Origin of the sequence: Polaribacter sp. Hel1_33_78, assembly GCF_900106075.1 — a bacterium.
Taxonomy (GTDB): domain Bacteria; phylum Bacteroidota; class Bacteroidia; order Flavobacteriales; family Flavobacteriaceae; genus Polaribacter.
The window spans coordinates 2,550,515-2,665,857 of sequence record NZ_LT629794.1; the positions used below are offsets into that span (position 1 = coordinate 2,550,515).

A 115,343-nucleotide genomic window follows, 5' to 3' on the forward strand; every position below is an offset into this window, starting at 1 on the left:
TTAAATTAAAATTTCTAATCACTGAAGTAGCGATGTCTATTACGACAACTGAAATTTATCATTATTACGAGAGGGATGATTCACTTATTTGTACCGCAATTCAATTTGACAAAACAACAATTGAAGCAACTACTGTTCATATTAAAAACTATCAAAACTCCTATGCCAAAACAGTCAGACTAGCTAAAAAATTACCGAAAAAAAATCTCTTTCATATATTGATACTCCCTGACAGTAGCTTAGTAGGTAGAAGCGACCTTGTAAAAGGATTAACAGCACAAATAGATAAAAATGTACCCGTTACAAGAGGCTTAACTGGTGATGACGCAAATTTCAACGGCACATTAACAGGGTTAAATAAACAACCAAAAGACGGTGAAATTATTCCCATCAGTTTTTATGGCAACTATTTAACAATGACACATCAATCTTTGGGAATCTGGGATACTTTTGGTTTGAAAAAAAAATTTACAAACTCTTGCGAAAATAAATTATTAAAATTGGAAAATCAAAATGCATTAGCATTGCAAAAAAAATATTTAGACTCTGAATCAAAAAAACTACCAGAATCTGGACTATTATTTCCATTATCAGTAATCATTCCTGGAGATACAAAACCAATTATACAAACCATTCTTTCAACTAATAAGAAAGATAGTAGTATGTCTTTTGCCAGGGATGTTCCTATAGGATCTAAGGTTAGATTTATGAAAGCAAATTTCACCTTCTAATGAAGTCGGGAGTTGTCAATTAAACAATCAAATCTTTCCAATTACTTCATTTTATGAAAATTAATTGAAAGTCGTGATAACGGAAATACTCAAGAAATATTTAAAGTAAGCTGATAACCTATGACCCATCCTTTTTCATTTAACACAGAACAATTAAATCGTCTATTTCCCTTCTATATATTAATAAACCGAGATTTAAAGGTTATTGCTCTAGGAAAATCTCTGAGTAAAATATGTGATTTGAAAAATGTACAACAATTCAATCATTATTTTAACATTCCAAAACCTCTTACACCTATTAACTCCATCGATGATTTAATAAAATTAAATAATCAATTAGTAGTTTTGGAACCAACAACCTACGCTAATTATAAGCTAAGAGGCCAGTTTGAATATTTGAAAGATACAAATCAAGTATTGTTTGCAGGATCTCCTTGGTTTAGTTCTATGGAACAAGTAAAAGAAAACAATCTTGTAATTGATGATTTTGCCAAGCATGATCCTCTTATTGATTTGCTTCATGTGATGAAATCTCAAGAAACTACTAATCATGACCTTAAACAGTTAATTTCTACTATCAATAAGCAGAAGAAGGATTTAAAAAATGTAAGCAAGAAGGTGCGTGATATCGCTTTATTTCCTCAGCAAAACCCAGATCCATTATTTAGGATTAACTATCAAGGAGATATTATACAAAATAACCCTGTAGCAGAAAAACTTAATTTTATTGAATATGAAGGAAAAACTTACAGAAATGATGTTTTTTTTAAATTAATTTTATCTCTTAACTTCAAAAATGCGACAAGGTGGACTATTGAAGCCGATTCAAACAATATTAATTATTCATTTGCATTTATTGCAATGCCTCATGAAGGGTATATTAATATTTACGGAAGAGACATTACTCAACGAAAAAAATATTCTCAGGAATTAGAAAAATTATCACTTATTGTTCAGCAAACAATAAATGCTGTTGTTATTACCGATCCAACAGGAAAGGTAGAATGGGTTAATAAAGCCTTTGAAAAAGTGACTGGCTATACTTTATCTGAAGCCAAAGGCCAAACTCCTGGAAGTTTTTTACAAGGAGAGGAAACCAAACAAGAAACCAAGGCTTATATGAAACAACAGATTCTAAAATCTGAACCCTTTTCTTGTGAAGTTTTTAATTACAAAAAATCAGGTGAAGGATATTGGATAAGAATAAATGGTCAGCCCATTTTTGATAAACAAGGAAAAGTAATTAATTTTTTCGCTATTGAAGAAGATATTACATTCGAAAAACAAGCACAACAAAAACTTAAAGATCACGGAATTTTCTACGAACAGATCTTAGACAATATCCCTGCAGAAATCGTCGTATTTAATAAAAAACATGAATTTCTCTATTTGAACCCGCAAGCAATTATTGATTCAACTCTTCGAAAATGGCTTATTGGTAAGAAAGATGAAGACTATATGCGAAAACAAAATAAACCTTTAGCTCTTCTTGAGAGCAGAAGAAAATTATTTAATACCATTCTAGAATCTAAAAAGCTAAAAAGTTGGGAAGAAGAATTGAAACAACCAGACGGGACAATCAAATATATCTTGCGATATTTTTACCCTGTACTTAATAGTATTAATGAGGTAGCTTTAGTAATTGGCTATGGTGTTGATATTACTCAAAGTAGAAAAATTCAACAACAAATAATACAAAGTGAAAAAAGGTACAGAGACGTAATTGACAACTGTATGGCATTAGTAACCACACACGATTTGGGTGGGAGATTATTAACAGCAAACCCGATGATCACTAAACTATATGGGTACAAAGAAGATGAAGTAATCGGTCGTTCATTAAAAGATTTTACGCTATCTGAGGACAAAATTAAGTTCAATGAAAATTATTTAAATAAAATAAAACAAAAAAAAGAAGCTTCAGGAATATTTAGAGTTGTTCACAAGAACGGCAATATTACATATTGTCTATACAATAATTACCTGAAAGAAGAAAAAGGAGAAGAGCCTTATGTAATTGGTTTTGCAGTTGATATTACTGGTCGAATTTTAGCAGAAAAAGAACTAAAAATTGCTAAAAAAATCACAGAAGAACTAGCACAAACTAAACAAACTTTTTTAACTAACATGAGCCATGAAATTAGAACACCAATGAATGCTATTATTGGTATGAGCCGCCAATTACATAAAACAGATTTAAATAAAGAACAACATATTTATTTAGATACTATTTCAAATGCTTCTGAAAGTCTCCTGGTGATTATTAACGACATACTCGACCTTTCAAAATTAGAATCAGGCAAACTATTATTTGAGAAAATTGGCTTTGAACCAAAGAGTGTAGTAGAAAGAGTAATTCAGGTAATGAGCCATAAAGCTAAAAAAAAGGGACTTAAATTGACTAATTCTTTATGTGATAGAAGATTATTTTCTATATTAATTGGCGACCCCTTTAGAATTAACCAAATATTACTCAACCTTGTTTCAAATGCAATTAAATTCACAGCTATTGGTAGCGTAGATATCCGTTGTAAAGTTTTAGAGGAAAATGATGCAATGCAACAGATAGAATTCGCAGTCACGGATACTGGTATTGGAATGGAGCCTATATTTTTAAAAAATTTATTTAAAAAATTTATTCAGGAAGACGCATCAGTTGCTCGACGTTTTGGAGGTACTGGTTTAGGAATGAGCATAACAAAATTCTTAGTTGATGGTATGGATGGTGATATTTTAGTAGAAAGTCAAAAGAATAAGGGAACGACTATCAAAATCATATTTAATTTTGAAAAAGGAACAGAATTTGATCTGATAGAAAAGAGTATTACTTCTGTAAATACCAAAATTTTAAAAGGTAAAAAAATATTGGTTGTTGATGATAATGAGATGAATAGGATGGTTGTAGATCTAATTCTAGATGAATATGAAGTAGAAGTTACAGAAGTTGAAAATGGTTCATATGCCTTAGAGCAGATAAAAAATAATACATTTGATCTAGTACTTATGGACCTGCAAATGCCAATTTTAAATGGATATGAGGCCACAAAAATAATTAGAGAAGAATTGAAAATGAATATTCCTGTTATCGCATTAACAGCAAATGCAATAAAAGGTGAGCAGGAAAAATGCATCAACCTAGGAATGAATGATTACTTGTCAAAGCCATTTGAAGAAGAAGAATTCCTTAAAGCCATTTGTAATTCGTTAGAGAGACCTCAAAAGCTCATTCTAGAAAATTTTAAAAATGAAAAGCAACTGTCATTATATAATCTAAGTAAATTAAAAAAAATTGCAAGAGGAAACAAAGAATTTATCCATAAAATGATTCTAATATTTATTAATCACACACCTAAATCGCTTAATGAATTAAAGGCTGCATATGATATCGGGGATTATGACAAAGTTAAAGCTATAGCGCATAGAATTAAGCCATCTATAAACACAATGGGAATAGATGTCTTAAGAGATGAAATTAAAGCGCTTGAAAAGAACGCAGAAAAGCATCAATCTTCAGGAGATCTAAATAAACTTATTTCTAAAATTTCTTATGTTATTGAAAAAGTCGTTGATGAACTAAGAAAGCAATACTTATAATTCAATTCAATACTAATCTAAATAATTTTTATTAAATTTTTATTTAATTGCGCTTTCATCGTGATGAAAACCTTTCTTAAAAAGAAACCTTCGTCTGTATGCTATAACTAGAATTCTGTTTCTGTTTACACGTATTATAAAACAAGCTTTATGATTATTTATTAGTTCTTCCAATTGACAATATTTCTACAAAACTGTAACAATCTTTTATTGTTACTTACTTCTAAGCCGAATTGTTTGTTTGCATCAAATCATTTCATTATTCGTTTATTTTGGCACAAACCTATATCTATTAGTCTCGCAGTGCAGTTAATAGAGCATATTAACTATTTGCAATATTAAAAACACCTTACTACGAATTATGAATATTAAATCAGTTTATAAGTTATATAAAACTTATGTTTTAAGTCATTTTCATAAAGTTATTTTTTAATTAATCCTGACGGAATATTATGGTTAAAAAGCGCCTTGGAGCAAAATAGTGTTTAATCATTGTAAACAGTAAGTACAATTAATTATAATATTACTCGACTATACAAAAGACTACTAAACAAACTACTGATTAAAAAACAACATTGCCTCTTACCTATTGTTAACAAAGAGAAAAACTTCAAATCGCTATGTGAAAAATATTATTTTATAATTAGATTTATAAAAAAAAATAAGTAAATTTGTTTAACTATATAGTATGACAAATTAAACATTTTACATTACTAATTATATGGAAGCAAAAAACGCTGCACAAAGACTGCAATACATAGAAAATGAAATTATTGAATTGAGAACTCAATTGCAGAATCATAAACTTTATGAAAATTTAAAAACGATAATTGACATTAAAACTTTCATGGAGAATCACGTGTTTTCTGTTTGGGATTTTATGTCACTCTTAAAGAGTCTTCAAATAAGTCTTACTAGCGTTCAAATCCCATGGACTCCTTCAAAAAAACCAAAGTTATCAAGATTTATAAATGAAATTGTTTTTGGAGAAGAGAGTGATATTAATGAAATAGGAGAGCCAAAGAGTCACTTTGAAATGTATTTAGATGCTATGTCTCAATTAAGCGCAAACACTAATGAAATCAATGATTTTATAGAACTTATAGCATCGGGAAATTCGGTTCAATATTCTTTAAGTGAAATTAATATAGACAGTAAAGTAGCTGATTTCGTAAAGTATTCATTTTCAATCATTGAAACAAACAAACCACACCTAATTGCTTCTGCATTTACATTTGGACGAGAAGATATAATTCCTGATATGTTTATAGGAATTCTCAAAAATTCTGATTCCAAAAACAAACTTTACAACAAACTTACTTATTATCTAGAGCGTCATATAGAACTTGATGGAGATGAACACGGACCTCTTGCGCTTGAAATGATTTCTGAATTATGTGAAAATGATGACCAAAAATGGCATGAAGTATTATTAGTTGCGAAGGAATCTTTAAAAAAGAGAATTTCTCTTTGGGATGCAATCAATGATCTCATTCAAAAAAGAAACCAACATATAAAAATTGTTAATTTTAGCTAAAAAAAAATTCTCCCATACCAACCAATTATTACCATTTACAGTAGCCCCTGTCAAAATAAATTGGCTTTAAGGATGGTGATAAAGTACTGCCTTCACTTCTTAATAAAAAAAAACAGTAAAAAATTGTAATAATCATTAACTTCTGCCACTAATAGTAAAAAACAATTATTGAGCAGCGATTTTTATACAACATCAATTTTACCCTATTCCGGAATTATTATAAAAATTTGCAGGGCATATACTGATTCTCAAGAAGACTTTGAGGATTATTACCAGGAAGTCTGTTTGCAAATCTGGAGAAGTAAAGACAAGTTTCGTGGTGACTCAAAATGGTCTACTTGGATCTATAGACTCTCTTTAAACATATGTTTAACCTTAATTAAGAAAAAGAAAAAAACGCGTCAATACTTTAATAATGATGCTGTAAATCAATATGAAGAAGGTGAAGAAAACTCTGCTTTTTCTAATGAAAATCTAAATTTCTTATATGAAGCTATTAAACGACTATCAGAAATTGATAGAGCTATTATTTTACTCTATTTAGAAGAAAAACCAAACAAAGAAATTGCAGAAATAATTGGAACGACACCAAATAACATTGGTGTACGAGTAAACAGGATTAAAGAACGATTAAAAAAATTATTAGATGGAAAAATCAATTGAATCAATTTGGAAAGAAGGTTTTTTACAAAAAAATGCGCTGGTTGTTCCAAAGCTAAATAACCTATACGATAAAAAATCTATTCATATAATCGATAAATTTAAAAGAATGTTTAAAATTAACTTAAATGCTCTTGTTGTATTTTCTTTTGTACTATTACCTGTTTCATTTTTTGTAAAAATTCCAGTCATGGGTGTACTTATGTTCATTCTATTTAATGTCTTGGTTTTCGTAAATAAACGGTTATTTAAAGGTTTAAACAAAATAGACACAAATGTTAGCAGTTATCAATACTTAAAATCTTTCGATGTTTGGATGCAAGAACAAATTACTGTTAACATGAAAATGTCTCGTTACATTTATCCTTACATTTTTATTGCTATGGTTTCTGGATTCTGGTTTTCCAATGATTTTAACAACTCTTTAAATAAAATATTAGGGGATTACCAACCTGATATGATATATGGAATTCCGGTTTATTGGATACTTTCAATGTTACTAATTATAATATTATTTGCCATTTTTGGCGAACGAATTTATAAATGGGATTTAAATTTAGTTTACGGTGGTGTCTTAAAAAAACTAGCGGAATTAATTTCTGACATGGAAGATTTACAAGCTGAATAAAATAATAGAGAAAAACCCAAACAACGGCTCAAATAATTATTTTTCTATTAAAGTGTAATATTATCTGATTTTAGACACTAATTAAATAAAGATTAAAATTATGACAATTACAGAAACAAGTCAGTTTTTTGAAAAATTATTAAAACAAACAGATCGTAAACGAGAAATACGAGTTTATAAAGGGTATATTACTATTCTGACGAATTTAAAAAATAGGGATTTATCAAAAGGACAAATATCACTAATTGAAGATGAACTTAAATCTTTTAAATTAAAGTCCAATGCCAAAAATAAAAGAAGATATTATAGCAAAAAGCTGCAAATTTTAAAACAATTTTTAAAAGATAAATTTTCATTAATATCAGAAGGTTACTATACTGCAATAGGCATGAGTCTAGGCATGTGTTTTGGAGTAGCTATTGGCACTACTTTTGGAGCTTCTGGAAATTCAATTGGTTTAGCATTAGGAATGTTTATAGGATTGGTAATTGGTCGATATAAAGATATGGAAGCTGAAAAGGAAAATAGAGTATTAAAAACAAAAGGTTCTAGTTTATAAATTGGTAGCCACGTTCTTTTAAAGCGTGAAAAAACAGACAGTAAACCTAAGTATCTATTCAGAACAAAGCCTATTTTTTAAATACATAATTCCTCAAAAACCATAGATGCATTTAAACTACCTTTGCATTAAAAATATTCAATGCAGTTTTCTGAATTTCCTTTCCATAAATCTATCTTAAAAGCAGTTGCTGAAGAAAGATATCACACACCAACTTTAGTACAAGAACAAGCAATACCAAAGGTGTTAGCAAAAAAGAATGTAATTGTTTCTGCGCAAACGGGTACAGGTAAAACAGCTGCTTTTGCGTTGCCTATTATTCAAATATTGTTTGATAAACAAGGTCTAAAAGAAGAAGAAGGTAAAGAGATAAAATCATTGATTGTTACTCCTACTCGTGAGTTAGCAATACAAATTTTAGAAAACTTTAAAACCTACAGCAAATACACAAATTTAACAACTGCAGCAGTTTTTGGTGGTGTTTCTCTAGAACCTCAAAAAGACATTTTAGCACATGGTGTAGATATTTTAATTGCAACTCCTGGAAGGTTAATTGACCTTTATTTACAAGGATTCATAGATTTAAGTGCTATTAAAATCTTTGTGTTAGATGAAGCTGATTTAATGCTTGATATGGGCTTTATAACCGACGTAAAAAAAATAGAACGTTTATGTCCTAAGAAAAAACAAACCTTACTTTTTTCTGCAACCATACCCGAAAAAATAGATGATTTGGCTAAAACCATGTTAAAAAAATCTGTTAAGATTGAAATAAATCCAGAGGAAACTACTGCAAAAAATATTGGACAGCTATTATATTATCTTCCTAAAAAGAATAAAACAGATTTGTGCTTAGATTTATTGAGAAACACGATAAATGGAAAAATCATCATTTTTAGACGTACGAAAATTGGTGTTGATAAGCTAGAACAGACTTTACTAAAAAATGACTACGACGTAGTAAGTATTCATGGAGATAAATCGCAAGCTATTAGAAATAAAGCTATCGAAGATTTTAGAAATAAAAAAGCAACTATTTTAATTGCTACAGATGTAGCTGCACGTGGAATTGATATTACAAATGTAGATGCTATTATAAATTTTGATATTCCGAATATACCAGAAACCTATGTACACAGAATAGGCAGAACTGGTAGAGCGGGTAAGTCTGGAATTGCGTTTTCTTTTTGTTCTCCTGACGAAAATAGCTACATCAAAACTATTGAAGCTTTAATTGAAAAAACTATTAAAATTATTGTTGACCATCCATACATCATCAATAAACCAAAACACAAAAAATTACAGCCAAATACTGTTAGTAAAAATAAAAAAGGCAGAAAATCTGAAGCCTCTAAAAAAAATAAGAAACGTTGGTATTAATTTTTCTTTATTTAACAAAACCTAAAATATCAAGTCATAAAAAATTGATTGAAAAGGAAAATATAATCAAAATTCCAACAAATGTTTCGCATACAAAAAGGAACAATTAAAGATGCTGAAATTTTATCAAAAATTAGCAAAAAATCTTTCCTAGTGGCCCATGGTCATTCGGCACATAAAAAAGATATCGACAATTATACTGCCAAAAATTTTAGCAAAGATAACTTTACAAAAGAATTAGTAAATAAAGAAAACTTATACTTTTTAATTTATTCTAAAGATAAAATTGCCGGATATTCTAAAATAATTTTAAATAAAACAAATGCAAATATATCTGCTAAAAACATTACTTTAATGAGTAGATTGTATTTATTAAAAGAATTCTTTGGACTAAATTTAGGCAAAGAATTATTCAATTTTAATCTGAACTTATCTAAAGAAAATAATCAACAAGGAATTTGGTTGGCTGTTTGGATTGAAAACAAAAGAGCCATCAATTTTTACAATAAAATGGGATTTCAAAAAGTTGGAAGTTTCGATTTTGAAATTTCAAAGACACATTATAATCCTAACCATATTTTATACTTAGAATTCTAATAGTTATTTATGTAAATACGGCTTATTTTCTAATTAATTTGATTCTTTTAGGTAACCAATACTTCCCGTATTTCAAATCGAACGTAGAAATTAATGGCATTCTTTATAAACCAATACAAAAGTAAAATATAGAAGTTTTTAAATCCAGACCAAATTGTGGTTTGTTTGTTCACTTTAAAATCCTTTTAATTTATTATCTTACAATCCTTTAATTATAAATTTTAAATGGAAAACTTTTTAAACTTTTTTGAAACCATGCCTTCTTGGCAAAAATTAGTATGGATTTTTATCTGTATTTCTGCTAATTGGATTGTAGAATTAATAATTCCTTTAGTAAAATTTGATTATAAAAAATTGAAGCATGCAGCAGTAAATATGTTTTTTTTATCCATGGATGTAAGCCTGAATTTAATTTTCGGAATTCTATCTGTGGGTGTTTTTATTTGGCTATCTGCAAATCAATTTGGTGTTTTAAACATAATAGACTTGCCAATTTGGATAGAGTTACTCATCGCCATCGCAGTATTAGATTTTTCCGCACAATATGTAGTGCATTATTTATTACACAAAATACCTTTCATGTGGCGTTTTCATATGATTCATCATTCAGATACAACAGTAGATGCAACAAGTGCAACAAGACACCATCCAGGAGATTATGCTTTTAGAGAAATCTTCGCATTAATTGTTATTGTAATTTTCGGAATTCCTTTAGCATATTATCTTTTTTATAGAATGGCAACGGTATTTTTTGGCTATTTTACGCATGCAAACATTTATCTACCCAAGACACTTGATAAAGTTATAAGTTTTGTTTTTGTAACTCCAAATATGCATAAATTCCATCATCATTTTGAATTACCTTGGACAGATTCTAACTTTGGAAATATCTTTTCTATATGGGATAGAATTTTTGGAACATTAACATACGATGATCCTAAAAAAGTAAAGTTTGGATTGGATTTGTTAGACGGAACTAAAGATCAAGATATTTTATATCAATTAAAAATTCCCTTTAATAAAAGTATTATATTGAAAACTAATAAATAAAAAGTTCTAGAGTTACTTATATAGAAATTATTCAAATTATTATTTAAGAAAACATTTGTATTACTATCAATGATTCAAAAAAAATTATGCCAAATACAAGGGCATTACATACTTAAAAATTCGTTATTTAAATTTTATTTTAGAACGACAAATTAAGGAAAATGATGACCATATAAGTATCACTTTTCATCTTTTAATTAAAAACATAATGAAAATAATCAAAATAGCTTTCTTATTCACCCTAGTATCTATTTCTGCGCAAACAGATGTAAAAATATATGATATTATAAATGATGTTTCCGCTAATAGAATTAAAGCAGATATAAAAACATTAACGGAATTTGGAACAAGAAATACGTTTTCCGATACCACTTCTACTACCCATGGAATTGGCGCTGCCAGAAGATGGATAAAATCTGAATTTGAAACTATTTCTAAAAGTTGTGATAATTGTATTGATGTATTCTATCAAAAGGATTTTGTCACAAAAAAAGGTAATAGAAGAGTTCCTCATGATGCTTGGATTGTTAATGTTGTAGCCATTCAAAAAGGAACAAAATACCCAAATAGATACGTTATTATGAGTGGCGATATTGATTCTCGAGCGAGTGATACTATGGATTTTAAAACAGATGCTCCAGGTGCAAATGATAATGCTTCAGGAATGGCAGGAACAATGGAAGCTGCCAGAGTTTTAAGTAACTATAAATTTGAAAATAGTATTATTTATGTTGGCCTTTCTGGCGAAGAACAAGGACTTTTTGGCGGAGCAGGTTTGGCAAAATATGCGAAGGAAAAAGGATGGGAAATTATCGGAATCTTAAATAATGATATGATTGGAAATATTACGGGTGTAGATGGTGTTATAGACAATCGTGCTTTTCGAATTTTTTCTGAACCGGTACCGGCAAATGAAACAGAAAAACAAAGAAAAATGCGTCGTTTTTATGGCGGTGAAGTTGATGGAATTTCACGTCAACTGGCAAGATATACTCATAAAATGACAAAAACATATATGCCAGAAATGAATCCGATGATGATTTATAGATTGGATAGATTTGGAAGAGGAGGGCATCACAGACCCTTTAATGATTTGGGTTTTCCAGGAATTAGAATTATGGAAGCTCATGAAAATTATACGCAGCAGCATCAGGATATTAGAGTTGAAAATGGGATTAAATATGGAGATACTTTTGAGCACGTAAATTTTGAATATGCCAAAAAATTAACTAGCGTTAACTCTATCACAATGGCTGGTTTAGCTTCTGCTCCACCAAGTCCTAAAGAGGTCGCAATTGGCGGAATTGTGCAAGCTTCAGCAAAATTAAAGTGGAATAAAGTTGATGGTGCTAAAGGTTATAAAATTTATTGGAGAGATACAACTTCTCCTACTTGGGATAATTCCAGGTATGTAGAAACTACCGAATTTACTTTAGAAGGAATTGTAATTGATAATTTCTTTTTTGGAGTTGCTGCAGTTGGAGAAAATAATCATGAAAGTGTGGTGGTTTTTCCAAATAAAATCATAAGGTAATATCCCATTTTGTAACTTCTTATTCAATTTATTTTCCAATCATTTCCTACACAAGAAATGACAATATAATTAACAAGAAGAATATTAAAACATAAAATTGCTTTTAATAACTGTCAAATTCTTGCAAAATATAGAATACAGGAGTTTTTATTGAAAGATTTAATAAAAAATAAACTTTCTAAAAAAACCGAATTATAGAAATAATTCGGTTTTGTGATAAGTATATTAAATCTCGAAGCAATTAGTAAGTAACTACAATCCAGCTATGAAATTACCATAAGGATCTTTAAATTGAGTTCCTTCTGCAAATCTAAATTTACTTAGCTTTTTAAATTCAGCTAAGGCCCAAAGAATAAACTCTTTTACAAAATAAGCATCAGCGGTATTCATATTAGGTTGGTATTTCACTAAGAAATCATCTAAAGGTTGTACCTTATCTAACTCATTTTTGTATTGTAACTCTGCAAATTCATCTAATAACTCGAAATCATCATCAGCATTAAAAAACCACGAAATAATGTCATCATAAGGTGTTTCAGTCTCTTGCTTTTCTAACTTTTTAATTTCAGGAAAATAGGTTGGAAATAATGTTTTAATGGCATTTTTAATCAATTTTTCCGCAACTACCTCAGCTCCTTCTTGCTCTCCTTCATAGACCAATTCTACTTTACCGGTAATTGCCGGAATTATTCCATCAAAATCACTTAAACGAATCATGGTTTTTTCATCACCAGAAATTAAAGCCCTTCTTTCTGCTGTGCTTAACAAGTTTTCGAAAGCAGTAATACTTAAACGCGCACTTACTCCACTTTTTGCATCTATATATTCACTTTCTCTCGCTTCAAAAACTATTTGTTCTAACAAATCTTTTGCTAATTCTGGAACTTGAATAAATTCCTTCTGAGAATTATTTTTATTCGCTTCTTGTTGCGTAATCGTTTTTGCTGTTTCTATATCCTCCGGATAATGGGTTAAAATCTGTGAGCCAATTCTATCCTTTAAAGGTGTTACAATACTTCCTCTATTTGTATAATCTTCAGGGTTTGCTGTAAATACAAATTGAATATCTAATGGCAAACGTAATTTAAATCCTCTAATTTGAATATCTCCTTCTTGTAAAATATTAAACAATGCAACTTGAATTCTCGCCTGCAAATCTGGTAATTCATTAATCACAAAAATACAACGGTTTGCTCTAGGAATCATTCCGTAATGAATAACCCGATCATCTGCATAACTTAATTTTAAGTTAGCTGCTTTTATGGGATCTACATCACCTATAATATCAGCAACAGTAACATCTGGCGTCGCTAATTTTTCTGCAAAACGATCATTTCTATGCAACCAAAAAATAGGGGTTTTATCACCTTTTTCCCTAATAGTTTCAACTGCAAATCTCGAAATAGGATTCAAAGGATCATCATTAATTTCAGAACCTTCAACGACAGGAATATATTCATCCAATAAATTTACCATCAATCTTGCTAAACGGGTTTTTGCTTGTCCTCGTAAACCTAATAAATTAATATTATGTCTGCTTAGAATTGCTCTTTCCAACTCTGGAATTACGGTGTTCTCATAACCATGAACCCCCGTAAAGACATTCTCTTTGCTCATTATTTTACTAATAAGGTTTTCTCTTAACTCATCTTTAATCGATTTAGACTTATAACCTCGTTCTTTTAATGCGCCTAATGTTTTTAAATCTTGTATTCTCATTTATCCTTTAATTCGTTTTTTTCTATTTGTTTCATAATCTTCAAAAATCATTTCTCCCAATCCTTTTAATCCTGTGTAAAATGCTTTTCCTTGATTTGCTTGTGTAAACGCTTTTACAAATTGCATTAAATATGGGTCTTGGGCAATCATAAAAGTAGTAATCGGAATGTGTAATTTTCTGGCTTGCTGCGCCATTGCGTAGCACTTATTTACAATATACTTGTCCAAACCATTACTATTTTTGTAATATTGACCATCTGGCAAGAGTAAACAACTTGGCTTACCATCGGTAATCATAAAGATTTGTTTGTTTGTATTTCTTTTTCTTCGCAATAAATCCATCGCTAATTTCAAACCTGCAACAGTATTTGTATGATAAGGACCCACTTGCAAATAAGGCAAATCTTTAATTTTAATAGACCAAGCATCATTTCCAAAAACAATGATATCTAGAGTGTCTTTTGGATACCGAGTGGTAATTAATTCCGCCAAAGCCATCGCTACTTTTTTAGCTGGTGTAATTCGATCCTCTCCATATAGAATCATAGAATGACTAATATCAATCATTAACACGGTGCTCATTTGGCTTTTATGAAGTGTGTCTTCCACAACCAAATCGTTTTCTGTTAAATTAAAATTATCAATGCCATTGTTAATTTGAGCATTTCTAATACTTTCTGTAATAGAAACTTTATCTAATCCATCTCCAAATTGATAGGCTCTAAAGTCTCCTGTGTGTTCATCTCCAATTCCTGCAGATTTACTTTTATGATTTCCAGAACCACTTCTTTTAATCTTACCAAAAATGTGATTTAAAGCTTGCTGACGAATCGCGCGTTCTGTTTTTGGAGTAATTTTTGTACCTCCTGTTCCATCAGCTTTTACTTCTTCTCTTATGTAACCTTTTTTCTTTAAATCTTCAATAAAATCGTCAATAGTGTAATTTTCATCCGTCAATTTATATTCTTTATCTAAAGAACGTAACCAATCAATAGCTTCCTCAAAATCGCCAGAAGTATGTGTAATTAATTCTTTAAAAATCTCAAAAAGCATCTCAAACGGAGATTGATTTTCTGCCTCATACGTTTTAAAGATAAATCCTTTTCTTTTCGTGTTGTTTTTCATCACCCTAAAAATACGGCTTTATTAAATGCCTTAAAAAAGATTAACATAGCTTTAATATATGCTGCTATTATGTCAACCTATAATTTAAATATCTTTAAAAAAAAGATCAAATAATGGGGCTTTTAAAACAAAAAGTAATCTATTTTACAGATTATATAATTTTATCATAAAATTAACAGTAAAATTAACCTTCAAAAAGTAATTTCACGTTCCATTAAATTAATTTAAATCTAATATGAAAACAAATAATTCGCAATCATTCAAAATTCTTTGTTCGTTATTCTTAACATTAGCGATTGCTGGTGTTCAAGACACAAGTGCACAATTCTGGAAAAAGAAAACAAAGGCAAAAACTGAAATAGCTACCAAGAAAAAGGCTCCAAAAAAGAAGGGTAAAACAATAAAAGAGCTAACTAAGAGTAGTAAAAAAATCGAAGGTTTATTCGCAATCTATCAAGATACTATAACGGGAGCCACTCATTTATTAGTAAAAAAAGAACAATTAGATAATGACTTTATTTACTTCTCTCAAATTGCGGACGGAGTTACAGAAGCTGGTCAATTTAGAGGAGCTTACCAAGGTTCTAGTGTCTTTCACATTAAAAAGTACTTTAATCGTTTAGAATTTGTTGCCCCAAATACGTCGTTTTATTTTGATGAAAAGAATGCTATTTCTAAATCTTCAAGTGCAAATATTAGTGATGCAGTAATTGCAGCAGGTAAAATATTAGCTACAGATGATAAAACTGGCGAATATCTAATTGCTGCGGATGGTTTATTCTTATCAGAAACGTTTACAAGAATAAAAGGTCCAAGATTTCCAGGACAATCTCCTTTTGCTTTTAGCTTAGGTAGGTTTGACAAAACTAAATCTAAAATTGAGGAAATAAAAAACTACCCAGAAAACACCAATGTTAAAACTGAGTATGTATATAACAATCCTGCTGTTTTAAATGGTGGCAGTAGCGCAGTAACTGACGGAAGAAATGTTTCTATCAAGGTATTTCATACATTTATGAATATGCCAGAAAGTGATTATGAGACAAGAATGGATGACCCAAGGGTTGGATATTTCTTAACACAAACAAATAATATGACATCTACTGATGTTGTAAACTATAGAGATTTTATTCACAGATGGAAATTAGTGAAGAAAAATCCTGATGCGACTATATCCGAGCCAGTAACACCAATCACTTGGTGGATTGAAAATACAACACCTGTGGAGTTTAGAGAAACAATTAAAGATGGTGTTTTAGCATGGAATAAAGCTTTCGAAAAAGCAGGATTCAACAATGCAATGGTTGTAAAAATACAGCCAGATGATGCAGACTGGGATGCCGGTGATGTTCGTTACAATGTTTTACGTTGGACATCTTCTCCAAACCCTCCTTTTGGTGGGTACGGACCGAGTTTTGTAAACCCAAGAACTGGTGAAATTTTAGGTGCAGATATTATGTTAGAATATGTGCATTTTACCAATAGAGTTTACTATGATAGAGTTTTTGATAATGCCGCAGCTTTAAACTTTACCGCTGCAACTGCAGAAGAAGAAAAACTAAAATTTTTCAAAAACAAGAACAATCATTTATTCTGTTCTAAAGGACATTTAATGCATGAAAACACGTTATTTGGACAAACCGTTTTAGCAGCTGCAGGAGCGTCAGATTTAGAAATGGAAGGAATGAAAGAACAAGGGATGAAATCTTTAATTATGCATGAAGTTGGGCATACATTAGGATTAAATCATAATATGAAGGCGAGTCAGTTATTTTCTCCTGAACAATTAGCAGATGCGAATTTTATTAAAGGAAAAGCCTTAACAGGATCTGTAATGGATTATGCTGGTATCAATTTAACTTTAGACAGAAGCAAACAAGGTCAGTATTATGATATGGCAGTTGGTCCTTACGATATTTGGGCAATTCAGTTTGGGTATACACCGTTTAAATCAACTTCAGAAAAAAACACTTTATTAGACAGATCTACAGAACCTTCATTAATTTTTGGTAATGATGCTGATGATATGCGTTCTCCAGGAAAAGCAATTGACCCAAGAGTAATGATTGGTGATTTATCTAACGACCAAATTGGATATTCTATTGATAGAATTCAATTATCAAATAATATGATGAAAGATATCAAAACCCGTTTTGGTAACTCTGGTGAATCTTACATGCAATTAAGACAAGCTTATTATATTTTAAGCGGGCAATCTGCTACTGCCGCAGGTGTGATTTCAAGATTTATTGGTGGTGTTTATGTCGATAGAACAAAACCTGGTCAAAATGGTGAAACAATGCCTTATACACCAGTAAGTTTGGAAGATCAAAAAAGAGCAATGAATGCTTTAAAAAAATATGTTTTTGCTCCTGATGCTTTTAAAGCTCCCGCTGATCTATATAATTATTTAGCCCAACAAAGACGTGGTTATAATTTTTTTGGTGGTCCAGAAGACCCCAAAATACATGAGCAAGTGTTAAGCTACCAAGCAAGAGTTTTGGCACATATTACACACCCTAACACTTTAAAAAGAATTTCAAATTCTGAATTGTATGGAAATGAATATAAATTATCGACTTACATGACAGACTTAAACAATGCAATATTTAAAGGTGATATTAAAGGTAGCGTTAATTCTTTCCGTCAAAATTTACAAGCAACTTACACAAAGGGATTAATTAGTATAATTTCAGGAAAATCAAGCGGTAGATATCCAATAGCTGCTAAATCGATGGCTATTTACAACCTGAAAAACATACAAAACTGGGTGAGCAATACAACTGGAAATATAGCTACAAAAGCACATAAAAATCATCTTAAAACATTAATTACAAATGCGATGAAAGAGATTAAATAATCTTATAAAAATTTTCTATTATAAACCGCGCTCATTTTGAGTGCGGTTTTTTATTTTTACAGTATGGCAAGAATTTTAATTACTGGAGGTACCGGTTTAGTAGGAAAAAGACTAACACAACTATTGATTGATAAAAATCATGAAGTTTTAATTTTAAGCAGAAACCCAAAAAACGAAAATGAATTTAAATGGAATATTGTTAAAAATTATATTGATGAAAAAGCATTTAAAAATATTGATTTTATTATTCACTTAGCAGGAGCAGGAATTGCTGATGAACGTTGGACAAAAAAAAGAAAACAAGTAATTATAGATAGCAGGGTTAAAACGGCAAACTTACTTTTTGAAAAAGTTAATGAATTAAAACTGGAACTTAAGGGTTTTATTTCTGCTTCAGGAATTGGTTATTATGGAGCGATTACTTCGAAAACAATTTTTAAAGAAACAGATAAATCTGGTAGTGATTTCTTAGCTGAGGTTTGCCAAAAATGGGAAGCTGCCGCGCATCAATTTTCAAAAATAAACATACCGATAACTATATTAAGAACTGGGATTGTTTTAGCCGCAAAAGGAGGAGCATTAGAAAAAATGAAGACTCCAGTAATATCCCCATTAGGTTCAGGAAAACAATATATTCCTTGGATTCATATTGATGACCTATGCCAAATGTACATTCAATCCATAGAAGCTAATTTAATAGGTATTTATAATGCGGTTGCACCAGACCATCAAACGAGTATAACTTTTTCTAAAACGTTAGCAAAAAGCATAAAAAGACCCTATTTAGGTATTGGTGTCCCTGCCTTTATGCTGAAAATTTTATTTGGAGAACTTGCTGTAATTCTTTTAGAAGGAAGTAGGATTTCAACAAAAAAAATCGAAAAGAATGGATATTCTTTTCGATTTAAAACACTAAAAAAAGCGTTGAATAATCTATAATTATTTAGAATGTTGATGTAATATTTAAACCAACTTCACTCCAAGTTTTAGAAACACCGTCTGCACCTCTATGCAAATCTATACAAACCTTATTTAAAGATGATAAAGCATCTGATGCATTCCAATTAGTAACATTCATTGTCGCTTTCATATTAAAAGATTTACCAATAATTGTATACGTAAAAGGTACTTTTTGAGTAATACCATTCATTTTAATTTCTGCTACTCCATTTGTAACATCAGTTAAAGACAATTTACCAGAAAGTAATTTTGTATTTTCCATAATTCCAAAAAAGAACTTTTTAATTTTATAATCTCTGCCCGCATCCTTCGTAAACAAACTACTTACAGGAATTGAAAATTCAGTATTATTAATTGCTTCTTTCACACTATTTCCTTCACCTCCAGCAAGAACATCAACTTTTTTAAACTGACCTCCTACGGGCACTTTATCGGTCGTTTTATAAGCCGTAAAATTGATTTCGTTATTTGCATTTGCAACCGAAAAAGCAGCTGTACTTTTTTTGGATACTGCTTTACTTTCTTCTTTAACAGCCTCTTTTTTTTCCTCTGATTTACATGCTGAAAAATGGAACACCGTTCCTACTAATAAAAATGAAATAATAAATATTTTTTTCATGATTCTTTTGTTTAAAATTAAATTGTTTTAGCCAATTTTATATATTCTTTTTTTGCATCCTCAACAGTCATTCCATTTAATTGCATCCAAGCATTAAATTTAAATGCACTTCTTACATCTAATCCACTATTAAATGAAAATTTATTACCAAAATTTGCTTGCTTGTAATAAGCATAAAATTTCAGCATAACATCAGGAGCAACAGCCTTTTTCAACTTAGATATTTTATCAAAAGCAGCTTTATACTCTTTATCTAAATCTATATTATTTTTCTGCGACAACTTGGACACCACCTTTAACTTTATCTCCTAATTTCACATTAACTTTTGTTCCTAAAGGCAAATATAAATCAACCCTAGAACCGAATTTTATAAAACCTGCATCCGTTCCTTGCGTTACTACATTACCCTCTGTAGCATAGTTTACAATTCTTTTTGCCAAAGCTCCAGCTATTTGTCTATATAAAATTTCTCCAAAAATTTTATTTTCAATGACTACTGAGGTTCTTTCATTTTCAGTAGATGCTTTTGGGTGCCATGCTACTAAATATTTCCCTGGATGATATTTGCTGTATTTTATAATCCCGCTCATCGCATATCTTGTAACATGAACATTTATTGGAGACATAAAAATTGATATTTGTAATCTTTTATCTTTAAAATACTCCGTCTCTTCTACTTCCTCAATAACGACAACTTTTCCATCTACTGGTGCTATAATATGGGTGTCATTTAAATTAGTGATTCTTTTAGGGTTCCTAAAAAATTGTAGTACGATAATTACAAAACCCAAAATTATAACTTGAATCGTTTTTACTAACCAAGTTATATTAATAAAATTTTCAGCTAATAAAATTGCTGCAATCGCAATAATAAAAGTAATTGAAATAATTTTATATCCTTCCTTATGAAATTTAATCATTTTTAAATAATAAAGTTAATATACAAATATACAAACGGAGCAGCAAACAACAAACTATCTAATCTATCTAAAATGCCTCCGTGACCTGGCATAATGCTTCCACTATCTTTAACCTTTGCCTGTCTTTTAAATTTAGATTCCACTAAATCACCAACAGTTCCAATTACTGAAACGATAACTCCTATAATCATCCAATTTAACATAGAAAAATCTAAATTAAATTTACTAATGAACATAGCAGCTAAAAGTGAAAAAATAAACCCCCCAAAAAAACCTTCAATTGTTTTTTTAGGTGATACTGATGGAAACAACTTGTTTTTTCCAAAATTTTTACCAACTAGAAATGCAAAAGAATCGTTTACCCAAATAATTGATAAAATACTGATCATTAAATATGGATGAAAATTGTTTTCATAAAAAGGAAGCAACACTAAAAAGCACACAGAGAATATTACATATCTAATTGTAACACCTAGTTTTACTCTCTCATTTAAAAAACTAATTTCCTTCTTTGCAAATAGTTGATATATCAAGAAAACGGAAGATAGAATCGATATCATTAACACTAATGATATAGCATGACTATCCCGTCTTTTAATCATTAAAAATAATACAAATGCAAATAGAACATACGGAACGAAACTTTTAAGTTTTATCATTCTAATAAATTCCCAAATACATAAAAAACCACACAAAATTATTAAGGCTATATAAGAATTTTCAGAATATAAAATCGCCGAAAAAAATATTAAAACAAAGATAATTCCGGAAAGAGTCCTTTTTAAAAGGTTGCGCATATTATAAGTCTTCTAATAAGAGCAAATATAAGTTTTTTGAGCTACTGTTTCCATAGTTTAAAAAATTATCATCATTTTTATTGATAATATAATTCTTTACTGCAGAAATGTTTGTTGGTAAACTTTTAGTGGCATTAGTTTTAATACCTGTTAAGGCTTGACCTGTATTTTTAACTAACTGACTTGTTGTTGCGTAAACAATAAATTGATCTGGATATTCTTTTAATTTTTTACCTCCTAATTGATTTGATGAAAATAAAATATCTCCATTATCCGCAATCAAATGCTCGCAAGAAGTGAAAATTGGAGTATCTTCTTTGAAATTTTTTAATGCCTTAGCATCCTGATTTTTAAGAAATGAAAACAAATTTTCATCTAATAAACAAACTTCTTTCCAACTATTTTCTGTGAGTATTTTCTTGAAGTTTTCTAAAACTTCTTGCTTTTTTTCACAATATAAAAACTTACCACCTTTTTTCGTGAAATTGTGCACAAATAAATCATCAAGAGATAAATTTACTTCTTGTTTGTGTATTTCTTCATCTTCCCTTATGGGAATATTAAAAAGTTTCTTAAAAAAATTCATTTATAAAATTATTCTCCAGAGATTTTATCTACTGTCGTTGTCTTTACTTCTTCTTCGGTTATCACTTCTTCAATTTCCTCGTCAAAAGGTCTTTTACCAAAAATTTCTTGTAAATCATCCTTAAAAATAACTTCCTTTTCTAATAACAATTCTGCTAATATAGTTAGCTTTTCTTTATTCTTATCTAAAAGTTCTATCGCCCTTACATATTGAGCTTCAATCATTTTAGAAATTTCTTTATCAATTTTACGACCTGTTTCTTCACTGTAAGGTTTTACAAAAGCATCATTTCCTGAAGAATCATAATAAGTAATATTACCAACCTCTTCATTTAAACCATAAACTGTAACCATCGCTCGAGCCTGTTTTGTTACTTTTTCTAAATCACTTAAAGCGCCCGTTGAAATCTTATTAAAAATAATTTTTTCTGCCGCTCTACCCCCTAAAGTGGCGCACATTTCATCTAACATTTGCTCAGTTTGAACAATCAATCTTTCAGCTGGTAAATACCATGCAGCTCCTAAAGATTGTCCTCTAGGTACAATAGTAACTTTTACTAATGGTGAAGCATGCTCCAACATCCAACTAACAGTAGCATGTCCTGCTTCATGAAAAGCTATTACTTTTTTCTCTTTTGGTGTAATTACTTTATTTTTCTTTTCTAAACCACCAACTATTCTATCCACAGCGTCCAAAAAGTCTTGATGATGAATAGATTTTTTACCATTTCTGGCGGCGATTAAAGCAGATTCATTACACATATTTGCAATATCTGCACCCGAAAAACCAGGAGTTTGTTGTGCTAGAAATTCAATTTTAACATCATCTGCTAATTTTAGAGGTTTTATATGAACCTCAAAAATTTCTTTACGCTCATTAATATTAGGCAAATCTACATAGATTTGTCTATCAAAACGGCCTGCTCTCATTAAAGCGCTATCTAGAACATCAGCTCTATTGGTCGCAGCTATTACAATTACATTTGTATCTGTACCAAAACCATCCATTTCTGTTAGTAACTGATTCAATGTGTTTTCACGTTCATCATTCCCACCAGTCATATTACTTTTTCCTCGAGCTCTACCGATCGCATCAATTTCATCAATAAAAATAATTGAAGGTGATTTTTGTGCAGCTTGTTTAAATAAATCACGTACACGAGAAGCTCCTACTCCAACAAACATTTCTACAAAATCTGAACCTGATAAAGAAAAGAAAGGCACGCCCGCTTCACCTGCGACTGCTTTTGCCAATAAGGTTTTACCTGTTCCTGGAGGCCCTACTAATAATGCTCCCTTTGGAATTTTACCTCCTAAAGATGTATATTTTTCCGGATGCTTTAAAAAATCTACAATTTCTTGAACTTCTTCTTTTGCCCCTTCTAAACCTGCAACATTTTCAAACGTTGTTTTTACTTTTGTATCTTGATCAAATAATTTAGCCTTCGATTTTCCGATACTAAAAATTTGACCACCACCACCAGAGCCGCTGCCACCACCAGACATTCTTTTCATAAAGAACAACCAAACGGCTATTAAAATTATAAAGGGTAAAAAACTAAATAGAGCGTCTAGAATACTAGTTTTTTCTTTATTATCTATATCAACGATTAAATTTCTATCCTTTTTAAGAAGAGCTACATTTTCCTCAAAAGTTCTTAAATCTCCAAAATTATATTCATAAACTGGTGAACCTGGTCTGTAAAAACTTGAAGATGTTTGCTTTGCGTGTTTATCTTTCTTTAATGCCTCTTTAGTTAAATAAATTTGAGCTATATCCTTATTTACAATAACAATTTCTTTGATGTCATTATCTTTTAAAATTTCTTCAAATCTATTTTTAGAAATACTTTTAGAAGCTAGATCTCCACTGTTAAAAAACTGTACTGCTATTAAAGCTATGAAAATTGCACCATAAATCCAATATGAACTAAACTTAAATTTAGGAATATTAGATTTTTTTTCTTTATTTGAATCACTCATATGTTATAAAATCAATAGGATTAAACTGGATTTATTTCGGTAATTTTTGCATCACCCCAAAGACTTTCAATATCATAAAAGTCTCTTACATGTTTTTGAAAAATGTGCACAACTACATTTACATAATCCATTAAAATCCATTCTGAATTACCTTGTCCTTCAATATGCCAAGGTTTATCTTTTAATTGCTTACTAACTACTTTCTGAATAGAGCCAGAAATTGCATTTACCTGTGTATTTGAATTACCCGAACAGATTATAAAATAATCACAAACTGTATTTTCTATTTCTCTTAAGTCAAGTAATTGGATGTTTTCTCCTTTAACATCATCCATACCTTTAATAATGACAGAGATTAAATCATCTGTGCTTACTTGCTTTTTTGCCATTAATTTTTTTTCTATTTAAACGCAAAGTTATTATTTTTTTGCGAGTATTTTATGTAATATTGAACTAGTTTATACTTTATTTAACACTTGAAAATAATCAAACTTAATGCCATTGACTCTACAAATTCTTTTTTAAAAGAATTAGCACAAAGTACTGCCATAGAAAACGGTACTGTTGTGGTTGCAAAAGAGCAGAAAAAAGGACGTGGTCAACAAGAAAACAGCTGGGTCTCCGAACCGCTTAAAAACCTTACCTTCAGTGTTTATTTCTGTAATATTGATTTAAACATTAACCATCATAAGTTTTTAAATTTCGCAGTTAGTTTAGCTGTTTTTGAGGCACTTTCAATGCACAAAGTTAAAGATTTATCTATTAAATGGCCGAACGACATTTTGTCAGCAAACAAAAAAATTTGTGGTATTCTAATAGAAAACATAATTAAAGGCAAAAAGATTAACAACTCTATAATCGGAATTGGATTAAATGTAAATCAACAAAACTTTCCTACTTCATTAAAAAATGTAACTTCTTTACGAAATACTACAAATAAATTATATGATTTAGACGCCTTGTTAATAGAGGTTGTGGATAAAATAAAAGAGAAAATTCAACTGATCTCATTAAAAAAATTCACAAATTTAGAAACTGATTACTTAAATGTCTTGTATAAAAAAAATATCCCAACTATGTTTAAAGATAGCGAGGATGTTTTATTTATGGGTAAAATTATTGGAATTTCTTCTTTGGGAAACCTTCAAATTGAGTTAGAAGATGAAAACGTAAAAGAATTTGGAATTAAAGAAGTTTCATTAGCTTAAACCCTCTAAGTTATTTGTTAACGTTTCTATAAAACTAGTCAATGGTCTTTTTACCATCATAGCCATCATCGCGTTAAATTTGCCATTAAATTCTAACTGAACTTCAGAAGAAGTGTCATCAATCTTAGTAATATCTGCAACTAATTCAAAATTAAGTTTACTACTCGCTGCACCTAAAGTAATATTAGAGTATTCCGTTTTCTCTTTTAATACCAATCTAATTTCTGGCATTCCTTTTAATCCAAATATAAAAGAATCTCCATCAACTTCAAATTTCTGGATAGATTCAGGCATTAACTGTTCAAAGTTTTTTAAATCTGATAAAAACTCAAATGTTCCTTTTTGAGATTTATTAACTACTACTTTATTTCCATTAATATTCATATTCTTATGTTTATTGGTTCCACTTACTCGGGTTTGCTCTCCACTCTCGCAATGTAAACAATTCTTTTTCAGAAATATAATTACTATCTAAAGCTTGTTCTAATAAATTATCGTAATTACTTAAAGTTGTTAAACTTACGTTTTTTTCTTTAAAGTTTTCAGCAGCAACATCAAATCCATAAGAAAAAATAGCAACCATACCTTTTACAACAGCGCCAGCTTCTTTTAAAGCTGCTACCGCATTTAAACTACTGTTCCCAGTGCTAATTAAATCTTCAATAACCACAACGTTTTGGCCACTTTCTAAATGCCCTTCTATTTGGTTTTTTCTACCATGCTTTTTTGGCTCTGGTCTAACATACACAAAAGGCACACCCAATTCCTGGGCCACTAATATACCAATTGCTATGGCACCTGTTGCAACACCTGCAATCACATCTGGTTTACCATATTCTAATTCAGTAATTTTAGCAATTTCTTCTTTTAAAAAAATACGAACTGGAGGATATGACAATGTTATTCGATTGTCGCAATAAATGGGAGAATTCCATCCAGAAGCCCAATGAAATGGTTTGTTAGGACTTAATTTTATGGCATTAATCTGCAATAAAAGTTCAGCTGTTTTTTTTGCTGTATCTTTGTTTAAAATCATATCGCAAATGTATAAAGTTTTTGTAAATGATACCCCAATAATTATCACATCTTCTTCAAAAAAAACAAATAATTTCCCTTTATACATTCTTAAAAATATTGTAGTAGTTGAAATTATAGAAAAATTAAAGAACAATGAGATTAATGGAGTTAACCTATACACTCCTGACTTAGAGAAAGGTTGGGCATTATTTTCGCAAAACCTGGACGTTATTACTGCTTCAGGAGGACTGGTTTTAAATCCTAAAAAAGAAGTATTATTTATATACAGAAATAATATTTGGGATCTTCCAAAAGGCTGGATTGAAAAAGGTGAAAGTATTGAAAGTGCTGCTATAAGAGAGGTTGAAGAAGAATGCGGAGTTTTTAATTTAGAAATCGTTAAAAAATTAATTACCACCTATCATATTTATTATCAAAACGGAATTAAATTAAAAAAAACACATTGGTTTTTAATGCAATCTGACTATAATAAAGAATTAGTGCCCCAATTAGAAGAAGGGATAAGTTGGGTTGGATTTAAAAATAATTCTGAAATTGAAACTGCTTTAAAAAATACCTTTGAAAATATTAAGTTAGTATACGATACTTTCAAAGAAATGTAGTTTTTTGGAAAATCCTATTATCTTTGCCGACTTAAAAAAAGTAATTTAATATGACCAAATTTATAACAAAACGCGTAACCAATGTAAGAAATGATATTCTATCTGGAATTACGGTTGCACTAGCTTTAGTGCCCGAAGCAGTTGCATTTGCATTTGTAGCTGGTGTAGATCCACTCGTAGGACTTTACGCTGCCTTTATGGTGGGCTTAATAACTTCTCTTTTTGGCGGAAGACCAGGTATGATCTCTGGGGCAACAGGTGCTTTAGCCGTTGTCATGGTTTCTCTAGTAGCAGAGGGTAATGCAATGGGAAATGCTGATGAAAATTTAGGATTATATTATCTTTTTTTAACCGTAATACTAATGGGAACCATTCAGGTCTTAGCCGGTGTTTTAAAACTAGGTAAATTTGTAAGATTAATACCTCATTCTGTAATGATGGGCTTTGTAAACGGTTTAGCGATTGTTATTTTCTTATCACAATTAGGAATGTTTAAACAAACTATTAACGACGAAAAAGTCTGGCTAGAAGGGAATGGTTTGTTGTATATGATTGGTTTAGTTAGTTTAACAATGCTAATTATGTGGGGCTTACCAAAAATAAAAGCTACTAAAAAATTACCTGAGGCTCTAATTGCAATATTAGTAGTTTCCGGAATTGTAATTTTTTCTAACTTAGATGTTGCTACTGTTGGTTCTTTTATTAAGGATGGCGGTGGCGAAGGTTTAAAGGGTGGATTTCCCGTTCCTGTTTTTGAAACTTTCAAGAACATACCAATGAATTTTGAAACTTTAAAATTCATTTTTCCTTATGCTTTAATCCTAGCAGCTATTGGATTAATAGAATCATTAATGACTTTAAATTTAATTGACGACTTAACGGAAACCAGAGGTAACACAAATAGAGAATGTGTTGCTCAAGGTGGGGCAAATATAATTACTGGTTTATTTGGTGGAATGGGTGGTTGCGCAATGATTGGGCAATCTATCATTAACATAAAAGGTGGCGGCCGAGGCCGGTTATCTGGAATTACTGCCTCAGTTTTCTTACTAATGTTTATTCTTTTTGCTTCTTCTTATATAGAACAAGTGCCTATTGCCGCTTTAGTGGGAGTAATGTTTATGGTAGTTATTGGCACGTTTGCTTGGTCAAGTTTTAGAATTATTAATAAAATACCAAAATCGGATGTTTTTGTTTTGATTTTAGTTTCTGCCTTAACCGTAATTTTTGATTTAGCAATTGCCGTAATCGCAGGTGTTATTGTTTCTGCACTTGTTTTTGCTTGGGAAAGCGCCAGAAAAATTAGAGCTAGAAAACGTTTTAAAGAAGATGGGACAAAAGTATATGAGATTTGGGGACCTTTGTTTTTCGGAAGTATTGCTACTTTTAACGAAAAATTTGATATTAAGAATGATCCAAATGAGGTAGAGATTGATTTTATAGAAGCTCGTGTTTCCGACCATTCTGCTATTGAAGCTATCTTTGCTTTGGTTGAAAAATACCAAGCCGCTAGTAAAAAAATTACACTAAAACATTTAAGTGAAGACTGTAAAGTTTTACTTTATAAAGCGAGTCCGATTTTTACAGATATTATTGAAGAAGACATTGATGACCCAAGATATCATTTGGCGGCAAATCCTGAGGATTTCCCGAAACCATTAAGTGAGTATAAGTTTTAAAAAAAAATAAAAAATCCTACTTTAAAGTAGGATTTTTTATTTTGTATTACCAAAGTATCTGATTATCGATACTCATACTTACTGTAGTTTAAACCAACCCTTCATCTACCAAAGGCAAAGTTCTATAACGTTTGCCACTAGCGTTAAAAATAGCATTACAAATTGCGGGAGCCATTACAGGAACGCCTGGCTCACCGACTCCCGTTGGTGGTTCGTGCATTTTATCCATAATATCAATATGAATTTTTGGTGTATCTTTCATTCTTGTCATTTGATAATCAAAGAAATTATTTTGTTCTACTGCTCCGTTTTTTGTGGAAATTTTCCCAAACAAAGCTATAGACATTCCAAAAATTGCAGCACCTTCTAATTGATTTTTTATATTGTCTTTATTCAGAGCCAAACCACAATCTATAGTGGTCCAAATATTTTCAATTTTTACGTTTCCATTTTTTACAGAAACCTCAACAACAGTTGCTACATAACTATAAAAACTATAATGAATAGCAATTCCCATTCCATGATTTACAGGCAATTCTAGACCCCAATTAGACATTTTAGCTGTGTTTTTCAACACATCTTTCATTCTTTTTGTACTATATGGATAATCAGATTTTCCTTGAATAATTCGATCTTTTCCTATTAAATTTAAATGAAATTGAACAGGATCTATATTAGCTGCATTTGCTAGTTCATCTACAAAAGAATTATTACCAAATCCGCTATGAATATGAACTACTGACCGCAACCAACCAATTCTTAAATGCGATTCTGCTTTGGCGTTCTCTAATCTAAAATTGTCTAATTTATAAGGATTATTTGTAAAACCTTGCCCAAGCTCAAAACCAGAGGCATAATCTGATAAAGGTTTAAAACTAGAGGTAATTGACGGAACTGCCACACGCTGCAACCAACCTGTAACTTTACCATCAGCACTTAAAGAACCTTTTAAATACTGTACACTTGTAGCATGATAAAAACTTTGTTTAATATCGTCTTCACGAGTCCAAACCACTTGAATTGGGGCCTTGATCTTTTTTGACAAAGCAACCGCTTCCACTACAAAATCAGATTTAGATTTACGCCCAAAACCTCCACCTAAAAAAGTAACATTAATGGTTATTTTTTCTATAGGAATTTCAAAAAAGTGTGCCAATTCTGCTCTTGCCGTTTGCGGATCTTGAACTGGTGCCCAAACCTCAATTTCATCTTCTTTAAACCAAGCAGTTGCATTTGGCACTTCCATAGGTGCATGCACCAAAAACGGAACTGTATACGCAGCTTCTATCGTATTTTCACTGTCCTTAAAAGCAGCGAAAACATTTCCGCTACTTCCAGGAACTAACTTTCCTTTTTCATGAACTCTTCTTGTTAATTTCTCTTGAAATTCTGCTGAATCAAAAGATTCATTTTCGCCATAATCCCATTCAATATCCAAGCCTAACTTTCCTTGAAGTGCAGACCACGTGTTATTTGCAATAACAGCGACACCTCCCAAAGCACCAAAAAACTGACCAATCGGCGGCACGATTCTATCTAATTGAATTATATTTTCTACGCCAGCTACTTTTTTTGTACTCGTATCATCAACACTTTTTACGGAACCGAAAGTCACCGGACATCTTGCAATGGCGGCAAATTTCATGTTCGGAATTCGAACATCTATTCCATAGGTTGCAGTGCCGTGTGTAAAATCTTTTAAATCGACACTTTTTAAGGTTTTACCAATATATTTAAAATCTTCAACTTTTTTAAGTGTAAGACTTTCTTCTGATGGAATTTTAACCTTCGCTGCCTCATCAACCAAATCACCAAAGAAAATTTTATCATTGGTATTTTTATTAATTATAAAATGATTTTCTGCCTTACAATCTGTTTCAGCAATATTCCATTTTTTTGCAGCGGCAGTAATCAGCATCATTTTTGCTGTTGCACCCATTTTACGCATTGGTTCTAATAAAGTTCTTACACTTCTCGAACCATCTGTATTCTGATTACCATATTTAGCATTTCCTGTTGCTTGTTTTACCGCGATATATTTCCAGTCAGCCTCTAATTCATCAGCAATTGCAGAAGCCAAAGAAGTCCTAATTCCTTGCCCCATTTCTGAACGTGAAGCCAATAAAATAATGTTACCGTCTTTCTGTATTTGTACAAATAAGTTTGGGGTAAAAATCCCCTCTACTTGCGGAATAAATTCTTTTGTATCAGAAGACACATTGCAGCCTAAAAGTATGCCACCCGAAGCCAATCCAAATAATTTTACAAAATCTCTACGATTTATTTGCTGTATTTTGCTCATATGGTTTCGTTTTTAAGTGCAACAGCTTTATGAATTGCTTTTTTAATTCTTGTATAGGTTCCGCATCTACAAATGTTACCACTCATCGCAGTATCAATATCTTCATCAGTCGGACTTGCATTTTTATCTAATAAAGCGGTAGCTGCAATTAATTGCCCAGATTGACAGTACCCACATTGTGGCACATTACCATCATTCCAAGCTTCTCTTAAAAACTCTAAATTTTCTGAAGATCCTTCTATTGTAAATATCTCTTTTCCAACACCATAAGAAACTGGCATACTGCACGATTTTGTTAAGATGCCATTTATTAGAATAGAACAAGCCCCGCATTGTGCAACACCGCAGCCAAATTTAGTTCCTGTTAAACCTATAATATCTCTAATTGCCCATAATAAAGGCATATCATCCTGCACATCAACTGTATAAGATTTTCCGTTAATTGATAAAGTTGTATTCACTTGTAAAATTTAGATGTTACAAGTTACGGAAATTTTAAAACAATATACAAACAGGTTTTGGTGCAAAAATTTCGCTCACAAAAGTTAATTTCCCTGTTATTTCGTCTCGTTTAAAAGAAACAATATTATTCGTATCTTGATTTGCAACTAACAAAAATTTATCTCTCGAAGATAGTGAGAAATTACGTGGATTTCTACCTAAAACCGGCTCAAAACCAACGAGTTTTAAGCTTCCATTTTCTGCATTTACTTTATAGATTACAATAGAATCATGACCTCGATTGGAAGCATACAAAAATTTTCCATCTTTAGAGATATGAATATCTGCACCTTTACTATACCCTGTAAATTGTTCTGGCAACATAGAAATTGAAAAATCTATATAATACATATCTTCTTTCTCTTTTACTACTGAGACTGTATTATTTAGTTCATTTAAAACATAAATCCAATTATTATTTGGATGAAAAGTTAAATGTCTTGGACCGGCTCCTGGAGCCATTTTTAAAGTTTTTTGATGGGTTAAAACCAATTCATTCTTTTCATTGTCAATCTCAGAAAGCCATAACTGATTTGTACCTAAATCAACAGAAATAATTTCTTTTTTTGTAGGATGAAAATAGGTTGAATGCGCATGAGGTGCTTTCTGGCGGTCTGTTATGCCTTTACCTTCGTGTTGTTGCACGTTTAATAAAGAAGACAGTTCTCCAAAATTATCCGCTTCTAAAAAACCTACATTCCCTCCAGAATAATTCGCAACCAAAACTTGATTCTCATCATTTACAGTTATAAAACAAGGATGTGCTCCTCCTGATTTTGATGTGCTTATAAGTGTAAGTGAATCTTTTTCTATTTTGTAAGATTTCACAAAACCTGTTCCTTGCTCGTTTGCTTCATCTACAGCAAAAAGCGTTTTACCATTTCTGCTTTTAGCTAAAAAAGAAGGGTTCCTTGTTTCTGCAACTAAACCAATTTGGTTCAATTTCCCTTCTTTAGATAGTTCATATTTATAAATGCCTTTACTATCGCTATCTGTATACGTTCCGACATAAAAACTGGTTGCAATTTCGTCTTTCACAGCTGAGTTCTGGCAGCTAAAAAGGATAACTACTATACATAATAATGCTACTTTTTTCATATTGGTTTTATTCTAAAAATTTAATTGCGCAGTTTCCCAGGTAATTGAGTCTCCTAAAATTTGATATCTCTCACTAACGATATTTGCTTTTTTGGGTGTAAACTTTATTAACAAATACTCTGTAGTTCTATTTTTGTAAAAGTTCTTCCAGGCTGTTTTCCAGTACTTTTCTTTTGCAGCCGCACCATTTACAATACTTACAACTCCTTGTAACGATACATAACTGACACTTTCTTTATCAAAATAGTACAATGTTACTTTTTTGTTATTTTTGAGCTGCTGTACTTTTAAGCTCTTCGGATTTGTTGCCATCCAAACGGTAAAGTCTTTCTCCGGCAAAAAAGGGTCCATCGCTCTTGCATGCGCAATTCCTAAAGAATCCATTGTAATTAAAGCACAGGCTTTCGCCTCCTTCATAATCTCTCTCGTAATTTCTTTTAAATCTTTTTTCACTGGATTTGAAGCATTTTTGCAGCTTAAAAAAACAAGTATAACAAAGGAAATAGCAAAAAATTTCATCAATAGTGATTCTTTAGAAAACTTTAAAAATGGGTAACCGTAAATGTGCTTTTTCATAGTAAGGTGAATTTTTATATATAAAATTCAGTTGCATTCTTGGACTTTCAACAAACTTTTTATCTGTTTTTAATTTCTCTTCAAAAGCTTTTTTAACCAATGGATTCTCTGCCAAAAATTTTTCTGCAAGATCTTCAAAAACATACCCAGAATACCCTTCTTTTTGTTGAAGAATTGTATCAAAAAAATTCCAGTTAAAAAATGAATCTGTTGCTTCTGCCTCTAATGTTTCTAATAAATAACGAATTCCATTTTGATTTGTAGAAATGTATAAATCGCCTTCTTTAAAGTTAATTTCTTTGGTTGATTTTTCTACTTTTGAATTATAATGTAGATAATGTCCTTCATAAGGTATTTTTCTAGTTTCAAAATCTTCTATATGATTTATGGTAACAGTCATTGCTGTGTCTTTCTCAAAAAGAGAATATTCAATATGATTATTCTCTAACCTCTCAACAATGTCATGCCAACCTTGCTGTAAAATATATGCTTTAGGGATTGTAATTTTTTTTGTTACAGCGAACTCATCATAATACTTTACTGATCTCTCAAAAGGTTTGTTTGTATCATAAAACAATCTTTTTCCATTGGTAACTTTACTAGCGATCATTTCACCCTCAAAACCTTTAAAGTTTAAGTTTCTAAATTTTTCTTTATTAACTTTGAAATGGAGAGGATATGTCTTTTTTGCCAAAATCTCAGCGGCAGCTTTAGAACGCAAATCTTTAATAGCTTCTGAATTTTCTTCCGTAAAATCAAAAACAGAAAACATCAGTTCATAGGTTTGTTCAACTCTAGTTTTGTAAGGTTTTAACATGTGTGTTTCAACCATTAAGCCTAGAGTATGAAAAAGTGTTGTATATCCTGTAGAATATCTAGGTGAGTCAAAGAATTGAGAAAAACCAGCTTCTGGGGTTGTACCCCAAACATTTACATAAGGTGTAATATTAATATTTTTTTCTTCTAAAGACTCCTCCATTTGAGGACGCATTTCGTTTTGTAGAAACTTACCTAAACTACCTCCTAATTTATTATGCTGTGTAAATAAATGCGTAATTGCATATTGATAGTCTGCACCATTACTTACATGATTATCTATAAAAACATCTGGATTTACTGTATGAAAAATAGTTGCAAATGCTGCAGCATTTTTGGTGTCTTGTTTTACAAAATCTCTATTTAAATCATAGTTTCTGGCATTTCCTCTAAATCCATATTCTAAAGGTCCGTTTTGATTAGCTCTTGTATGTGAATTTCTATTTAATGCACCACCAACATTATACACTGGAATTACAGAAATAATAGAGTTTTCATACTTTTTTTTCAAAGAATCGTTTTGAACTATGTCTCTTAAAAGCATCATAGAAGCATCTATTCCATCTGACTCTCCAGGATGAATTCCGTTGTTAATTAAGATTCTATTTTTCGGTGAATTCTTAATTTCGTCAATATTATAAACGCCCTCTCTATTATAGACCACCAAATGCAAAGGTTCTCCAGAATCTGTTTGCCCAAATGCAAATAGTGAAATCTCATTATAGGTTTCTGATAATTCTTTATAATAAGCAATTACATCTTTGTATTCTGGAGTTTCAGTTCCTTTTGATATTTCAAAGAGTGTGGTAAAATCTTTACTTTCATTAGATGAATTTTCACAAGAAATCATCAACAAAAAGCAAGAAAAAAGTACTGATATTTTTAAAATATAGTTTGATTTTAATTTCATAGTTATAATACTCTCACCGTTTTAGGCACTAACTTTGTGTAATCTCCATCATTTCGAATTACATCTCTTACGATAGATGATGAGATATAAGATGTACTTGCTGCGGTTAATAAAAAGACGGTTTCTACGGGCCCTAAGTCCCTGTTGGTATGTGCAATTGCTTTTTCAAATTCAAAATCTGCGGGATTCCTTAACCCTCTTAAGATAAAATCTACCTTATTCTTTTGACAAAAGTGAACCGTTAAGCCCTCATAGGTAACCACCTTTATTTTTGGTTCGTGTTGAAAACAATCTTCAATAAATTTTTTACGTTCTTCCAAAGAAAACATATATTTTTTGTCAGCATTTATACCAATTGCAATAATAAGTTCATCAAACAAATTTACACCTCTCTCAATAATGTCATAATGTCCTAACGTAATTGGATCAAAGGATCCTGGAAAAATTGCTCTTTTCATGTTCTAACTGTTTAATTATGTGTGCGTTTAAAATATATCTGTAAAAAATGAATGGAAAAATCAATTCTATTCAAGAGCAGATTCAATGGCATTATCAAATAACTGTTTTAAAGAAATACCAGCTTCTTTCGCTTGTTGCGGCAAAATACTTTCTTCTGTTAAACCAGGCACAGTATTCATTTCTAAAAAATGAGGTTCTCCATCAACAAAAATATATTCTGATCTTGAAAAACCAGACATATTTAAAATTTTATATACTTTTTCAGCAATTACCTCTACTCTACTTTGTTCTTCTAATGAAATTCTTGCAGGAGTAATTTCTTGAGATTTCCCTTCGTATTTTGCTTCATAATCAAAGAAATCATTTTCCGTAACAATCTCTGTAATTGGCAATACTTTTAATTTACCTTTATATTCAAGAACACCAACAGAGACTTCGGTTCCGTCTAAAAAAGATTCAATTAAAATTTGTGAATCTTCTTTATAAGCGGTCTCTATTGCGGGCAAAATTTCTTCTTTAATATGTGCTTTAGAAATACCATAGCTCGAGCCAGCATTATTCGGCTTTACAAAACATGGCAAACCAACTTTACCTATTATGTGCTCTAAATCAACAACATCTCCTTTATTTAAATAGACAGAAACTGCTGTTTTAATACCATATTCTTTTAGAACACTTAATGTATCTCTTTTATTAAAAGTTAATGCCATTTGATAAAAAGGAGCAGAAGTATGCTTGATTCCTATTAAGCTAAAATAGGCAAGTAACTCTCCATTTTCTCCAGGATTACCATGAATTGCATTAAAGATGCAATCGAAAGTAATTAAATTACCATTTTTTGTAAATGAAAAATCATTTTTACGTATCGGATATTCATTCTCTTCATCGTCTAAAGCGAACCATTTTCCTTTTAAAATATGAACTCTAAAAGGATTGTATTTTTCTCTATCCAAATGATTGTAAACAACATTTCCGCTCTTTAAAGAAATGTTAACTTCGGATGAAAAACCACCCATTACAATAGCTATATATTTTTTCATTAATGTAAAATAATAAAAACAAATTTATCAAAATATAAATAGAAACAACAACGTTTACTTTTTATATCTTTGTATAGTCTAAAAAATCAAAAAATGAGTATTTTTCAGTTTTTTAAAAGTAAATCTTTTTTTAAACAAATTGCATTTGCAATCCTTGGTGTAGTCATTATTATTTTTTTATTAAAATTTTGGTTAAATATTACTACCAATCACGATCAAAAAATACAAGTTCCAGATTTGCATAAACTAACAATTACGGATGCAGAAAAAACTTTAAAAGAATTGGATTTGTACTTTAAGGTAATTGACAGTGCTAGTTACAATCCTACTTATCCAAAAAAAGCAGTGATTGAACAAAGCCCTGAAGCTGGCGATTTTGTTAAAGAAAAGCGCAAAATTTATTTGACTTTAAATCCATCTAAATACAGAGATATAACAGTTACTGATTTAAACGGACGTACAAAAAGACAGGCTATTTCTGAGCTACAAGCTATTGGTTTTATTGTAGGCACAAATTACACATATGTAAAAGATATTGGTAAGGATGTAGTAAGAGGCGTAAGACATAAAGGAAAAATAATAAATCCGAATGACAAATTACCAAAAAACTCTATAATTGAGTTAGTTTTAGGTGATGGAAGAAGAAATTAAATTAGTTAAGAGCAAAATTTAAAAAATTCACTAATTTGTTACTTGGCAACTCTGAAACATTGCTACTAAAATAAAAACATGCAAGAAAACAATTCTGAAGATATTGAGAGTGATGATTTACACGAACATTACAGGTTTACCGCAAGTGAAGGTCAAGAGCCTTTAAGAGTGGATAAATTTTTGATGAACTTCATTGAAAATGCAACAAGAAACAAAGTACAACAAGCCGCTAAAGCTGGAAATATTTTTGTGAATGATATTGCTATAAAATCGAATCACAAAGTTAAACCAAATGATGTTGTAAGAGTTGTTTTGACTTATCCACCAGCAGCAAAACTATTGGTTGCCGAAGAGATTCCTTTAGATATTGTTTACGAAGATGATGCTGTAATTGTTGTAAATAAACCTGCAGGAATGGTTGTACATCCGGGCCATGGAAATTATTCTGGAACCTTGGTAAATGGTTTAATTCATCATATCGAAAACTTACCAACAAATTCCAATGAAAGGCCAGGTTTGGTGCATAGAATTGATAAAGATACTAGTGGATTATTAGTGGTTGCAAAAACCGAATTTGCAATGGCAAATTTGTCTAAACAATTTTTTGACAGAACTACAGAACGTTTGTATTATGCCTTGGTTTGGGGAAATATGGAGGATGATGAAGGAAGAATTGAAGGTAACATTGGGCGTAGCTTAAAGAACCGTCTACAAATGGATGTTTTTCCGGAAGGAGATTTTGGAAAACATGCAGTTACTCATTATAAAGTTTTAGAAAGATTGACTTATGTTACTTTAGTTCAATGTAAATTAGAAACAGGAAGAACGCACCAAATTAGAGCGCATTTTAAGCATATTGGTCACACACTTTTTAACGATGAACGTTATGGAGGAAATGACATTTTAAAAGGAACAACGTTTACAAAATACAAGCAATTTGTACACAACTGTTTTAAGGCCTTACCAAGACAAGCCTTACACGCAAAAACCTTAGGATTTACGCATCCAACAACAGGTACATTTATGCAGTTTAACTCAGACATACCAAAAGATATTGTTGAATGTTTAGACAAATGGAGAACGTACTCTGAAAATTCTAAAGATGTGGATTAATGTTTCTGTAAAGGTTTTATTTCTATTTATTTACAACATGAACGCAGCTATTAAATATAAAACTGCGGTTAACGGAAAATAAATTAACAACAACCAGAACTTGGTTCGCAACAAGAACTAACAGCGTTAGCAACTTTGATTAGTGGTTTTGGAATTCCACAATCTTCTAATGCTAAACAAGCAGTGATTTTTGAAGCTAATAAAAAGTTGGTTCCATCAAAATCTAAATTATATTTACCAATCGTTTCTTTTCCTTGATACTCTACTTCTATCTCTAAATCATCAAACTTGAACATCTTTTCAGACAGTTCTATAATCTGCAATAATTTCTCTGGATGCAATCTATGATCGTAATCATTTTCTTCCCACAATTGAAAATTAATAACAGCTTCACTTCTAACTTTACCTCCACAATCAATAAAATTTTTAGTTATTTTACCCACTTCAGTAACATGAAAATGACTAGGAACTAAGGCTCCATTTGGTAATTTAAAAGCAATAGTTTCTAAACTTATTAAATGATTTTTTATTTCTGATAATTTCATAACTTATAGTTTTAACAACAGTTTTCTGTTGGATTTTTATTTAAAAACTGACCCAATATATTTTTTATTTGCGCCCAATTTTCTTGATGAATGCAATAACAAACACTGGTACCTTCAATACTTCCCTTTATAATACCAACATTTTTTAATTCCTTTAGATGCTGAGAAATCGTTGGCTGTGCTAAACCAATTTCTTTTACTAAATCTCCACAGACACAAGATTTCGATTTAATTAAAAAATCTAAAATAGCAATTCTTGCAGGATGACCCAATACTTTTGCAATCTTAGCAATTTGATTTTGTTCTTCTGTGAATATTTCTGATTTCGTTAAACCCACTTTAATTTGTTTATTGCAATATTACGATTAATTGCTAAAATAAAAAAGAATCTTTTATTTTTTATTCAAATCGAACATATACCCCAAAGAAAGATTAAAAAATCCGGTGTTACTTAAATCGCCTTCATTTGCGATAGCGTTTGGTACGTTTAAGTTGTAGCCCAATTCAAAATCTAAAGAATTTGTAGTTAATGAAATTGGAAAACTGATTTGTGTGTTTAATAAATCGAACACATTTTGAGTAAACTCCTTTAATTGAGGTCCAGTAGGCGTTCTTACTGGTTTTATAAATAAAATGCTTTGCCTGGCAGCTATAAAATTAATGTTTGGCCTAAATCTCAATGCAAAATTAGAGCTTCTTTTTAACGTAAAATTCACAAAACTATTTGAAACTAATTGATAAGATTTATCTGAACCAAATAAGTAAGATCCAGAAATTCTACTTCCTAAAGTTCGTTTTTTATTTCTTATTCCAATACTGAAATCTAAAGAATTTGTGAAATCATCAAAATCATCTGTGTAAAAATACTTAGTATATCCCAAATTATAAAGCACATTTTTCTTTTTTCCTATGGTATTAAAATACCCTAAAGAAATACTTGTAAAATCCCAACTTGGATCAAAATTTTGATAATAAATTCCCGAGATACTTGCATTAAAACCTGAGGAGTGATAATAAGAAACTTGTGGAATGGCATTGAATTGATCTACACCAGAATCTCTTCCTGAAAAATATGTACTGCTGTTATACGAAACTGACGAGTATAAAAAATTAAAAGAAAAATCGTTTTCTATAATCTCGTCTATAAATTGTTGATCATTAAAAAAAAGTTCATCAATTAAATCATCTACATCCTCTAAATTTTCTTTTTGTCCATAAGAACTAAAAGAGGTTGCCATTGAAACCAATAGCAACCCAAAAATTCTTATCGTATTTTTAAATCCTTGATAAAAATGTATCATAAATAATTAGAAGCTAATTTCCTCTGTTTCTTTTTTTCTTTCCATTATTAGCATTATTTATTCTTGGTCCATCTTTAAGTTCTCCTCTATCCTTAGAATTTCTAATTTTATCAATCCGTTCTTTTAGCATTTTCCTTTGCTCACCTGTAAGCGTTTTTCTAAAATTATCTCTGGTTTTCCTCAAACTTACTTGTTGATTTTTAACCATACTTTTTTGATTTCTAGAAAATGTAGCGACCAAACGCTTTCTTATTTCGTTCTTAGAAATTGTTTTATCTCTTAAAATAGCTAACTGCTCTTTGGAAAGTGATGCTTTAAAAGCTTCACGATTTGTTTTCATTGCTTCTTTTTCTTTTTGCAATAAACCCTTTTGCTCTTTAGTTAACTCTTTTTGAATTAGACGAAAACTAGCGTCTTGAGCAAAAACTGTTGTATTAAATAGCATCAAACTAAGAAAACTTAAAGTTAATATGATGGTTTTTAATTTCATTATTTTTGTTTTTAACTCTTTAAAATCTATAGTGCAAATTTATAACTTAATTTTTACAAGCATCTTTAGCTGCATCAAATTCTGTTTGATTATTTATAGTTGCTGCAGTACCGTCTTTATACTGAATGTCTAATGGAAAATTTAAAGCTGGCTTTACAGTAGCATCTGGGTTTGCTTTACGCCATTCTCTCAATAATCTAAAATCTGCTCTTTTCGTAACTTCAATTATACTGGCATCTTCCATCGTAAAACTTACTGGCAAGACCAATTTAAAACATTTTCTTTTGTCTTTACCTTTCTTACAAGAATTCTTTACTACTTTTAACTCATCTCTATCAATTAAAGTTTGTACCGTTCCATCCTCTAAAGTTACATCAAATGGAAATATTAGTTCTGGTCTTTCCGTTACATCCGGATTCGCAACATACCAATCTTTCTTTAAGCTCCAGTCTTCTTTACTAGTTAAAGTTATTGTTGTGTTATCAGGCATCATAAGGTCTAAAGGATACACAAATTCAAAGCATTTATTTCTTCTTTTTCTTCTTTTCTCATTAGTATCTGCTAACTGTTTTCCTTGTAAAGAAAAATAAACATCACTCTTCACTTCTTCACGCGATTCATTATCTGTTGCTATGCTAACTTTATAGCCGAAACCCTTTGCAAATTCTGCGCTTAAAACATAACTGTCTGCTAAATCTCCTCGAAATGCTGTTTCTGTTTGATCTGGCAAACTCGACGCTGAGATAGTTACTTTTGATGCACTTTCTATTTTTTCTATTAATACTGAACTATTTATTTCAAGATTATCCATAGATTCTGAATCTGAACAAGATGTAAATAAGAAAGCTGATAACAAAAAGGCTGTAATTGTAAAGAATAGAATATTTGATTTAAAAATACGCTGTTTAAAAAATGAAGTTCTCATAATGTATTAGTTTTTTAATTAATAATTGTTTCTATTCTTTAGAACTGTATTTTTTAAAATAGTTTGAAAAATTTATTTTTTTTTACAAAAAAATGGTTTCAATCAGTCCATATTCAATATAATTCTCTAATAATGAATCTCCTAATATTAAATTATCTAATACTAGATTATCTATTTTTTGTTCAGAAAGTTCTGCTTTTACTAAAATTTCATTAAATAAAATAACATCCGCAAACTCATCAAGGTTTGTTTCATCTACTAATAAAGACTCTAATAAAACATCATCAGAAAAAACTAAAAACTCTAAGTAAGTTTCGTTTATTGCATTTGTTTTATTCTTGTTTTGTAACCATACGGTTAAACTCAAAATAAAAACTAATGTAGCTGCCGCCATAAATTTAAACTGAGGTTGCATCCAAAAAACCAATTGTTTTTTAGTTTTTTTAGACTCCTCAATCAAGATCTCCTCTTTTATTTTATCTAAAATTGAAATTTTAGATTTCATAAAATATCCTTCAGGTATTTTAGTCCCTAGATATTTATTATGATGTTTAGAAATACCATCTTTAATGTCTTCTTTTAGAAAACTTTTTTTGTTGCTATGTTCTGTTGATTTTTTCATAATACAAAAGTTAGACCCTACTTGTAATAGATAGTTTGGTTTTATAATAATATTTTTTCTTCAATAATTTTTACAGCAGCATAATAAGTAGATTTTAAAGTGCTTTCTGATACTTCTAAAATTTCCGAAATCTTCCTAAAACTCAAATCATCAAAGTATTTCATTTGAAAAACTCGCTTTTGTTTTACTGAAAATTTATTTATAATTTTTGTAAGCTTTTTTTGAATTTCATCTCCATCAAAATATTCATCTTCAAATAAAACTTCTAAATTAGATTCAGAAATAGCGTCAATATTATCATAGTCCTTCTTCTTGTTTTTATCTAAAAATCGGATGGATTCATTGTATGCAATTCTATACATCCAAGTATGTAAACTACTCTTTTCTTGAAAATTCTGAATGCTTTTGTAGATTCTAATAAAGGTGTTTTGCAAGACATCATCTGCATTTTCATGAGTTACAACTATCTTTCTGATATGCCAATATAGTCGCTCTTGATAAATATCAAGCAACTCACTAAAAGCTGAGTCTTTTAGTTTAGAGTCCTTTAACTTTTTTACAAGTTCAGCGTCTTTACTCAAATATTATTTGTTTGGTTGCTATTCTTTGACACAATATAATTCATATAGTTTGAATTTGACAGAGAAAAAAATCAAAAAAATAATTTCAATCAATTTTATAAATAGGTTTATCAATTTAAATTGATGGATTTATTTGAGAAACTTTATAATGATTTGTACATTTATACTTTAAATTTTTCAACTTACTCCAATGAAAATTATCATATCTCCAGCAAAATCTTTAGATTTTGACACTAAAGCTAGAACAAGTTTGCATACGCAACCTCGTTTTTTAAAACAATCTGAAAGGTTGAACAAAAAATTAAAAACGATTTCAAAAAGCAAATTATCCGACTTAATGAAAATTTCTAATGATTTAGCATCTTTGAATCATGAGCGCAATCAAACTTGGGCAACTCCCTTTACAATTGAAAATTCCAAACAAGCTATTTATGCTTTTACGGGTGAAGTTTTTAGAGGCATCGATATAAATTCTTTAGAAGCGGAAAAGCTACCTTTAATTCAAGAGCGTTTAAGAATTTTATCTGGTTTATATGGTTTGTTAAAACCTTTAGATTTAATTCAACCTTACCGTCTAGAAATGGGAACTAAATTAAAAGTTGGAAGAGATGAAAATCTATATAAATTTTGGGATGATACAGTTGCAAAATCTTTAAACGATGAACTAAAAGATGGTGAGCTACTCATTAATTTAGCAAGTACAGAGTACTTTAAAGTAATTCCTAAAAAAGTTTTAAAAGCACCAATGATCACACCTATTTTTAAAGATTTTAAAAATGGGGAATATAAAACGATTATGACATTTGCTAAAAAAGCACGTGGATTAATGGTTCGTTATATAATTGATCATAACGTTAAGACAATTGAAGAATTAAAAGGTTTTAATATTGATAATTATCGTTTTTCTGAAGAAATGTCATCTGGTAATGATTTAGTTTTTACTCGTTAATTTTTCATTTTGTACATCACCCACGTGTGCGGCGCTGTTACAGCAAATAAAATCACAAAAACTACTGTGGCAAACAATTCTATTTGCGGAACTAACTTGTATAAAATTAATAACCCAACGATGCTAATAAACCAATATATCAGAGCTTTTTTTACATAAAAAAAAATAGTCTTCTTGTTTAAATTTCCTGAAATAAATTCTACTTGGTGAATAATTGAAGGAATAGAATGCCAAAAAATAAAGTAAATAGCAAAACCCAATATTAAAGAAGAATTTTTAAAGACTAGATAAAGTAAGGCTAAATAAAAGACCTCTTTTAGAAATATTTTCGGATTATTTCTTTTAGAAAAAATTAGATATAAACTTCCTGTAAATAAAAAAACAGCACTCAAAATCAATGTAATTTCTATTTGGATTTTAGTAAAAGTTAAACCTGTTAGTTCACTCATAATTAAATCTACATCAGCGATAGACTGATAAAAAATTAAGGAAAAAATAAACAGTCCGTAGGCTAAAAAATACAAAGAATTAAATAATAAGTTTACGGTTATTTCCTTACTAAGATGTTCCTCTCCGAAATGATACGAACTCAACAAAACAAATAATATGATAGCCACAAAAGAACTAAACAAATAAATTAATAAACACAAAACTATTATACTAATATAAAATAATAGGTTTTTTATGAAATTTTTATTCTTTTTCTCCTTTAGTGATAAAATTAATAAATCATTAGCTCCATGCAAAATACCCAGAGAGATTACCATGATATACGCTAAAAAATCTTCTACCACTTCTCCAAATTGAATACTTATCCAAAACAAGAAAAATGTAAAAAAAATCATTAAATTTTGATAATTTCTATTAAATACCGTATTCATTTTACAAAGTTAATAATTTTATATGTATATTTGGTTTAATGTTTATTTTAAAACATTAAACGATTAACTATTTTATTAACTTAATTTATTCAAAAATTATGAATTTATCTATTAACTTTCTTTACGTTGCGAAAATGGATCCAAGTGATTACGTTGGTTTTACATTTTTTGTAGGTTGCATGGCTATGATGGCCGCTTCAGTATTTTTCTTTTTATCAATGAATAGTTTTGATAAAAAATGGAGAACCTCTCTTTTGGTCTCTGGTTTGATTACTTTTATTGCTGCAGTGCACTATTGGTATATGAGAGACTATTGGGCTTCTAACGGAGAATCTCCAACCTTCTTTAGATACGTTGATTGGATCCTTACTGTTCCATTAATGTGCGTTGAGTTCTATTTAATTCTTAAAGTTGCTGGAGCAAAAAAATCTTTAATGTGGAGATTAATCTTCTTATCAGTTATCATGTTAGTAACAGGATATGTCGGAGAAGTAATTGACACATCAAATGCATGGCTTTGGGGTCTAATCTCTGGATTAGCTTATTTCGTAATTGCTTATGATATTTGGTTTGGAACTGCTAAAAAGTTAGCTATTGAGGCGGGTGGTGCTGTTTTAAAGGCTCATAAAGCTTTATGTTGGTTTGTTCTAGTAGGTTGGGCAATTTACCCTCTTGGATATATGGCGGGAACTGAGGGATGGTATTCTGGAATGTTTGGAGGTTTAAGTATGGATGTTATTTATAACATTGGAGATGCTATAAACAAAATTGGATTTGGATTGGTAATTTATAATTTAGCCGTTCAAAGTTCTGAAAATAAATAACAAAATTTAGTTAGCTATTTATTTTAAAAGTCCAAAAGTCTTAAAAAGCTTTTGGACTTTTTTTTTTAACAATCTGCCAAACCAACATTAATAGCCAAGCCTCCTTCTGAAGTTTCTTTATAATTTTTATGCATATCTTTTGCGGTTTCCCACATCGTATCAATTACTTTATCTAAAGGAACTTTTACTTCTTTGGGATTGGTTTCTAAAGCCATTTCTGCCGCGCTAATTGCTTTAATTGCGCCCATTGCATTTCTTTCTATACAAGGTATTTGCACCAAACCTCCAATAGGATCACAAGTTAAGCCCAGATGGTGCTCCATTGCTATTTCGGCAGCCACCAAAGATTGTGCTGCAGTACCCCCTAATAATTCTGTTAAAGCTGCTGCTGCCATTGCAGAAGAAACTCCAATTTCGGCTTGACAGCCTCCCATTGCTGCAGAAATTGTGGCGTTTTTCTTGAAAATACTACCAATTTCACCTGCTGTTAATAAGAACTTTTTAACATGACTAAAATCAGCATCATGGTTTTCAATCACCAAATAATACATTAAAACTGAAGGTATTACACCTGCACTTCCATTTGTGGGAGCAGTTACAACTCTACCTAAAGAAGCATTTACTTCATTTACTGAAAGCGCAAAACAACTTACCCATTTTAAAATTTCTCTAAATTTAACTTCAGTGCTTCTTATCGCTGTAATCCATTGTTCTGGATTTGTATAGCTTGTATCTTTAATTAGTTTTTGATGTGTATCAAAAGCGCGTCTTTTTACATTTAAACCGCCTGGAAGTTTCCCTTCTGTATGACAACCTATATACATGCACTCTAACATGGTTGACCAAATTCTATGAATTTCTTTATCTATATGTTCTGCAGAATTAAGTTCCAATTCATTTTTGTAAACAATTTCAGAGATAGATAAATCTTCTTTTTCGCAATATTCTTCTAATTGAATGGCTCTGTTTATAGGAAAAGGAAAGTTCTTTTTATTTATTTCTATTTCATCTTCTAAATGATCGTTTTCTTGCACAATAAAGCCTCCACCAATAGAATAAAAAGTTTGAGTAGGAATTTCTTTGCCTTTACAAAACCCTCTAAACATTATTCCATTTGCATGAAAAGGAAGAAAATCTTTATTAAAAACAACATTCTCAACTGAAAAAGAAATTTCTTTTTCGTTGTTAAATTGTAATTTCTTTTGAGTTTTTATTTGAGTGATAATCTGCTCAATGTCATTAATAGGAATATATTCAGGATCTGTACCACTTAGACCCAATAAAATGGCATAATCAGTGGCGTGTCCTTTTCCCGTCAAAGATAAAGAACCAAATAAGTCAATTCTAATTCCATCAATTTGGTGAAATAACTTATCTTTTTTTAAAATTTTAATCCATTTTTGGGCAGCTCTCCAAGGCCCAAGAGTATGCGAGCTTGATGGACCAACACCAATCTTCAACATATCAAAAACACTAATAAATTGTGACATTGACAAAATTAAACTTAAAAATTTTGTAAATGTAAAAAATCCAACTCAATGAGTTGGATTTTTTATCAAAAATATAAATTTATATTATTTATAAATAGATTCCTTACCGAATTCTACAGCTAGCATATAGTAAACTACAGCTCTATATTTACTTCTTTCAGATTTCCCTATAGCTTCAACAACTTTTGCTATTGCCTCATCTAATTTTGGTCCTTCTGCCAATCCTAACTTTTTCATTAAAAAGTTCTTTTTAACTGTCGCTAATTCTTTCGCATCAGACCCAGAAACAGTTTCCGCGTCTCTTTTATAAATAGATGGACCAAGGCCTTTTGTTACAGCTCTTAATAAGTCTGCATCGTAATTTAGACCTTTCTCGTCCATAAACTTAGAATACTGGGCTACTTTCTCGTCAAATTTACTCATAATTAGGTGTTTAGTGATTTAAATAATATTTAATTTTAATTGAACTATTCAAATATAAGAAAATAAAAATACTTTTCATATTCATCCATTCAATATATTAGATACATATTATGTCATAATGTCACATAAATTTAAATATTTTTTTTTAAAAACTGACATTTTCAAGTCAAAAAGCAGTTGGCACACACTTTGAATAATAGAAATTGTAAAATTGAATTTAAAAAATAATATAAATAAATTATTATGAGTAAAATAATTGGAATCGATTTAGGTACAACAAACTCATGTGTTTCTGTAATGGAAGGAAATGAGCCAGTTGTAATTCCTAATGCAGAAGGAAAAAGAACAACACCATCTATAGTTGCCTTCGTTGAAGGGGGAGAACGTAAAGTTGGTGATCCAGCAAAAAGACAAGCTGTAACCAACCCAACAAAAACAGTTTATTCTATTAAACGTTTTATGGGTAACAAATTTTCTGAATCTACTAAAGAAGCGAAAAGAGTTCCTTATAAAGTAGTAAAAGGAGATAATGATACGCCAAGAGTAGATATTGATGGTCGTTTATATACACCTCAAGAAATTTCTGCAATGGTGTTACAGAAAATGAAAAAAACTGCTGAAGATTACCTAGGAACTGATGTTTCTGAAGCAGTAATTACTGTACCCGCTTATTTTAATGATGCACAACGTCAAGCTACAAAAGAAGCTGGTGAAATTGCAGGTTTAAAAGTAAAGAGAATTATAAATGAGCCTACTGCTGCTGCATTAGCTTACGGATTAGACAAATCTAATGACGATAAAAAAATTGTTGTTTTTGATTTTGGTGGTGGAACACATGATGTTTCTATCTTAGAATTAGGAGATGGTGTCTTTGAAGTATTAGCTACAGATGGTGATACTCATTTAGGTGGTGATGATGTTGATGAAAAAATAATCAACTGGCTAGCTGATGAATTTAACACTGAAGAGGGTATGGATTTACGTAAAGACCCAATGTCTTTGCAACGTTTAAAAGAAGCTGCTGAAAAGGCAAAAATTGAATTATCTAGCACAACATCAACAGAAATTAACTTACCTTATATTACGGCTACCGCTAGCGGACCTAAACACTTGGTAAGAACTATGACCAGAGCTAAATTTGAAGCTTTAATTGATGATTTAGTAAAAAGAACAATTGAACCTTGTCAAACAGCTTTAAAAAATGCTGATTTATCAATTTCTGATATAGATGAAATCGTATTAGTTGGTGGTTCTACAAGAATTCCTGCGGTACAAGAAGCTGTTGAAAAATTCTTTGGAAAAGCACCAAGTAAAGGTGTAAATCCTGATGAAGTTGTTGCATTAGGAGCTGCAATTCAAGGTGGAGTTTTATCTGGAGATGTTAAAGATGTATTGTTATTAGACGTTACTCCTTTATCATTAGGTATTGAAACTATGGGGAATGTTTTCACAAAATTAATTGATGCAAACACAACCATTCCTACTAAAAAATCACAAGTATTTTCTACAGCAGTAGACAATCAACCATCGGTAGAAATTCACGTTTTACAAGGTGAAAGAGCCATGGCTGCAGATAACAATACTATTGGTCGTTTTCATTTAGATGGATTACCTCCAGCACAAAGAGGTGTTCCTCAGGTAGAAGTTACTTTTGATATTGACGCAAATGGTATCATTAAAGTTTCTGCTTTAGATAAAGGAACTAACAAATCTCATGAAATTAGAATTGAAGCTTCTTCTGGTTTATCTGAAGAAGATATCGCTAAAATGAGACAAGAAGCTGAGGCAAATGCGGATGCCGATAAAGCTGCCAAAGAAACTGCAGAGAAGATTAATGAAGCAGATTCTATGATTTTCCAAACGGAAAAACAATTAAAAGAATTTGGTGATAAATTATCTGATGATAAAAAAGGTCCAATTGAAGCTGCTTTGGTTGAGTTAAAAGCTGCTCATGAATCTAAAGATGTTGCACAAATTACTGCTGCAATGGAAACTATAAACGAAGCTTGGAAAGTTGCATCTGAAGAAATGTATGCTGCTGAACAAGGCGCTGCTGGTGCAGATGCAGGAGCTCAACAAGGCGAACCAGAAGCAAGTGATGCTCAGGGTGACAATGTTGAAGATGTAGATTTCGAAGAAGTGAAGTAAGCAGAGAACCAATAAAGTTTTATAACTTTATTGCATGAATCGCTTATCCCGTTGAAAAACGGAATCTCAAAATAGATATTTCTGAATTTTAATAATTCAGAAACCAACTAAAAACGCAATCATTAATTTGATTGCGTTTTTTTATATACCATTGTGAAGAAAATTTTTCTTTCTGTGACAATCTTTTGTTAAATTATAAGATTGCTTCGTTCCTCGAAATGACGATTTTAATTACTTTTACAAAAAAATAATTTTTGAAAACATTTCACCATAAAAATTTTTTTAAACATACTTTTTGCGAATTTCAACAAGTTAAGAACTTTGAATTCCCAGAAGAGACAATCTATAAAAGTAAATCTGAAAGTATTTATTTTTATACTGATGAGGGAGTTTATAGAAAATCGAATCATTGGGGAAGAGTTGCCAATTGTAGATGGAAAATTATTGCGAATAAGAATTACAAGAATCAACAAATAGTTATTGGTTTTGCAAAATGGAATAGTTTCTACCCTATAAATTCATCAGAAAAAACATTTCTCATTGAAGTTAATTTTGATGAAAAAATGACTAAAATTCAACCAAAAAAAGAGGACTCAACTCAGTATTCATTCAACTATTCTGAAGCGCAAAAAAAAATGAAACAAATAACTCAATTATTTAAAGATGATAAATGGGCGAAACATTTCGATCTAGAAATTGAAGAATTACGATTTAAAATTATTTCTCAATATATCAATTCAGAGAGAAGCCTTCAAGAAATAAAGAGAAGTCTCAATTAAAAAATCACCTCTTTTTAGTAAATTTATAACTCTAATAATCTAAAATTATATCCATCCAAAAAAATGAACATTCCACAAACTAGTTTTCCAAGAGTTGTTATTATTGGTGGCGGATTTGCAGGTTTAGCTGCTGCAAAAGGATTAGAAGAACAAGAACTGCAAGTTATTTTAATAGACAAACACAATTACCATACTTTTCAACCCTTACTCTACCAAGTTGCAACTGGTGGTCTAGAGCCAGATTCCATTGCTTTTCCTTTAAGAAAACTCTTTAATGATGTTGAAAACTTCTACTTTAGATTGGCAGAAGTCAAAAAAATAAATCCACAAAAAAAAATAGTTGAAACTTCAATTGGTAATTTGGAATATGATGAATTAATCATTGCAACAGGATCTAAAACCAACTTTTTTGGTAACACGAATATCCAAAAACATACAATGGAAATGAAGTCTATTCCTCAATCTTTAAACATTAGAAGTTTAATTTTAGAGAACTTTGAAGAAGCTTTACTAACCTCCAATATTGAAGAAAGAAATGCTTTAATGAATTTTATAATTGTGGGAGGTGGACCAACAGGAGTAGAATTAGCCGGTGCTTTAGCCGAGATGAAAAAAGGAATTCTTCCAAAAGATTATCCGGATTTAGACATCCGTAAAATGCAAATAAACTTAATACAAAGTTCTGATTGTATTTTAAAAGGAATGAGTGCAAAAGCTTCTGAAAAAGCAGAGGATTTTCTAATTAATTTAGGAGTTAATGTTTGGAAAAACTTGCGTGTTTTAGATTATGATGGAAAAATAGTAACTACAAGTGGTCAAGATCATTTTAAGGCAGAAACCGTTATTTGGGCTGCCGGCGTAAAAGGTGAAATGATTGATGGGTTGCATGCAGAATGTGTAATTGAAAGAGCGGCTAGAATTAAAGTTAATGAATATAATCAAGTTTTGAGTCACCCAAATATCTATGCAATTGGTGATGTAGCTTGCATGGCATCCGAAGAAAAACCTTACGGACATCCAATGATGGCACAACCCGCTATACAACAAGGAAGATTGGTGGCTAAAAATATTTTAGCAAAACTATTCAATAAAACACTGAAATCATTTGTTTATAATGATAAAGGTTCTATGGCAACCATTGGACGCAATAAAGCGGTGGTAGACTTACCAAAATGGAAGTTTCAAGGAGTTTTTGCTTGGTTTGTTTGGATGTTTGTTCATCTATTTTCTTTAATTGGCTTTAGAAACAAAGCCATTGTTTTTCTAAATTGGGTGTATAATTATATTCGTTTTGATAGAGAAACTCGATTAATTATTAGACCTTATAAGAATAAAAATAGCTTTAGCTTTAAAGATAACCACTAACGACTTTTATTAAATAATTATAAAAATTGATCTTTTTTTGAGCAATATCAATAATACTTTAAATTGGTTGAAATGAATACAAATACAAAAGTAAAACAAAGTGATAAATTAGAATTAGCTTATATTTCTCACAAAGGAAAAATGGAAGCTATAGGAAATGTTTATGATAGATTGGTAAAATGGGCAACTCCCCAAGATTTGATAAATAAAGAAACAAGAATGCTTACAATTTATCATGATAGCCCCAATTACGGATTCAAATTATTTACGCATGAGTGCTTGTATTGTGCTAAGTCATGCTCTAAAAGTTGATGGAGAAGTGAATTTAAGAACCCTAGAACCGACAAAATGTATTGTTTCTAGATTTGAGATTACTCCCAATAAATTTCAACAAGCATGGGAATCTAATTTTAAATGGATGGTTCAAAACGGATATAAAAAATCTACCATAGACCCTTTTGAAATTTATTATAACAACGCAAAAGAACATTCAGAAAACAAATTTATTGTTGATTTATGTATTCCTATTTTGTAAATTAAAATTCATCATTAAATAATCTCAATTGAGCATGGTTCTTGTGTTAAAATTAAAAAACATCAGAGATTTGAATCATCTTAAAACAACAGTCATGAAAAAACTACTTTTAATAGCGGCTTTAATTTTAAGTGTTGTAAGCAACATCAATGCACAAGAAGAAAAAGAAACACTTAATTTAACAATAGAATTCTTTGGAATGAAGTCTAATAAAGGAAACCTTTTTGTGGCTCTTTACAACACGGAAAACACCTTTTTAAAAAAACCGTTTAAGGGTGAAATTGTAGTAATAAAAAACAAAAAATCTATAGTTATATTTAAAAATTTGCCAAAAGGAGTGTATGCAATTTCATCTTTCCATGACGAAAATGATAATAAAAAAATGGATACAAACTTTTTTAGAATTCCAAAAGAACCTTTAGGAATATCCAATAATGTAAAAGGTTTTATGGGGCCTCCTAAGTATAAAGATGCTAAATTTAACTTAGATTCAAATAAAACAATTTCTATAAAAGTAGACTGATTTTTTTTAAAATTTATTAAAGAAAACAATTTTCCAAATGAATCTTGTAGTTCCGGAGTGCAAATCTTTTCTAAAGAATAATTAAGGCATTATTCTAAAATTTTTGTAATCAATTCTTGTTTCGCTTTTTCGTCATCACCAAATAACCATTGTAAGACATTATCTTCCCAAATAGCATCACAATCTTGTTCGGTTAAAATCTTTTGTTCTTTTGCTAAATCTAAAATTTTTCCGGGATAAGAAGATTGTATTTCACTCTCCATTTCTCCTAGAGGATAAGGATCATCTAATCCCATTAACACTTGTTTAACACCTTGATTTTTAACGAGCAATCCTAAAGAACCTGTATCGTGAACTAATGTATCAAAGAAAATATTTGGATGCCCAACTGCTTTTCTAGGATGTGTTTTTCCTTCAAATAAATCTGGCCTTCCATCAAAACCTTGGATTCGTCTTCCTAAATTCATTTGCGCTAATTGACCACCGTGAGCAAAACACACACGCATATTTGGAAACTTTTTGTAATAACCATTTAACGTTAAAAAATGATAGGCATCTGCACATTGCGCCAACATCCAAATTAAATGAAATCGCCAAGAAGTATTTTCTAGTTTAATAAACTTCTCTCCATCATAAGGATGAATTTCAACTGCTAAATTATATTTACTTGCTAATTCAAAAATGGGTTCATTTTCTTCATCAAAAATACATCTCCAAGTTCCAATTGTATCCATGTAGTGTGTTGGTAAACACAATAAACGCATCCCTAATTCTTCTACACAACGTTCTATTTCCCAACAAGCTCCGCGCACAAAACCCGGATGAACTACGAAACCACAAGTAAATTTTGAGGGGTTTTCGTGTTGAACTTTCGCATTAAAATCGTTCTGAAAACGCAATGCTTGTTTCATTTCTTCAACGCGCAAACCGTTTCCATATAATTGCGATAAGTTTAAAACTACCGCATGATCAATTTTAAATTGATCCATCCACTCTAATTTTTCATCTAAGAAAAAGCTAGAATCTGTTACCGGACGACTCCAATCTTTTTGCAGCATAAATTTTCGATCTTCATCTACCCAAAAAATCCCTTTATCTTTCATAAACTTAGGAATTTCCTCTGGATAAGGCAATAAATGTGAGTGTCCGTTAATACGCAGTTTACGTTTCATTTATTTAATTTTATTTGGTCCTTGCATTACAGTTCCACAAGCTTCGCATGTACATTTTTCTTTATCAGAATAATAATTGTCAAATATTCTTGGCATGTCCGTTTCTATATTATTCAGAGCAAACTCTTCTCTATATAAAGCGTTTCCACAGTTTTCGCAATACCATTCCAATGCATCTAACATTCCTTCAGAACGAGGATATTCTATGACTAAACCAACTGTGTGTTTTTTTCTTTGTGGTGAGTGAGGAACTTTTGCTGGTAATAGATAAATATCGCCTTCATTGATTTCAACATCAATCATTGCCCCATTATCATCTATAATTTTTAAAATCATATCTCCTTCTACTTGATAGAAAAACTCAGGAGTTTCGTTATAATGATAATCTTTTCTATTATTTGGACCACCAACAACCATTACAATATATTCCCCGTTATCCCAAACTTGTTTGTTACCAACAGGCGGTTTTAATAAATGACGATGTTCATCAATCCAATTCTTAAAATTTAAAGGCTTTACTAAATTGCTCATATTCTTTAGATTTTTATCAATTTACAAACTTTTTGTTCTACCGCCATCAACAGGAATGTTAATTCCGTTTATATAACTTGCTTTTTTACTTGATAAAAACACAATTGCAGCAGCCACTTCTTCTGGTTTTGCGAAACGTTTTGCCGGGGAAGCATTTTTCATAGCTTCAGCAACTTCATCAAAAGACTTTCCTGTTTTATTGGCTTTATTGTCTATAATTTCTTTTAAACGTGCTGTTCCTGTGGCTCCTGGCAATACATTATTTACAGTAATTCCGAATTCACCCAACTCATTTGCCAACGTTTTCGACCAACTAGCTACCGCACCACGAATTGTATTGGAAACACCCAAACCATCTAAAGGTTGTTTTACAGATGTAGAAATTACGTTTATAATTCTACCAAAACATTGAGACTTCATGAAGGGCACCAAACTTTGTACTAATATATGATTGCACTTCAAATGTTGTGTAAAAGCGCTATCAAATTCCTCTAATTTCGCATTAAATATAGGACCTCCTGCAGGACCTCCTGTATTATTTACCAAGATATGGAATTGTAAATCTGATGCTTCTAAAATCTCTTTTAATTCATTTGGCTTCGAAAAATCTGCCACTAAATAACTATGACATTGATTCTCATTTGGTAATTCTGATAAAACCTTTTTTAACTTCTCTTTATTTCGAGCTATCAAAGTTACATTTACCCCTTCTTCTGCCAACAAAATTGCAGTTGCTTTTCCAATTCCTTGTGTGCTGCCGCAAACCAAAGCATTTTTATTTTTTAGTTCTAAGTTCATCTTTGTAATCTATTATCCAAATCTAACCTCATACGAGTCAAGATCAAATCCATTTATATATTTTAATTTCCTTTACCTTATTCGTATTGAATACAAATATTTTTAGGTTCTGTAAAAAACCGTAAAGCTTCAAAACCTCCTTCTCTACCAATACCAGAATCTTTTTGTCCACCAAAAGGGGTTCTTAAATCACGTAACATCCAAGTATTTACCCAAACAATTCCCGCCTGTAATTGTTTAGAGAACTGCATGGTTCTGTTTAAGTTATTCGTCCATAAAGTTGATGACAACCCATATTTTACATCATTCGCTAATTGCAATGCTTCTTCATCCGTTTTAAAAGACATAATTGTGACTAAAGGTCCAAAAATTTCTTCTTGATTTAATCTACATTGATTATCCCAAACCTCTATAATTGCAGGCTGTAAATAGTATCCATTTTCGCAATTATTGACACTTACTCTTTCACCTCCAAACAAAAGTTTTCCGCCTTCTTTTGATGCAATATCAATATAACTCTTTACTTTTTCTAAATGTTCTTTAGAAACTAAAGCACCAATATTTGTGTTCTTTTCTGATGGATGTCCTACTTTTAATTCAGCCACTTTCTCAATAAAGTCTTTTTTGAATTTCTCGTAGATTTTTTCTTCCACAAAAATTCTACTTCCACATAAACATATCTGACCTTGATTTGCAAATGAAGAACGAACTGTAGTTTCCAACATTTTATCATAATTACAATCTGCAAAAATGATATTTGGATTCTTCCCTCCTAATTCCAGAGATAACTTTTTAAACATTGGCGCTGCAATTCTAGCTATTTGGGCACCCGTTCTTGTTCCTCCTGTGAAAGAAATTGCTTTGATATTTGGATGTTCTACAATTGCTTGTCCTGTTGAGCTACCCATGCCATGAATAATATTTAGCACCCCTTTTGGGAGGCCGGCTTGGTTACAAATTTCTCCTAATAAATACGCTGTCATTGGCGTAATTTCACTTGGTTTTGCAACGACACAATTACCTGCAGCAATTGCTGGTGCAATTTTCCATGTAAATAAATACAACGGTAAATTCCAAGGAGAAATACAACCGACAACTCCTATTGATTGGCGAAGTGTAAAATTCAACGCATTTAAACCAAGACTCTCGTGAGCTTCTGTTGAAAACTGTGTAATTGCATTTGCATAAAATTGAAAATTACTCGCAGCCCTTGGAATATCGATCTGTTTTGCTAAACTGATTGGTTTTCCATTATCTTCAGATTCTGCCTTTGCTAAAAAATCTAATTTTTCTAGAATTAAACCTGCTATTTTCGCTAAGATTTTACTTCTTTCTTCTAAAGTGGTATTGGACCATTTGGGAAAAGCTTTTGCTGCAGCTAAATATCCTATTTCTACATCTTCTTTTGTTGAATTAGGTATTTGTCCACAAACCTTCCCAATTGATGGATTGTAATTGTCTATCCAATTATTTTTAATTGGATTCACAAATTCACCATTTATGTAGTTTTGTATATTCCCCATACTATAAACTCGTGTTTAAAATAGCCAAACAAATTTTAATTCCTTGCCTAATATTTCCAATTCTTATGTTTTCGTTTGGATTATGCTGATTGTTATCCATGTTCACCATCGGAACAATAATAGCAGGAATATTTAGTTCGCTAATTGCCGAAATAATTGGAACAGTTCCTCCCATAGTTCTAATGCTAACGGGTTTCTTGCCAAATATTGAGGTTAAAGAGATTCTTAATTTTTCTCCAAATGGAGAATTCAATGGAGTTCTAAAAGCATTTACACCAGAATTCCCTTTAAAAGTTACAATTTTAAAATTTTCAAGCCTTTCTTTATCAGTCGGAACTCTATCCAAAACTAAAAATCCTTGATTTTTAATATGCTTTTTAATTTTCTCCAATTGTAATTCCCCATCAGTTTCAACTACCAAACGAACATCAATATTTGCCGTTGCATATTCAGGAATAATAGTTTTTAAACCTTCTCCTTTCCATGAAGTACCTATTTGCCTAACATTTAAAGTAGGATATTGCAATGCTTCTTGATAATTTTCTCCAACACTTTCTGCTTTATGAATCAGTAACGAATTATTAATATCAATTGTGCTGTCTGGAACTGAGTTTAGGATATTAGATACTGCTTTATTTATGTTAATTCCTTTGTAGTAATCTTTAATCAAGACTTTTCCATCATCAGATTTCATTGAAGTGAGTAACCTAGAAAGACTAAATACTGGATTAGAAACATAATTTCCATAATGTCCGCTATGTTGAGGCAATTTTGATCCATATGTAGTAATACTGCATGTAGCAATTCCTCTGCACCCAAACGTTAATGTTGGTTGATTAGAGTTATGAGCAGGACCGTCCATAATAATCATGTAATCAGACCTGTATGCTTCTTTATACTTTTTTAAAGTTGATAAAAAACCTTGAGAACCATACTCCTCTTCCAAATCGAAAATAATTTTAATATTAAATTTAGGATTTTGGTGCTGTTTTTGCAATAATTCTAGAGCGGACAAAAACATTATAATTGGCGCTTTATCATCTGCGGCGGCTCTTCCAAAAATTCTCCAATCATCATTAATTTCCCCTTTTAAACTGGACCAAGTAATTGCTCTCCAGTCTCCATCTTCCTTTTGTTCTTTTAACATGGGGTGAAACGGATTTTTTTGATTCCACATTTTAGGGTTTACAGCCTGTCCATCCAAATGAAAATAAAATAAAACTGTTTTAAACGTTGGATCGAGTATTCTTTGAGCAAATAATACTGGTAATGTGGATGATTCTAATTTTTTTAGTTGGAACCCTACTTTTTCATATCTATTTTTAACCCAATCAATGTTCTCATACATTTTTTGCTTATCAGCAGGCAAGTTAGGAATGCTTACAAATTCTTTATGACTAACTAAAACTTCTGAAAGTTTTGAATTAATTTTTGGATCCCAGTTTTCTTGTGCACTTAAAGAACTCAGGATCAATGAAAAAACTGATATTGCGATAATACTTTTCATAATTATTTCTTGTAAGCCGTTACTTTAATCTCAACTACCAAATCTGGATGTGGTAATTGATGTACCGCAACAGTTGTTCTTGCTGGACCAGTTTCTGCATTAAAAAATTCTGCATAGGCTTTATTATATCCTGCAAAATCATTCATGTTTACCAAAAATGTAGAAACATCCACCACATCATTTATACTCGCTCCAACTGCTTGTAAGTTTTTATCAATATTTTGTAAAACTTCTCTTGTTTGAGTTTCAATGTTTAGAAATTTTGTTCCCATTTCATCAATTATATCAACTCCTGCAATAGTATTATCTGCTCTTCTTGAACTCGTTCCTGAAACAAAAATAAAATCGCCTACTACTTTTACGTGCGGATATGCTCCTCTTGGTGTTACTTTTTTATCTGACATATTATTCTATTGCTAATTCTAATAACCTTAATGTGGTTCTTACATTTCTTGTGATTGCTGTTCTTTTTAATTTCCGTTAAATAAATTGTTAAAAATATTAGTCCTTGTAAATTATGTTGGACAACAGATACAAATCATTATAAATTTTATATTCATCCTCTTTTATTCCTTTGTTTTTAATTTTAATTTCTTTCATTCATACCTGCAATTTTATCTTCTTGCAAAATTTCGTTTGTTTCTTCTTGTACTTTTCTCAACACGATTTCCAATTCCTCTATTGACATCTCTAACGAAGTAGAAATGTCATTATCTGCAATTAAATTCAATAGCGCCTTATCTTGCGCTCTTCCTCTATTCATGGCTTCATTATAACCAATATTCTCATTAAAAGTAACTAAAGAATATTTAGAAAAATATTCGGTCGGAAATATTTTTTCTAAATCCATTTCTATTTTTCTTTTTTCTTTAAAAATCGGATTCGCAACGTGATCTTTCATCTCATGAAAATTATCAATCGCCAGATCTGCAATGGCATCTGTATCGTGTTTTCTAGCTTTCTGATATGCTTTAAAAACGGCTTCCCAAGTTTCTAAATTTTGATTTAAAATTTCATCAAACACAAAAACATCCTCAAAAGAAGCATTCATACCTTGCCCATAAAAAGGCACAATAGCATGCGAAGAATCACCAATTAATAAAGTTTTATTTTTATAACTCCAAGGTGAACATTTTATAGTTCCCAACGGCCCTGTTGGATTGTTTATAAACTCCTCTTTTATATTGGGAATTAAAGCCAAAGCATCTGGGAACTCTTTCTCGAAAAATGCTGTAATTTTATCTTCTGAAGTTAAATTCTCAAAATTAAATTCACCTTCATCATAACTTAAAAATAAAGTTACCGTGAAACTTCCGTCCATATTTGGCAGCGCAATTAACATAAAATCACCACGAGGCCAAATATGCAAGTGCTCTTTACTTATTTGATGAGTGCCCATTTTATTAGCAGGAATTTCTAATTCTTTATACCCATGATTTAAGTAGTTTTGAGAATAACTAAACAAAAATTTACGCTCAGAAATATAGCTTTTTCGCAATGATGAGCCAGCTCCATCTGAACCAAAAATTACATCAGCATGAACAAAGAACTCCTCTTTAGTTTGATAATCTTTAAAATGAGCAACTGTATTTTCTATATCTACAGTTCTACACTGTTTATTAAAATGAATAGTTACATTGTCGTGTTTTTCTGCTTCGTCTAATAAAAGAGCATTCAAATTACCTCTAGAAATTGAATTTATAAATTCATTTTCTCTCCCTGAATAATTTGAAGAAAAGGTTTTTCCGTGTGCATCGTGCATTAATCTACCAAACATAGGAATACAAAATTCTCTTGCCTTTTCCTCCATTCCACATAAACGCAATGCCTTTAAACCTCTGTCTGATAATGCTAAATTTATACTTCTTCCCGCAGAAATATTTGTAGTTCTTAAATCTGGTCTACTCTCATATACTTCTACTTCAAAACCTCTTTGTGCAAGTCTTAAAGCTAGCAATGAACCGCAAAGTCCTGCTCCAATAATTAGTATTTTATCTTTTTTATTCATTTATAGCAAATCTTTTAAAATTGAAACCATTCTATATACATCTTCAAACGAAGTATACATTGGTACGGGTGCACAACGTATTACATCTGGCTCTCTCCAATCGGTTATAATATTATTTTCTGTTAGTTTTTTATGTAAACTTTTGTCTGCATTTTTTACTTGAATGGACAATTGACATCCTCGTTCTTTTGGATTTAATGGTGTAATAATCTTAATGTTTTCAGAATTAATTTCATTAATTAGAAACTCAAAATAACCTGTCAACTTTTCTGACTTATCTCTTAAAGAATCCATTCCAACCTCGTCAAACATATCTAAAGATGCTTTTATTGCAGCCATCGATAATATTGGCGGATTTGACAATTGCCAACCTTCTGCTCCTTGCATCACATCAAATGGTTGACGCATGTTAAAACGGGTTTCTTTATTATGATTCCACCAACCAGCAAAACGCGGTAAATCTTTATTTTTAGCATGCTTTTCGTGCACAAATAATCCTGCTAAACTTCCTGGACCAGCATTTAAATATTTATACGTACACCAAGCTGCAAAATCTACCCCAGAATCATGTAAATTTGGTTGAATGTTACCTGCTCCATGCGCTAAGTCAATTCCAACAATACACTTTTTAGAATGTCCTATTTCTGCAATTTTTTTTATATCTAAAAACTGACCTGTATAATAATTTACGCCTCCAATTAATAACAATGCAATTTCGTTTCCTTGTTCCGAAACAATTTGTTCTAAATCTTCAATTCTTAATAATACCTCGTCTTTTCTTGGTTTCCATTCAATAACGTCATCTTCTGAAAAACCGTGAAACTTAAGTTGCGATTGCACTGCATATCTGTCTGAAGGAAAAGCGTCACTTTCTATAACAATTTTATATTTTGCTTTCGTTGGTCTATAAAATGAAACCATCAAAAGATGCAAATTAGTTGTTAATGTATTCATCACTACAACTTCAATTGGTTTTGCACCAACAATTCTTGCCATTTTATCCGTTAGCAATTCATGGTAATTCAACCATGGATTCTTTGCTTCAAAATGACCTTCAACTCCAAGATTTGCCCAATCTTCTAATTCTTGATTGATATAGTCTTTTGTAGATTTTGGCTGTAAACCAAGAGAATTTCCAGTAAAATACAACCAATCGCTGCCGTTTTTATCTTTCGGAATATGAAATCGATTTCGTAGATAAGAAATTTTATCTTCTTTATCTTGTTGTTTAGCGTATGCTAAAGAATTTTGATACTGCATCTAATAAAAAATGATTTACCTCAAATATAAAACAATCCTATTGAGAATTCAGTTTTTTGAGTTTTGATTTTTTGTATTTTAGCTGAAAAATATCTTATTAATGAAAATCATAAAGCTTTTTTTTCTATTACTATTGACTGTTTCCCTGTCTTGTAAAGACAGTGAAAAAACGATGACTGAATTAGAAAACGTGCGAACAGCTATAAAAAAAGTATTTGCTCCGGACAAAAGAGTTGAATTATTTGATATTCAATTCGAATTTTTGAATAATCAAATAATTTTAAAAGGAGAAACTACTTCTAAAAAAGCGCTTTCTATACTTCAAGATAGTTTAAATAAAAGAAACGTTGACTTCATCAATGCAGTTCGCATTTTGCCAGATTCTGCGGTAGGAAATCAACAATTTGCGGTAGCGAGAAATTCAGTTATAAACATTCGTTCTCAACCAAAACACTCTGCTGAATTAGGTACTCAAGGTTTATTAGGAATGGCTTTAAAAGTACTGGATAAAAAAGGTGATTTTTATAGAATTCAAACTCCTGATAATTATATCTCTTGGGTTGATAAAGGAGGAATTACACGAATGAATAAGACTGAAATTGATACTTGGAATCGTTCTAAAAAAATAATTTTTACAAAGAATTTTGGTTATGTATACGGTGAAAAATCTGAAAACGCTATAATTGTTTCTGATATTACTCTTGGAGGATCGCTGCAATATGTCTCTGAAGACCATCAATTTTATGAGGTAAAATATCCTGATAACAGAATTGGTTTTATCAAGAAAAATGAAGCTGTCATCTATCTTTCTTGGCTAAAAAACTTAAAAGCTACCCAAGAAAATATTGAATCAATATCTAGAACAATGATTGGTTTTCCTTATTTATGGGGAGGAACTTCTTCTAAAGGAATGGATTGCAGTGGATTTACAAAAATGGTTTATTTAATGAATGGGGTTATCATTCCAAGAGATGCTTCACAACAAATTAATGCAGGTAAAACTGTTGACATCAATTTAAAATTTGAAGGCTTAGAAAAAGGAGATTTGTTGTTCTTTGGAAGAAAAGCTACACCAGAAAAAAACCAAAGAGTAACGCATGTAGGAATTTGGTTGGGCAATGATAAAATGGAATTCATTCATGCATCTGGAAATGTACATTTGAGTTCTATGGATAAAAACCAATCTCATTATGATGAAATGAATAGGAATCGTTATCTAGGTAGCAAACGTTATCTAAATATTGAAGATCATAATATTATTGACTTAAAAGAAAAAATAAAATTATAACTCAACCATTAATATTGGCCTGTATTTCATTTCTGACTTCAAAGAAACAAGAAAAAAAAGCTTAAAAAAATACCCTTCAGTTTCTTAAAATCCGAAGGGTATTCTTTTTTAAAATTTAAAGAGATAGTTAATACAAAACTCTAAACTTAATTGTTCCCTCTACGTTTCGTAATTTTTCAATTACCTCTTTGTTGTATTCTTTATCTAAATCTGTAATTACATAACCAACTTTAGGATCGGTAGATAAATACTGACCCGTAATATTCAAATCATATTTTGCTAAAATCTTATTGATTTTTGCCATTACGCCTGGAACATTTTTATGAATGTGTAAAAAACGATGCGCATTGGTTTGTCTTGGTAAACGAATATTTGGGAAGTTTACAGCATCCACCGTATTTCCAGAATTTATATAGGCCATAATTTTACTAGGAACAAAATCTGCAATATCTCTCTGAGCTTCTTCTGTACTTCCGCCAACATGTGGTGTTAAAATAACGTTTGACAACCCTTTTAACTCTGTGTAAAACTCTCCGTTTTTTCTTGGTTCAGAAGGATAAACATCAACCGCCGCACCCGCTATTTTTCCGCTTTTCAATGCATTTGCTAATGCATTAATATCAACTACAAATCCACGAGAAAGGTTTACTAAATGAGCACCATCTTTCATTTGAGAGATTTCTGTTTCTCCGAAGAAGTTTTTATTCGCTGCATTATCATCAACATGCAAAGTAATCACGTCAGAAATTCCCAGCAACTCTTTTAAAGTATTCATTTTAGTTGCATTACCTAGTGCCAATTTATCTTCAACGTCATAATAATAAACATCCATTCCTAAAGCTTCCGCCAATACAGATAATTGTTTACCAATATTACCGTAACCTATAATTCCTAGCTTCTTACCACGAACTTCTCTACTACCTTCTGCTGTCTTATTCCACTGACCATTATGTATTTCTGTACTTCTCTGAAAAACACTACGCATTAACATAATAATTTCTCCAATTGCCAACTCTACTACAGAGCGTGTATTACTATAAGGAGCATTAAAAACAACGATTCCTTTTTCTTTACAAGCTTCTAAATCAATTTGTTTTGTCCCAATACAAAAAGCACTTACTACCATCAATTTTTCAGCAGCAGCAACAACTCTTTGTGTAACGTTTGTTTTAGAACGAATACCTAAAACATGCACGTCTTTTATCTTTTCTATCAATTCATCTTCAGACAAACTTTTAGAAACTGTCTCGACTGAGAAACCATCTGTAGATAACTTCGAGAAAGCATCTGGATGCACGTTTTCTAATAATAAAATTTTAATTCTATTCTTGGGATATGAGATATTTCTTGGCAACTTGTTTACGTATAAAAATTCATCTAAATTTGGGGCAATATGGTCAGCATTTTCTGTTGTTTTAACTCTTGAAACGTTTTCTGTATAAGCAAAAAACTTATCTGCCACTCCAGCTTCACGAGTTACATAATCACTGTACCCATCACCAATTACTTGTATTTCTCCTTCTAGATTCATGTCTTTTAGACACTGTATTTTTCCGTTGTGTTGGGAAAGTGGATTATCAGCATCAAAACTAATAATTTTTCCGTCTTTTGCAAACTTAAACGTATTTGCGAACACTCTTTCTGAAGGGATATTGTATTCTTCTACAATAGGATCTATAAATTCTTTAAATCCACAAGAAATCACATAAATATTATCCGCAAAATTTTCAAAAAATTCTTTGTTACTTTCTATCGATTTTGATACTTGTTTTTTTAAAGCTGCTACTAAACCTGATAAATCAGCTTCATTCGCGTTTAACAACTTAATTCTTCTTTCTAAAGATTCTGTGAAAGATATTTCACCATCAATCCCTAAATTAGTAATATCTATTATTTCTTGAATAATTTCTCCTTTTTTAGGGTTGTCTTGAAGCGTAATTTCAGCTAAAACATCTAATGCTTCTACACGCGTTAAAGTGCTATCAAAATCGAAAATATAATTTCTTTTTTCGGTAATCATTTCTTTCAGAATCTGAGTTGTTTTTAAGCAAGTAAATCTACAAATTTAGCAGGTAAGTAAGAAGTAATTGTATAGTTTTATGATATCTATTTTATATAGTTTAAATATCAAAAAACTTTACAAAAAAAAACACATTAACCTCTTAAAAATTATGAAATCCCAAAAGAAGCAACCACCAAACAATTGGTAACGACTCTACCCAAAAAGAACTATAGTATTTAGATTGATCTGTTTTTGCCCTCATTACCAGAATAATCAATAGAAAAAAGAAAATCATAAATGGTGTTTTTACCACATTTGAAGTAGTGAATAAATATTCTAAAACTAATGAAAGTACCAGCAACATTAAACCTAATTTTTTGGCGTTTCTGATACCGATTTTCTGAGGAATTGTTTGCAAAGAAATAGCATCATATTTTACATCCCTGATATCAAAAGGCACTATTAAAACCACTACAATTAAAAAACGTTGCAACATTATTAACATAATATTTATGGAAATTTCTCTATCTACATCAACTAAAGGTATTAATACAGTAAATCCTGTCCAAACTAATGCTACAACTACAATTTTCAAATAACTCACCTGACGCAAACTTTTATGAAATCCACTTAAAAAAGGAACAGCATACAAAAATGTAAGTAGTATGAGTGGAATTATATAAAGCAGCGTATTTTTGGGAATTAGATAGCCATAATAACCCATTCCTATAAAGCAAAAAAAAGAAAATATTTGGATTATTTTTAAATTTTTTGTTAGCCTTCTATGATGTAATTTTGCAACACTAGCATATTTAACAAAATTATAACCCGTAATCGTTCCGAAGAAAATAAAATAATTTAAATTCTCATTATAAGATAGTCCAAAATATTGTTCAGTGATCCTTACAAAAGCATAAACAGTGAAACCCACGTGAATACTGGCATTGATATAAAAATTAAATATTATTTTAAAAAAATTCATTAAACAAAAATAACCTTTCTGTTCATAACATCGATTTTTAGTTAATAATTAACATCATTTTATTCATTTTCAGGGAGTAATTAATTTATTTAATTCTTATTTTTGAAGTGCCAAAAAAAATCTTTTTTTTCAAGCAAAAAAGAACACGAAATCGATTGAAATAAATCGTATACAAAACTTAATAAATGAATACAAATTCGTTTCAACTTAGGCATATTGGTCCTAGTAATGCAGAGCAAGAAAAAATGTTAGCTACCATTAAAGCTAATAGTTTAGAGGACTTAATTAATGAAACTGTTCCTGATAATATCCGTCTAAAAAATCCTTTAGATTTAGAACCTGCTATGAGCGAATATCAGTATCTAGCGCATATAAAAGAACTTTCAGAAAAAAACAAAGTTTTTAAAAGTTATATAGGTTTAGGATATCATGAAGCAATTGTGCCAAGTGTAATTCAGCGTAATATTTTAGAAAACCCAGGTTGGTACACTGCTTACACTCCTTACCAAGCGGAAATTGCGCAAGGTAGATTAGAAGCTTTGTTGAATTACCAAACGATGATTTGCGATTTAACAGGCATGGAATTAGCAAATGCATCCTTATTAGATGAATCTACCGCGGCTGCGGAAGCGATGGCATTGTTATTTGATGTTAGAGACCGAGCAAAGAAAAAATCGGGTGCACATAAGTTTTTTGTTTCTAACGAAATACTACCACAAACTTTATCCTTATTGCAAACAAGATCAATTCCTATTGGGATTGAATTGGTAATTGGTAATCATGAAGATTTTAATTTTGGTGATGATTTTTTCGGAGCAATTTTACAATATCCAGGGAAATTTGGGCAAATATTCGATTACGAAAGTTTTGTATCAAAAGCGAACAAAAATAAGATAAAAGTAGCTGTTGCTGCGGATATTTTATCCTTAGTAAAATTAAAAGCGCCCGGAGAATTTGGTGCTTCTGTAGTAGTAGGAACAACACAGCGATTCGGAATCCCTCTGGGTTACGGTGGTCCTCATGCAGCCTATTTTGCAACAAAAGAGGCTTATAAAAGGAGTATTCCTGGTCGTATTATTGGCGTTACCAAAGATAAAAATGGAAAACGTGCTTTGAGAATGGCTTTACAAACACGAGAGCAACATATTAAGCGCGAGAGAGCAACTTCAAATATTTGTACTGCACAAGTTTTATTAGCGGTAATGGCAGGAATGTATGCTGTTTTTCATGGAAAAAGCGGAATACAATTTATAGCGGATTCTGTTCACAATAAAACAATCACTTTAGCTAATAAATTATCTGATTTAGGAATTGAACAAACCAACACTTCTTATTTTGATACTATTACAGTTAAAGCTGAATCCCAAAAAGTGAAAGTTGTTGCTGAAGCAAACGGGATAAACTTTAATTATATCGATGATAGAACTTTGTCTATATCTGTTAATGAGACTACTGGTTTAAAAGAATTAAATGCAATTATTGCTGTTTTTACAGAAGTTTTAAACTTAAATTCTAACACTATACCTTCTATTTCTAAAGTAAACAATATAGAAAAAAACGTACAAAGAAACACTTCATTTTTAGATAATGAAATATTTAACACATATCAATCTGAAACTGATATGATGCGTTATATCAAAAAACTAGAGCGTAAAGATTTAGCATTGAATCACTCTATGATTTCTTTAGGCTCTTGTACAATGAAACTAAATGCAGCTTCAGAAATGTTACCTTTAAGTAATCCACAATGGGGAAATATTCACCCTTTTGTACCGCTGAATCAAGCAGAAGGTTATCAAGAAGTTTTACAAAAACTAGAACACCAATTAAATATTGTAACTGGTTTTGCTGGTACTTCTTTGCAACCAAATTCTGGTGCGCAAGGAGAATTTGCAGGCTTAATGACAATTAGAGCATATCATCAATCAAATGGAGATTCACATAGAAATATTTGTATAATTCCTGCTTCTGCTCACGGCACAAATCCTGCCTCTGCTGTTATGGCAGGAATGAAAGTTATTGTTACCAAAACTGCTGAAAATGGAAATATAGATTTAGCTGATTTACTTGAAAAAGCTGAAATCCATAAAAATAATTTAGCCGCCTTAATGGTAACCTATCCTTCAACCCATGGAGTTTTTGAAAGTGAAATTCAAGAAATTACCAAAATAATTCATGATAACGGAGGTCAAGTTTATATGGATGGTGCAAATATGAACGCCCAAGTTGGATTAACAAATCCTGCAACCATTGGTGCAGATGTTTGTCACCTAAACTTACACAAAACATTTGCCATTCCACATGGCGGCGGTGGCCCAGGAGTTGGCCCAATTTGTGTAGCTCCGCAATTAGTACCATTTTTACCAACCAACCCTATCATTGCAACTGGAGGAAAAAATGCAATTACTGCAATTTCCGCTGCACCTTGGGGTTCTGCTTTGGCGTGTTTAATTTCTTATGGATATATTACCATGTTAGGTGCAAAAGGGTTGACAGATTCAACAAAAACAGCAATTTTAAATGCGAACTATATTAAAGAACGTTTAGAGGGCTATTACCCTACTTTATATACAGGTGAAAAAGGACGTGCAGCTCACGAAATGATTATTGATTGCCGAGATTTTAAACAAAATGGGATTGAAGTTGTAGATATTGCAAAACGATTAATGGATTATGGTTTTCATGCACCCACTGTTTCCTTTCCAGTTGGCGGAACAATGATGATTGAGCCTACAGAATCTGAGAGTATTTCGGAATTAGATCGCTTTTGTGATGCAATGATTTCTATTCGTAAAGAAATAACTGAAGCGACAAAGGAAAATGCAAATAATCCTCTGAAAAACGCGCCTCATACTCAAGAAATGCTAACCTCTGATGATTGGTCATTACCATATACAAGAAAGCAAGCTGCTTTTCCCTTAGCCTACATTGCTGATAATAAATTTTGGCCAACCGTAAGAAGAGTTGATGACGCCTATGGCGATAGAAACTTAATTTGTTCCTGCAACCCAATAGAAGATTATATGTAGCAAACATATTTTTAAAAATTAACTTTTAAACCCTCTCAAAAGAGATGGTTTTTTTATAAAATATCATAAGAAAACAATTAACTTCTAATTTTTTGTAGAAAAATATAAAAATAAGATTGGGCTTGCAACCTCTCAGCAATTCTCTTCTGAAGCTAATTTCAGTTTCAGGCTTCGAATTGATTCTATAGTCGAGTTTACAAATTAATAACAACAAAAAGCTCCAACAAATAAATGTTGGAGCTTTCAATATGTAGAAAATTCTAAGAGAATTACTTCTTGAATTTCGCGTATTTTGTTTTAAATTTATCAATACGTCCTGCAGCATCAATAAGTTTAGATTTACCAGTGTAAAATGGGTGAGAAGTTCTAGAAATCTCTAATTTTACTAAAGGATACTCTACACCGTCAACATCTAAAGTTTCTTTAGTATCTACGGTAGAACGTGTTAAAAAAACATCTTCATTCGACATGTCTTTAAAAGCTACCATTCTATAATTTTCTGGATGAATTCCTTTTTTCATTTTATAATATTTTAATTCTTTAATGTTATGTTCGTCAGAAGTAAATTTGGTAAGTATTTACTTAAGTCTATAAATAGCTTTATATTACTATTTAGAGGATGCAAATTTAACCTTATTTTTTAATTTACAAATAAAAATTTGTGTTTATTTGATCTTTCAAAGAATTTAAATGAAATTCCGATTAACTTTACCATTAGAAGTAGTTAATATATCTCATTTTTATATCTTTAAACCAAAATACAAAACATATATAATGAAGAAAATTGCTGTTCTTATTTCCTTTTTAGCCACCTTCTCTTTTACCTCTTGTAATGACGATTATAAATTTACTTTAGACGTCACAAAAAAAACAACGTTAAACTCTTTAGTTACAATTACTTTAAAAGAAAAGAATAATAAACCTTTAGACGAAGTTCAGTTTTTTATAAATGGAAAAGAAATTTCTGCCAACGGGAATTCAGCTACTATAAACACTGCTCAATTAGGTGTTGGAAAACATGCTGTTTCTGTCCTGGCTTTTTACCCTGGAAAAACAAAAAAGGAAAATAACTCTTTTGAAGTTTTGGCTGACAAGGCTCCTGCAATTTATAGCTATGAAATTATAAATTCATTTCCTCACGACAAAAAAGCATATACACAAGGTTTAGAGTATCATAAGGGTTTCCTATATGAAACTACAGGCAGAAAAGGACAATCTACACTTCGAAAAGTAGAAATTAAAACAGGTAAGGTTTTAAAGAAAATTAACTTAGATAAAAAATATTTTGGTGAAGGAATGACCATTTTAAACAACAAAATTTATTGGCTAACTTGGCAAGCTAAAAAAGGTTTTGTGTATGATTTAGAAACTTTTAAACAAGATAAAGAGTTTACCTACAATAAAAGTCAAGAGGGCTGGGGCTTGACGAATAACGGTACTGAGCTTATAAAGTCTGATGGTTCGAACAAAATTTGGTTTTTAGATTCAGAAACGCTTTCAGAAAAAAAATCTATTCAAGTATACACAAACAAGTATGCACTTGATAATTTAAATGAACTGGAATTAATTGAAGATAAAATTTATGCAAATAAATATCAACAAAACGTAATTGTAATCATTGATATAAAAACAGGTGTTGTTTTAGGTGTTGCAAACTTATCTAATTTAAAAAAGGAAATGGAAAAAACTCAAAAGTTAGTTCCTGAAGATGAAGTTTTAAATGGAATTGCCTTTGATAAAGAAAACAACAGACTTTTTGTTACAGGTAAAAATTGGGCGAAACTTTTTGAAATCAAATTGATTAAAAAATAATAAACCAATCATTTTAAAGTTCTATTTTTATACAAAATTGATTTATGCGTTATTTTATTACTTTTCTTATTTGTGTTGCCTTAATTTCTGTGAGTTCTTGTAGAAAAGATTTCTCTACTATTCCTAATTTTGGGAGTTTAGAGTTTTCTAAAGACACTATTTTTTTAGATACGATTTTCTCAAATATTGGTTCTGGAACTTATAACCTAAAGGTATATAACAGAGGAAATAAATCGATTACAATTCCGGAAATTACACTCGAAAAAGGGGCTTCATCTAACTATAGATTAAATGTTGATGGAATTGCAGGTAAGGCATTTAATGACATAGATATTTTAGCCCAAGACAGCATTTTTGTATTTATTGAAACTACCATCAATGCAAGTAGCGTTGCAAATCCTTTATACACAGATAGAATTTTATTTGATACTGGCTCCAATCAACAAGATGTCAATTTGGTAACTTTAGTCCAAGACGCTAATTTTATTTATCCTGGTAAAGATCCAATTACCATGAAAATTGATAGCTTAACCATTGATGGACAAGCGACAAATATTAAAGGTCGATTTTTAACTGATACTGAGCTTACTATTACGAATTCAAAACCAACAGTTATTTATGGTTATGCAGCAGTACCCAGTAACAGGACGTTAACTATTGAAGCCGGAGCAAGAATCTATTTTCATAATAATTCTGGATTAATTATTGATGACAAAGCCACCTTTAAAGTAAATGGGACATTAACTGAAAAAGTTGTTTTTCAAGGTGATAGATTAGAAAATAATTTTAGTCAAATTCCAGGGCAATGGGGCACAATTTGGATGCGCGCAGGAAGTAAAGACAATGAAATTTATCACGCACAAATTAAAAACGGAATTATTGGAATTCTAATAGATAGTTTAGGTTCTGCTTCTACACCAACTTTAAAATTGCAAAACTCAGAAATTTACAATCATTCAAACTTTGGAATTCTCGCTAGAGAAACAAATATTGAAGCTCATAATGTAGTTATTGGCTCTGCAGGTGAAGCTTCTTTAGCGGCAACGATTGGAGGAACTTATAATTTTACACATAGTACTTTTGCTAATTTTTGGAATAATGGAATTAGACAATTACCAGCAGTTTTGGTAAATAATTTTTTTACTTATGAAGATGAAAATGGACAAGAAACTATTGAAACTAGAGACTTAGTTGCTGCTAATTTTACCAATTGTATATTCGATGGAAATAACAACATCGAGTTTGTCCTCGACAAAGCCGATGGTGGAAGAGTTTTTAATTACAACATTAGTAATTGCATGATCCAGTTTAATGATACAAATAACTCTTTTAATGACAATAAAGAATTAGATTTTACAAACTCTTTTTATCAAAATATTATCTTAAATGGAAATTCACATTTTAAAGATTCTCAAAATGAAGATTTTATTATTGGGCAAGATTCTGATGCAATTAACAAAGCAAAAGTAACACTTTTTTCAACCGATATTTTAGGAATTGACAGAACTATAAGTCCGGATATTGGAGCATACCAGCACATTACCTTTGACTAGAATTGAACTACCATTTCTGAGAAAATAGGAAAACCCATAAAAAACATTAATCTTTTATTCTAAAATATTAGGCTTTAGGTAATCATTTCAGATTTAGAAAGAAAGTCAACAGATTGCTATTATAATAAACTTTCCAAGATTATATCCCAGTAAAATCATATAAACAAGAGCAACGAGGAAACAAGTTTACTTTCATTTATTAAAATTTTAATTTTCCAAAACAATAAATAAATAAATAAGTCCTATTAATTACACGTCATTGCTTTATACTAGACTTAAATTAATGCAATTGTGAGTTACAGATCTGCATAATTACTTTTTATAAATAACTCCGTTTTTCATAACAAATACAACATTTTCCATTGTAGAAATATTCTTTGTAGGATCTTCATTAACGGCAATAATATCAGCAAAAAAACCTTTTTTAACTTGTCCTATTTCATTCTCCATTTGTAACAACATCGCATTTGTAATTGTCGCCGATTGAATAGCTTCCATTTCAGGCATTCCTGCTTCAACCATAAATGCAAATTCTTTTCCGTTATCTCCATGAGGATAGACTCCTGCATCTGTTCCGAAAGCAATTTTAACTCCTTTTTTATATGCTTTTTCAAAAGTACCTTGAATTTGCGGACCAACAGCCAGAGCCTTAGGAACCACAATTGCAGGATAAAATCCATCAATTTTTGCTTTCTCTGCAACCTCTTTACCTGCCGTAATTGTAGGTACTAAATATGCATCGTACTTTTTCATGAGTTCCATTGTTTCATCACTCATATGTGTACCGTGCTCTATGGTTTTAACTCCACCAATAATAGCACGTTGCATACCTTCATCCCCATGAGCATGGGCTGCTACGTGCATTCCATAATCTTTAGCAGTTTGGCAAATTTCTTTAACTTCTTCTATGGTAAATTGGGGATTATCTCCAGATTTCGCTACACTTAAAACACCCCCAGTTGCGGTAATTTTAATCCAATCAGCTCCATTTTTATATCGCTGTCTTACAGCTTTTTTAGCATCTTCTAAAGAATTAACAACACCCTCTTTTGGCCCAGGATCTCCAATAAATTTTCTACTACTGCCGTTTGTAGGATCTGCATGACCTCCGGTAGTTGCTAAAGATTTTCCAGCCGTAAAAACTCTTGGACCTGGAATTATACCCGCTTTAATTGCCTTTTTTAAAGATATATTTACACCTGTACCACCTAAATCTCGAACAGAAGTAAAACCATTTAATAAGGTTATTTGTGCATAACCAACTGACTTAAAAGCGATATCTGCCTCATTTAAAATATAGTTGTTAATTCTTGTTTTCCCATCATATTCTTGTTCTATATGCACATGCATATCTATTAAACCAGCCATTACAACTTTGTCTCTCAAGTCAATTGAAATGCCTGATTTTGGCATAACATACCCATCCAAGACATCGATTATTTTGTTTTCTTGAACAACAATGGTCTTTTTTGTATTGATTTTTCCCGATTTTGTATCAATCAATTTTCCGCATAAAATATACGTAGTTTGTGCTGTTATATTTTGCATAAAAATAAATGCAATAAAAAGTAGAACTATTTTTTTCATTTGTTTGATTTTAATTCTTAAATGTATGAAAAATTAAGTAGATTGCTTCTTCAAAATTTTAAATTTAAATGAAGAACGTTGTTATTACAGGAACAAGTAGAGGAATTGGTTTTGAGTTAGCAAAAATGTTTGCCAACAACGGACATCGTGTTTTAGCAATCTCTAGAAATATAAAGCCTTTATCAGCAATAAACCATAAAAATATCTCCATGATTTCCGTTGATATTTCGAAAGGTTCTGATGTTGAAAAAGTAACGGAGTTCATCAAAAATAACTGGAAACAAGTTGATATTTTAATCAATAATGCAGGAAAACTAATTAACAAACCTTTTACTGAATTAACTTCTGATGATTTTCTAGAAGTCTATAAAGTAAATGTTTTTGGGGTTGCTGAATTGACGAAAAATTTAATTCCATTTTTACAAAAAGGAAGTCATGTTGTAACCATAAGTTCTATGGGAGGCATTCAAGGAAGTATGAAATTCCCTGGTTTAGCAGCATACTCATCTGCAAAAGGAGCGGTTATAACCCTATCTGAATTATTAGCCGAAGAATACAAAGAACATCAAATTGCATTTAATGTTTTAGCTCTTGGAGCTGTCCAAACAGAAATGTTAGCTGAAGCTTTTCCTGATTACAAAGCACCGCTCTCCGCTAAAGAAATGGCGAATTATATCTATGATTTTTCTTTAACTGGAAATACGTTTTATAATGGTAAAGTTTTGCAAGTATCATCTACAACTCCCTAATTTTTTTGAGTACAGATTATAAAAACTTCGTTCCAGTAAAGGCAATTCCCTTTGTTCAATTTCTAATTGATGAACATTCGTTTGATTTAATAATCGTGAATCAAAGACAAACAAAACACGGTGATTTCAGAAAACTTCCAGATGGGAGATTTCAAATTACGGTCAATAACAATCTTAACAAATATCAATTTTTATTGACTTTGGTACATGAAATTGCACACCATGTTACGCATCAGAAATTTGGAAGAGCGCAACCTCATGGCAAAGAATGGAAAATGGTATTTCAGCATCTAATGTTACCTTTTTTAAGACCTGAAATTTATCCAACAAAAATATTACCTTTTTTAGCTACATACTTAAAAAACCCAAAAGCGAGCACAGATTCTGATGTAAACCTATCCTTAGTTTTAAAAGGGAATGAAGCAGAAAAAGGGAAAAATTTTATTTTTGAAATAAACCCTGGGAGCTTATTTGAATTTAAAAACATCATTTACAGAAGAGGAAATAAACGAAGAACAAGATTTGAATGTTTAAATATGAATAACCAAAAAGTGTATTTATTCAATCAGAATGTAGAGGTAAAACAATATAATTTCTAAATAATTAGAAGTTAAAAAAGCATTCTTTTGAATGCTTTTTTTTTATTTTTCTCTCTTAATAAAAAGCGTATCTAATTCCATTTCTTTTTGAAGCCAAGCTCTTAGTTCTGTTTCTTTTGGATTGATAATACTATCAGGTAATTTTAAATTCCATTTAATCGTTGCAACAGGAATTGTATCTATCTTAATAAAATCTTTTGATGATAAAACATTAGCAAAACCAATGGCTTCAATATCTACGTATCTAATTTTTGCATCCTTAGCAATTCTACTAAATGCAATTACTTTTTGATTTTTATTCAAAGCATCTTGCTCAATTCTTGTATTTAGTATAGAAATTGTTTCTTGCAAAGCTGCTATTTGTTTTTGCAAACCATTAATAATATTTTTGCTCTCTTGCAACTCCTCCCTATTTTCTTTATACGCTATTGTAATTAATTCAAAACTTTTTGTATCACTCCCTTTTATCTCTAACTTAAAATCTTTTAAATTATTATAAGAAACATTACTATTTATTTCATTGCTCAAGTCATTATAGGTAGCATCTGTTATTTCATTAAAAAAATTAAGTTTCAACGTTTTTCTTTCAAGGTCTCTCTCGTAATCTATAAGAGTTAAGGAAGGATTGTTTTTAATTTCAGTTTTAATAAAAATTTCTATCTGGCTATTAATTCTACTTTTATTAAATACATTAATAAAGGTAAATATTGCAGGTATCATTACGGCTAAGCCTACAATAGAGGCTATGGTTGCATACTGTTTTCTTTTCGCAGCATTTGCATATTTATACATTGGAAAACTTAACAATTTTAAGACTATAAAAGCTGCTAAAGCAATAAAAATAGTATTAATCGTAAATAAATACATGGCTCCGAAAAAGTAAGAAAAATTACCTTTTGCTAATCCGTAACCAGCAGTGCAAAGCGGTGGCATTAAAGCTGTAGCAATTGCTACACCAAAAATTACGGAAGCTACAGTACCTTTTTTAGTTCTTGCAACCATTAATGCTAATCCACCAAAGAAAGCAATTAGTACATCTCTAATATCCGGACTTACACGTCCTAATAATTCAGAAGTATCTTCACTTAAAGGAAAGAAATAAAAGAACATAAAGGAGGCAAATAAACTTAACCCAATCATGGTCCCCAAATTCACCAGGGACTTTTTAAAAGTATTAATATCATTTAAGGCAAAAGACATTCCGATACCCAAAATAGGCCCCATTAAAGGCGATATGAGCATGGCTCCAATTACGACTGCAGTTGAGTTTGCATTTAACCCTATTGACGCCACAAATATTGCAAAAATTAAAATCCAAGCAGTCGCTCCTTTAAATGAAATATCAGCTTTAATAGCCTCTATTGTGGCTTCATGATCTGTATCATCTCTAAAATCTAAAAGCTCTTTTAAGTATTTTTTGATACTTACCAACAAGCCTTTAGCATCACTTTTTACTTCATTTTTAGACTGCTCTGCAGCCATTTCCTTAACTTTATCTTCCTCCATACTTACTGTTCAAAAACTTTTTAAAGATACAAAAAGCGATTTAACTATTTATTCAAGATAAATTTTATCAATTTCAATCTTAAAAGATTCATTCCTTTTGTTTCCAATAAGAAAAGCTATTTCTTCAATAATACTTGATGAAAATTTTGACATCTCTAATTTTCGACCTCTAAATCCCGGGTACATTTCAGACAAATTAATTTCAATTAATTGCCAATTTTTGTTTGTTGAAAAGGAACTTATGTAGGAATAAAAATTGCGATAATTATCTTTAACTCTAAATTGATAATTTTTACCGTCTCCTTTAATTTTTAGAATAATTTTTGAATAATTAGAAATCTCTTTTTTATTAAACCTGAATCTTAAAGAAGAAAAGCCACCATTATTTTCTAATGAAACTTCACCAAAATAAACACCGTTTCCATTTTCATTCAATTTAAAGTTACCTTCCGACTCTCCTCCCATAACAACGTCATCAACAACCCGCCATGCAGAAATATCCGAATTAGAATTAAAATCAAAAATTAATTCTTTTGAATCACTCATTAGACTTGATATTATCATAAAAAATATTATTTTATTCATCTCTAGCAACGTTAGCTACCAAAAATATTATTTTCAAAACAAAATAATGTTACAAAAAACAAAAAACTCTGCAAAATTGCAGAGTTTTCTTACTTCTATGTGACCGGGCTGGGGCTCGAACCCAGGACCCTCTCCTTAAAAGGGAGATGCTCTACCAACTGAGCTACCAGGTCTTTTTTCCTTTTAAGCGGCTGCAAATATATATATTATATTCTTTTAAACAAACCTATTTTTCATTTTGTTTTATTTAAATATGCTTCTCTTACTTTTTTAAATAAATTGGAAGAGTATACGAAATTAACAACCGCCTCATTATCAGTTCTAAATATCTCATCACTAGTCCCCTCCCAGGCTTTTACCCCATTCTTTAAAAAAAGAATCTTTTCTCCTATTTCCATCACCGAATTCATATCATGTGTATTAATTACTGTAATAATATTATACTCATCAGTAATTTCTTGAATTAAGTTATCAATTACGGTGGCCGTTTGTGGATCTAAACCAGAGTTAGGCTCATCACAAAATAAATATTTCGGATTCATAACAATGGCCCTTGCGATGGCAACTCTTTTCTGCATTCCTCCTGATAATTCTGCTGGCAACTTTTTATTTGAATTCTCTAAATTTACTCTATTTAATACGAAGTTTACTCTTTCTAACATTTCTGATTGGGATTGATTTGTAAACATTTTCAGAGGAAACATTACATTTTCTTCTACTGTTTGCGAATCAAATAATGCACTCCCTTGAAAAACCATTCCAATTTCTTGTCTCCATTGTCTTCTCTCTGCATTCGTAAACTGAGTGTTTATCCTACCATCAAAAGAGATCGTTCCTTGCTCAGGGATGTGTAATCCAATTAACGTTTTTAAAAAAACTGTTTTTCCTGAACCACTTTGCCCAATAATAAGACTTGTTTTTCCCGGATGAAATGTTGTTGTAATTCCTTTTAAAACTTTAACATCACCAAAACCTTTATGTAAATTTTTTACTTCTATCATTTAAGTTAGTAACATTTGAGTTAAAAAATAATTAGCAAGTACAATTAAAATAATAGTCCAAACTACAGCCTTTGTACTGGCTTTACCAACTGCAATAGATCCTCCTTTTACATAATATCCATGGTAAGATGGAACTGTGGCAATTAAAAATGCAAAAACCAATGTTTTAATCATTGCATAGGTAATTAAAAAAGGATTAAAAGTAGTTTGAACTCCTGTAATATAATCTGTCCCTGTAAATAAACCTGATAAAACGCCTGTAACCCATCCTCCAAAAACACCCAAAATCATGGCCAAAATAATTAAAAAAGGATAGAAAAAAACAGTTGAAATAACTTTTGGGAGCACTAAATAATTTAATGAATTGATACCCATAACCTCTAAAGCGTCAATTTGCTCCGTTACGCGCATTGCACCAATACTGGATGTAATATAAGAACCTACTTTTCCAGCCAAAATAATTGAACAAAATGTAGGCGCAAACTCCAAAATAATAGATCGTTTCGCAGCAAAACCTATTAATGATTTTGGTATAAATGGACTTTCTAAATTTAGTGCCGTTTGCAATGCTATAACTCCTCCTATAAAAAAGGAGATAAATATAATAATCCCTAAAGATTTTAAGCCTAATTCCTCAATCTCTTTCATTAGAGATTCGTAAAAGATCCTAGTTTTTTGAGGTTTTTTAAAAACCTGAACCAACATTAAAAAGTATTTACCTATATGCTCTATGTAATTCATAGATTTAATTTTATGCTAAAGTATTAAATTTACATGAATAGAATGTAAAATTAGACCGATCAAAATAAAAATTAATTACTTTTGATATTATATTATAAATATTGATTTTTCATGAAAAACATCATCTTTTTTCTCTTAATTTTTAGTGTATTTTTTACTGGATGCAAACTTAAAGAATCCAAACAGCAAGAACCAAAACTTATTGTTGGTATTGTTATAGATCAAATGCGATATGATTATTTAACCAGATTTTCTGATAGATATTCTGAAAACGGATTTAAGAGATTATTAAAAAACGGATTTTCTATCGAAAATGCATACTATAATCTTATACCTACGTATACGGCAGTTGGGCATGCCTCTATTTATACGGGAACAACACCAGACAATCATGGTATAATTTCCAATAATTGGTACGATAAATTCTTAAAAAAAACTATTTACTGTGTTGATGATGATATCTATAGAACTGTTGGAAACAATAGTGATGCAGGCAAAAAATCACCTTCTAGAATGTATACAACAACAGTAACAGATCAATTACATTTGGCACAAAACATGAATGGTAAAACCATAGGAATTGCCATCAAAGATAGATCTGCAATTTTACCTGCAGGTCATACAGCAAATGCTGCTTATTGGTTTCATGGTAAACAAAAGGGACAATGGATTTCTTCTAATTTCTATATGGAAAATTTACCAAACTGGGTAACAGACTTTAACAACTCTGACAACGCAAACAACTATTTAAAAACACCTTGGAATACACTTTACGACATAAACACCTACACCAACAGCATTATCGATAACAACCTTTTTGAAGGAAAGTTTAAAGGAGAAACAGCAACTTCATTTCCTCATGATATTCCTAATTTAAAAGTAACAAATGGAAACTTCGATATTTTAAAAGGAATTCCAGCTGGTAATTCATTTACAGCAGACTTCGCCAAGGCCGCTATTCTTGGAGAAAATTTAGGTAAAAGTGAATTTACTGATTTTTTAGCCGTAAGCTTTTCATCTACAGATTATATAGGTCATCAATTTGGACCTGCATCAAAAGAAATTGAAGACACTTATCTTCGATTAGACAAAGATATAGCTGATTTATTATCATTTTTAGATAAACAAATTGGAAAAAATAAATATACTGTCTTTTTAACTGCAGATCACGCTGCTGTTGATGTACCTGCATATTTACAATCTTTAAAAATACCTGCACATTATTTTGATATTCAAAAATTTAAACAATCTGCTTTAGAAATCACTAAAAAATATTTTAACTCTATTGAATTGATTGAAAATATTTCAAACTATCAAATTTTTCTAAACAAACAGAAAATCGAATCTTTAGGTTTGGACAAAAATAAAGTTGCCGATAAATTAGTTGAAGAAATTCTAAATTTTGAAGGAATTTACAAGGCTGTAACGGCTAGAACATTGCAAACAACTAGATTTTTTGATGGAATTATGAATTCTTTACAAAATGGTTACAATCAAAAAATTTCTGGTGACGTAATGATGATTCCTTATCCTGCCACCTTAATAAGAGGTAGAACAGGAACTTCACATGGTTCTGGTTATTCTTATGACACTCATATCCCGTTGATTTTTTATGGAAATGGCATCAAAAAAGGTGTGTCAAAAAGCAAATATGAGATAATTGATATTGCACCAACGATTGCTAATTTATTACGAATTGAAGCTCCTAATTCATCTACTGGTAAGATTATTACTGAAGCTTTAAAATAATTCATTATGAAGTTTAAATCTTGGAATTTATTTTTGACTACAGAGTTACAGTAACCATTTTAAAGAAAAATTTATGGGTTAGATACTTTAGATAAAAAAATATCATATTTTAAAATTAGAATCTTTTTGATGTTTTTTAATCGCTTTTCTAGACAACACAGTTCCTATTATTAAAGAAAGTATTGCGCCTATTAATGTTCCGGGAACAAAGTTGATAAACAAAAAGAAATTATAAAATCCATGAAAAATTGTTGCGCCTAATAAACCTAATAAATTTAACTGTATTCTATTTTTAGAAAACTTAGCTTTCCCCATAAAATAACCCATTAAAATTCCAAAAGTTGCATGAGCAGGAACCGCTGTGAATGCTCTTGTAATTCCTGTAGACACTCCATATTGCAAAATGTACAAAACGTTTTCTAGTGCAGCAAAACCCATAGAAACAGTTAAGGCATAAACAATTCCATCAAAAGGTTCATTAAATTCCTTATTCTTTTGAGCATAATATTTTACAATGACATATTTAGAAAACTCTTCAACTAAAGCAACTACAACAAATGCCTTTATGAATTGCTGAAAAACACTTTTTTCATCGTTTAAAGGATAAATTGAATTGAATAATACTCCTAAAATTAAAGTAATTATGATGCTCCCAAATGCACCTAAGAAAAAATTTTTTATTAAAAATGAAATCGGTTCTTTTTCAATTTTATCTTTGAGATAAATAAAAATGACAAAGATCATTGCTGGTGCAATTGCTAATAAAAGAAAGTCCATTTTCTAAAAATATGAGCTATTAAATTATGTTTTCAAGAATAAAACCTACATTTTAGTTAAAAAAACTTCAGCCATCATACAACGTGCACTTCCTCCTCCGCAAGTTTCAATAGTTGCTAAAGAGCTAGAAATTATTTTACAATGTTTATTTATTTGAGATTTCTGAGTTGGAGTTAAACAATCAAAAGCGGCTTGGCTCATCACTAAAAAGCGTTCATTATTTTTTCCATGAACTTGCAACATATTTCCTGCAAAGTTATTTACTTGCTCTTCAGTAATATCTATTACTTGTTTCTTGTCTTCCTTTAAATGTTTTAATACGTTCTTACGTTCTTTTTTGTCATCTATAGAAGATAGACAAACTATTGCAAATGTTTCTGCAACACACATCATTACGTTTGTATGATAGATTGCTTCTCTTTTATTATTTACAGTTTGATTTGCAGTGAAAACAACTGGTGTATATTCAAAATCTTCACAAAATTCTATAAACAATTCTTCTTCTGCTCTTGGAGAAATTGCACAGTATGCTTTTTTATTTTCTCTGTCCAAAATCATGCTTCCTGTTCCTTCTAAAAATATTTGTTCATCTTCAGCAGAAGTATAATCAACAATATTCTCTATTAAATAACCTTGCTTTTCTAAGGTTTCTAAAACATCTTCTCTGCGCTCTAAACGTCTATTTTCTGCAAACATTGGATAAATTGCTACCGTTCCATCTCCATGAAAGGACACCCAATTGTTAGGAAAAAGAGAGTCTGGTGTATCAAACTCATTCGAATCGGACACTACAATTACTTCAATACCAAAACCTCTTAATTTATCAACATAACCATCAAACTCATTTTGTGCTTTGGAGTTTATGGTTGCTGGCAATAAATCTTTAAATGCTTTCTGATAATAATTATTTACAGCAGTTTGTTCATTCATCCTAAAATTGATAGGACGAACCATAAGTATTGTATTAGTAGTTTGTTTCATTAATTTTTAGTTTATTCGCAAAATTATACTTTTTTTATGATATAATTTTTGCTAAATCAACAAATTATTCTGTTTTTTTTGAAAAAATTTATACTTGAAATACTTCTCAGTTCATTAACGCTATTTAAAATTTTATTTTTTTGTTTAACTTATTTTATAAAAAATTTAACAAAAAATATTTATCTGGCTTTTGAACAAATCTTACTTTTACATTGTTATAAATACTCAAAAATTCAATAATTATGAAAAATTTATCAAAATTCCTTTGCCTAATGTTTTTTACTACTCTTTTATCATCTTGTAATGATGATAATGATGTAATGATTGAAACAAACACAATAGTAGATGTTGCTATAAATAACAATTTAACGAGCTTAGTTGCTGCTGTAACCAGAGCAGATTTAGCAACTACCTTATCAGGTAGTGGTCCTTTCACAGTATTTGCACCTACAAATGCAGCTTTTCAAAATTTATTAGACTCTAACTCAAGTTGGAGTTCCTTAGATGACATTCCAGTTGAAACTTTAAGATCAGTTCTATTATTCCATGTATTAAGTGGAAGCGTAAAATCAACTGATTTGTCAGATACTTATGTGCCTACCTTGTCAACAGGGCCTAATGATGAAAGTTTATCATTGCAAGTACAAGTTACTGACGGAATAGCATTTAATGGAGATGCTGCGCCAGTAGTTGTTGATGTTGAAGCAAGTAACGGTACCGTGCATGTAATTGATAAAGTAATGTTACCACCCAACGTTGTAGCTTTAGCTTTAAACAATGAAGTATTTACAAGTTTGGTTGCTGCCTTAACAGACATTAGACATACAACTGATTTTATTGCAACTTTATCTGGAAATGGTCCATTTACAATATTTGCACCAACCAACGATGCTTTTCAAGCATTATTAGATTCTAACTCAGATTGGAATTCATTAGCTGATGTTCCAATTACTACTTTAGAAGCTGTTCTTTTATATCATGTTGTTAATGGAGCCAATGTCCAATCCGACCAATTAACCAATGGAGATGTTGATACTCTTGGAGGCACCATAACAATTGATTTAACGTCTGGGGCGCAAATAAAAACAACGAGCGAGCAAACTGTAAATATTATATTAGTTGACGTTCAAGGATCTAATGGAGTAGTTCATGCGATTGATACCGTTTTAATACCGTAATTCATTATCTTTTAAACGAAAAAAAAAGAAATCTGTAAAATTACAGCTTTCTTTTTTTTTTGAAATCAATCTCTAACCAAAGGTAATGTTGAACACCTTAATAAGCCTTCTTGTTTTGCAATTTCTGCGTACGGAACTTCTTCGACTATAAAACCTTTTTCTCTTAACCAGGTATTTAACCTAGTAAAATTTTGTTCAGAAATAATTACATCTTCAGAAATTGAAAACACGTTACTATTCATGTTGTACATTTCTTCTTTTGTAACCTCAAATACGTTTTCTTCTCCAAAATAATTCAACAACCATCGATACTCACTTTCAATTAAAAATCCATTTTCATGCAAAATGGCTTTATCTTTTCCTATTGGCTGAAAACAACAATCCAAATGTAGTGCGTTTTCCTTGGGATCTGTATTCGATTTTCTTAAATCAAAAGACTTTACAATTTTATGAGGAAACAAATCTCTTAATGCATGCACTGCCTGCATATTTGTACGAGCTGTGATAAAATCTGAATAATCTACTCCTGAATAAGTGCCTACAAAAATATATTCATTCCAGGGCATAACATCTCCTCCTTCTACATGGCATTCTTCAGGTAAAACAATTACGTTATTAGGGTTTATTTGAGAAATAACATTATTTATCGCCTTGTATTCTCTTTCTCGATCTGGAAGAATGTTAGCTTCAATAAATTTATCTTCAATAACAAAAGCGATATCTCTTGAAAAAATTTGATTATAATCTTCAATTACAATCGGTCTAAAAACTTGAACATCATATTTTTTAAAAACTTTAGCAACAGCTTCCATTTCTAAAATCATATTTTCTTCTTTTGGATAAGTTCCAGCTAAAACATGTTGTGCGCTTTTTGGATCATAACAATCCTCTACTTTTGGCACTGGCCCACTACTTTTAGCAATTCCTAAAATAACTGCTCTTAACCTTGAAGTTTCGTTCTTAATATTAAGTTGTAACATATCTATTTTTAAAAATCTATAAAAAAAGCCTCATACATTATGAAGCTTTCAATTTTTTAGTAAAAATAACACTATTTTTTATCTTTCCTCTAATTTTACAAAAGGTCTTTCGTTTTCACCTATGTAAATTTGACGAGGTCGACCTATTGGTTCTTTTTTAAGACGCATTTCTTTCCATTGTGCAATCCAACCTGGTAAACGCCCTAATGCAAACATTACTGTAAACATTTCTACTGGAATATCCATCGCTCTGTATATAATTCCTGAATAAAAATCCACATTTGGATATAATTTTCTTTCAACGAAATAAGGATCATTTAGAGCTTCTTGCTCTAAACCTCTAGCAACTTCTAAAATAGGATCCTCTACGCCTAAACTATTTAAGACTTCATCTGCTGCTTCCTTAATAATTTTAGCTCTTGGATCAAAGTTTTTATAAACTCTATGACCAAAGCCCATTAATCGAAAAGGATCATTTTTATCTTTTGCTTTTGCCATGTATTTTTTAGTATCTCCACCATCAGCTTTAATAGCTTCTAACATTTCTAAAACGGCTTGGTTAGCACCACCATGCAATGGACCCCAAAGTGCAGATATTCCAGCGGAAAGTGAAGCAAATAAACCTGCATGAGAAGAGCCTACAATTCTTACCGTGGATGTAGAACAGTTTTGTTCATGATCTGCATGTAAAATAAGTAACTTGTCTAAAGCATTTCTAATAATTGGATTTATTTCAAAATCTTCATTTGGCTGTTTGAACATTAAATACATAATGTTCTCTACATAACCCAAAGATTTTTTCCCATAGTTTAAATGCAATCCTTTTTTCTTGCGCATAGTCCACCCAACCAATACAGGAAACTTAGCCAAAATTCTAACGATTGCATTATACATATCTTCTCTTGACTCAATGTTTACTGAGGCAGGATTAAAAGCGGTTAAAGCACTTGTTAACGAGGACAAAACCCCCATTGGATGCGCTGTTTTTGGAAATGCTTCCAAAATTTTTCTAACGTCATCGTCTACTAATGAATGTGACTTTATATCTGAATGAAACTTATCTAATTGTTCTTTATTTGGTAAATCTCCAAATATTAAAGCATAAGAAACTTCTAAAAAATCTGCTTTTTCTGCCAACTCTTCAATAGCGTAACCTCTATATCTTAAAACACCTTTTTCTCCATCTAAAAAAGTAATAGCACTTTCACAAGAACCTGTATTTTTGAAACCTGGATCAATAGTTATCACTCCATTTGTTGCACTTCTTAACGTTTTAATATTAATAGCAACTTCATTCTCTGTTCCTTTTACAAGCGGGAATTCGTAAGAATTATTTCCTATTTGTAATTTAGCGATATCTGACATTATATTGATGATTTTTGTATATTATTTGCAGGCACAATATACCATATTTTCAATAGATTTATAGGCCATTCCCAATAGATTTTTAAAATCCTAAAATAACATTCACTTATATATTTATAACAAAAAAAAAGCTTCATAAAATTTATGAAGCTTTAATTTAAACAAATTGTATGATCTATATTTTAAATGCTTTTTCTTTTGGGAAATAAGCCGTTTCTCCTAATTCTTCTTCAATACGCAGTAATTGATTGTATTTAGCCATTCTATCAGAACGAGAGGCTGAACCTGTTTTTATTTGTCCACAGTTTAAAGCAACTGCTAAATCTGCAATTGTATTGTCTTCTGTTTCACCAGATCTATGAGACATTACAGAGGTGTATCCTGCATTCTTAGCCATATTTACAGCAGAGATTGTTTCTGTTAAAGTTCCTATTTGGTTTACTTTAATTAAAATTGAATTTGCGATTCCATTTTCGATTCCTCTAGATAAACGTTCTACATTCGTTACAAATAAATCATCTCCAACTAATTGCACCTTATCTCCGATTATTTCAGTTAAATATTTCCAACCTTCCCAATCATTTTCATCCATTCCGTCTTCAATAGAGATAATAGGATACTTTGCCGATAATTCAGCTAAGTAATCGGCTTGCTCTTTACTAGATCGTATTTTACCAGTTTCTCCTTCGAATTTAGAATAATCGTATTTTCCGTCAACAAAAAATTCTGCTGCGGCACAATCTAAAGCTATTTTTATTTCATCCCCAAAAACATAACCCGCATTTTTAACAGCTAAAGCAATTGTTTCAATAGCATCTTCAGTACCCTCTAAAGTTGGCGCAAAACCACCTTCGTCCCCAACTGCAGTAGATAAGTTTCTGTCGTGTAAAACTTTCTTTAAGTTATGAAAAATTTCTGAACCCATTTTCATAGCTTCAGAAAAAGTTGCTGCTTTTACCGGCATAACCATAAATTCTTGGAATGCAATAGGTGCATCTGAGTGAGATCCTCCATTTATGATATTCATCATTGGAACTGGTAATGTGTTTGCTGAAACCCCCCCTACATATCTGTATAGTGGCATCCCTAACTCGTTAGCTGCAGCTTTAGCAACTGCTAAAGAGACACCTAAAATTGCGTTAGCTCCTAACTTAGATTTATTTGGAGTACCATCTAAATCCATCATTAATTCATCAATTGCATTTTGTTCAAAAACCGAAACTCCTAGTAATTCTTGAGCAATAATATTATTTACATTTCCTACGGCATTTAAAACACCTTTACCCATGTAATCGTTACCACCATCGCGCAGTTCAACTGCCTCATGCTCCCCTGTAGATGCTCCTGAAGGAACAGCTGCTCTACCTAGAATTCCATTTTCTGTTGTTACATCAACTTCCACTGTAGGATTTCCTCTCGAATCAAAAATTTGACGTGCATGAACGCTAATTATTATACTCATTATATTGTTATTTAAAAATTAATTTTTGTGTATTTTAATCATATGCTAAATTACGAAATGTCTAAATCATTTAATCACTTGTGAATGATTAATTACGAAAACGATTGCACAAAAAGAAGCTTAAATAAAAAACCCACTCAGAAAACTGAGTGGGAAAATTGCTATGAAAAAGAATGTGATTTTTACATCACAAATCAAATATAATTATTTTTATTCAAAAAAAAACATAAAAATCATAAAAATCAATAAACTGTCGATGAAATACAGAAAAGTTACGATTAAGCCTTTTTTGCTTGCTTTATATTAGATATGAATTCGTCAAATAAATACTCAGAATCATGAGGTCCAGGACTTGCTTCTGGGTGATATTGCACAGAAAAAGCATTCTTATCTTTTAAACGAATGCCTGCAACAGTATGATCATTTAAATGTACGTGGGTAATTTCTACATTTTCATTGGCTTCAGCTTCTTCTCTATTAATAGCAAAACCATGATTTTGAGAAGTAATTTCTCCTTTTCCCGTTAGCAAGTTTTTTACAGGGTGGTTAATTCCCCTATGACCATTATGCATTTTATAAGTAGAAATCCCATTTGCTAAAGCTATTACTTGATGCCCTAAACAAATTCCGAATAAAGGTAAATTTCTTTTAATAATTTCTTTAGCAACAGCCTGAGCTTCAAATAATGGCTCTGGATCTCCAGGACCATTTGAAATAAAATATCCATCAGGATTAAAAGCTGCTAATTCATCAAAAGAAGAATCAAAAGGAAACACTTTTATATAAGCCCCTCTTTTTACTAAATTCCTTAAAATATTGTTTTTAATACCAATATCTAGAGCCGAAATTTTAATGTCAGAATTTTCATCACCAACCAAATAAGGCTCTTTAGTAGAAACTTTAGATGCTAATTCTAAACCTTTCATGCTAGGAACTTTAGCTAACTGTTTCTTTAATATATCAATATTTTCTATATCCGTAGAAATAATAGCATTCATAGCTCCATTATCTCTAATATAGGCCACTAATGCTCTTGTATCTACATCTGAAATGGCAACTAAATTATGTTCTAAAAACCAATCTTTTAAATTTCCTTCAGAATTTACTCTTGAATGTGTAAAACTAAAATTTCTGCAAATTAAACCAGAAATTTTAATCCCATCCGATTCTACTTCTTCATTATTCACTCCATAATTACCAATATGAGCATTGGTCGCTACCATTAGCTGACCAAAATAAGAAGGATCTGTAAATATTTCTTGGTAACCTGTCATACCTGTATTAAAACAAATTTCTCCAGTAGATGTTCCCTCTATTCCAACAGATTTTCCATAAAAAATTGTTCCGTCTGCTAATAAAACTAAAGCCTTTTTACGTGTTTGATATTTCATTTATTCTGGTTGTTTTTGATAATGTAAAAATATAAAAAAAGGGATAAACGTAAACGTTTATCCCTTTGAATTTATTAATAATTTCATACTATAAACTAGTATTATAATTTAATATTTGTTTCACATCTTTTTCTTTTCGAAAAGATAAATTTTTAAGTTTAACATATTCCCTTGTAGCATCGATCCTATCACTATCAATTAAAGTTAATACTTTCCTTTTTGTAAATCTAAACTTGATTAAGGATTCACCCTTTAGAACATAAAATGTATTTTTTCGGATAATTTTGTCATTAACTCTATTAATCATTGGATTTGGAGAACCTTCTACCGTATGAAGATAGAAACTTTTTAAAATAGAAAATTTATCAGACTCAAAAAGAACTTCACAAATTGTTCTGCCCTTTTCTGAATAAATATTTTTGTAAACTTTATTATTCACAACTATTTTATCTATCCCATTCATGTTAAAAGTAAAAATAGAATCTTTACTTAACCTAGTTAGAAATAAATTTCTTTTAATATTTAAGTTAATATTTTTAAGAGAATATTTATAGTTGTCTTTTGTATAAACAACAGCTTTGTTCTCCCACTCATCAAAAAGATATTCTGTACCGTCGATTGCTCTTTTTGGATTGTAAAAATAACCTGACGTTCCATGACTTTGAATATTGGTAGAAGCCGCAGAAGTTAAATTAATCGAAGAATTTTGGGTAAATCCAGAATTCTCCTCTTGAGAATACCCCAGATAACCCGCTAAAATTATGATGATGTATGTAATATGTTTAAATGAATGTTTCACAGCTATGTTTTTATTATTTAAAATTAAAAAAGCAAATTAATAAAAAATATATTAAATAAAATTATAAATTATCACAATATTTTAAAATAACTTTAAGATCTTCAATACTCTTAAATGACAACCTATAATTTTTTATATATAATTTTAAATCTGCAATTTTGTTTTTCTCTACAAGGTACTTAATATTAGATTTTTTAAGTTTAAATGGTATTAGTTTATTTTTCTTTAATAAGTAATAATTACTTTTTTGTTTAATTTCACTGTCTGGTCTGTTTACCATAGGATTTTTAGATCTTTCAATAAAAGAAATAGAATATGCTTTTAATAGTGATATATTTTTACCGTCGTAGACAATCTCATGCAACTTCGTTGAATAATTATTTGGTTCTTCAAAATATTTAAAAGACCTACCATTAATCAATACCTTAGTAAATGAATTTTTATTTAATATAAAGGTAGAGTCCTTATCTATTTTAGTCATAAATGCATCTTTTTCGATATGATAATTAATGTTATTGAATAAATATTTCTTTTTACCGAGTATAACTTCACCATTATTGTCCCATGTATCAAATAAATAAATAGAACCTTTAATGTTTCTTTTTTCAAAGTCTATATCATCAAATTGAGCCAACATACCCAACATTTTAGACCATTCTCCGGAATTACCCAATCCGTCTGCATAACTATTAGTGCCATTCAAATTTTCCGCAGGAGGCATTCCTCCAGACATTTCAAGAGCTTCTACAAAGGTTTGTGAAAAGGAACTTAATGACAAAAGAAAAACTAAAGGAAGTAATAGTTTTTTAATTTTAATAGTTTTCATAGTTTTCATAGTTTTCATAGTTTTCATAGTTTTCATAGTTTTCATAGTTTTCATAGTTTTAATATTATGGTTAATTATTTAAATATTCTTATATGCTACCCGCATGTGTTAATATTCTTTTGACATCTTCTTCAATAAAATAAGATAATCTATTTCTTCTCACGTATTTTTTTAGATTCTCTAATTTAGATGAATGAAAAAGATTTAATACATTTTTTTTAGTGAGCTTAATTTTTGTAAACTCTTTGTCTTTATATATAAAATAAGAATATCTTTTTATTACTTTATCATTTGGCCTATTAATCATAGGATTGGCAGAAGCTTTAACATATTGAACATGAACACTTTTTAATAATGCAAATTTACTCGATTCATAAACCACTTGAAATATGCGTTTTTTTTCATTTAATATGTACTGCCTAAAAATTTTATTCTCAATAATAATCTTATCAACATTCTGTATATTAAAAGTATAAATAGAATCTACAGCTACTTTAGAAACAAATGAATTCATCTCTAGGTTTAAATTTATGTTTCTTAATAAATATGTGTAATTGTCTTTTGTATAAATCCTTGCATTATTTTCCCAATTATTAAAAAGATATACTGAACCCTCTACTTTTACTTTCGGATTGTAAAAATAAGCCATGGAACCATATGAACTTTGTACTGCACTGCCTGCTCTTAACACGGAAGAACCCGTATTATTAATAACCCCCTGATTATCTTGAGCATTTAATTGAAAAACACAAAAAAATAGAGTAATTAGAATAAAAATTTTCATAAGCTAATATATTATAATTAACCTAATACCTATCAAAAATAATGCCAATTAGAATAGGTCCGTTTATTAAAAAAAAGTAGCTTTAAATTATAAGAACAAAAAAAAATAAGTGATTTCCAAAAATTTAATAGTTATTAAAAAATATAATAAAAAAAAATAAGCTGATTTAAGCAGGAAATTGAGTCTCTAAATTATTGCAGATAAGAAACAAAAAGGTTATTCAGAATACCTAAAAAAACACAAAGAAGAAAATATTATTTTTTAGTAATACAAAAAGACGTAACAATAAATGAAGTTACAAATTCTATTATCACCAATTTGATAAAAGGAATCAGCAAATTTTTAATTGGATAATTAACTTGCTTAAATAATAAATCTTAAAATAAGATATAGCATCTACATTGATTCAAAAGGTTCATGGGTTACACCAAAAATTTGAAATACTTAAAGAATAATTGGTCACAACTTAAGTATGCATAATCACAAAGATGATCGTATTTAGGCCTAAAAAAAAAGGTTGAAGAAAATTTAATTTCTTCAACCTTATATTTAATGATACAAAATTTGAATTATTCTTCAGATTTTGTTTCTGTTACCGTTTCTTCTACTTGAGCAACATCAGCTTTTTTGCTTCTTCCTCTACGTGTAGATTTTTTAGCTTTTGTACCTTTAGGATTATAAATTTCGTTGTAATCAACTAATTCTACCATTGCCATTGGAGCATTATCTCCTTGACGATTTCCTAACTTGATGATTCGAATATAACCTCCTGGTCTGTCTGCAACTTTAACAGAAATTTCTTTAAACAATTCCGTTACAGCAAACTTATCACGTAGATAAGAGAATACAACTCGTCTATTGTGCGTTGTATCTACCTTAGATTTTGTAATTAATGGCTCAACAAATACTCTTAAAGCTTTCGCTTTTGCTACAGTAGTGTTAATACGCTTGTGCTCTATTAAGGAACAAGTCATATTTGCTAACATCGCTTTCCTGTGCGCTGTTTTTCTACCTAAATGATTGAATTTTTTTCCGTGTCTCATGACGTTTGTTTTATGCTTTCATCTTGCATCTACTCATTATGAGGAGCAAAATATGAAAGGTTAATCTCTATCTAATTTGTATTTTGTTAAATCCATTCCGAAGTTTAATCCTTTAACAATAACCAATTCTTCTAGCTCTGTTAATGACTTTTTACCAAAATTACGAAACTTCATTAAATCACTCTTATTAAAAGAAACTAAGTCTCCTAAAGTATCTACTTCTGCTGCTTTTAAACAATTTAAAGCCCTAACAGAAAGATCCATATCGATTAATCTAGTTTTTAACAATTGACGCATATGCAATGATTCCTCATCATACGTTTCGGTTTGTGCAATTTCATCTGCCTCTAAAGTGATACGCTCATCAGAGAATAACATAAAGTGGTGAATTAATATTTTTGCAGCTTCCGTTAAAGCATCTTTTGGATTGATTGACCCATCAGTATCTATATCGAAAATTAACTTCTCATAATCCGTTTTCTGCTCTACACGAAAATTTTCAATGGAATATTTCACATTCTTAATTGGCGTGTAAATAGAATCAGTAAAGATTGTCCCTATTGGCGCAGAAGCTTTTTTATTTTCCTCTGCAGGCACAAATCCTCTACCTTTTTCTATAGTAATCTCTGCATTTAATTTTACAGATTTATCCATATTACAGATAACCAAATCTGGATTCAATACTTGGAAGCCAGAGATAAATTTCTGCAAATCTCCAGCAGTAAATTGCTCTTGTCCAGAAACTGAAATTGAAACAGTTTCTCTATCAGTTTCATCTATTTGTTTCTTAAAACGAACTTGCTTCAAGTTTAATATAATTTCAGTAACATCTTCTACAATTCCAGGAACCGTAGAAAACTCGTGTTCTACACCATCTAATCTTAATGATGTAATTGCAAATCCTTCTAAAGAAGATAAAAGTACTCTTCTTAATGCATTTCCTACAGTTAAACCAAATCCTGGTTCTAAGGGTCTGAATTCAAATCTACCAGTAAAATCAGTAGATTCAATCATTATTACTTTATCGGGCTTTTGAAAATTTAAAATTGCCATATGTTTCTTCTTTTTAATTGCTAATTAGTTGCGCGGCATATAAGTCTGAAGAAATACAAACATACCCTTTGGCTAAATTGCAATATTATTATTTTATTACTTAGAATATAATTCAACGATTAATTGCTCTTTGATATTTTCTGGAATCTGTAATCTTTCTGGCACTTTTACAAAAGTCCCAGTTTTAGTATCTGTATTCCAAGTTAACCATTCAAATACATTGCTGTTAGACGCTAATGCATTCTCGATAGCTACTAAAGATTTAGATTTTTCTCTCACAGCAACAACATCACCTTCATTTAAACTATATGATGGAATATTAACAATTTCACCATTCACAGTAATGTGTCTATGAGATACTAATTGGCGTGCTCCACTTCTTGAGTTAGAAACACCCATTCTGTAAACAACGTTATCTAAACGAGATTCACATAATTGCAATAAGATTTCACCTGTAATACCTGAAGCAGATTGTGCTTTTTTAAACAAGTTACTGAATTGACGCTCTAATATACCATAGGTATACTTTGCTTTTTGCTTCTCCATTAATTGAGTAGCATATTCAGATTTTTTTCCTCTTCTTCTAGCATTACCATGCTGTCCTGGAGGGAAATTCCTTTTCTCGAAGTTTTTGTCTTCTCCAAAGATTGCCTCGCCAAATTTACGAGCAATTTTAGTTTTTGGTCCTGTATATCTTGCCATTTCTTTTTTGTTATAGATAGGGATTATGAATTAAGGCTAATCCTTCGATAATCTAATTCCTATCAAGTTAAAATATTTAATTATACTCTTCTTCTTTTCGGTGGACGACATCCATTGTGAGGCATTGGTGTAACATCAATAATTTCTGTTACTTCAATACCTGTATTGTGGATAGACCTAATTGCAGATTCTCTACCATTACCCGGTCCTTTTACGTAAACTTTTACCTTACGTAAACCTGCTTCTTTCGCAACGTTTGCACAATCTTCTGCTGCCAACTGAGCCGCATATGGAGTATTCTTTTTAGAACCTCTAAAACCCATTTTCCCTGCAGATGACCAAGAGATCACATCGCCTTTTTTATTTGTTAAAGAAATAATGATATTATTAAAAGATGCCGTTACATGTGCCTCTCCAATAGCATCAATAATTACTTTACGTTTTTTTGAACTTGCTTTTGCCATAATTTTTCAGTTTTAGTAATTTAGTTTTCCATTGTATAGCTCAAAGCCATAATTAGATCTTGATTACTTTATCTAACTTATTTTTTCTTGTTAGCTACAGTTTTTCTCTTACCTTTTCTTGTACGAGAGTTATTCTTAGTTCTTTGTCCTCTTAATGGAAGACCAAGTCTGTGACGAATTCCTCTTTGACAACCGATATCCATCAATCGCTTGATGTTTAACTGTACCTCAGAACGTAATTCTCCCTCTATTGTGAAAGATCCTACTTGTTCTCTAATTGCTGCGATTTGATCATCAGTCCAATCTTGAACCTTAACGCTCTCATCTACTTTTGCTTCTGCTAAAACTTGTTCAGCTCTGCTGCTTCCTATACCAAAGATGTAAGTTAAAGCGATAACTCCTCTTTTATTCTTTGGAATATCAATACCTGCTATTCTTGCCATTACCCTTGTCTTTGTTTAAATCTAGGATTTTGTTTATTAATTACGTATAATCTACCTTTTCTGCGCACTATTTTGCAGTCGGCACTTCTCTTTTTAACTGATGCTCTAACTTTCATCTGTTTTGTTTTGTTTTTAGTATCTGTAAGTAATTCTTGCTTTTGATAAATCGTATGGACTCATTTCTAATTTCACCTTATCTCCAGGCAATAATTTGATATAATGCATACGCATTTTACCAGAAATGTGAGCCGTAACAATATGTCCATTTTCTAATTCTACACGAAACATGGCATTTGATAATGCTTCTGTAATTGTTCCATCTTGTTGAATTGCTGATTGTTTAGCCATATTATTTATTCGATTTTCTGTTGCTGTTTCCCGCCTTCATTAATCCGTCATAATGACGATTTAACAAATACGAATTAATCTGTTGCATTGTATCTATGGCAACACCCACCATAATAATTAATGATGTTCCTCCATAAAACATAGCCCAACTTTGTTGAACTCCAAACTGAACTACAATTGCTGGTAGAATAGATAATGCTGCTAGAAATAATGAACCTGGAAAGGTAATTCTAGACAAAACAGAATCTAATCTATCTGCTGTATCTTTTCCTGGTCTAATTCCTGGAATAAAACCACCACTCCTTTTTAAATCTTCTGCCATTTTATTCGTAGGAATAGTAATGGCTGTGTAGAAATAACTAAAAATAATAATTAAAAATGCAAATATAGCATTATATCCAAAACCATTAATATCCTGCAAACTTGCCATAAACGGAAATTTTTGAGCTAAAGCAACAGGTGCAAACATAATCGCTTGTGCAAAAATAATTGGCATTACACCAGCTGCATTCAATTTTAATGGTATATAATCTCTAGACCCTGCAACATTTTGTATGTTTCCTGCAACAGTTCTTCTGGCATATTGTACTGCGATTTTTCTTACGGCAGTTACTAATAGCACAGTTAATAAAATTACTACAAACCAAACAATAATTTCAATTAAAACCATCATAATACCTCCCGCTCCTGCATTTGTTGTTTTTGCAACAAATTCTTGCAGAAATGCTGCTGGAAAGTTAGCTATAATACCAACAGTAATTAATAATGAAATACCATTACCAACACCTTTGTCTGTAATACGCTCTCCTAACCACATTGCAAATATTGTTCCTGCCGTAAGAATTATGATCGATGAAATCCAAAAAGTTGGACCACTCACTAAAAAAGCTTCAGGACCTAAGCCAAACTGAGTTTTAATAGCAGTAATATACGTAGGCGCTTGCACTAACGTAATACCTATGGTTAACCATCTCGTAATTTGTGTAATTTTTTTACGTCCACTTTCTCCATCTTTCTGTAGTTTCTGTAAATACGGAACCGCAATTCCCATTAACTGAACTACAATAGAAGCAGAAATATATGGCATTATACCGAGTGCCATTACTGACGCCCTAGCAAATGCTCCACCTGTAAATGCATTCAATAAACCTAAAAGACCCCCAGAAGTACTTTCTTTCAATGCCGTTAATTGTAATGGATCTATTCCCGGTAAAGGAACAGCAGCCATAAAACGATACACAGCAATTAAACCGATCGTAAGAAGAATCTTGTTTTTCAACTCTTCAATGCTAAAAATGTCTTTTAATCTATTAATAAAATTCATCATTTACGGGTTGTTATAAAGTAACAGCTTCACCTCCAGCAGCTTCAATAGCCGCTTTTGCTGTTGCTGTAAATTTATGTACAGTTATATTCAATTTAGCTTTTAATTCTCCACCACCTAATATTTTTACTAAGTCGTTTTTACCTGCCAATCTATTAGCAATTAAAATATCTAAATTAACTGTATCTGTTATTTTTCCACTATCAACTAAAGCTTGTAATTTATCTAAATTGATACCTTGATGCTCAATACGGTTTATATTTGTGAAACCAAATTTTGGCACACGTCTTTGCAGTGGCATTTGACCTCCTTCAAAACCGATTTTTCTAGAATAACCTGAACGAGATTTTTGACCATTGTGACCTTTTGTAGCGGTACCACCTTTTCCAGATCCTTCACCTCTTGCAATTCTTTTTCCTTTTTTAATGGAACCCTCTGCTGGTGTTAAATTATGTAAACTCATTTTTTATAAATATCTTATTTAATTTCTTCGAAAGAAACTAAGTGTTTAACTGTATTTACCATACCAACTATAGAAGGAGTTGCCTCATGCTCTACAGTTTGATTCATTTTACGTAAACCTAATGCTTCTAAAGTTCTTTTTTGACTCTGAAGACGCCCGATTTGACTTTTTACTTGTGTAACTTTAATTCTTGCCATCGTTCCTAGATTTAACCGTTAAATACTTTCTCTAAAGAAATTCCTCTTTGTTCAGCAATAGACGCTGCACTGCGTAACTGTAATAAAGCATTAAAAGTTGCTTTCACTACGTTATGAGGATTTGAAGATCCTTGAGATTTTGATAACACATCATGAATACCTACTGATTCTAATACGTGTCTTACAGCACCCCCAGCGATAACCCCTGTACCGTGAGATGCAGGCTTTAAAAACACCTTTGCACCTCCAAATTTACCTTTTTGTTCATGAGGTAAAGTTGCTCCTAAAATAGGAATTCTTACTAAATTCTTTTTTGCATCTTCAATTGCCTTTGCAATTGCAGATGCAACATCCTTAGATTTACCTAGTCCATGACCAACAACACCATTACCATCTCCAACAACAACAATTGCTGAAAATCCAAATGCTCTACCACCTTTAGTTACTTTCGTAACACGTTGTACACCTACTAATCTATCTACAAGTTCTAATCCACTTGGTTTTACTCTTTCTACGTTTTTATAACCTTGCATAATTTCTTAAAATTTTAAACCAGATTCTCTTGCAGCTTCAGCTAATAACTTAACTCTACCGTGATATAAATAACCATTTCTATCGAAAGCAATAGTTTCTATTCCAGCTTTAGAAGCTTTTTCCGCGATTGATTTCCCAACTGCAGTTGCTGCTTCTACCTTCGTAGTTGCTTTTATTTCTTTATCTCTAGATGAAACAGAAGCTAATGTTACTCCGTTTACATCGTCCACTAATTGAGCGTAAATCTCTTTGTTACTTCTATAAACCGATAACCTTGGTTTAGTAGCAGTACCAGATATAATTTTTCTGATTCTACGCTTAATTCTAGTTCTTCTTTGTAGCTTTGATAATGCCATAATGCTATATATTATGCAGATTTACCTGCTTTTCTTCTTAATATTTCACCAACAAACTTAACACCTTTTCCTTTATATGGCTCTGGTGCTCTGAAAGAACGAATCTTAGCAGCAATTTGACCAACTAACTGTTTGTCAAAAGAAGATAATTTAATGATTGGGTTTTTCCCTTTCTCTGATATTGTTTCAACCTTAACTTCTGGAGCTATTTCCAAAACAATATTATGAGAGAAACCTAAAGCTAAATCCAATTTCTGTCCTTGGTTCGATGCTCTATAACCTACACCTACCAATTCCAAATCTTTAGTCCAACCTTTACTTACGCCTTCAATCATATTATTGATTAAAGCTCTCATTAAACCATGCTGTGCTTTATGGTCTTTACTTTCCGATGCTCTATCTAAAGTGATAATTCCATCTTCAATTGTTACTGTAATACCTTTAGAAATAGTTTGGGTCAATTCACCTAACTTCCCTTTTACAGTTATTACATTGTCTTTTATGTTTACATCTACACCTTGTGAAATGCTAACGGGATTTTTTCCTATTCTACTCATTTCTTATAGATTAATAAACATAACATAAAACTTCTCCTCCAACATTCTCTAGACGTGCTTTTTTATTTGTCATTACACCTTTCGATGTAGAAACAATAGCAATTCCAAGACCATTTAATACTCTTGGCATCTCTGTAGAGCCAACATATTTACGTAAACCTGGTGTACTAATTCGTTGAATTTTTCTAATTACTGACTCTTTTGTTTCTCTATCATATTTCAAAGCTATCTTAATTGCTCCCTGAACCTTATCGTCATTGAACTGATAACTTAAAATATAACCTTGATCAAACAAAATTTTAGTCATTTCCTTCTTCAAGTTTGAAGCTGGAATTTCTACTACTCTGTGTCCTGCTGCGATAGCATTTCTTACTCTAGTAAGAAAATCCGCGATTGGATCTGTATACATATTTATTTAAATTGCGATTACGGTTTTCAAAATATCTCTATTTATGCTACAGATTTCTCTGTGATAATTGAACCTTTAATCAGTTAACATTCTTTTACTCAAAAAAAATAGAGCGTGCAAACATACACATTCTATTTTTATTAATAAGCTTTATTTCTAATTTCTACCAACTTGCTTTTTTAACACCTGGTATTAATCCTTGATTTGCCATTTCCCGAAACGTAACACGAGATAAACCAAATTGTCTCATGTAACCTTTTGGGCGTCCAGTTAATTTACATCTATTGTGCATTCTAACTGGTGAAGCGTTCTTTGGTAATTTTTGCAATGCTTCATAGTCTCCAGCTTCTTTTAACGCTTTTCTCTTTTCTGCATACTTTGCAACTGTTTTCGCTCTCTTACGTTCGCGAGCTTTCATTGATTCTTTAGCCATTTCTTAATTTTTTTTGAATGGTAAACCTAATTCTCCTAATAATGACTTTGCCTCCTTATCAGTATCCGCCGATGTTACAAATGTAATATCCATACCGTTAATCTTCTTAACTTGGTCAATATTAATTTCTGGGTAAATGATTTGTTCAGTAATTCCTAGATTGTAATTACCTCTACCATCAAAACCGTTCGCCTTTATACCGTTAAAGTCTCTTACACGTGGCAGAGAAGCCGTAACTAATCTATCTAGAAACTCATACATTTTATCTCCACGTAAAGTAACTTTTACCCCAATTGGCATACCTTTACGCAATTTAAATGCTGCAACATCTTTTTTAGACATCGTAGAAATTGCTTTTTGACCAGTAATTTTCGTTACTTCTTCTAAAGCGTAATCTATTAATTTCTTATCTGCAATCGCAGCTCCAACACCTTTAGAAATAACAATTTTTTCTAATTTAGGCACCTGCATTACATTCTTATAACTGAATTCTTCAGTTAGAGCATTAATAACTCTTTCCTTGTATTCTGATTTTAATCTTGGTACGTAACTCATGATTATTCTTATTTTTTAGTTTTTTTAGAGACTCTAGTCTTAGTATCTCCATCAACCTGATAACCTACTCTTACCGCAACACCGTCTTCAACTAACATTAAGTTAGATATATGAAGTGAAGCTTCTTTTTTTACGATACCACCTTGAGGGCTTTGAGCACTTGGCTTAGTATGTTTAGATACTAAATTTACGCCTTCAACTAAAACTCTATCCTTGTCTTTGATGATTTGTATCACCTTACCTTCAGATCCTTTATGATCTCCTGCAATTACTTTTACAGTATCTCCTGATTTAATTTTGAACTTCTTCATTTTATGAATGATTTAAAGCACTTCAGGTGCTAATGATACTATTTTCATGAATTGTTTCTCACGAAGCTCACGCGCTACAGGACCAAATACACGTGTTCCTCTCATTTCCTCTGTAGGATTTAAAAGAACACAAGCATTGTCATCAAATCTAATATATGATCCATCCTTACGTCTTACTTCTTTTTTCGTTCTCACAACAACTGCTCTAGATACTTGACCTTTTTTTACAGTTCCGTTAGGAGTTGCAGATTTAACCGATACAACAATTTTGTCTCCAATACTTGCGTAACGTTTTCTTGTACCTCCTAAAACTCTAATTACTAAAACTTCTTTAGCTCCAGTATTATCTGCTACTTTTAATCTTGATTCTGTCTGTAACATATTATTTAGCTCTTTCTAGGATTTCTACTAATCTCCAACGCTTAGATTTACTCATAGGTCTTGTTTCCATGATTCTAACAGTGTCTCCTTCGTTACAATCATTCTTTTCGTCGTGTGCAACGTACTTTTTCGTCTTTAATACGAACTTTCCGTACATTGGGTGTTTTACTCTTTTAGTTTCTGCAACAACAATAGACTTTTCCATTTTGTTACTAGACACAACACCAATTCTCTCTTTTCTAAGATTTCTTTTTTCCATCTTTAAAACTGACTATAGAATTATTGTAATTCTCTTTTTGTTAATTCTGTTGCAATTCTTGCTACAGTTCTTCTTAAACCTCTCAACTGCAATGGATTTTCCAAAGGAGTTATTGCGTGAGCCATTTTAAGATCAGTATAATTCTTTTGCAACGCTCCAAGTTTCTCAGTAAGATCTACTATGGATAATTCTTTTATCTCTATTTGTTTCATTTTTGTTTAGAATTATGCGTTAATATCAAAATCTCTTGCTACTACAAACTTCGTTCTTACTGGAAGTTTTTGAGCTGCTAAACGTAAGGCTTCCTTTGCCACCTCCATTGGTACACCACCAACTTCAAACAATATTCTACCTGGCTTAATAACTGCAACAAAATGATCTGGTGCTCCTTTACCCTTACCCATACGAACCTCTAAAGGTTTCTTTGTAATAGGCTTGTCTGGAAATATTTTAATCCATAACTGACCTTCTCTTTTCATGTGACGCGTTGCCGCGATACGAGCTGCTTCAATTTGACGTGAAGTTAACAAGTTTTGGTCCATAGATTTGATCCCGAACATTCCGTTAGAAAGCTGATTCCCTCTACCCGAAATACCGGTCATATTTCCTTTCGCCTTCTGTACCTTACGGTATTTTACTCTTTTTGGCTGTAACATTTTTAATTTCTAATTTTAAAAATTATTTTCTTCTACGAGGTTGCGGTCTTTTTCCTCTATCTCCACCACCTTTATTACCACCAGATTGCTTCTTAGACAAACCAACTAACGGCGACAACTCTCTTTTACCATATACCTCACCTTTCATTATCCATACCTTAATACCTAATCTTCCATAAGTTGTATGAGCTTCAACAAGTGAATAATCAATATCTGCTCTAAATGTAGAAAGCGGTATTCTACCTTCCTTAAAGTGCTCTGAACGTGCCATCTCAGCTCCATTTAAACGACCTGAAATTTGGATTTTAATTCCTTCAGCATTCATTCTCATTGTAGCTTGAATAGCCATTTTAATAGCTCTCTTATAAGAAATTCTATTTTCAATTTGACGAGCAACACTAGTTGCTACTAATCTTGAATCCAATTCTGGACGTTTGATTTCAAAAATATTGATTTGAACTTCTTTACCTGTAATTTTTTTTAGCTCTTCTTTTAACTTGTCTACCTCTTGTCCCCCTTTCCCGATAATAATACCTGGTCTAGCTGTAGTGATAGTAACGGTTACAAGCTTTAAAGTACGTTCAATAATTACACGAGATACACTTGCTTTCGATAATCTAGCATGAATATACTCTCTTATCTTATAATCTTCAGCAATTTTATCTCCGTAGTCATTACCACCATACCAATTAGATTCCCAACCTCTGATGATTCCTAAACGATTTCCTATTGGATTTGTTTTTTGTCCCATTTCTACTTAGATTAATTACTTAAATTTTTACTTCCTAACTCTAAAGTTACGTGATTAGAACGCTTACGAATTCTATGAGCACGCCCCTGTGGAGCTGGTCTTAATCTTTTTAACATTCCTGCGCTGTCTACACAGATTGTTTTTACAAACAACCCCGCATCCTCAATTACTGCACCTTCATTTTTAGCTTGCCAGTTTGCAATCGCAGACAGTAACAATTTTTCTAAATTTATAGATGCTTCTTTTGGACTGAACTTTAAGATTTGTAAAGCTTTTTCAACTTCTACTCCTCTTATTTGATCTGCTACTAAACGCATTTTTCTCGGTGACGTAGGACAGTTAGTAAGCTTAGCGAAAGCACGTTGCTTTCTGTCTGCTTTTAACTGATCTGCCATATTTTTTTTACGAACTCCCATTGCCTACTATTTTTTACCTTTATTTTTTGCACCAGCGTGTCCTCTAAAAGAACGTGTTGGTGAAAATTCGCCTAATTTATGCCCTACCATGTTTTCCGTTACATAAACTGGTACAAACTGACGTCCATTATGAACTGCAATTGTCTGTCCTACAAAATCTGGAGTAATCATACTTGCCCTAGACCAAGTCTTAATTACAGTTTTGCTACCAGCGTCTACATTGGCTAACACTTTTTTCTCTAACTTATAGTGAACGTAAGGTCCTTTTTTTAATGATCTTGCCATAACTTATTATTTCTTTCTACGTTCTATAATGTATTTATTACTAGCCTTAGTCTTAGATCTAGTTTTAAATCCTTTAGCAGGAATACCATTTCTAGATCTTGGATGACCTCCAGAAGCACGACCTTCACCACCACCCATTGGGTGATCGACAGGATTCATTCTTACCGCATTTACTCTTGGTCTTCTACCTAACCATCTTCTTCTACCTGCTTTACCAGATACTAATAACTGATGATCTGAATTAGATACAACTCCTATAGTAGCCAAACAAGTTAACAAGATTAATCTTGTTTCACCAGAAGGTAACTTTACAGTTGCATACTTACCATCTCTTGCCATTAATTGTGCAAAAGAACCCGCAGAACGAGCCATAACAGCTCCTTGACCTGGACGTAATTCTATACAAGAAATCGTAGTCCCTAAAGGAATTTCGCTTAATGGCATTGCATTACCAATCTCTGGTGCAACTCCACTACCTGCAATAATTATTTGACCTACATTTAAACCGTTTTGTGCAATTACATAACGTTTTTCTCCATCAGCATAACTTAGTAAGGCAATAAATGCCGTACGATTTGGATCGTACTCTATAGTTTTTACTGTAGCAGGAATACCATTCTTATCTCTTTTAAAATCGATAATACGATATCTTTGTTTATGACCACCTCCTATATTACGAGTTGTCATTCTACCTTGACTGTTTCGACCTCCAGATCGTTTTTTCGGAGCAAGTAAACTTTTCTCCGGCTTATCAGTTGTTATGGTGTCGAACCCATTTACAACTCTAAAACGCTGACCTGGTGTTATTGGTTTTAATTTTCTAACTGACATTCTGTCTTTTCTTAAAGATTGTTATAAAAATCAATGCTTTCTCCTTCTGCTACCTGAACGATAGCCTTCTTATACCCACTCTTTATACCAGTTACTAAACCTTTTTTAGTAAACTTGGTATTTCTTTGAATTGGATAATTTAAAGTCTTAACGTTTAAAATAGAAACTCCATATGCTGCTTCAACAGCACCTTTGATTTCTAATTTATTAGCTTTTTTATCTACAACGAACGTGTAACGATTAAATAATTCACTATCGCTTGTTGCTTTTTCCGTAATAATAGGTTTTATTAAAATACTCATTTCGAATCCCTATTTGCTTAAATTTGTATTAATTCCTTCTAAAGAACTCTCAGTAATTATCACTTTATTAGCGTTTAAAACACCATAAGTATTAATTTCTGAAGCTTTAACAACTTTAGACTTTTTTAAATTACGTGATGATAAATACACATTAGTATTTTCACTACCTAATACAAACAATGACTTTTTAGCCTCTAAATCTAATGCCTTTAAAACATCTAAGAAATTCTTCGTTCTTGGAGTTTCAAAATCAAAATCTTCTACTACTACTAAATTTTTATCGTTTGCTTGAATACTTAAAGCAGACTTACGTGCTAAACGCTTTAAGTTTTTATTCAATTTAAAAGAATAATCTCTTGGCCTTGGACCGAACATACGTCCTCCACCTCTAAAAACTCCAGACTTAATTGATCCTGCTCTTGCAGTACCAGTTCCTTTCTGTTTTTTTATCTTTCTTGTAGACCCAGTAATTTCTGCTCTTTCTTTAGCTTTATGCGTACCCTGACGTTGATTTGCCAAATATTGCTTAACATCTAAATAAACAGCGTGATCATTAGGCTCTATACCGAATACATCCTTAGAAAGTTCAACTTTCCTTCCTGTATCTTTTCCTGTAATATCTAAAACTGATACTTTCATTATTTCTGAATAGTTACAAAAGCATTTTTGTGTCCAGGAATTGCTCCTTTAACAACAAGTAAGTTCTTTTCAGCAACTACTTTTAATACTTTTAAGTTTTGAACTTTCACTTTATCTCCACCCATTCTACCTGCCATACGCATTCCTTTGAATACTCTTGCAGGATAAGATGCAGCACCAATAGAACCCGGGGCTCTTAATCGGTTATGTTGACCGTGAGTAGCTTGACCTACACCAGCAAATCCATGGCGTTTTACAACACCCTGAAAACCTTTACCTTTAGATACACCAGATACATCAACGAATTCGCCTTCTTCAAAATGATCTACAGATATAGAATCACCTAATTTAAATTCTCCTTCAAAGCCTTGAAACTCAACTACCTTTTTCTTAGCAGTTGCGCCAGCTTTTTTAAAGTGACCATCTAACGCTTTGTTAGAACTTTTCGCCTTTTTGTCATCGAAACCAAGCTGTAAGGCACCATAGCCATCTACCTCTTCGGTTCTAACTTGGGTGACAACACAAGGACCTGCTTCGATAACTGTACAAGGAATATTCTTCCCGTTAGCATCAAATAAGCTGGTCATCCCAATTTTTCTTCCTATTAACCCAGACATTTAGTTAAAATTTTAGACGATAGATTTAATTATCCAGCGCGTCTATTATTAATAATTATTTGTTCGAAACTATTGTTTCATTTAACTCTTTCGAGTTGTTTCCAAAAAAAAAAGCGTAAAACAAATTCAACGCTGATTTTGTTTTTACCGTTTTTCCTTCGCGCAACGCTCCAGACATGTTACTATAATTGAATTTTCACTCAAAAACAGCATAACCCGACTATGTTTCGGGCTGCAAAAATATAAAAAACTTTCGGTTTAACAAAATTAAACCGAAAGTTAATATTTACTTATACTTTAATCTCAACTTCAACTCCACTCGGCAACTCTAATTTCATTAGAGCATCAATAGTTTTCGAAGAAGAACTATAAATATCTAATAATCTTTTGTAAGAAGCTAATTGAAACTGTTCTCTAGATTTTTTATTTACGTGTGGTGAACGTAATACTGTAAAAATCTTTTTATGTGTTGGTAATGGTATTGGTCCATTTACTACAGCACCAGTACTTTTTACCGTCTTTACTATCTTTTCAGCAGATTTATCTACTAAATTGTAATCGTAAGACTTTAATTTTATTCTAATTTTTTGACTCATCTTATATTATTTTAGTAGGTTATCCTTTTGCTTTTGCTATTACTTCTTCTGAAACATTTGAAGGAGTCTCTGCATAGTGTGAGAATTCCATAGTAGAAGTTGCTCTACCTGAAGACATCGTTCTTAAAGCTGTTACGTATCCAAACATTTCAGATAGAGGAACAATTGCTTTTACCACTTTAGAACCTGCTCTGTCTGACATATCATTTACCTGACCTCTTCTTCTATTTAAATCTCCTACGATATCTCCCATATTTGCCTCTGGAGTCAGAACTTCCAACTTCATTAATGGCTCCATAATCTTTGCTTTTGCAGACTTAGCAGAAGCTTTATAACCCATTTTTGCAGCTAACTCAAAAGATAATGCATCAGAATCCACTGCGTGGAAAGAACCATCTCTTAATGTAACTTTCATTGAATCCATTTCATAACCTGCTAAAGGACCATTCTTCATAGCTTCCTTGAATCCTTTCTCTACAGAAGGAACAAACTCTCTAGGCACATTTCCACCTTTAATAACAGATGCAAATTGTAATCCTTGAACACCTTCATCAGCTGGACCGATAGTAAATACAATATCAGCAAATTTACCACGACCACCAGATTGTTTCTTATAAATCTCTCTGTGTTCCGCTTGAGCTGTAATAGCTTCTTTATATTCCACTTGAGGTTGACCTTGGTTGACTTCAACCTTAAACTCACGTCTTAAACGATCTACAAGTACATCTAAATGCAACTCTCCCATTCCAGAAATAATAGTCTGGCCTGAGGCTTCGTCTGAACGCACAGTAAAAGTAGGATCTTCCTCCGCTAACTTAGCAAGTCCAATTCCTAATTTATCAACATCTGCTTTCGTTTTAGGCTCGACAGCAATACCAATTACTGGATCTGGAAAATCCATAGACTCTAGTACTAACGGGAATTTTTCAGCAGTTAAAGTATCTCCTGTTTTAATAGATTTAAAACCTACAGCAGCACCAATATCTCCAGCTTCAATATAATCAATTGCATTTTGCTTATTAGCATGCATTTGATAAATACGTGAAATACGTTCTTTTTTACCTGAACGGTTATTTAACACATAAGAACCTGCATCTAAACGACCTGAATATGCTCTAAAGAATGCTAAACGACCAACAAAAGGATCTGTAGCAATTTTAAAAGCTAAAGCAGCGAAAGGCTCCTTTACATCAGGTTTACGCAATTCTTTTTCTTCTGTATCTGGGTTTACACCTACAATACCTTCTTTATCCATAGGAGAAGGTAAATAACGACAAACAGCATCTAATAGAAACTGAACACCTTTATTTTTAAATGCAGAACCACAAATCATAGGAATGATAGCCATATCCATTACAGCAGCTCTCAATGCATTATGCACTTCTTCTTCTGTTATAGAATCTTCATCTTCCATGAATTTTTCTAACAAGTTCTCATCATAACTTGCTACTTCTTCAATAAGGTTAGCACGTAATAATTTAGCTTCCTCTTTTAATTCTTCAGGAATTTCAACAATATCAAATGTTGCACCCATTCCTTCTTCATGCCATATAATAGCTCTATTTTTAACTAGATCTACAATACCTTTAAAGTTCTCTTCGTCACCAATATTTAAAACAATTGGCACTGCATTAGAACCTAACATTGTTTTTACTTGATCACAAACCATCATAAAATCAGATCCTTGACGATCCATTTTATTAACAAAACCAATTCTTGGCACTTTATAATTATCAGCAAGTCTCCAGTTAGTTTCAGATTGAGGCTCAACACCATCAACTGCACTAAATAAGAAAACTAAACCATCTAATACACGTAACGAACGATTTACTTCAACAGTAAAATCTACGTGACCAGGAGTATCAATTATATTAAAATGGTAATCCTTTGTATCATCAACTGGAGCATTATTCTCCGTAGGAAACTGCCATGTACAAGTTGTTGCTGCAGAAGTAATGGTAATACCTCTTTCTTGCTCTTGCTCCATCCAGTCCATTGTAGCTGCCCCATCATGCACTTCTCCAATCTTGTGAGAAACACCTGTGTAGTACAATACACGCTCAGTAGTTGTGGTTTTACCAGCATCAATATGTGCTGCAATCCCAATATTTCTTGTGAATTTTAAATCTCTAGCCATTTCTATTAAAATCTGAAGTGAGAGAATGCTTTGTTAGCTTCTGCCATTTTATGAGTATCAGTACGTTTTTTAACTGCTGCACCTTCTTCTTTAGCTGCTGCTAAAATTTCTGCTGCCAAACGTTGTGCCATGGTTTTCTCATTTCTCTTACGAGTATATAAAATCATCCACTTAATAGCCATAGATACTTTACGATCTGGTCTAATTTGCATAGGAATTTGGAATGTTGCTCCACCAACACGACGAGATCTTACTTCCACGTGTGGCATTACATTTGACAAACCATCTTTCCAAATTTCCAAAGCCGATTTTTCCTCGCCTTCTCCTTTTCTTTCTTCTACGAGCTCTAACGCATCGTAAAACACTTTAAACGCTACTGACTTCTTACCACTCCACATTAAGTTATTCACAAAACGTGTTACGAGCTGATCATTAAATTTAGGATCTGGTAATAAGACTCTTTTTTTTGCTGCTCTTTTTCTCATGTCTTTACATTAAAAAAGTTACTAATTTTACTTTTTTGGGCGTTTTGCACCATACTTAGACCTACGTTGAGTTCTTCCCTCAACACCTGCTGTATCTAATGCTCCACGTACCACGTGATATTTAACACCTGGTAAATCTTTTACCCTTCCACCTCTAACTAATACTATCGAGTGCTCCTGTAAGTTATGTCCTTCACCTGGAATGTATGCGTTTATCTCATTACCATTTGTCAATCTAACTCTGGCAACTTTACGCATCGCTGAATTAGGTTTCTTTGGTGTTGTAGTATAAACACGTGTACAAACTCCACGCCTTTGAGGACAAGACGACAAAGCAGCCGATTTACTCTTCTTAGTTATTTTGGTTCTTCCTTTACGAACTAATTGTTGAATAGTTGGCATACTAAATAATTACTGTTTTTCGTTTATAATTAAACATTGTCTCTTTTTTAAGAGTGCGCAAATGTACAATTAAATTCTAATTATTCAAATATCAGTCAGTTATTTTTTCTAAATCATTATTTTTTACTTGATTTTCTAGATTTTCTTTTACATTTGAACCTAATAATTTAATTATTTTGAGACAAAAAGCGATTCATTTTATATCCATAATTTATTTTATATTTTGTTTTGAAACTTTCTTTTCACAAAATTAACTTTAAAACTTTCCTCTAAAAATAAAACCGAAATTTTAGTTCTAGATAGAATTAATTACACAAACAAACACAAGGATACAATTTCGTTAAAAAAAGAAATCAATAGGGTTTCTGATTATTTAAAAAACAAAGGGTACTTGACCACTACAATAAGCGAGATTAAAAAAGAAAACCTCGAATATGTTGCCTACTTTTCTTTGAAAGTAAAAATAGAGCGTGTAGTTCTTAACATTAACAAAAACTCAGAAATTGATCTCAATCAAGCAAGAAACGAAAAAGGAACTATTTCAATTCCTATCGAAAAACTGCAGCCTACGCTATCTAACATTTCTAAAAAACTTGATAAAGAAGGAAAATCCTTTTCTAAAATCAAGTTAGAAAATATTGTCATAAAAAATAAAACAGTTTTTGCTGATTTAATGATATCAAAATCAAAAAAAAGAATGATTAACAAGATCATTATAAAAGGCTATGAAAATTTCCCAAAATCTTATTTAAAAAACTATTTTAACCTAGAAACAAATACCGTATTTAATCAACCAAAACTGCAAGAATTATCAAAAGCATCAAAAAGTTTGAATTTTATTACAGAAATAAAATCTCCTGAAGTATTATTTACGCAAGATTCTACTTTTGTTTATATGTATTTAAATAAAAAACAAAACAATAGTTTTGATGGTCTGGTTAATTTTGCATCTAAAGAAAACGGTGACATTTTATTTAATGGCAATATTGACTTAAAATTAAACAACATCTTAAATAAAGGTGAAAAGTTTGAAGTGTTCTGGAACAGCATTGGAGCAGAAAAACAAGAATTTAAACTAAAAACTGAAATTCCTTTCATCTTAAAATCAAAATTTAGTCCTCAAATAGCTTTCTCAATATATAAACAAGATTCTACTTTTTTAAATACTAAGTTTGATTCAAAATTATATTATAATGTAAACAACAAGTTAAAACTTGCACTCACCTACTCCTCTGAATCTTCAGAGACGCTAAACAACAATACAATTAATAATATTAAATCATTTAGGAATTCATTTTTAGGGTTTCAATTGAAATATAAACTTCCGAAAAATGACATATTCTATAGTGATAAATTTAACTTAGAAATTAATCCAACATTTGGAAAAAGGAAAATAAATCAAAATTCTTATAATCAAATAAAAATTAAAGCTTCTGCTTCCTACATATATGATTTAAATATCAGAAACAGTGTTTATATTAGATCGCAACTAGGACATCTAACTTCCGCTAATTTTATTGACAATGAATTATTTAGAATTGGCGGTGCTCAGTCCATTAGAGGTTTCAATGAACAAAGTATCCTTGCAAAAAGTTACATCCTAGTGAATATAGAATATCGTTTTTTGGTTTCAAATACCTCTTTTTTGTATACAATCACTGATATTGGCAATTTTAAGACAAATTTCAACACAGACAACCTTACAGGAATCGGTTTGGGTTATTTATTTAACATAAATAAATCGCAAATAAAATTAAGTGGGGCCATTGGAAAAAATTCAACTCAAAGCTTTGGTTTTAAACAAAATAAAATCATAATAAATTGGTTGAGCTATTTTTAAATATTCAATAATTCTCTTTCGACTTAACATTTTATTAACTTTTTTATGATTTTTTATGTTAAATAATTGTTTAATTAAGTTTTATTTAAGACTTTTGGGATTAATTAATTCAAATAATTATACAATGAAAACAAAGTTTAATGGAATTTTAACGCTATTACTGGCGTTTGTCGTGCAAATATCATTTGCACAAGAAAAGACTGTTACTGGAACTGTTTCTGATGATTCAGGTCCTTTACCGGGAGTTAGTATATTAGTGAAAGGTACTACGAGAGGTACTGACACCAATTTTGATGGTAAATATTCGATTAAAGCTAAAACTGGCGATGTTTTAACTTTTAGATACCTCGGATATGAAACTATTAATAAAACAGTTGGATCTTCTAACGTAATCGATGTCTCTTTAAAAGAAGGCGGTCAGATTTTAGAAGAAATTGTTATCACTGCACAAGGTATAAAGCGTGAGAAAAAAGCTTTAGGTTATGCAGTTGCTGAAGTTGGTTCTGAAGATATAGAACAACGAGCAGAAGGTGATGTTGCTAGAATATTATCAGGAAAAGCATCTGGTGTACAAATTACTTCACAAAGTGGTACTTCTGGTTCTGCAACAAACGTAGTAATTAGAGGTTATTCTTCTATTAACGGAAGTAACCAAGCATTATTTGTAGTAGACGGTGTGCCATTTAGTAGTGATACGAATGCACAAGGAAACTTCCTTAATGGTAATGTTGGTTCTAGTAGATTTTTAGATTTAGATCCTAACAATATCGCGAGTGTAAGTGTACTTAAAGGTTTAGCAGCAGCTACATTATATGGTACTGCTGGTAGAAACGGTGTAATTGTAATTACAACGAAAGCAGGATCTGCTTCTTCGGGAAAAAAGAAGAAAAACGAAATTACAATTAATCAATCTTTCTTCGTAAACGATATCGCATCTGTACCTGATTATCAAGATCAGTATGGTGGTGGTTTTGACCAGTCTTTTGGTTGGTTCTTTAGTAACTGGGGACCTTCTTTTAATGCTGACGGTGTAGATGGTTACAATAATGACCCTGCTGGAACTATTCAGCCTGACGGTACTGTGGAACATCCTTATGGTTCTTCTGCTTTCTTAAATAACTTTTTAGGAGGAAATAACATTTTAAATAACCAATTTACAGGTGAAAGATATGAATGGAAACCTTACAACAGTGTTGAAAATTTCTTTAGATCTGGTTCTGTTCAAAATCTTTCTGTAAACTTCAATGGTTCTTCAGATAGTGGTGATGTTACCTATAATGCAAATTTCGGTCATTTAGATGAAGAAGGATTTACTCCTGGAAACAGAGTTGGTAGAACTACATTATCTTTAGGTGGACGTGCAAAATTATCAAACAAATTCACAGTTAGTGGATCTATGAATTATTCTCAAAACAAAGTGGTTTCGCCACCTGTTGCTGCGAGTAGAGGAAATGGTACATTAGGTTGGTCTACTTTTGGTAATGTATTCTTTACACCAAGAAATGTAGATTTAATGGGTTTACCATTTGAACTACCAGAAAATGGTGGTAGTATTTATTACCGTAATGGTAACGATATTATCAATCCACTGTGGTCTATAAAAAATGCACAAAATGGGCAAGTAACTAACAGGGTATTTACATCTGCAACATTATCTTATGAAATCACTGAAAATTTAGGTGTTTCTTATCGTGCAGGTATTGACTTTTATAATGAAAGAAATAAAGCTTACTCAAACAAAAATGGTGTGAATTTCAACAATGCTATTTTTGGTTTCTTAGATACATATGACAATAACGTAAGTATTTTTGACCACTATTTAGCTTTTAATGGTAGTTATGATTTATCAGAAGATTTTAGTTTAAGTTTTGTTGCCGGAGGTACATCTCGATCTAGAACTTTTGATCAACAAGGTGTTTCAAGTACTGGCCAAATTGTATTTGGTGTATTACAACACTTCAACTTTGAAAATCAAACACCAATTCAATTTACATCAAAAAGAAACATTGTAGGTGTTTTTGGTGAAACGGCTATTGATTTCAGAAACTATGCATATGTTACTTTATCTGGTAGAAATGACTGGGTATCTAACTTACCAACTGAAAACAACAGTTTATTTTACCCAAGTATTTCTGGTTCTTTTATTCCAACCGCAGCATTTGAAGGTTTAAAATCTGACAGTGGAAAAGGATTAAACTATTTAAAAGTTAGAGCTGGTTTAGGACAATCTGCAGGTTTCCCTTCTGGATATCCAACAATAAATACAGTATCGCAAAGCACACAAGTTAATGCTGGTGGTTTTGGCCCGATAACAACTAACAGTGTTAGTGATTTTCAAGCAAATCCAAATTTAAAACCTGAGTTAATTAGTGAAATTGAAGTTGGTTTTGATGCTCGTTTTTTAGACAACAGAATTGATGTAAGTTTTTCTTATTTTGACAGAACAACTAAAGATTTAATAGTAACAAAACCTTTAGCACCAACTTCTGGATTTACATCTACACAAGCCAATGTTGGTAAAGTAGAAGGTAGTGGAGTTGAAGTAGATTTAGGTCTAGATATATTTAAAAATGATGGTGACGGTTTTAATTGGAACTCTCGTGTTAACTTTACACAAAGTGAGCAAATTGTTACAGAACAAGAAGACGACCAGATTTTATATGCAGGTTCTGCAAGCGCAAATCTTGGAGCAAACGCAGCGATTAAAGGTGAACAATTAGGTGTTATTGTAGGTACAAGAATTAGAAGAAATGATGCTGGAGAGTTTTTAGTAGGTTCAAATGGTAGTTACTTATCAGAAAGTAATGTTGTTTTACCTGATGGTAGATCGATTACTCCTATTATTGGTAATCCAAATCCAGATTATGTAATGAACTTAAACAATACATTATCTTATAAAAACTTTACTTTTAGCTTTCAAATAAACCATACAAAAGGTGGAGACATTGCAAGTAGTACAATTGCTACTTTATTAGGTAGAGGGTTAATAAATGGTGATAGAAATAAAACGTTTATTTTACCTGGTATTTTAGAATCTACAGGAGAAGCAAATACATTGCAGATTAATAATTCTCAATACTATTTTTCTAACTTATTGTTTGGTCCAAAAGAATTAACAATCTATGACGCATCTGTATTAAGATTACAAGAAGTTTCACTTGGATATTCACTTCCACAGAGTGCTTTAGACAAAACTCCTTTTGGTGCAGTATCTTTCACATTTAGTGGATTTAACTTATGGTATGATGCATACAATACTCCAGATGCTGCTAACTTTGACCCTAACGTAGCAGGTGTTGGTGTTGGTAATGGTAGAGGATTCGATTATTTAAACGGACCTAGTTCTAAGCGTTATGGTTTTAGTGTAAAACTATCATTTTAATAAATATTAAACATAATAACATATCATGAAAAAAATATATAAAATATTGCTAATAGCAATTGTGGCTTCAAGCACATTGTTTTACTCTTGTGATTCAATAGAGCTAGAACAACTAGCAAGTCCAAACGAATTATCTTCAGATCAAGCAGATCCAGATTTATTATTAAATTCTATACAATTAGCCTACAGAGTAACTCAAAGAACATTTCAGGCAAATAGTGCAGAATTAGGTAGAATCGACTACATGTTTGGTAGAAATTACTTAGACAATTATGGTGATGGAACATTAAACGCTGTATGGTCTAGGTTTTACAGTAATGATGGTGTAAGAGGTATTACCATTAATACAAATGCCATTGAAGCTTTAGATATTGCGAATCCAGATAAAGATTTATCTTATCATTTAGGTATTGCAAAAACATTACAAGCGCATACATTAATGCAATTGGTAGATTTCTTAGGAGATATTCCTTGGTCTGAAGCTGGAAAGCCTAATGAGTTTCCACTACCAAAAGCAGATAGTAGTGCAGATGTCTATACTGCTGCAATCGCTATTTTAGCAGAAGCAAAAGTACACTTTACAAATACTAGTGGTATTGGAACTGGTAATGACTTGTTTTATGATGGAGATGCAGACAAATGGATAAAGTTAGTAAACACAATCCAAATGCGTGCAGATTTAACTGTAGGAAACTATGCAGCAGTGGCTGCGGCAACAAACGTTATAGAAAGTACAGACGATGATTTTCAATTTAATTATGGAACCAACGTATTGTCTCCAGACACACGTCATCCAGATTATGCAGCTGATTATACTTCTTCAGGAGCAAACATTTACCAATCTAATTGGTTGATAAACACAATGGTTGGACAGTATGGAGATTTCTCAGCAAACACAGATCCAAGAAGAAGATATTATTTCTTCAGACAAAACTGGAGAACTCCAGGGAGTTATGCATTGATTGAAGATGTACTTGGATTATTCGGTCCTGCAGGTGGTGTTTTAGTATTTAATGCTGCTGGTGACGGAGAAACTTTATCATGTTCACTGCAAGACACACCAATACACTTACAATTTACACCAGATGAAGATATATGGTGTTCAATGCCTGTAGGTTATTGGGGTAGATTTCATGGAAATGATGAAGGTACACCTCCAGATAATTTTACAAGAACTGCAGTAGGGGTTTATCCTGCTGGTGGTAGTTTCGATTGGAGAGCTGATGCTTTTCCTTACATAGGAGAATCTATTGGTGCATCTTTTGGTCAGGCCGTAGGCTTGGGTAATGGTGGCGGTGGTGCTGGTATTGATCCAATTTACCTTGCGTCTTATGTAGACTTTATGAAAGCAGAAGCTAATTTAACATTAGGAAACGTGGCAGAGGCTGCAACTCACTTTGAAGCAGGTATGACAAAATCTATCGCTAAGGTTCA

General features: G+C 31.3%; 121 protein-coding genes and 1 tRNA gene (2 of these 122 running past the window's edge). 36 read left to right on the forward strand and 86 right to left on the reverse strand.

Going from position 1 to position 115,343, the window contains the following annotated elements:
• From BLT88_RS10970 to BLT88_RS11015, 10 genes are all read left to right on the forward strand, one after another.
• Positions 1-731 carry the 3' portion of an FIST N-terminal domain-containing protein gene (locus tag BLT88_RS10970; RefSeq protein ID WP_091954779.1) on the forward strand. 142 nt of this gene lie to the left of the window's left edge, so 731 of the gene's 873 nt are visible here — the last part of the coding sequence; its start codon lies off the left edge, out of view; its stop codon occupies positions 729-731.
• Between the two features lie 120 nt (positions 732-851).
• On the forward strand, positions 852-4,325 hold the full coding sequence (locus BLT88_RS10975; RefSeq protein WP_091954781.1) for a PAS domain S-box protein: 3,474 nt from the start codon (positions 852-854) through the stop codon (positions 4,323-4,325).
• Positions 4,326-5,046: 721 nt separating this feature from the next.
• The gene (locus BLT88_RS10980) at positions 5,047-5,862 is read left to right on the forward strand and encodes a DUF3050 domain-containing protein (RefSeq protein WP_091954782.1); all 816 of its coding nucleotides are present in this window, start codon (positions 5,047-5,049) and stop codon (positions 5,860-5,862) included.
• Between the two features lie 168 nt (positions 5,863-6,030).
• Positions 6,031-6,525, forward strand: a complete 495-nt coding sequence (locus BLT88_RS10985; RefSeq protein ID WP_091954783.1) for an RNA polymerase sigma factor — start codon at positions 6,031-6,033, stop codon at positions 6,523-6,525.
• Entirely contained in the window at positions 6,509-7,150 is a 642-nt protein-coding gene (locus tag BLT88_RS10990) for a hypothetical protein (protein WP_091954785.1), read from the forward strand. The genes BLT88_RS10985 and BLT88_RS10990 overlap by 17 nt, the downstream gene beginning before the upstream one ends.
• 100 nt (positions 7,151-7,250) lie before the next feature.
• Positions 7,251-7,709 carry a hypothetical protein gene (locus tag BLT88_RS10995; protein WP_036783801.1) on the forward strand — a complete coding sequence of 153 codons (459 nt, stop codon included), beginning with the start codon at positions 7,251-7,253 and terminating at the stop codon, positions 7,707-7,709.
• A 141-nt stretch (positions 7,710-7,850) separates the two neighbouring features.
• Complete coding sequence (locus BLT88_RS11000; RefSeq protein ID WP_091954786.1) at positions 7,851-9,089, forward strand: DEAD/DEAH box helicase; 1,239 nt, start codon at positions 7,851-7,853, stop codon at positions 9,087-9,089.
• A gap of 81 nt (positions 9,090-9,170) precedes the next feature.
• Positions 9,171-9,686: an N-acetyltransferase gene (locus BLT88_RS11005; RefSeq protein WP_091954788.1), complete on the forward strand. Its 516-nt coding sequence runs from the start codon at positions 9,171-9,173 to the stop codon at positions 9,684-9,686.
• 225 nt (positions 9,687-9,911) lie between these two features.
• Positions 9,912-10,736, forward strand: coding sequence for a sterol desaturase family protein (locus BLT88_RS11010; protein WP_091954789.1), 825 nt, complete (start codon positions 9,912-9,914; stop codon positions 10,734-10,736).
• 208 nt (positions 10,737-10,944) lie between these two features.
• The gene (locus BLT88_RS11015) at positions 10,945-12,270 is read left to right on the forward strand and encodes a M28 family peptidase (protein ID WP_091954791.1); all 1,326 of its coding nucleotides are present in this window, start codon (positions 10,945-10,947) and stop codon (positions 12,268-12,270) included.
• A 252-nt stretch (positions 12,271-12,522) separates the two neighbouring features.
• On the opposite strand, the gene BLT88_RS11020 is transcribed toward BLT88_RS11015, so the two are convergent.
• Positions 12,523-13,989, reverse strand: coding sequence for a sigma 54-interacting transcriptional regulator (locus tag BLT88_RS11020; RefSeq protein WP_091954792.1), 1,467 nt, complete (start codon positions 13,987-13,989; stop codon positions 12,523-12,525).
• Positions 13,990-15,114: a VWA domain-containing protein gene (locus BLT88_RS11025; protein WP_091954794.1), complete on the reverse strand. Its 1,125-nt coding sequence runs from the start codon at positions 15,112-15,114 to the stop codon at positions 13,990-13,992.
• A gap of 235 nt (positions 15,115-15,349) precedes the next feature.
• On the opposite strand from BLT88_RS11025, the gene BLT88_RS11030 reads away from it, so the two are divergent.
• Together BLT88_RS11030 and BLT88_RS11035 are read left to right on the forward strand one after the other, a co-directional pair.
• On the forward strand, positions 15,350-17,974 hold the full coding sequence (locus BLT88_RS11030; protein WP_091954795.1) for a zinc-dependent metalloprotease: 2,625 nt from the start codon (positions 15,350-15,352) through the stop codon (positions 17,972-17,974).
• A 63-nt stretch (positions 17,975-18,037) separates the two neighbouring features.
• On the forward strand, positions 18,038-18,913 hold the full coding sequence (locus BLT88_RS11035; protein ID WP_091954797.1) for a TIGR01777 family oxidoreductase: 876 nt from the start codon (positions 18,038-18,040) through the stop codon (positions 18,911-18,913).
• A gap of 4 nt (positions 18,914-18,917) precedes the next feature.
• On the opposite strand, the gene BLT88_RS11040 is transcribed toward BLT88_RS11035, so the two are convergent.
• From BLT88_RS11040 to rsfS, 7 genes are read right to left on the reverse strand one after another with little or no spacing between them, the layout of a single operon-like run.
• Positions 18,918-19,553 (reverse strand): YceI family protein, encoded by a 636-nt coding sequence (locus BLT88_RS11040; RefSeq protein ID WP_036783776.1) that lies wholly within the window; start codon positions 19,551-19,553, stop codon positions 18,918-18,920.
• A gap of 17 nt (positions 19,554-19,570) precedes the next feature.
• A complete protein-coding gene (locus tag BLT88_RS11045) occupies positions 19,571-19,834 on the reverse strand; it encodes an acyl-CoA-binding protein (RefSeq protein ID WP_091954799.1) in 264 nt (87 codons plus the stop codon).
• On the reverse strand, positions 19,818-20,474 hold the full coding sequence (locus tag BLT88_RS11050) for a phosphatidylserine decarboxylase family protein (protein WP_091954800.1): 657 nt from the start codon (positions 20,472-20,474) through the stop codon (positions 19,818-19,820). The genes BLT88_RS11045 and BLT88_RS11050 overlap by 17 nt, the downstream gene beginning before the upstream one ends.
• A gap of 2 nt (positions 20,475-20,476) precedes the next feature.
• The gene (locus tag BLT88_RS11055; RefSeq protein ID WP_036783772.1) at positions 20,477-21,271 is read right to left on the reverse strand and encodes a phosphatidate cytidylyltransferase; all 795 of its coding nucleotides are present in this window, start codon (positions 21,269-21,271) and stop codon (positions 20,477-20,479) included.
• A gap of 1 nt (position 21,272) precedes the next feature.
• Positions 21,273-21,857, reverse strand: a complete 585-nt coding sequence (locus BLT88_RS11060; protein WP_036783769.1) for an LUD domain-containing protein — start codon at positions 21,855-21,857, stop codon at positions 21,273-21,275.
• An 8-nt stretch (positions 21,858-21,865) separates the two neighbouring features.
• Positions 21,866-23,839 carry an ATP-dependent zinc metalloprotease FtsH gene (gene ftsH / locus BLT88_RS11065; RefSeq protein WP_091954802.1) on the reverse strand — a complete coding sequence of 658 codons (1,974 nt, stop codon included), beginning with the start codon at positions 23,837-23,839 and terminating at the stop codon, positions 21,866-21,868.
• A 20-nt stretch (positions 23,840-23,859) separates the two neighbouring features.
• Entirely contained in the window at positions 23,860-24,228 is a 369-nt protein-coding gene (gene rsfS, locus BLT88_RS11070; protein ID WP_036783763.1) for a ribosome silencing factor, read from the reverse strand.
• Between the two features lie 87 nt (positions 24,229-24,315).
• On the opposite strand from rsfS, the gene BLT88_RS11075 reads away from it, so the two are divergent.
• Positions 24,316-25,047, forward strand: coding sequence for a biotin--[acetyl-CoA-carboxylase] ligase (locus BLT88_RS11075; protein ID WP_091954803.1), 732 nt, complete (start codon positions 24,316-24,318; stop codon positions 25,045-25,047).
• Here the strand turns inward: BLT88_RS11075 and BLT88_RS11080 are convergent.
• Both BLT88_RS11080 and pyrE read right to left on the reverse strand, forming a co-directional pair.
• Complete coding sequence (locus tag BLT88_RS11080) at positions 25,039-25,431, reverse strand: hypothetical protein (RefSeq protein WP_036783758.1); 393 nt, start codon at positions 25,429-25,431, stop codon at positions 25,039-25,041. The genes BLT88_RS11075 and BLT88_RS11080 overlap by 9 nt on opposite strands.
• A gap of 10 nt (positions 25,432-25,441) precedes the next feature.
• Positions 25,442-26,083, reverse strand: coding sequence for an orotate phosphoribosyltransferase (gene pyrE / locus BLT88_RS11085; protein WP_091955779.1), 642 nt, complete (start codon positions 26,081-26,083; stop codon positions 25,442-25,444).
• 7 nt (positions 26,084-26,090) lie between these two features.
• Between pyrE and BLT88_RS11090 the strand changes: the two genes are divergently transcribed.
• Both BLT88_RS11090 and BLT88_RS11095 read left to right on the forward strand, forming a co-directional pair.
• Positions 26,091-26,687, forward strand: coding sequence for an NUDIX hydrolase (locus tag BLT88_RS11090; RefSeq protein WP_036783754.1), 597 nt, complete (start codon positions 26,091-26,093; stop codon positions 26,685-26,687).
• Positions 26,688-26,737: 50 nt separating this feature from the next.
• The gene (locus BLT88_RS11095; protein WP_036783751.1) at positions 26,738-28,366 is read left to right on the forward strand and encodes a SulP family inorganic anion transporter; all 1,629 of its coding nucleotides are present in this window, start codon (positions 26,738-26,740) and stop codon (positions 28,364-28,366) included.
• 88 nt (positions 28,367-28,454) lie between these two features.
• Here BLT88_RS11095 and BLT88_RS11100 read toward each other — a convergent pair whose 3' ends face one another.
• From BLT88_RS11100 to BLT88_RS11130, 7 genes are all read right to left on the reverse strand, one after another.
• Entirely contained in the window at positions 28,455-30,668 is a 2,214-nt protein-coding gene (locus BLT88_RS11100) for a xanthine dehydrogenase family protein molybdopterin-binding subunit (RefSeq protein WP_091954805.1), read from the reverse strand.
• On the reverse strand, positions 30,665-31,129 hold the full coding sequence (locus tag BLT88_RS11105; RefSeq protein WP_091954806.1) for a (2Fe-2S)-binding protein: 465 nt from the start codon (positions 31,127-31,129) through the stop codon (positions 30,665-30,667). Before BLT88_RS11105 ends, BLT88_RS11100 begins: the two co-directional genes overlap by 4 nt.
• Positions 31,130-31,163: 34 nt before the next feature.
• Entirely contained in the window at positions 31,164-32,267 is a 1,104-nt protein-coding gene (locus tag BLT88_RS11110; RefSeq protein WP_091954808.1) for a lactonase family protein, read from the reverse strand.
• A 12-nt stretch (positions 32,268-32,279) separates the two neighbouring features.
• A complete protein-coding gene (locus BLT88_RS11115) occupies positions 32,280-32,720 on the reverse strand; it encodes a pyridoxamine 5'-phosphate oxidase family protein (RefSeq protein ID WP_231959987.1) in 441 nt (146 codons plus the stop codon).
• Between the two features lie 79 nt (positions 32,721-32,799).
• Positions 32,800-34,569, reverse strand: coding sequence for a M14 family metallopeptidase (locus tag BLT88_RS11120; RefSeq protein WP_091954809.1), 1,770 nt, complete (start codon positions 34,567-34,569; stop codon positions 32,800-32,802).
• Between the two features lie 2 nt (positions 34,570-34,571).
• Positions 34,572-35,027: a pantetheine-phosphate adenylyltransferase gene (coaD, locus tag BLT88_RS11125; RefSeq protein WP_091954811.1), complete on the reverse strand. Its 456-nt coding sequence runs from the start codon at positions 35,025-35,027 to the stop codon at positions 34,572-34,574.
• A 66-nt stretch (positions 35,028-35,093) separates the two neighbouring features.
• Entirely contained in the window at positions 35,094-36,068 is a 975-nt protein-coding gene (locus BLT88_RS11130; RefSeq protein WP_091954812.1) for a D-alanine--D-alanine ligase, read from the reverse strand.
• A 93-nt stretch (positions 36,069-36,161) separates the two neighbouring features.
• Here BLT88_RS11130 and BLT88_RS11135 point away from each other — a divergent pair, with 93 nt between their 5' ends.
• Both BLT88_RS11135 and BLT88_RS11140 read left to right on the forward strand, forming a co-directional pair.
• Positions 36,162-36,719 (forward strand): PASTA domain-containing protein, encoded by a 558-nt coding sequence (locus BLT88_RS11135; RefSeq protein WP_091954814.1) that lies wholly within the window; start codon positions 36,162-36,164, stop codon positions 36,717-36,719.
• 78 nt (positions 36,720-36,797) lie between these two features.
• A complete protein-coding gene (locus BLT88_RS11140) occupies positions 36,798-37,832 on the forward strand; it encodes an RluA family pseudouridine synthase (RefSeq protein WP_091954815.1) in 1,035 nt (344 codons plus the stop codon).
• An 83-nt stretch (positions 37,833-37,915) separates the two neighbouring features.
• Here the strand turns inward: BLT88_RS11140 and BLT88_RS11145 are convergent, their stop codons facing one another.
• From BLT88_RS11145 to BLT88_RS11175, 7 genes are all read right to left on the reverse strand, one after another.
• Positions 37,916-38,377 carry a DUF6428 family protein gene (locus BLT88_RS11145; protein ID WP_091954816.1) on the reverse strand — a complete coding sequence of 154 codons (462 nt, stop codon included), beginning with the start codon at positions 38,375-38,377 and terminating at the stop codon, positions 37,916-37,918.
• 11 nt (positions 38,378-38,388) lie between these two features.
• The gene (locus BLT88_RS11150) at positions 38,389-38,715 is read right to left on the reverse strand and encodes a helix-turn-helix transcriptional regulator (RefSeq protein ID WP_091954818.1); all 327 of its coding nucleotides are present in this window, start codon (positions 38,713-38,715) and stop codon (positions 38,389-38,391) included.
• Between the two features lie 54 nt (positions 38,716-38,769).
• Positions 38,770-39,678: a hypothetical protein gene (locus BLT88_RS11155; RefSeq protein ID WP_157691213.1), complete on the reverse strand. Its 909-nt coding sequence runs from the start codon at positions 39,676-39,678 to the stop codon at positions 38,770-38,772.
• Between the two features lie 13 nt (positions 39,679-39,691).
• Positions 39,692-40,168, reverse strand: coding sequence for a hypothetical protein (locus BLT88_RS11160; RefSeq protein ID WP_091954821.1), 477 nt, complete (start codon positions 40,166-40,168; stop codon positions 39,692-39,694).
• Positions 40,169-40,214: 46 nt separating this feature from the next.
• The gene (locus BLT88_RS11165; RefSeq protein ID WP_091954822.1) at positions 40,215-41,093 is read right to left on the reverse strand and encodes a hypothetical protein; all 879 of its coding nucleotides are present in this window, start codon (positions 41,091-41,093) and stop codon (positions 40,215-40,217) included.
• 82 nt (positions 41,094-41,175) lie between these two features.
• The gene (locus BLT88_RS11170) at positions 41,176-41,715 is read right to left on the reverse strand and encodes a hypothetical protein (protein ID WP_091954824.1); all 540 of its coding nucleotides are present in this window, start codon (positions 41,713-41,715) and stop codon (positions 41,176-41,178) included.
• 41 nt (positions 41,716-41,756) lie between these two features.
• Positions 41,757-42,296, reverse strand: coding sequence for an RNA polymerase sigma factor (locus BLT88_RS11175; RefSeq protein WP_036783723.1), 540 nt, complete (start codon positions 42,294-42,296; stop codon positions 41,757-41,759).
• A gap of 190 nt (positions 42,297-42,486) precedes the next feature.
• Between BLT88_RS11175 and yaaA the strand changes: the two genes are divergently transcribed.
• Positions 42,487-43,245 (forward strand): peroxide stress protein YaaA, encoded by a 759-nt coding sequence (gene yaaA / locus BLT88_RS11180; RefSeq protein WP_091954825.1) that lies wholly within the window; start codon positions 42,487-42,489, stop codon positions 43,243-43,245.
• On the opposite strand, the gene BLT88_RS11185 is transcribed toward yaaA, so the two are convergent.
• The gene (locus BLT88_RS11185) at positions 43,242-44,126 is read right to left on the reverse strand and encodes a Brp/Blh family beta-carotene 15,15'-dioxygenase (RefSeq protein ID WP_091954827.1); all 885 of its coding nucleotides are present in this window, start codon (positions 44,124-44,126) and stop codon (positions 43,242-43,244) included. The genes yaaA and BLT88_RS11185 overlap by 4 nt on opposite strands.
• 98 nt (positions 44,127-44,224) lie before the next feature.
• Here BLT88_RS11185 and BLT88_RS11190 point away from each other — a divergent pair, with 98 nt between their 5' ends.
• Positions 44,225-44,950, forward strand: coding sequence for a bacteriorhodopsin-like (locus tag BLT88_RS11190; RefSeq protein WP_172824310.1), 726 nt, complete (start codon positions 44,225-44,227; stop codon positions 44,948-44,950).
• 65 nt (positions 44,951-45,015) lie between these two features.
• On the opposite strand, the gene BLT88_RS11195 is transcribed toward BLT88_RS11190, so the two are convergent.
• Positions 45,016-46,440: an L-serine ammonia-lyase gene (locus tag BLT88_RS11195; protein WP_091954828.1), complete on the reverse strand. Its 1,425-nt coding sequence runs from the start codon at positions 46,438-46,440 to the stop codon at positions 45,016-45,018.
• A gap of 84 nt (positions 46,441-46,524) precedes the next feature.
• Entirely contained in the window at positions 46,525-46,863 is a 339-nt protein-coding gene (locus tag BLT88_RS11200; protein WP_036783715.1) for a DUF2853 family protein, read from the reverse strand.
• A gap of 243 nt (positions 46,864-47,106) precedes the next feature.
• Between BLT88_RS11200 and dnaK the strand changes: the two genes are divergently transcribed.
• The 6 genes from dnaK to BLT88_RS11225 all read left to right on the forward strand — a co-directional run bounded on the left by dnaK (position 47,107) and on the right by BLT88_RS11225 (position 52,213).
• On the forward strand, positions 47,107-49,011 hold the full coding sequence (dnaK, locus tag BLT88_RS11205; RefSeq protein ID WP_091954830.1) for a molecular chaperone DnaK: 1,905 nt from the start codon (positions 47,107-47,109) through the stop codon (positions 49,009-49,011).
• Between the two features lie 254 nt (positions 49,012-49,265).
• Complete coding sequence (locus BLT88_RS11210) at positions 49,266-49,790, forward strand: hypothetical protein (protein WP_091954831.1); 525 nt, start codon at positions 49,266-49,268, stop codon at positions 49,788-49,790.
• Positions 49,791-49,853: 63 nt separating this feature from the next.
• Positions 49,854-51,155 carry an NAD(P)/FAD-dependent oxidoreductase gene (locus BLT88_RS11215; RefSeq protein WP_091954832.1) on the forward strand — a complete coding sequence of 434 codons (1,302 nt, stop codon included), beginning with the start codon at positions 49,854-49,856 and terminating at the stop codon, positions 51,153-51,155.
• A gap of 72 nt (positions 51,156-51,227) precedes the next feature.
• The gene (locus tag BLT88_RS14170) at positions 51,228-51,467 is read left to right on the forward strand and encodes a GyrI-like domain-containing protein (protein WP_157691215.1); all 240 of its coding nucleotides are present in this window, start codon (positions 51,228-51,230) and stop codon (positions 51,465-51,467) included.
• Positions 51,427-51,690 carry a GyrI-like domain-containing protein gene (locus BLT88_RS11220; protein ID WP_231959989.1) on the forward strand — a complete coding sequence of 88 codons (264 nt, stop codon included), beginning with the start codon at positions 51,427-51,429 and terminating at the stop codon, positions 51,688-51,690. The genes BLT88_RS14170 and BLT88_RS11220 overlap by 41 nt, the downstream gene beginning before the upstream one ends.
• A gap of 94 nt (positions 51,691-51,784) precedes the next feature.
• Complete coding sequence (locus BLT88_RS11225; RefSeq protein WP_091955783.1) at positions 51,785-52,213, forward strand: DUF2141 domain-containing protein; 429 nt, start codon at positions 51,785-51,787, stop codon at positions 52,211-52,213.
• An 89-nt stretch (positions 52,214-52,302) separates the two neighbouring features.
• On the opposite strand, the gene BLT88_RS11230 is transcribed toward BLT88_RS11225, so the two are convergent.
• The 8 genes from BLT88_RS11230 to kynU form a co-directional block, all read right to left on the reverse strand.
• On the reverse strand, positions 52,303-53,385 hold the full coding sequence (locus BLT88_RS11230; RefSeq protein ID WP_036783706.1) for an amidohydrolase family protein: 1,083 nt from the start codon (positions 53,383-53,385) through the stop codon (positions 52,303-52,305).
• Positions 53,386-53,916 carry a 3-hydroxyanthranilate 3,4-dioxygenase gene (locus BLT88_RS11235; protein ID WP_091954835.1) on the reverse strand — a complete coding sequence of 177 codons (531 nt, stop codon included), beginning with the start codon at positions 53,914-53,916 and terminating at the stop codon, positions 53,386-53,388.
• A 21-nt stretch (positions 53,917-53,937) separates the two neighbouring features.
• Positions 53,938-54,714 (reverse strand): SDR family oxidoreductase, encoded by a 777-nt coding sequence (locus BLT88_RS11240; protein WP_036783702.1) that lies wholly within the window; start codon positions 54,712-54,714, stop codon positions 53,938-53,940.
• A gap of 77 nt (positions 54,715-54,791) precedes the next feature.
• Positions 54,792-56,237, reverse strand: a complete 1,446-nt coding sequence (locus BLT88_RS11245; protein ID WP_091954837.1) for an aldehyde dehydrogenase — start codon at positions 56,235-56,237, stop codon at positions 54,792-54,794.
• 1 nt (position 56,238) lies between these two features.
• On the reverse strand, positions 56,239-57,744 hold the full coding sequence (locus BLT88_RS11250; protein WP_091954838.1) for a M20/M25/M40 family metallo-hydrolase: 1,506 nt from the start codon (positions 57,742-57,744) through the stop codon (positions 56,239-56,241).
• A 2-nt stretch (positions 57,745-57,746) separates the two neighbouring features.
• Positions 57,747-58,148: a RidA family protein gene (locus BLT88_RS11255; protein WP_091954839.1), complete on the reverse strand. Its 402-nt coding sequence runs from the start codon at positions 58,146-58,148 to the stop codon at positions 57,747-57,749.
• A 182-nt stretch (positions 58,149-58,330) separates the two neighbouring features.
• Positions 58,331-59,752, reverse strand: a complete 1,422-nt coding sequence (locus tag BLT88_RS11260; protein ID WP_091954841.1) for an NAD(P)/FAD-dependent oxidoreductase — start codon at positions 59,750-59,752, stop codon at positions 58,331-58,333.
• On the reverse strand, positions 59,753-61,012 hold the full coding sequence (kynU, locus tag BLT88_RS11265; RefSeq protein WP_091954842.1) for a kynureninase: 1,260 nt from the start codon (positions 61,010-61,012) through the stop codon (positions 59,753-59,755).
• 100 nt (positions 61,013-61,112) lie between these two features.
• On the opposite strand from kynU, the gene BLT88_RS11270 reads away from it, so the two are divergent.
• Positions 61,113-62,300 (forward strand): C40 family peptidase, encoded by a 1,188-nt coding sequence (locus tag BLT88_RS11270; protein WP_091954844.1) that lies wholly within the window; start codon positions 61,113-61,115, stop codon positions 62,298-62,300.
• A 127-nt stretch (positions 62,301-62,427) separates the two neighbouring features.
• Here BLT88_RS11270 and serA read toward each other — a convergent pair whose 3' ends face one another.
• Together serA and BLT88_RS11280 are read right to left on the reverse strand one after the other, a co-directional pair.
• Complete coding sequence (serA, locus tag BLT88_RS11275) at positions 62,428-64,320, reverse strand: phosphoglycerate dehydrogenase (RefSeq protein ID WP_091954845.1); 1,893 nt, start codon at positions 64,318-64,320, stop codon at positions 62,428-62,430.
• A 142-nt stretch (positions 64,321-64,462) separates the two neighbouring features.
• Positions 64,463-65,284: a hypothetical protein gene (locus tag BLT88_RS11280; protein ID WP_091954847.1), complete on the reverse strand. Its 822-nt coding sequence runs from the start codon at positions 65,282-65,284 to the stop codon at positions 64,463-64,465.
• Between the two features lie 185 nt (positions 65,285-65,469).
• On the opposite strand from BLT88_RS11280, the gene gcvP reads away from it, so the two are divergent.
• The gene (gene gcvP, locus BLT88_RS11285) at positions 65,470-68,313 is read left to right on the forward strand and encodes an aminomethyl-transferring glycine dehydrogenase (RefSeq protein ID WP_091954848.1); all 2,844 of its coding nucleotides are present in this window, start codon (positions 65,470-65,472) and stop codon (positions 68,311-68,313) included.
• Between the two features lie 269 nt (positions 68,314-68,582).
• On the opposite strand, the gene BLT88_RS11290 is transcribed toward gcvP, so the two are convergent.
• On the reverse strand, positions 68,583-68,834 hold the full coding sequence (locus BLT88_RS11290) for a type B 50S ribosomal protein L31 (protein WP_036783682.1): 252 nt from the start codon (positions 68,832-68,834) through the stop codon (positions 68,583-68,585).
• A gap of 253 nt (positions 68,835-69,087) precedes the next feature.
• Here BLT88_RS11290 and BLT88_RS11295 point away from each other — a divergent pair, with 253 nt between their 5' ends.
• Positions 69,088-70,125 (forward strand): glutaminyl-peptide cyclotransferase, encoded by a 1,038-nt coding sequence (locus BLT88_RS11295; protein WP_091955785.1) that lies wholly within the window; start codon positions 69,088-69,090, stop codon positions 70,123-70,125.
• 44 nt (positions 70,126-70,169) lie between these two features.
• Positions 70,170-71,678, forward strand: coding sequence for a hypothetical protein (locus tag BLT88_RS11300; RefSeq protein ID WP_091954850.1), 1,509 nt, complete (start codon positions 70,170-70,172; stop codon positions 71,676-71,678).
• Positions 71,679-71,990: 312 nt separating this feature from the next.
• On the opposite strand, the gene BLT88_RS11305 is transcribed toward BLT88_RS11300, so the two are convergent.
• Positions 71,991-73,265 (reverse strand): amidohydrolase family protein, encoded by a 1,275-nt coding sequence (locus BLT88_RS11305; protein WP_091954851.1) that lies wholly within the window; start codon positions 73,263-73,265, stop codon positions 71,991-71,993.
• 68 nt (positions 73,266-73,333) lie between these two features.
• Here BLT88_RS11305 and BLT88_RS11310 point away from each other — a divergent pair, with 68 nt between their 5' ends.
• Together BLT88_RS11310 and BLT88_RS11315 are read left to right on the forward strand one after the other, a co-directional pair.
• Positions 73,334-74,014, forward strand: a complete 681-nt coding sequence (locus BLT88_RS11310) for an SDR family oxidoreductase (RefSeq protein ID WP_091954852.1) — start codon at positions 73,334-73,336, stop codon at positions 74,012-74,014.
• A 5-nt stretch (positions 74,015-74,019) separates the two neighbouring features.
• Positions 74,020-74,613, forward strand: coding sequence for a SprT-like domain-containing protein (locus tag BLT88_RS11315; RefSeq protein ID WP_091954854.1), 594 nt, complete (start codon positions 74,020-74,022; stop codon positions 74,611-74,613).
• Positions 74,614-74,655: 42 nt separating this feature from the next.
• Here the strand turns inward: BLT88_RS11315 and BLT88_RS11320 are convergent, their stop codons facing one another.
• The 5 genes from BLT88_RS11320 to BLT88_RS11340 form a co-directional block, all read right to left on the reverse strand.
• Positions 74,656-76,119, reverse strand: a complete 1,464-nt coding sequence (locus BLT88_RS11320; protein WP_091954856.1) for a DUF389 domain-containing protein — start codon at positions 76,117-76,119, stop codon at positions 74,656-74,658.
• Between the two features lie 48 nt (positions 76,120-76,167).
• Entirely contained in the window at positions 76,168-76,683 is a 516-nt protein-coding gene (locus BLT88_RS11325) for a CIA30 family protein (protein ID WP_231959993.1), read from the reverse strand.
• A gap of 121 nt (positions 76,684-76,804) precedes the next feature.
• Positions 76,805-76,877 (reverse strand) — tRNA-Lys (locus tag BLT88_RS11330).
• Between the two features lie 60 nt (positions 76,878-76,937).
• Positions 76,938-77,705 carry an ABC transporter ATP-binding protein gene (locus BLT88_RS11335; protein ID WP_036783670.1) on the reverse strand — a complete coding sequence of 256 codons (768 nt, stop codon included), beginning with the start codon at positions 77,703-77,705 and terminating at the stop codon, positions 76,938-76,940.
• Positions 77,706-78,446, reverse strand: a complete 741-nt coding sequence (locus BLT88_RS11340; protein WP_036783668.1) for an ABC transporter permease — start codon at positions 78,444-78,446, stop codon at positions 77,706-77,708.
• Between the two features lie 111 nt (positions 78,447-78,557).
• Here BLT88_RS11340 and pafA point away from each other — a divergent pair, with 111 nt between their 5' ends.
• The gene (pafA, locus tag BLT88_RS11345) at positions 78,558-80,195 is read left to right on the forward strand and encodes an alkaline phosphatase PafA (protein ID WP_091954859.1); all 1,638 of its coding nucleotides are present in this window, start codon (positions 78,558-78,560) and stop codon (positions 80,193-80,195) included.
• A 102-nt stretch (positions 80,196-80,297) separates the two neighbouring features.
• On the opposite strand, the gene BLT88_RS11350 is transcribed toward pafA, so the two are convergent.
• A complete protein-coding gene (locus tag BLT88_RS11350) occupies positions 80,298-80,972 on the reverse strand; it encodes a PrsW family intramembrane metalloprotease (protein WP_091954861.1) in 675 nt (224 codons plus the stop codon).
• A 45-nt stretch (positions 80,973-81,017) separates the two neighbouring features.
• Complete coding sequence (gene ctlX / locus BLT88_RS11355; protein ID WP_091954862.1) at positions 81,018-81,953, reverse strand: citrulline utilization hydrolase CtlX; 936 nt, start codon at positions 81,951-81,953, stop codon at positions 81,018-81,020.
• A 242-nt stretch (positions 81,954-82,195) separates the two neighbouring features.
• On the opposite strand from ctlX, the gene BLT88_RS11360 reads away from it, so the two are divergent.
• The gene (locus BLT88_RS11360) at positions 82,196-83,131 is read left to right on the forward strand and encodes a fasciclin domain-containing protein (RefSeq protein WP_091954864.1); all 936 of its coding nucleotides are present in this window, start codon (positions 82,196-82,198) and stop codon (positions 83,129-83,131) included.
• Between the two features lie 65 nt (positions 83,132-83,196).
• Here the strand turns inward: BLT88_RS11360 and BLT88_RS11365 are convergent, their stop codons facing one another.
• From BLT88_RS11365 to rpsL, 39 genes are all read right to left on the reverse strand, one after another.
• Entirely contained in the window at positions 83,197-84,111 is a 915-nt protein-coding gene (locus BLT88_RS11365; protein WP_091954865.1) for a dimethylarginine dimethylaminohydrolase family protein, read from the reverse strand.
• Between the two features lie 78 nt (positions 84,112-84,189).
• The gene (locus tag BLT88_RS11370) at positions 84,190-85,476 is read right to left on the reverse strand and encodes a citrate synthase (RefSeq protein WP_091954867.1); all 1,287 of its coding nucleotides are present in this window, start codon (positions 85,474-85,476) and stop codon (positions 84,190-84,192) included.
• 175 nt (positions 85,477-85,651) lie between these two features.
• A complete protein-coding gene (gene eno, locus BLT88_RS11375) occupies positions 85,652-86,938 on the reverse strand; it encodes a phosphopyruvate hydratase (RefSeq protein ID WP_036783654.1) in 1,287 nt (428 codons plus the stop codon).
• 278 nt (positions 86,939-87,216) lie between these two features.
• Positions 87,217-88,329 (reverse strand): glutamine-hydrolyzing carbamoyl-phosphate synthase small subunit, encoded by a 1,113-nt coding sequence (gene carA, locus BLT88_RS11380; protein ID WP_036783652.1) that lies wholly within the window; start codon positions 88,327-88,329, stop codon positions 87,217-87,219.
• 88 nt (positions 88,330-88,417) lie between these two features.
• Positions 88,418-89,128 (reverse strand): hypothetical protein, encoded by a 711-nt coding sequence (locus tag BLT88_RS11385; RefSeq protein ID WP_091954868.1) that lies wholly within the window; start codon positions 89,126-89,128, stop codon positions 88,418-88,420.
• Between the two features lie 61 nt (positions 89,129-89,189).
• A complete protein-coding gene (locus BLT88_RS11390) occupies positions 89,190-89,954 on the reverse strand; it encodes a hypothetical protein (protein WP_157691217.1) in 765 nt (254 codons plus the stop codon).
• 88 nt (positions 89,955-90,042) lie between these two features.
• Positions 90,043-90,738, reverse strand: a complete 696-nt coding sequence (locus BLT88_RS11395) for a hypothetical protein (protein ID WP_091954872.1) — start codon at positions 90,736-90,738, stop codon at positions 90,043-90,045.
• A 569-nt stretch (positions 90,739-91,307) separates the two neighbouring features.
• A complete protein-coding gene (gene rplQ / locus BLT88_RS11400) occupies positions 91,308-91,781 on the reverse strand; it encodes a 50S ribosomal protein L17 (RefSeq protein ID WP_036783644.1) in 474 nt (157 codons plus the stop codon).
• Positions 91,782-91,841: 60 nt separating this feature from the next.
• Complete coding sequence (locus tag BLT88_RS11405; RefSeq protein WP_036783642.1) at positions 91,842-92,834, reverse strand: DNA-directed RNA polymerase subunit alpha; 993 nt, start codon at positions 92,832-92,834, stop codon at positions 91,842-91,844.
• A 96-nt stretch (positions 92,835-92,930) separates the two neighbouring features.
• Positions 92,931-93,536 (reverse strand): 30S ribosomal protein S4, encoded by a 606-nt coding sequence (rpsD, locus tag BLT88_RS11410; protein ID WP_036783640.1) that lies wholly within the window; start codon positions 93,534-93,536, stop codon positions 92,931-92,933.
• Between the two features lie 80 nt (positions 93,537-93,616).
• Positions 93,617-94,000: a 30S ribosomal protein S11 gene (rpsK, locus tag BLT88_RS11415; RefSeq protein WP_036783638.1), complete on the reverse strand. Its 384-nt coding sequence runs from the start codon at positions 93,998-94,000 to the stop codon at positions 93,617-93,619.
• A 77-nt stretch (positions 94,001-94,077) separates the two neighbouring features.
• Entirely contained in the window at positions 94,078-94,443 is a 366-nt protein-coding gene (rpsM, locus tag BLT88_RS11420; protein WP_036783636.1) for a 30S ribosomal protein S13, read from the reverse strand.
• On the reverse strand, positions 94,443-94,559 hold the full coding sequence (gene ykgO / locus BLT88_RS11425; protein ID WP_004568720.1) for a type B 50S ribosomal protein L36: 117 nt from the start codon (positions 94,557-94,559) through the stop codon (positions 94,443-94,445). Before ykgO ends, rpsM begins: the two co-directional genes overlap by 1 nt.
• Positions 94,560-94,575: 16 nt before the next feature.
• Complete coding sequence (gene infA, locus BLT88_RS11430) at positions 94,576-94,791, reverse strand: translation initiation factor IF-1 (RefSeq protein WP_004568721.1); 216 nt, start codon at positions 94,789-94,791, stop codon at positions 94,576-94,578.
• A gap of 1 nt (position 94,792) precedes the next feature.
• Complete coding sequence (secY, locus tag BLT88_RS11435; protein ID WP_036783633.1) at positions 94,793-96,115, reverse strand: preprotein translocase subunit SecY; 1,323 nt, start codon at positions 96,113-96,115, stop codon at positions 94,793-94,795.
• A 13-nt stretch (positions 96,116-96,128) separates the two neighbouring features.
• Positions 96,129-96,578, reverse strand: coding sequence for a 50S ribosomal protein L15 (rplO, locus tag BLT88_RS11440; protein ID WP_036783631.1), 450 nt, complete (start codon positions 96,576-96,578; stop codon positions 96,129-96,131).
• Between the two features lie 14 nt (positions 96,579-96,592).
• Entirely contained in the window at positions 96,593-96,775 is a 183-nt protein-coding gene (gene rpmD / locus BLT88_RS11445; RefSeq protein WP_036783629.1) for a 50S ribosomal protein L30, read from the reverse strand.
• A gap of 11 nt (positions 96,776-96,786) precedes the next feature.
• A complete protein-coding gene (gene rpsE, locus BLT88_RS11450; protein WP_052107482.1) occupies positions 96,787-97,311 on the reverse strand; it encodes a 30S ribosomal protein S5 in 525 nt (174 codons plus the stop codon).
• Between the two features lie 3 nt (positions 97,312-97,314).
• The gene (gene rplR / locus BLT88_RS11455) at positions 97,315-97,665 is read right to left on the reverse strand and encodes a 50S ribosomal protein L18 (RefSeq protein ID WP_036783625.1); all 351 of its coding nucleotides are present in this window, start codon (positions 97,663-97,665) and stop codon (positions 97,315-97,317) included.
• Between the two features lie 11 nt (positions 97,666-97,676).
• On the reverse strand, positions 97,677-98,222 hold the full coding sequence (gene rplF, locus BLT88_RS11460; protein ID WP_036783623.1) for a 50S ribosomal protein L6: 546 nt from the start codon (positions 98,220-98,222) through the stop codon (positions 97,677-97,679).
• Between the two features lie 10 nt (positions 98,223-98,232).
• Positions 98,233-98,631: a 30S ribosomal protein S8 gene (gene rpsH, locus BLT88_RS11465; RefSeq protein ID WP_091954874.1), complete on the reverse strand. Its 399-nt coding sequence runs from the start codon at positions 98,629-98,631 to the stop codon at positions 98,233-98,235.
• A 163-nt stretch (positions 98,632-98,794) separates the two neighbouring features.
• Positions 98,795-99,064, reverse strand: coding sequence for a 30S ribosomal protein S14 (gene rpsN, locus BLT88_RS11470; RefSeq protein ID WP_087522448.1), 270 nt, complete (start codon positions 99,062-99,064; stop codon positions 98,795-98,797).
• 3 nt (positions 99,065-99,067) lie between these two features.
• On the reverse strand, positions 99,068-99,619 hold the full coding sequence (rplE, locus tag BLT88_RS11475; RefSeq protein ID WP_036783617.1) for a 50S ribosomal protein L5: 552 nt from the start codon (positions 99,617-99,619) through the stop codon (positions 99,068-99,070).
• An 8-nt stretch (positions 99,620-99,627) separates the two neighbouring features.
• Complete coding sequence (gene rplX / locus BLT88_RS11480) at positions 99,628-99,930, reverse strand: 50S ribosomal protein L24 (protein WP_036783615.1); 303 nt, start codon at positions 99,928-99,930, stop codon at positions 99,628-99,630.
• A gap of 12 nt (positions 99,931-99,942) precedes the next feature.
• Positions 99,943-100,311, reverse strand: a complete 369-nt coding sequence (gene rplN, locus BLT88_RS11485) for a 50S ribosomal protein L14 (RefSeq protein WP_004568733.1) — start codon at positions 100,309-100,311, stop codon at positions 99,943-99,945.
• Between the two features lies 1 nt (position 100,312).
• On the reverse strand, positions 100,313-100,570 hold the full coding sequence (gene rpsQ, locus BLT88_RS11490; protein WP_018943599.1) for a 30S ribosomal protein S17: 258 nt from the start codon (positions 100,568-100,570) through the stop codon (positions 100,313-100,315).
• 20 nt (positions 100,571-100,590) lie between these two features.
• Positions 100,591-100,782 carry a 50S ribosomal protein L29 gene (rpmC, locus tag BLT88_RS11495; RefSeq protein ID WP_091954875.1) on the reverse strand — a complete coding sequence of 64 codons (192 nt, stop codon included), beginning with the start codon at positions 100,780-100,782 and terminating at the stop codon, positions 100,591-100,593.
• Between the two features lie 12 nt (positions 100,783-100,794).
• Positions 100,795-101,226 carry a 50S ribosomal protein L16 gene (gene rplP / locus BLT88_RS11500; RefSeq protein ID WP_036783609.1) on the reverse strand — a complete coding sequence of 144 codons (432 nt, stop codon included), beginning with the start codon at positions 101,224-101,226 and terminating at the stop codon, positions 100,795-100,797.
• Between the two features lie 22 nt (positions 101,227-101,248).
• The gene (gene rpsC / locus BLT88_RS11505; RefSeq protein WP_036783605.1) at positions 101,249-101,977 is read right to left on the reverse strand and encodes a 30S ribosomal protein S3; all 729 of its coding nucleotides are present in this window, start codon (positions 101,975-101,977) and stop codon (positions 101,249-101,251) included.
• Positions 101,978-101,988: 11 nt separating this feature from the next.
• Entirely contained in the window at positions 101,989-102,393 is a 405-nt protein-coding gene (gene rplV / locus BLT88_RS11510; protein ID WP_036783603.1) for a 50S ribosomal protein L22, read from the reverse strand.
• Between the two features lie 6 nt (positions 102,394-102,399).
• Positions 102,400-102,678, reverse strand: coding sequence for a 30S ribosomal protein S19 (rpsS, locus tag BLT88_RS11515; RefSeq protein ID WP_036783597.1), 279 nt, complete (start codon positions 102,676-102,678; stop codon positions 102,400-102,402).
• A 6-nt stretch (positions 102,679-102,684) separates the two neighbouring features.
• Positions 102,685-103,509, reverse strand: a complete 825-nt coding sequence (rplB, locus tag BLT88_RS11520; RefSeq protein ID WP_091954877.1) for a 50S ribosomal protein L2 — start codon at positions 103,507-103,509, stop codon at positions 102,685-102,687.
• 11 nt (positions 103,510-103,520) lie between these two features.
• On the reverse strand, positions 103,521-103,811 hold the full coding sequence (gene rplW, locus BLT88_RS11525; RefSeq protein WP_036783594.1) for a 50S ribosomal protein L23: 291 nt from the start codon (positions 103,809-103,811) through the stop codon (positions 103,521-103,523).
• A 9-nt stretch (positions 103,812-103,820) separates the two neighbouring features.
• Positions 103,821-104,450, reverse strand: a complete 630-nt coding sequence (gene rplD / locus BLT88_RS11530) for a 50S ribosomal protein L4 (protein WP_036783593.1) — start codon at positions 104,448-104,450, stop codon at positions 103,821-103,823.
• Complete coding sequence (gene rplC, locus BLT88_RS11535; RefSeq protein ID WP_091954878.1) at positions 104,450-105,067, reverse strand: 50S ribosomal protein L3; 618 nt, start codon at positions 105,065-105,067, stop codon at positions 104,450-104,452. The genes rplD and rplC overlap by 1 nt, the downstream gene beginning before the upstream one ends.
• 290 nt (positions 105,068-105,357) lie before the next feature.
• Entirely contained in the window at positions 105,358-105,663 is a 306-nt protein-coding gene (gene rpsJ / locus BLT88_RS11540; RefSeq protein ID WP_004568745.1) for a 30S ribosomal protein S10, read from the reverse strand.
• Positions 105,664-105,682: 19 nt separating this feature from the next.
• Positions 105,683-107,800 (reverse strand): elongation factor G, encoded by a 2,118-nt coding sequence (fusA, locus tag BLT88_RS11545; RefSeq protein ID WP_036783586.1) that lies wholly within the window; start codon positions 107,798-107,800, stop codon positions 105,683-105,685.
• Positions 107,801-107,805: 5 nt separating this feature from the next.
• Entirely contained in the window at positions 107,806-108,285 is a 480-nt protein-coding gene (rpsG, locus tag BLT88_RS11550) for a 30S ribosomal protein S7 (RefSeq protein ID WP_026775259.1), read from the reverse strand.
• Positions 108,286-108,312: 27 nt separating this feature from the next.
• Positions 108,313-108,687: a 30S ribosomal protein S12 gene (gene rpsL, locus BLT88_RS11555; protein WP_018943587.1), complete on the reverse strand. Its 375-nt coding sequence runs from the start codon at positions 108,685-108,687 to the stop codon at positions 108,313-108,315.
• 391 nt (positions 108,688-109,078) lie between these two features.
• On the opposite strand from rpsL, the gene BLT88_RS11560 reads away from it, so the two are divergent.
• The 3 genes from BLT88_RS11560 to BLT88_RS11570 form a co-directional block, all read left to right on the forward strand.
• Positions 109,079-110,527 carry a ShlB/FhaC/HecB family hemolysin secretion/activation protein gene (locus BLT88_RS11560; RefSeq protein ID WP_091954880.1) on the forward strand — a complete coding sequence of 483 codons (1,449 nt, stop codon included), beginning with the start codon at positions 109,079-109,081 and terminating at the stop codon, positions 110,525-110,527.
• Positions 110,528-110,651: 124 nt separating this feature from the next.
• Entirely contained in the window at positions 110,652-113,909 is a 3,258-nt protein-coding gene (locus BLT88_RS11565; RefSeq protein ID WP_091955787.1) for a SusC/RagA family TonB-linked outer membrane protein, read from the forward strand.
• Between the two features lie 25 nt (positions 113,910-113,934).
• On the forward strand, positions 113,935-115,343 hold the 5' portion of the coding sequence (locus tag BLT88_RS11570; protein WP_091954881.1) for a SusD/RagB family nutrient-binding outer membrane lipoprotein. 400 nt of this gene lie beyond the right edge of the window; 1,409 of the gene's 1,809 nt are visible here — the first part of the coding sequence; the start codon lies at positions 113,935-113,937; its stop codon lies beyond the right edge, outside the window.

Coding starts and splice junctions, on each gene's coding strand:
- BLT88_RS10975 (WP_091954781.1), top strand. CDS start 852: ATGACCCATCCTTTTTCATTTAACACAGAACAATTAAATCGTCTATTT.
- BLT88_RS10980 (WP_091954782.1), top strand. CDS start 5,047: ATGGAAGCAAAAAACGCTGCACAAAGACTGCAATACATAGAAAATGAA.
- BLT88_RS10990 (WP_091954785.1), top strand. CDS start 6,509: ATGGAAAAATCAATTGAATCAATTTGGAAAGAAGGTTTTTTACAAAAA.
- BLT88_RS10995 (WP_036783801.1), top strand. CDS start 7,251: ATGACAATTACAGAAACAAGTCAGTTTTTTGAAAAATTATTAAAACAA.
- BLT88_RS11000 (WP_091954786.1), top strand. CDS start 7,851: ATGCAGTTTTCTGAATTTCCTTTCCATAAATCTATCTTAAAAGCAGTT.
- BLT88_RS11005 (WP_091954788.1), top strand. CDS start 9,171: ATGTTTCGCATACAAAAAGGAACAATTAAAGATGCTGAAATTTTATCA.
- BLT88_RS11010 (WP_091954789.1), top strand. CDS start 9,912: ATGGAAAACTTTTTAAACTTTTTTGAAACCATGCCTTCTTGGCAAAAA.
- BLT88_RS11015 (WP_091954791.1), top strand. CDS start 10,945: ATGAAAATAATCAAAATAGCTTTCTTATTCACCCTAGTATCTATTTCT.
- BLT88_RS11020 (WP_091954792.1), bottom strand. CDS start 13,989: ATGAGAATACAAGATTTAAAAACATTAGGCGCATTAAAAGAACGAGGT.
- BLT88_RS11025 (WP_091954794.1), bottom strand. CDS start 15,114: ATGAAAAACAACACGAAAAGAAAAGGATTTATCTTTAAAACGTATGAG.
- BLT88_RS11030 (WP_091954795.1), top strand. CDS start 15,350: ATGAAAACAAATAATTCGCAATCATTCAAAATTCTTTGTTCGTTATTC.
- BLT88_RS11035 (WP_091954797.1), top strand. CDS start 18,038: ATGGCAAGAATTTTAATTACTGGAGGTACCGGTTTAGTAGGAAAAAGA.
- BLT88_RS11040 (WP_036783776.1), bottom strand. CDS start 19,553: ATGAAAAAAATATTTATTATTTCATTTTTATTAGTAGGAACGGTGTTC.
- BLT88_RS11050 (WP_091954800.1), bottom strand. CDS start 20,474: ATGATTAAATTTCATAAGGAAGGATATAAAATTATTTCAATTACTTTT.
- BLT88_RS11055 (WP_036783772.1), bottom strand. CDS start 21,271: ATGCGCAACCTTTTAAAAAGGACTCTTTCCGGAATTATCTTTGTTTTA.
- BLT88_RS11060 (WP_036783769.1), bottom strand. CDS start 21,857: ATGAATTTTTTTAAGAAACTTTTTAATATTCCCATAAGGGAAGATGAA.
- ftsH (WP_091954802.1), bottom strand. CDS start 23,839: ATGAGTGATTCAAATAAAGAAAAAAAATCTAATATTCCTAAATTTAAG.
- rsfS (WP_036783763.1), bottom strand. CDS start 24,228: ATGGCAAAAAAGCAAGTAAGCACAGATGATTTAATCTCTGTCATTATT.
- BLT88_RS11080 (WP_036783758.1), bottom strand. CDS start 25,431: ATGAATATTAATGGAAATAAAGTAGTAGTTAATAAATCTCAAAAAGGA.
- pyrE (WP_091955779.1), bottom strand. CDS start 26,083: ATGATTTTAAACAAAGATACAGCAAAAAAAACAGCTGAACTTTTATTG.
- BLT88_RS11090 (WP_036783754.1), top strand. CDS start 26,091: ATGTATAAAGTTTTTGTAAATGATACCCCAATAATTATCACATCTTCT.
- BLT88_RS11095 (WP_036783751.1), top strand. CDS start 26,738: ATGACCAAATTTATAACAAAACGCGTAACCAATGTAAGAAATGATATT.
- BLT88_RS11100 (WP_091954805.1), bottom strand. CDS start 30,668: ATGAGCAAAATACAGCAAATAAATCGTAGAGATTTTGTAAAATTATTT.
- BLT88_RS11110 (WP_091954808.1), bottom strand. CDS start 32,267: ATGAAAAAAGTAGCATTATTATGTATAGTAGTTATCCTTTTTAGCTGC.
- BLT88_RS11120 (WP_091954809.1), bottom strand. CDS start 34,569: ATGAAATTAAAATCAAACTATATTTTAAAAATATCAGTACTTTTTTCT.
- coaD (WP_091954811.1), bottom strand. CDS start 35,027: ATGAAAAGAGCAATTTTTCCAGGATCCTTTGATCCAATTACGTTAGGA.
- BLT88_RS11130 (WP_091954812.1), bottom strand. CDS start 36,068: ATGAAAAAATATATAGCTATTGTAATGGGTGGTTTTTCATCCGAAGTT.
- BLT88_RS11135 (WP_091954814.1), top strand. CDS start 36,162: ATGAGTATTTTTCAGTTTTTTAAAAGTAAATCTTTTTTTAAACAAATT.
- BLT88_RS11140 (WP_091954815.1), top strand. CDS start 36,798: ATGCAAGAAAACAATTCTGAAGATATTGAGAGTGATGATTTACACGAA.
- BLT88_RS11145 (WP_091954816.1), bottom strand. CDS start 38,377: ATGAAATTATCAGAAATAAAAAATCATTTAATAAGTTTAGAAACTATT.
- BLT88_RS11155 (WP_157691213.1), bottom strand. CDS start 39,678: ATGATACATTTTTATCAAGGATTTAAAAATACGATAAGAATTTTTGGG.
- BLT88_RS11160 (WP_091954821.1), bottom strand. CDS start 40,168: ATGAAATTAAAAACCATCATATTAACTTTAAGTTTTCTTAGTTTGATG.
- BLT88_RS11165 (WP_091954822.1), bottom strand. CDS start 41,093: ATGAGAACTTCATTTTTTAAACAGCGTATTTTTAAATCAAATATTCTA.
- BLT88_RS11170 (WP_091954824.1), bottom strand. CDS start 41,715: ATGAAAAAATCAACAGAACATAGCAACAAAAAAAGTTTTCTAAAAGAA.
- yaaA (WP_091954825.1), top strand. CDS start 42,487: ATGAAAATTATCATATCTCCAGCAAAATCTTTAGATTTTGACACTAAA.
- BLT88_RS11185 (WP_091954827.1), bottom strand. CDS start 44,126: ATGAATACGGTATTTAATAGAAATTATCAAAATTTAATGATTTTTTTT.
- BLT88_RS11190 (WP_172824310.1), top strand. CDS start 44,225: ATGAATTTATCTATTAACTTTCTTTACGTTGCGAAAATGGATCCAAGT.
- BLT88_RS11195 (WP_091954828.1), bottom strand. CDS start 46,440: ATGTCACAATTTATTAGTGTTTTTGATATGTTGAAGATTGGTGTTGGT.
- BLT88_RS11200 (WP_036783715.1), bottom strand. CDS start 46,863: ATGAGTAAATTTGACGAGAAAGTAGCCCAGTATTCTAAGTTTATGGAC.
- dnaK (WP_091954830.1), top strand. CDS start 47,107: ATGAGTAAAATAATTGGAATCGATTTAGGTACAACAAACTCATGTGTT.
- BLT88_RS11215 (WP_091954832.1), top strand. CDS start 49,854: ATGAACATTCCACAAACTAGTTTTCCAAGAGTTGTTATTATTGGTGGC.
- BLT88_RS14170 (WP_157691215.1), top strand. CDS start 51,228: ATGAATACAAATACAAAAGTAAAACAAAGTGATAAATTAGAATTAGCT.
- BLT88_RS11220 (WP_231959989.1), top strand. CDS start 51,427: ATGAGTGCTTGTATTGTGCTAAGTCATGCTCTAAAAGTTGATGGAGAA.
- BLT88_RS11225 (WP_091955783.1), top strand. CDS start 51,785: ATGAAAAAACTACTTTTAATAGCGGCTTTAATTTTAAGTGTTGTAAGC.
- BLT88_RS11230 (WP_036783706.1), bottom strand. CDS start 53,385: ATGAAACGTAAACTGCGTATTAACGGACACTCACATTTATTGCCTTAT.
- BLT88_RS11235 (WP_091954835.1), bottom strand. CDS start 53,916: ATGAGCAATTTAGTAAAGCCTTTAAATTTTAAGAATTGGATTGATGAA.
- BLT88_RS11240 (WP_036783702.1), bottom strand. CDS start 54,714: ATGAACTTAGAACTAAAAAATAAAAATGCTTTGGTTTGCGGCAGCACA.
- BLT88_RS11245 (WP_091954837.1), bottom strand. CDS start 56,237: ATGGGGAATATACAAAACTACATAAATGGTGAATTTGTGAATCCAATT.
- BLT88_RS11250 (WP_091954838.1), bottom strand. CDS start 57,744: ATGAAAAGTATTATCGCAATATCAGTTTTTTCATTGATCCTGAGTTCT.
- BLT88_RS11255 (WP_091954839.1), bottom strand. CDS start 58,148: ATGTCAGATAAAAAAGTAACACCAAGAGGAGCATATCCGCACGTAAAA.
- BLT88_RS11260 (WP_091954841.1), bottom strand. CDS start 59,752: ATGAATAAAAAAGATAAAATACTAATTATTGGAGCAGGACTTTGCGGT.
- kynU (WP_091954842.1), bottom strand. CDS start 61,012: ATGCAGTATCAAAATTCTTTAGCATACGCTAAACAACAAGATAAAGAA.
- BLT88_RS11270 (WP_091954844.1), top strand. CDS start 61,113: ATGAAAATCATAAAGCTTTTTTTTCTATTACTATTGACTGTTTCCCTG.
- serA (WP_091954845.1), bottom strand. CDS start 64,320: ATGATTACCGAAAAAAGAAATTATATTTTCGATTTTGATAGCACTTTA.
- BLT88_RS11280 (WP_091954847.1), bottom strand. CDS start 65,284: ATGAATTTTTTTAAAATAATATTTAATTTTTATATCAATGCCAGTATT.
- gcvP (WP_091954848.1), top strand. CDS start 65,470: ATGAATACAAATTCGTTTCAACTTAGGCATATTGGTCCTAGTAATGCA.
- BLT88_RS11290 (WP_036783682.1), bottom strand. CDS start 68,834: ATGAAAAAAGGAATTCATCCAGAAAATTATAGAATGGTAGCTTTTAAA.
- BLT88_RS11295 (WP_091955785.1), top strand. CDS start 69,088: ATGAAGAAAATTGCTGTTCTTATTTCCTTTTTAGCCACCTTCTCTTTT.
- BLT88_RS11300 (WP_091954850.1), top strand. CDS start 70,170: ATGCGTTATTTTATTACTTTTCTTATTTGTGTTGCCTTAATTTCTGTG.
- BLT88_RS11305 (WP_091954851.1), bottom strand. CDS start 73,265: ATGAAAAAAATAGTTCTACTTTTTATTGCATTTATTTTTATGCAAAAT.
- BLT88_RS11310 (WP_091954852.1), top strand. CDS start 73,334: ATGAAGAACGTTGTTATTACAGGAACAAGTAGAGGAATTGGTTTTGAG.
- BLT88_RS11320 (WP_091954856.1), bottom strand. CDS start 76,119: ATGGAGGAAGATAAAGTTAAGGAAATGGCTGCAGAGCAGTCTAAAAAT.
- BLT88_RS11325 (WP_231959993.1), bottom strand. CDS start 76,683: ATGATAATATCAAGTCTAATGAGTGATTCAAAAGAATTAATTTTTGAT.
- BLT88_RS11335 (WP_036783670.1), bottom strand. CDS start 77,705: ATGATAGAAGTAAAAAATTTACATAAAGGTTTTGGTGATGTTAAAGTT.
- BLT88_RS11340 (WP_036783668.1), bottom strand. CDS start 78,446: ATGAATTACATAGAGCATATAGGTAAATACTTTTTAATGTTGGTTCAG.
- pafA (WP_091954859.1), top strand. CDS start 78,558: ATGAAAAACATCATCTTTTTTCTCTTAATTTTTAGTGTATTTTTTACT.
- BLT88_RS11350 (WP_091954861.1), bottom strand. CDS start 80,972: ATGGACTTTCTTTTATTAGCAATTGCACCAGCAATGATCTTTGTCATT.
- ctlX (WP_091954862.1), bottom strand. CDS start 81,953: ATGAAACAAACTACTAATACAATACTTATGGTTCGTCCTATCAATTTT.
- BLT88_RS11360 (WP_091954864.1), top strand. CDS start 82,196: ATGAAAAATTTATCAAAATTCCTTTGCCTAATGTTTTTTACTACTCTT.
- BLT88_RS11365 (WP_091954865.1), bottom strand. CDS start 84,111: ATGTTACAACTTAATATTAAGAACGAAACTTCAAGGTTAAGAGCAGTT.
- BLT88_RS11370 (WP_091954867.1), bottom strand. CDS start 85,476: ATGTCAGATATCGCTAAATTACAAATAGGAAATAATTCTTACGAATTC.
- eno (WP_036783654.1), bottom strand. CDS start 86,938: ATGAGTATAATAATTAGCGTTCATGCACGTCAAATTTTTGATTCGAGA.
- carA (WP_036783652.1), bottom strand. CDS start 88,329: ATGAAATATCAAACACGTAAAAAGGCTTTAGTTTTATTAGCAGACGGA.
- BLT88_RS11390 (WP_157691217.1), bottom strand. CDS start 89,954: ATGAAAACTATTAAAATTAAAAAACTATTACTTCCTTTAGTTTTTCTT.
- BLT88_RS11395 (WP_091954872.1), bottom strand. CDS start 90,738: ATGAAAATTTTTATTCTAATTACTCTATTTTTTTGTGTTTTTCAATTA.
- rplQ (WP_036783644.1), bottom strand. CDS start 91,781: ATGAGACACGGAAAAAAATTCAATCATTTAGGTAGAAAAACAGCGCAC.
- BLT88_RS11405 (WP_036783642.1), bottom strand. CDS start 92,834: ATGGCAATTTTAAATTTTCAAAAGCCCGATAAAGTAATAATGATTGAA.
- rpsD (WP_036783640.1), bottom strand. CDS start 93,536: ATGGCAAGATATACAGGACCAAAAACTAAAATTGCTCGTAAATTTGGC.
- rpsK (WP_036783638.1), bottom strand. CDS start 94,000: ATGGCAAAAGCAAGTTCAAAAAAACGTAAAGTAATTATTGATGCTATT.
- rpsM (WP_036783636.1), bottom strand. CDS start 94,443: ATGGCAAGAATAGCAGGTATTGATATTCCAAAGAATAAAAGAGGAGTT.
- ykgO (WP_004568720.1), bottom strand. CDS start 94,559: ATGAAAGTTAGAGCATCAGTTAAAAAGAGAAGTGCCGACTGCAAAATA.
- infA (WP_004568721.1), bottom strand. CDS start 94,791: ATGGCTAAACAATCAGCAATTCAACAAGATGGAACAATTACAGAAGCA.
- secY (WP_036783633.1), bottom strand. CDS start 96,115: ATGAATTTTATTAATAGATTAAAAGACATTTTTAGCATTGAAGAGTTG.
- rplO (WP_036783631.1), bottom strand. CDS start 96,578: ATGAGTTTACATAATTTAACACCAGCAGAGGGTTCCATTAAAAAAGGA.
- rpmD (WP_036783629.1), bottom strand. CDS start 96,775: ATGGCAAGAATTAAAGTTACACAAGTAAAAAGTCAAATCGGGCGTCTT.
- rplR (WP_036783625.1), bottom strand. CDS start 97,665: ATGGCATTATCAAAGCTACAAAGAAGAACTAGAATTAAGCGTAGAATC.
- rplF (WP_036783623.1), bottom strand. CDS start 98,222: ATGAGTAGAATAGGAAAAAATCCCGTTAGCATTTCACAAGGTGTAGAT.
- rpsH (WP_091954874.1), bottom strand. CDS start 98,631: ATGTATACAGATCCAATCGCGGATTTTCTTACTAGAGTAAGAAATGCT.
- rpsN (WP_087522448.1), bottom strand. CDS start 99,064: ATGGCTAAAGAATCAATGAAAGCTCGCGAACGTAAGAGAGCGAAAACA.
- rplE (WP_036783617.1), bottom strand. CDS start 99,619: ATGAGTTACGTACCAAGATTAAAATCAGAATACAAGGAAAGAGTTATT.
- rplX (WP_036783615.1), bottom strand. CDS start 99,930: ATGAAGAAGTTCAAAATTAAATCAGGAGATACTGTAAAAGTAATTGCA.
- rplN (WP_004568733.1), bottom strand. CDS start 100,311: ATGTTACAGACAGAATCAAGATTAAAAGTAGCAGATAATACTGGAGCT.
- rpsQ (WP_018943599.1), bottom strand. CDS start 100,570: ATGGAAAAAAGAAATCTTAGAAAAGAGAGAATTGGTGTTGTGTCTAGT.
- rpmC (WP_091954875.1), bottom strand. CDS start 100,782: ATGAAACAAATAGAGATAAAAGAATTATCCATAGTAGATCTTACTGAG.
- rplP (WP_036783609.1), bottom strand. CDS start 101,226: ATGTTACAGCCAAAAAGAGTAAAATACCGTAAGGTACAGAAGGCGAAA.
- rpsC (WP_036783605.1), bottom strand. CDS start 101,977: ATGGGACAAAAAACAAATCCAATAGGAAATCGTTTAGGAATCATCAGA.
- rplV (WP_036783603.1), bottom strand. CDS start 102,393: ATGGGAGTTCGTAAAAAAAATATGGCAGATCAGTTAAAAGCAGACAGA.
- rpsS (WP_036783597.1), bottom strand. CDS start 102,678: ATGGCAAGATCATTAAAAAAAGGACCTTACGTTCACTATAAGTTAGAG.
- rplB (WP_091954877.1), bottom strand. CDS start 103,509: ATGTCAGTTAGAAAATTAAAACCAATAACACCAGGTCAGCGTTTTAGA.
- rplW (WP_036783594.1), bottom strand. CDS start 103,811: ATGAGTATTTTAATAAAACCTATTATTACGGAAAAAGCAACAAGCGAT.
- rplD (WP_036783593.1), bottom strand. CDS start 104,450: ATGAAAGTATCAGTTTTAGATATTACAGGAAAAGATACAGGAAGGAAA.
- rplC (WP_091954878.1), bottom strand. CDS start 105,067: ATGTCTGGGTTAATAGGAAGAAAAATTGGGATGACCAGCTTATTTGAT.
- rpsJ (WP_004568745.1), bottom strand. CDS start 105,663: ATGAGTCAAAAAATTAGAATAAAATTAAAGTCTTACGATTACAATTTA.
- fusA (WP_036783586.1), bottom strand. CDS start 107,800: ATGGCTAGAGATTTAAAATTCACAAGAAATATTGGGATTGCAGCACAT.
- rpsG (WP_026775259.1), bottom strand. CDS start 108,285: ATGAGAAAAAGAGCAGCAAAAAAAAGAGTCTTATTACCAGATCCTAAA.
- rpsL (WP_018943587.1), bottom strand. CDS start 108,687: ATGCCAACTATTCAACAATTAGTTCGTAAAGGAAGAACCAAAATAACT.
- BLT88_RS11565 (WP_091955787.1), top strand. CDS start 110,652: ATGAAAACAAAGTTTAATGGAATTTTAACGCTATTACTGGCGTTTGTC.